General features: G+C 65.4%; 108 protein-coding genes, 6 tRNA genes and 1 riboswitch (2 of these 115 only partly in view). Of the genes, 63 read left to right on the plus strand and 51 right to left on the minus strand.

The genetic code is table 11. The annotated features are described in order from the left end of the window. Together ACSYG9_RS21715 and ACSYG9_RS21720 are read left to right on the plus strand one after the other, a co-directional pair. On the plus strand, positions 1–481 hold the 3' portion of the coding sequence (locus ACSYG9_RS21715) for a DUF5642 family protein (protein ID WP_454839881.1). The gene continues 263 nt to the left of window position 1, outside the view; only the last 481 of its 744 coding nucleotides appear in the window; the start codon falls outside the window, past its left edge; the stop codon is at positions 479–481. A gap of 199 nt (positions 482–680) precedes the next feature. Next, positions 681–1,811 (plus strand): DUF4192 domain-containing protein, encoded by a 1,131-nt coding sequence (locus tag ACSYG9_RS21720; RefSeq protein WP_454839883.1) that lies wholly within the window; start codon positions 681–683, stop codon positions 1,809–1,811. Here the strand turns inward: ACSYG9_RS21720 and galE are convergent, their stop codons facing one another. Both galE and ACSYG9_RS21730 read right to left on the minus strand, forming a co-directional pair. Beyond that, complete coding sequence (galE, locus tag ACSYG9_RS21725) at positions 1,812–2,807, minus strand: UDP-glucose 4-epimerase GalE (RefSeq protein ID WP_440124435.1); 996 nt, start codon at positions 2,805–2,807, stop codon at positions 1,812–1,814. Positions 2,808–2,859: 52 nt separating this feature from the next. Continuing rightward, positions 2,860–3,546, minus strand: coding sequence for an iron dependent repressor, metal binding and dimerization domain protein (locus ACSYG9_RS21730; protein ID WP_440124436.1), 687 nt, complete (start codon positions 3,544–3,546; stop codon positions 2,860–2,862). A gap of 103 nt (positions 3,547–3,649) precedes the next feature. Between ACSYG9_RS21730 and ACSYG9_RS21735 the strand changes: the two genes are divergently transcribed. Both ACSYG9_RS21735 and ACSYG9_RS21740 read left to right on the plus strand, forming a co-directional pair. Then, positions 3,650–4,921 carry an acetoin utilization protein AcuC gene (locus tag ACSYG9_RS21735; protein ID WP_440124437.1) on the plus strand — a complete coding sequence of 424 codons (1,272 nt, stop codon included), beginning with the start codon at positions 3,650–3,652 and terminating at the stop codon, positions 4,919–4,921. Further along, a complete protein-coding gene (locus tag ACSYG9_RS21740) occupies positions 4,914–7,661 on the plus strand; it encodes a GNAT family N-acetyltransferase (RefSeq protein ID WP_440124438.1) in 2,748 nt (915 codons plus the stop codon). Before ACSYG9_RS21735 ends, ACSYG9_RS21740 begins: the two co-directional genes overlap by 8 nt. Before the next feature lie 81 nt (positions 7,662–7,742). On the opposite strand, the gene ACSYG9_RS21745 is transcribed toward ACSYG9_RS21740, so the two are convergent. The 3 genes from ACSYG9_RS21745 to ACSYG9_RS21755 form a co-directional block, all read right to left on the minus strand. Then, positions 7,743–8,705 (minus strand): sigma-70 family RNA polymerase sigma factor, encoded by a 963-nt coding sequence (locus ACSYG9_RS21745; RefSeq protein ID WP_169688807.1) that lies wholly within the window; start codon positions 8,703–8,705, stop codon positions 7,743–7,745. Between the two features lie 180 nt (positions 8,706–8,885). Continuing rightward, complete coding sequence (locus ACSYG9_RS21750) at positions 8,886–10,364, minus strand: DUF7782 domain-containing protein (RefSeq protein WP_440124439.1); 1,479 nt, start codon at positions 10,362–10,364, stop codon at positions 8,886–8,888. Positions 10,365–10,469: 105 nt separating this feature from the next. Next, the gene (locus ACSYG9_RS21755; RefSeq protein WP_440124440.1) at positions 10,470–10,829 is read right to left on the minus strand and encodes a DUF3099 domain-containing protein; all 360 of its coding nucleotides are present in this window, start codon (positions 10,827–10,829) and stop codon (positions 10,470–10,472) included. Positions 10,830–10,902: 73 nt separating this feature from the next. Between ACSYG9_RS21755 and ACSYG9_RS21760 the strand changes: the two genes are divergently transcribed. Further along, entirely contained in the window at positions 10,903–11,139 is a 237-nt protein-coding gene (locus ACSYG9_RS21760; RefSeq protein WP_169688810.1) for a DUF3039 domain-containing protein, read from the plus strand. Here the strand turns inward: ACSYG9_RS21760 and ACSYG9_RS21765 are convergent. Beyond that, positions 11,112–12,308 carry a YihY/virulence factor BrkB family protein gene (locus ACSYG9_RS21765; RefSeq protein ID WP_454843017.1) on the minus strand — a complete coding sequence of 399 codons (1,197 nt, stop codon included), beginning with the start codon at positions 12,306–12,308 and terminating at the stop codon, positions 11,112–11,114. The genes ACSYG9_RS21760 and ACSYG9_RS21765 overlap by 28 nt on opposite strands. Before the next feature lie 293 nt (positions 12,309–12,601). On the opposite strand from ACSYG9_RS21765, the gene ACSYG9_RS21770 reads away from it, so the two are divergent. Then, positions 12,602–14,329 carry a DEAD/DEAH box helicase family protein gene (locus ACSYG9_RS21770; protein WP_440124441.1) on the plus strand — a complete coding sequence of 576 codons (1,728 nt, stop codon included), beginning with the start codon at positions 12,602–12,604 and terminating at the stop codon, positions 14,327–14,329. A 113-nt stretch (positions 14,330–14,442) separates the two neighbouring features. Here ACSYG9_RS21770 and ACSYG9_RS21775 read toward each other — a convergent pair whose 3' ends face one another. Then, entirely contained in the window at positions 14,443–14,637 is a 195-nt protein-coding gene (locus ACSYG9_RS21775) for a DUF7455 domain-containing protein (protein WP_169688813.1), read from the minus strand. Between the two features lie 285 nt (positions 14,638–14,922). Here ACSYG9_RS21775 and ACSYG9_RS21780 point away from each other — a divergent pair, with 285 nt between their 5' ends. Next, positions 14,923–15,267, plus strand: coding sequence for a DUF952 domain-containing protein (locus ACSYG9_RS21780; RefSeq protein WP_440124442.1), 345 nt, complete (start codon positions 14,923–14,925; stop codon positions 15,265–15,267). Positions 15,268–15,365: 98 nt separating this feature from the next. Here ACSYG9_RS21780 and ACSYG9_RS21785 read toward each other — a convergent pair whose 3' ends face one another. Together ACSYG9_RS21785 and ppgK are read right to left on the minus strand one after the other, a co-directional pair. Further along, entirely contained in the window at positions 15,366–16,715 is a 1,350-nt protein-coding gene (locus ACSYG9_RS21785; protein ID WP_440124443.1) for an RNA polymerase sigma factor, read from the minus strand. 134 nt (positions 16,716–16,849) lie between these two features. Then, the gene (ppgK, locus tag ACSYG9_RS21790) at positions 16,850–17,635 is read right to left on the minus strand and encodes a polyphosphate--glucose phosphotransferase (RefSeq protein WP_440124444.1); all 786 of its coding nucleotides are present in this window, start codon (positions 17,633–17,635) and stop codon (positions 16,850–16,852) included. A gap of 104 nt (positions 17,636–17,739) precedes the next feature. On the opposite strand from ppgK, the gene ACSYG9_RS21795 reads away from it, so the two are divergent. Continuing rightward, positions 17,740–18,666 carry an inositol monophosphatase family protein gene (locus tag ACSYG9_RS21795; RefSeq protein ID WP_440124445.1) on the plus strand — a complete coding sequence of 309 codons (927 nt, stop codon included), beginning with the start codon at positions 17,740–17,742 and terminating at the stop codon, positions 18,664–18,666. Between the two features lie 110 nt (positions 18,667–18,776). Here the strand turns inward: ACSYG9_RS21795 and cei are convergent, their stop codons facing one another. Beyond that, positions 18,777–19,460, minus strand: a complete 684-nt coding sequence (cei, locus tag ACSYG9_RS21800) for an envelope integrity protein Cei (RefSeq protein ID WP_440124446.1) — start codon at positions 19,458–19,460, stop codon at positions 18,777–18,779. A gap of 367 nt (positions 19,461–19,827) precedes the next feature. Here cei and ACSYG9_RS21805 point away from each other — a divergent pair, with 367 nt between their 5' ends. Beyond that, entirely contained in the window at positions 19,828–20,130 is a 303-nt protein-coding gene (locus ACSYG9_RS21805; protein WP_054714450.1) for a DUF4193 domain-containing protein, read from the plus strand. Between the two features lie 123 nt (positions 20,131–20,253). Here the strand turns inward: ACSYG9_RS21805 and ACSYG9_RS21810 are convergent, their stop codons facing one another. Further along, positions 20,254–20,757 (minus strand): DUF3093 domain-containing protein, encoded by a 504-nt coding sequence (locus ACSYG9_RS21810; RefSeq protein WP_440124447.1) that lies wholly within the window; start codon positions 20,755–20,757, stop codon positions 20,254–20,256. Positions 20,758–20,817: 60 nt separating this feature from the next. On the opposite strand from ACSYG9_RS21810, the gene dut reads away from it, so the two are divergent. After that, on the plus strand, positions 20,818–21,288 hold the full coding sequence (dut, locus tag ACSYG9_RS21815) for a dUTP diphosphatase (RefSeq protein WP_454839890.1): 471 nt from the start codon (positions 20,818–20,820) through the stop codon (positions 21,286–21,288). 1 nt (position 21,289) lies between these two features. Continuing rightward, positions 21,290–22,114, plus strand: a complete 825-nt coding sequence (locus tag ACSYG9_RS21820) for a DUF3710 domain-containing protein (protein WP_454839892.1) — start codon at positions 21,290–21,292, stop codon at positions 22,112–22,114. Positions 22,115–22,158: 44 nt separating this feature from the next. Here ACSYG9_RS21820 and ACSYG9_RS21825 read toward each other — a convergent pair whose 3' ends face one another. Next, complete coding sequence (locus ACSYG9_RS21825) at positions 22,159–22,902, minus strand: alpha/beta hydrolase (RefSeq protein ID WP_440127759.1); 744 nt, start codon at positions 22,900–22,902, stop codon at positions 22,159–22,161. 137 nt (positions 22,903–23,039) lie between these two features. Here ACSYG9_RS21825 and ACSYG9_RS21830 point away from each other — a divergent pair, with 137 nt between their 5' ends. Both ACSYG9_RS21830 and ACSYG9_RS21835 read left to right on the plus strand, forming a co-directional pair. Then, positions 23,040–23,417 (plus strand): OB-fold nucleic acid binding domain-containing protein, encoded by a 378-nt coding sequence (locus tag ACSYG9_RS21830; protein ID WP_440124450.1) that lies wholly within the window; start codon positions 23,040–23,042, stop codon positions 23,415–23,417. A gap of 59 nt (positions 23,418–23,476) precedes the next feature. Further along, positions 23,477–24,211 (plus strand): DUF3159 domain-containing protein, encoded by a 735-nt coding sequence (locus ACSYG9_RS21835; protein ID WP_440124451.1) that lies wholly within the window; start codon positions 23,477–23,479, stop codon positions 24,209–24,211. On the opposite strand, the gene ACSYG9_RS21840 is transcribed toward ACSYG9_RS21835, so the two are convergent. Then, positions 24,208–24,861, minus strand: a complete 654-nt coding sequence (locus tag ACSYG9_RS21840) for an NAD-binding protein (RefSeq protein ID WP_440124452.1) — start codon at positions 24,859–24,861, stop codon at positions 24,208–24,210. The two genes, ACSYG9_RS21835 and ACSYG9_RS21840, sit on opposite strands and share 4 nt — an antisense overlap. 10 nt (positions 24,862–24,871) lie before the next feature. Beyond that, entirely contained in the window at positions 24,872–25,540 is a 669-nt protein-coding gene (locus ACSYG9_RS21845) for an NAD-binding protein (protein WP_440124453.1), read from the minus strand. A 121-nt stretch (positions 25,541–25,661) separates the two neighbouring features. Here ACSYG9_RS21845 and ACSYG9_RS21850 point away from each other — a divergent pair, with 121 nt between their 5' ends. The 5 genes from ACSYG9_RS21850 (at position 25,662) to dxs (ending at position 33,258) form a co-directional block, all read left to right on the plus strand. After that, a complete protein-coding gene (locus ACSYG9_RS21850) occupies positions 25,662–27,686 on the plus strand; it encodes an APC family permease (RefSeq protein ID WP_454839894.1) in 2,025 nt (674 codons plus the stop codon). Between the two features lie 56 nt (positions 27,687–27,742). Next, a complete protein-coding gene (locus ACSYG9_RS21855; RefSeq protein WP_454843018.1) occupies positions 27,743–28,975 on the plus strand; it encodes a class I SAM-dependent RNA methyltransferase in 1,233 nt (410 codons plus the stop codon). Between the two features lie 118 nt (positions 28,976–29,093). Then, positions 29,094–29,576, plus strand: coding sequence for a MarR family winged helix-turn-helix transcriptional regulator (locus ACSYG9_RS21860; protein ID WP_454839896.1), 483 nt, complete (start codon positions 29,094–29,096; stop codon positions 29,574–29,576). After that, positions 29,573–31,192 (plus strand): MFS transporter, encoded by a 1,620-nt coding sequence (locus ACSYG9_RS21865; protein WP_440124456.1) that lies wholly within the window; start codon positions 29,573–29,575, stop codon positions 31,190–31,192. The genes ACSYG9_RS21860 and ACSYG9_RS21865 overlap by 4 nt, the downstream gene beginning before the upstream one ends. Before the next feature lie 152 nt (positions 31,193–31,344). Continuing rightward, on the plus strand, positions 31,345–33,258 hold the full coding sequence (gene dxs / locus ACSYG9_RS21870) for a 1-deoxy-D-xylulose-5-phosphate synthase (protein WP_440124457.1): 1,914 nt from the start codon (positions 31,345–31,347) through the stop codon (positions 33,256–33,258). A 47-nt stretch (positions 33,259–33,305) separates the two neighbouring features. On the opposite strand, the gene ACSYG9_RS21875 is transcribed toward dxs, so the two are convergent. The 5 genes from ACSYG9_RS21875 to ACSYG9_RS21895 form a co-directional block, all read right to left on the minus strand. Then, on the minus strand, positions 33,306–34,712 hold the full coding sequence (locus ACSYG9_RS21875) for a sugar porter family MFS transporter (RefSeq protein ID WP_440127761.1): 1,407 nt from the start codon (positions 34,710–34,712) through the stop codon (positions 33,306–33,308). A gap of 222 nt (positions 34,713–34,934) precedes the next feature. Then, positions 34,935–37,043, minus strand: a complete 2,109-nt coding sequence (locus ACSYG9_RS21880; protein WP_454839899.1) for a 3-hydroxyacyl-CoA dehydrogenase NAD-binding domain-containing protein — start codon at positions 37,041–37,043, stop codon at positions 34,935–34,937. 2 nt (positions 37,044–37,045) lie between these two features. Then, positions 37,046–38,254, minus strand: coding sequence for a thiolase family protein (locus ACSYG9_RS21885; RefSeq protein WP_454839901.1), 1,209 nt, complete (start codon positions 38,252–38,254; stop codon positions 37,046–37,048). Between the two features lie 142 nt (positions 38,255–38,396). Further along, positions 38,397–39,659 (minus strand): HRDC domain-containing protein, encoded by a 1,263-nt coding sequence (locus ACSYG9_RS21890; RefSeq protein ID WP_440124460.1) that lies wholly within the window; start codon positions 39,657–39,659, stop codon positions 38,397–38,399. Between the two features lie 10 nt (positions 39,660–39,669). Continuing rightward, positions 39,670–40,245 (minus strand): DUF3000 domain-containing protein, encoded by a 576-nt coding sequence (locus tag ACSYG9_RS21895; RefSeq protein ID WP_440124461.1) that lies wholly within the window; start codon positions 40,243–40,245, stop codon positions 39,670–39,672. A 117-nt stretch (positions 40,246–40,362) separates the two neighbouring features. Between ACSYG9_RS21895 and hemE the strand changes: the two genes are divergently transcribed. From hemE to ACSYG9_RS21925, 6 genes are read left to right on the plus strand one after another with little or no spacing between them, the layout of a single operon-like run. Then, positions 40,363–41,460 carry a uroporphyrinogen decarboxylase gene (gene hemE / locus ACSYG9_RS21900; RefSeq protein WP_454839903.1) on the plus strand — a complete coding sequence of 366 codons (1,098 nt, stop codon included), beginning with the start codon at positions 40,363–40,365 and terminating at the stop codon, positions 41,458–41,460. After that, entirely contained in the window at positions 41,457–42,815 is a 1,359-nt protein-coding gene (locus ACSYG9_RS21905; RefSeq protein ID WP_440124463.1) for a protoporphyrinogen oxidase, read from the plus strand. Before hemE ends, ACSYG9_RS21905 begins: the two co-directional genes overlap by 4 nt. 5 nt (positions 42,816–42,820) lie before the next feature. Then, positions 42,821–43,516 carry a hydrogen peroxide-dependent heme synthase gene (gene hemQ, locus ACSYG9_RS21910; RefSeq protein WP_440124464.1) on the plus strand — a complete coding sequence of 232 codons (696 nt, stop codon included), beginning with the start codon at positions 42,821–42,823 and terminating at the stop codon, positions 43,514–43,516. 53 nt (positions 43,517–43,569) lie between these two features. Continuing rightward, entirely contained in the window at positions 43,570–45,882 is a 2,313-nt protein-coding gene (locus tag ACSYG9_RS21915) for a molybdopterin-dependent oxidoreductase (protein WP_454839906.1), read from the plus strand. Between the two features lie 44 nt (positions 45,883–45,926). Beyond that, positions 45,927–47,198 carry a serine hydrolase domain-containing protein gene (locus ACSYG9_RS21920; RefSeq protein ID WP_454839908.1) on the plus strand — a complete coding sequence of 424 codons (1,272 nt, stop codon included), beginning with the start codon at positions 45,927–45,929 and terminating at the stop codon, positions 47,196–47,198. A 40-nt stretch (positions 47,199–47,238) separates the two neighbouring features. Next, the gene (locus ACSYG9_RS21925; RefSeq protein WP_440124467.1) at positions 47,239–47,964 is read left to right on the plus strand and encodes an HAD-IA family hydrolase; all 726 of its coding nucleotides are present in this window, start codon (positions 47,239–47,241) and stop codon (positions 47,962–47,964) included. On the opposite strand, the gene msrB is transcribed toward ACSYG9_RS21925, so the two are convergent. The 3 genes from msrB to ACSYG9_RS21940 form a co-directional block, all read right to left on the minus strand. After that, positions 47,927–48,355, minus strand: coding sequence for a peptide-methionine (R)-S-oxide reductase MsrB (msrB, locus tag ACSYG9_RS21930; RefSeq protein WP_440124468.1), 429 nt, complete (start codon positions 48,353–48,355; stop codon positions 47,927–47,929). The two genes, ACSYG9_RS21925 and msrB, sit on opposite strands and share 38 nt — an antisense overlap. Positions 48,356–48,439: 84 nt before the next feature. Continuing rightward, positions 48,440–49,723, minus strand: a complete 1,284-nt coding sequence (locus ACSYG9_RS21935; RefSeq protein ID WP_454839911.1) for a glycosyltransferase family 87 protein — start codon at positions 49,721–49,723, stop codon at positions 48,440–48,442. Positions 49,724–49,784: 61 nt separating this feature from the next. Then, positions 49,785–51,344 (minus strand): alpha/beta hydrolase, encoded by a 1,560-nt coding sequence (locus ACSYG9_RS21940; protein ID WP_454843019.1) that lies wholly within the window; start codon positions 51,342–51,344, stop codon positions 49,785–49,787. Positions 51,345–51,519: 175 nt separating this feature from the next. On the opposite strand from ACSYG9_RS21940, the gene zapE reads away from it, so the two are divergent. Continuing rightward, complete coding sequence (zapE, locus tag ACSYG9_RS21945) at positions 51,520–52,530, plus strand: cell division protein ZapE (protein WP_454839912.1); 1,011 nt, start codon at positions 51,520–51,522, stop codon at positions 52,528–52,530. An 83-nt stretch (positions 52,531–52,613) separates the two neighbouring features. Here zapE and ACSYG9_RS21950 read toward each other — a convergent pair whose 3' ends face one another. Continuing rightward, positions 52,614–53,171 carry a GNAT family N-acetyltransferase gene (locus ACSYG9_RS21950; protein ID WP_440124472.1) on the minus strand — a complete coding sequence of 186 codons (558 nt, stop codon included), beginning with the start codon at positions 53,169–53,171 and terminating at the stop codon, positions 52,614–52,616. A 365-nt stretch (positions 53,172–53,536) separates the two neighbouring features. Between ACSYG9_RS21950 and ACSYG9_RS21955 the strand changes: the two genes are divergently transcribed. Beyond that, positions 53,537–54,025 carry a 2-isopropylmalate synthase gene (locus ACSYG9_RS21955; RefSeq protein ID WP_440124473.1) on the plus strand — a complete coding sequence of 163 codons (489 nt, stop codon included), beginning with the start codon at positions 53,537–53,539 and terminating at the stop codon, positions 54,023–54,025. A 54-nt stretch (positions 54,026–54,079) separates the two neighbouring features. On the opposite strand, the gene ACSYG9_RS21960 is transcribed toward ACSYG9_RS21955, so the two are convergent. The 5 genes from ACSYG9_RS21960 to ACSYG9_RS21980 form a co-directional block, all read right to left on the minus strand. Beyond that, positions 54,080–54,154, minus strand: a tRNA-Val gene (locus ACSYG9_RS21960). An 18-nt stretch (positions 54,155–54,172) separates the two neighbouring features. Next, positions 54,173–54,248: transfer RNA gene (locus ACSYG9_RS21965), tRNA-Gly, on the minus strand. 49 nt (positions 54,249–54,297) lie between these two features. After that, a tRNA-Val gene (locus tag ACSYG9_RS21970) sits at positions 54,298–54,372 on the minus strand. Position 54,373: 1 nt separating this feature from the next. Beyond that, positions 54,374–54,444: transfer RNA gene (locus ACSYG9_RS21975), tRNA-Cys, on the minus strand. Between the two features lie 25 nt (positions 54,445–54,469). After that, a tRNA-Gly gene (locus tag ACSYG9_RS21980) sits at positions 54,470–54,542 on the minus strand. Positions 54,543–54,967: 425 nt separating this feature from the next. Between ACSYG9_RS21980 and ACSYG9_RS21985 the strand changes: the two genes are divergently transcribed. From ACSYG9_RS21985 to ACSYG9_RS22085, 21 genes are all read left to right on the plus strand, one after another. Then, positions 54,968–55,039: transfer RNA gene (locus tag ACSYG9_RS21985), tRNA-Val, on the plus strand. 506 nt (positions 55,040–55,545) lie between these two features. Further along, on the plus strand, positions 55,546–55,869 hold the full coding sequence (locus ACSYG9_RS21990; RefSeq protein WP_440124474.1) for a DUF742 domain-containing protein: 324 nt from the start codon (positions 55,546–55,548) through the stop codon (positions 55,867–55,869). A gap of 152 nt (positions 55,870–56,021) precedes the next feature. Then, positions 56,022–58,100, plus strand: coding sequence for a threonine--tRNA ligase (gene thrS / locus ACSYG9_RS21995; protein WP_454839915.1), 2,079 nt, complete (start codon positions 56,022–56,024; stop codon positions 58,098–58,100). A gap of 41 nt (positions 58,101–58,141) precedes the next feature. Continuing rightward, on the plus strand, positions 58,142–58,663 hold the full coding sequence (locus ACSYG9_RS22000; protein ID WP_440127762.1) for an HIT domain-containing protein: 522 nt from the start codon (positions 58,142–58,144) through the stop codon (positions 58,661–58,663). Positions 58,664–58,772: 109 nt separating this feature from the next. Next, on the plus strand, positions 58,773–59,447 hold the full coding sequence (gene pgsA / locus ACSYG9_RS22005; protein ID WP_440124476.1) for a phosphatidylinositol phosphate synthase: 675 nt from the start codon (positions 58,773–58,775) through the stop codon (positions 59,445–59,447). A gap of 16 nt (positions 59,448–59,463) precedes the next feature. After that, a complete protein-coding gene (locus ACSYG9_RS22010) occupies positions 59,464–60,366 on the plus strand; it encodes a phosphatidylinositol mannoside acyltransferase (RefSeq protein WP_440124477.1) in 903 nt (300 codons plus the stop codon). Next, a complete protein-coding gene (locus ACSYG9_RS22015) occupies positions 60,367–61,494 on the plus strand; it encodes a glycosyltransferase (protein WP_440124478.1) in 1,128 nt (375 codons plus the stop codon). It abuts the gene before it with no gap. Beyond that, complete coding sequence (locus tag ACSYG9_RS22020) at positions 61,491–62,570, plus strand: NUDIX domain-containing protein (RefSeq protein ID WP_440124479.1); 1,080 nt, start codon at positions 61,491–61,493, stop codon at positions 62,568–62,570. Before ACSYG9_RS22015 ends, ACSYG9_RS22020 begins: the two co-directional genes overlap by 4 nt. A gap of 205 nt (positions 62,571–62,775) precedes the next feature. After that, entirely contained in the window at positions 62,776–63,678 is a 903-nt protein-coding gene (pdxS, locus tag ACSYG9_RS22025) for a pyridoxal 5'-phosphate synthase lyase subunit PdxS (protein WP_169688850.1), read from the plus strand. Between the two features lie 68 nt (positions 63,679–63,746). After that, entirely contained in the window at positions 63,747–64,577 is an 831-nt protein-coding gene (locus tag ACSYG9_RS22030) for an acyl-CoA thioesterase (protein ID WP_454839917.1), read from the plus strand. Positions 64,578–64,653: 76 nt separating this feature from the next. After that, positions 64,654–65,271, plus strand: a complete 618-nt coding sequence (gene pdxT, locus ACSYG9_RS22035) for a pyridoxal 5'-phosphate synthase glutaminase subunit PdxT (protein ID WP_440127763.1) — start codon at positions 64,654–64,656, stop codon at positions 65,269–65,271. A 65-nt stretch (positions 65,272–65,336) separates the two neighbouring features. After that, on the plus strand, positions 65,337–66,089 hold the full coding sequence (locus tag ACSYG9_RS22040; RefSeq protein WP_440124481.1) for a YebC/PmpR family DNA-binding transcriptional regulator: 753 nt from the start codon (positions 65,337–65,339) through the stop codon (positions 66,087–66,089). Between the two features lie 135 nt (positions 66,090–66,224). Next, positions 66,225–66,803 (plus strand): crossover junction endodeoxyribonuclease RuvC, encoded by a 579-nt coding sequence (gene ruvC, locus ACSYG9_RS22045; protein WP_169688934.1) that lies wholly within the window; start codon positions 66,225–66,227, stop codon positions 66,801–66,803. Further along, positions 66,800–67,399, plus strand: coding sequence for a Holliday junction branch migration protein RuvA (gene ruvA / locus ACSYG9_RS22050; RefSeq protein WP_454839920.1), 600 nt, complete (start codon positions 66,800–66,802; stop codon positions 67,397–67,399). Before ruvC ends, ruvA begins: the two co-directional genes overlap by 4 nt. Continuing rightward, positions 67,396–68,502, plus strand: coding sequence for a Holliday junction branch migration DNA helicase RuvB (ruvB, locus tag ACSYG9_RS22055; RefSeq protein WP_440124483.1), 1,107 nt, complete (start codon positions 67,396–67,398; stop codon positions 68,500–68,502). The genes ruvA and ruvB overlap by 4 nt, the downstream gene beginning before the upstream one ends. 157 nt (positions 68,503–68,659) lie before the next feature. Then, on the plus strand, positions 68,660–68,998 hold the full coding sequence (gene yajC / locus ACSYG9_RS22060) for a preprotein translocase subunit YajC (protein ID WP_440124484.1): 339 nt from the start codon (positions 68,660–68,662) through the stop codon (positions 68,996–68,998). A 133-nt stretch (positions 68,999–69,131) separates the two neighbouring features. After that, on the plus strand, positions 69,132–70,946 hold the full coding sequence (gene secD, locus ACSYG9_RS22065) for a protein translocase subunit SecD (RefSeq protein WP_440124485.1): 1,815 nt from the start codon (positions 69,132–69,134) through the stop codon (positions 70,944–70,946). Between the two features lie 2 nt (positions 70,947–70,948). After that, positions 70,949–72,139 carry a protein translocase subunit SecF gene (secF, locus tag ACSYG9_RS22070; protein ID WP_440124486.1) on the plus strand — a complete coding sequence of 397 codons (1,191 nt, stop codon included), beginning with the start codon at positions 70,949–70,951 and terminating at the stop codon, positions 72,137–72,139. A gap of 1 nt (position 72,140) precedes the next feature. Continuing rightward, the gene (locus tag ACSYG9_RS22075; RefSeq protein ID WP_440124487.1) at positions 72,141–73,892 is read left to right on the plus strand and encodes an ABC transporter substrate-binding protein; all 1,752 of its coding nucleotides are present in this window, start codon (positions 72,141–72,143) and stop codon (positions 73,890–73,892) included. Further along, the gene (locus ACSYG9_RS22080; RefSeq protein ID WP_374229884.1) at positions 73,889–74,446 is read left to right on the plus strand and encodes an adenine phosphoribosyltransferase; all 558 of its coding nucleotides are present in this window, start codon (positions 73,889–73,891) and stop codon (positions 74,444–74,446) included. The genes ACSYG9_RS22075 and ACSYG9_RS22080 overlap by 4 nt, the downstream gene beginning before the upstream one ends. Positions 74,447–74,501: 55 nt before the next feature. After that, entirely contained in the window at positions 74,502–76,814 is a 2,313-nt protein-coding gene (locus tag ACSYG9_RS22085) for a RelA/SpoT family protein (RefSeq protein ID WP_440124488.1), read from the plus strand. A gap of 14 nt (positions 76,815–76,828) precedes the next feature. On the opposite strand, the gene ACSYG9_RS22090 is transcribed toward ACSYG9_RS22085, so the two are convergent. The 3 genes from ACSYG9_RS22090 to ACSYG9_RS22100 form a co-directional block, all read right to left on the minus strand. After that, a complete protein-coding gene (locus ACSYG9_RS22090) occupies positions 76,829–77,611 on the minus strand; it encodes a peptidylprolyl isomerase (protein ID WP_454839925.1) in 783 nt (260 codons plus the stop codon). Positions 77,612–77,796: 185 nt separating this feature from the next. Continuing rightward, positions 77,797–78,570 (minus strand): peptidylprolyl isomerase, encoded by a 774-nt coding sequence (locus ACSYG9_RS22095; protein WP_454839927.1) that lies wholly within the window; start codon positions 78,568–78,570, stop codon positions 77,797–77,799. Continuing rightward, positions 78,570–79,439: a peptidylprolyl isomerase gene (locus ACSYG9_RS22100; protein ID WP_454839929.1), complete on the minus strand. Its 870-nt coding sequence runs from the start codon at positions 79,437–79,439 to the stop codon at positions 78,570–78,572. Before ACSYG9_RS22100 ends, ACSYG9_RS22095 begins: the two co-directional genes overlap by 1 nt. Before the next feature lie 149 nt (positions 79,440–79,588). Between ACSYG9_RS22100 and ACSYG9_RS22105 the strand changes: the two genes are divergently transcribed. The 3 genes from ACSYG9_RS22105 to ACSYG9_RS22115 all read left to right on the plus strand — a co-directional run bounded on the left by ACSYG9_RS22105 (position 79,589) and on the right by ACSYG9_RS22115 (position 82,232). Next, on the plus strand, positions 79,589–80,272 hold the full coding sequence (locus tag ACSYG9_RS22105; protein WP_454843020.1) for an MBL fold metallo-hydrolase: 684 nt from the start codon (positions 79,589–79,591) through the stop codon (positions 80,270–80,272). 45 nt (positions 80,273–80,317) lie between these two features. Further along, a complete protein-coding gene (hisS, locus tag ACSYG9_RS22110; RefSeq protein WP_440124492.1) occupies positions 80,318–81,592 on the plus strand; it encodes a histidine--tRNA ligase in 1,275 nt (424 codons plus the stop codon). Positions 81,593–81,677: 85 nt separating this feature from the next. Further along, positions 81,678–82,232, plus strand: coding sequence for a hypothetical protein (locus ACSYG9_RS22115; protein ID WP_440127765.1), 555 nt, complete (start codon positions 81,678–81,680; stop codon positions 82,230–82,232). A 29-nt stretch (positions 82,233–82,261) separates the two neighbouring features. Here the strand turns inward: ACSYG9_RS22115 and ACSYG9_RS22120 are convergent, their stop codons facing one another. Beyond that, positions 82,262–83,488 carry a hypothetical protein gene (locus ACSYG9_RS22120; protein ID WP_440124493.1) on the minus strand — a complete coding sequence of 409 codons (1,227 nt, stop codon included), beginning with the start codon at positions 83,486–83,488 and terminating at the stop codon, positions 82,262–82,264. Beyond that, complete coding sequence (locus tag ACSYG9_RS22125; protein WP_440124494.1) at positions 83,485–83,823, minus strand: type VII secretion target; 339 nt, start codon at positions 83,821–83,823, stop codon at positions 83,485–83,487. The genes ACSYG9_RS22120 and ACSYG9_RS22125 overlap by 4 nt, the downstream gene beginning before the upstream one ends. A gap of 164 nt (positions 83,824–83,987) precedes the next feature. Between ACSYG9_RS22125 and ACSYG9_RS22130 the strand changes: the two genes are divergently transcribed. Next, the gene (locus tag ACSYG9_RS22130; protein WP_454843021.1) at positions 83,988–85,010 is read left to right on the plus strand and encodes an Rv2578c family radical SAM protein; all 1,023 of its coding nucleotides are present in this window, start codon (positions 83,988–83,990) and stop codon (positions 85,008–85,010) included. Positions 85,011–85,128: 118 nt separating this feature from the next. After that, positions 85,129–87,720: a multicopper oxidase domain-containing protein gene (locus ACSYG9_RS22135; RefSeq protein WP_454839932.1), complete on the plus strand. Its 2,592-nt coding sequence runs from the start codon at positions 85,129–85,131 to the stop codon at positions 87,718–87,720. A 39-nt stretch (positions 87,721–87,759) separates the two neighbouring features. On the opposite strand, the gene mqo is transcribed toward ACSYG9_RS22135, so the two are convergent. Further along, positions 87,760–89,163, minus strand: coding sequence for a malate dehydrogenase (quinone) (gene mqo, locus ACSYG9_RS22140; protein ID WP_440124497.1), 1,404 nt, complete (start codon positions 89,161–89,163; stop codon positions 87,760–87,762). Between the two features lie 90 nt (positions 89,164–89,253). Between mqo and ACSYG9_RS22145 the strand changes: the two genes are divergently transcribed. Next, entirely contained in the window at positions 89,254–90,189 is a 936-nt protein-coding gene (locus tag ACSYG9_RS22145) for a LysR family transcriptional regulator (protein WP_454839934.1), read from the plus strand. Positions 90,190–90,202: 13 nt separating this feature from the next. Here ACSYG9_RS22145 and ACSYG9_RS22150 read toward each other — a convergent pair whose 3' ends face one another. After that, positions 90,203–90,643: a thioesterase family protein gene (locus ACSYG9_RS22150; protein WP_440124499.1), complete on the minus strand. Its 441-nt coding sequence runs from the start codon at positions 90,641–90,643 to the stop codon at positions 90,203–90,205. A gap of 79 nt (positions 90,644–90,722) precedes the next feature. Beyond that, positions 90,723–91,142 (minus strand): glutaredoxin domain-containing protein, encoded by a 420-nt coding sequence (locus tag ACSYG9_RS22155; RefSeq protein ID WP_440124500.1) that lies wholly within the window; start codon positions 91,140–91,142, stop codon positions 90,723–90,725. 78 nt (positions 91,143–91,220) lie between these two features. Between ACSYG9_RS22155 and ACSYG9_RS22160 the strand changes: the two genes are divergently transcribed. Further along, positions 91,221–91,922, plus strand: coding sequence for a phosphatase PAP2 family protein (locus tag ACSYG9_RS22160; protein WP_454839937.1), 702 nt, complete (start codon positions 91,221–91,223; stop codon positions 91,920–91,922). Here ACSYG9_RS22160 and ACSYG9_RS22165 read toward each other — a convergent pair. From ACSYG9_RS22165 to ACSYG9_RS22175, 3 genes are all read right to left on the minus strand, one after another. Further along, a complete protein-coding gene (locus ACSYG9_RS22165; RefSeq protein ID WP_440124502.1) occupies positions 91,882–92,355 on the minus strand; it encodes a carboxymuconolactone decarboxylase family protein in 474 nt (157 codons plus the stop codon). The two genes, ACSYG9_RS22160 and ACSYG9_RS22165, sit on opposite strands and share 41 nt — an antisense overlap. After that, positions 92,345–92,680, minus strand: coding sequence for a GNAT family N-acetyltransferase (locus ACSYG9_RS22170; RefSeq protein WP_454839939.1), 336 nt, complete (start codon positions 92,678–92,680; stop codon positions 92,345–92,347). Before ACSYG9_RS22170 ends, ACSYG9_RS22165 begins: the two co-directional genes overlap by 11 nt. Before the next feature lie 84 nt (positions 92,681–92,764). Beyond that, positions 92,765–93,235 carry a MarR family transcriptional regulator gene (locus ACSYG9_RS22175; RefSeq protein WP_440124504.1) on the minus strand — a complete coding sequence of 157 codons (471 nt, stop codon included), beginning with the start codon at positions 93,233–93,235 and terminating at the stop codon, positions 92,765–92,767. A gap of 112 nt (positions 93,236–93,347) precedes the next feature. Here ACSYG9_RS22175 and ACSYG9_RS22180 point away from each other — a divergent pair, with 112 nt between their 5' ends. The 4 genes from ACSYG9_RS22180 to ACSYG9_RS22195 all read left to right on the plus strand — a co-directional run bounded on the left by ACSYG9_RS22180 (position 93,348) and on the right by ACSYG9_RS22195 (position 97,661). Further along, positions 93,348–93,851: a VOC family protein gene (locus ACSYG9_RS22180; protein ID WP_440124505.1), complete on the plus strand. Its 504-nt coding sequence runs from the start codon at positions 93,348–93,350 to the stop codon at positions 93,849–93,851. Between the two features lie 81 nt (positions 93,852–93,932). Continuing rightward, entirely contained in the window at positions 93,933–94,940 is a 1,008-nt protein-coding gene (locus tag ACSYG9_RS22185) for a pirin family protein (RefSeq protein WP_454839942.1), read from the plus strand. A 31-nt stretch (positions 94,941–94,971) separates the two neighbouring features. After that, positions 94,972–95,757: a pirin family protein gene (locus ACSYG9_RS22190; protein ID WP_454839944.1), complete on the plus strand. Its 786-nt coding sequence runs from the start codon at positions 94,972–94,974 to the stop codon at positions 95,755–95,757. Positions 95,758–95,789: 32 nt separating this feature from the next. After that, positions 95,790–97,661, plus strand: a complete 1,872-nt coding sequence (locus tag ACSYG9_RS22195; RefSeq protein ID WP_454839946.1) for an SEC-C metal-binding domain-containing protein — start codon at positions 95,790–95,792, stop codon at positions 97,659–97,661. Between the two features lie 12 nt (positions 97,662–97,673). Here the strand turns inward: ACSYG9_RS22195 and ACSYG9_RS22200 are convergent, their stop codons facing one another. Beyond that, the gene (locus ACSYG9_RS22200) at positions 97,674–98,687 is read right to left on the minus strand and encodes a CNNM domain-containing protein (protein ID WP_440124509.1); all 1,014 of its coding nucleotides are present in this window, start codon (positions 98,685–98,687) and stop codon (positions 97,674–97,676) included. Continuing rightward, complete coding sequence (locus tag ACSYG9_RS22205) at positions 98,680–100,107, minus strand: CNNM domain-containing protein (protein ID WP_440124510.1); 1,428 nt, start codon at positions 100,105–100,107, stop codon at positions 98,680–98,682. The genes ACSYG9_RS22200 and ACSYG9_RS22205 overlap by 8 nt, the downstream gene beginning before the upstream one ends. 840 nt (positions 100,108–100,947) lie before the next feature. Between ACSYG9_RS22205 and ACSYG9_RS22210 the strand changes: the two genes are divergently transcribed. Further along, complete coding sequence (locus tag ACSYG9_RS22210) at positions 100,948–101,406, plus strand: TIGR03618 family F420-dependent PPOX class oxidoreductase (RefSeq protein WP_440124511.1); 459 nt, start codon at positions 100,948–100,950, stop codon at positions 101,404–101,406. Positions 101,407–101,415: 9 nt separating this feature from the next. On the opposite strand, the gene ACSYG9_RS22215 is transcribed toward ACSYG9_RS22210, so the two are convergent. Then, positions 101,416–102,069 carry an MSMEG_1061 family FMN-dependent PPOX-type flavoprotein gene (locus tag ACSYG9_RS22215; RefSeq protein ID WP_454839949.1) on the minus strand — a complete coding sequence of 218 codons (654 nt, stop codon included), beginning with the start codon at positions 102,067–102,069 and terminating at the stop codon, positions 101,416–101,418. 48 nt (positions 102,070–102,117) lie between these two features. Between ACSYG9_RS22215 and ACSYG9_RS22220 the strand changes: the two genes are divergently transcribed. Next, positions 102,118–103,302, plus strand: coding sequence for a winged helix DNA-binding domain-containing protein (locus tag ACSYG9_RS22220; protein ID WP_454839951.1), 1,185 nt, complete (start codon positions 102,118–102,120; stop codon positions 103,300–103,302). A 1-nt stretch (position 103,303) separates the two neighbouring features. On the opposite strand, the gene ACSYG9_RS22225 is transcribed toward ACSYG9_RS22220, so the two are convergent. Together ACSYG9_RS22225 and ACSYG9_RS22230 are read right to left on the minus strand one after the other, a co-directional pair. Continuing rightward, positions 103,304–103,915 (minus strand): uridine kinase, encoded by a 612-nt coding sequence (locus tag ACSYG9_RS22225; protein WP_440124514.1) that lies wholly within the window; start codon positions 103,913–103,915, stop codon positions 103,304–103,306. Positions 103,916–104,000: 85 nt separating this feature from the next. Next, complete coding sequence (locus tag ACSYG9_RS22230) at positions 104,001–104,864, minus strand: formate/nitrite transporter family protein (protein WP_440124515.1); 864 nt, start codon at positions 104,862–104,864, stop codon at positions 104,001–104,003. 144 nt (positions 104,865–105,008) lie between these two features. Further along, positions 105,009–105,121, plus strand: a riboswitch (SAM riboswitch). A 25-nt stretch (positions 105,122–105,146) separates the two neighbouring features. On the opposite strand from ACSYG9_RS22230, the gene ACSYG9_RS22235 reads away from it, so the two are divergent. After that, on the plus strand, positions 105,147–105,539 hold the full coding sequence (locus ACSYG9_RS22235) for a hypothetical protein (protein ID WP_440124516.1): 393 nt from the start codon (positions 105,147–105,149) through the stop codon (positions 105,537–105,539). A gap of 9 nt (positions 105,540–105,548) precedes the next feature. Here ACSYG9_RS22235 and ACSYG9_RS22240 read toward each other — a convergent pair whose 3' ends face one another. Continuing rightward, positions 105,549–106,586 carry an alpha/beta fold hydrolase gene (locus ACSYG9_RS22240; protein WP_440124517.1) on the minus strand — a complete coding sequence of 346 codons (1,038 nt, stop codon included), beginning with the start codon at positions 106,584–106,586 and terminating at the stop codon, positions 105,549–105,551. 64 nt (positions 106,587–106,650) lie between these two features. On the opposite strand from ACSYG9_RS22240, the gene ACSYG9_RS22245 reads away from it, so the two are divergent. After that, positions 106,651–107,244 carry a TetR family transcriptional regulator C-terminal domain-containing protein gene (locus ACSYG9_RS22245; protein WP_440124518.1) on the plus strand — a complete coding sequence of 198 codons (594 nt, stop codon included), beginning with the start codon at positions 106,651–106,653 and terminating at the stop codon, positions 107,242–107,244. A gap of 58 nt (positions 107,245–107,302) precedes the next feature. Next, positions 107,303–107,659 (plus strand): VOC family protein, encoded by a 357-nt coding sequence (locus ACSYG9_RS22250; protein WP_440124519.1) that lies wholly within the window; start codon positions 107,303–107,305, stop codon positions 107,657–107,659. A 66-nt stretch (positions 107,660–107,725) separates the two neighbouring features. On the opposite strand, the gene idi is transcribed toward ACSYG9_RS22250, so the two are convergent. The 6 genes from idi to kdpA form a co-directional block, all read right to left on the minus strand. Next, positions 107,726–108,283 carry an isopentenyl-diphosphate Delta-isomerase gene (gene idi / locus ACSYG9_RS22255; protein WP_440124520.1) on the minus strand — a complete coding sequence of 186 codons (558 nt, stop codon included), beginning with the start codon at positions 108,281–108,283 and terminating at the stop codon, positions 107,726–107,728. A gap of 98 nt (positions 108,284–108,381) precedes the next feature. After that, entirely contained in the window at positions 108,382–109,062 is a 681-nt protein-coding gene (locus ACSYG9_RS22260; protein WP_440124521.1) for a response regulator, read from the minus strand. Next, positions 109,059–111,593, minus strand: coding sequence for a DUF4118 domain-containing protein (locus ACSYG9_RS22265; protein ID WP_454839955.1), 2,535 nt, complete (start codon positions 111,591–111,593; stop codon positions 109,059–109,061). Before ACSYG9_RS22265 ends, ACSYG9_RS22260 begins: the two co-directional genes overlap by 4 nt. 7 nt (positions 111,594–111,600) lie before the next feature. Beyond that, positions 111,601–112,239 carry a potassium-transporting ATPase subunit C gene (locus tag ACSYG9_RS22270; RefSeq protein WP_440124523.1) on the minus strand — a complete coding sequence of 213 codons (639 nt, stop codon included), beginning with the start codon at positions 112,237–112,239 and terminating at the stop codon, positions 111,601–111,603. 3 nt (positions 112,240–112,242) lie between these two features. After that, complete coding sequence (kdpB, locus tag ACSYG9_RS22275; RefSeq protein WP_440127766.1) at positions 112,243–114,285, minus strand: potassium-transporting ATPase subunit KdpB; 2,043 nt, start codon at positions 114,283–114,285, stop codon at positions 112,243–112,245. A gap of 47 nt (positions 114,286–114,332) precedes the next feature. Continuing rightward, positions 114,333–115,343 carry the 3' portion of a potassium-transporting ATPase subunit KdpA gene (kdpA, locus tag ACSYG9_RS22280; protein ID WP_440124524.1) on the minus strand. 690 nt of this gene lie beyond the right edge of the window, so 1,011 of the gene's 1,701 nt are visible here — the last part of the coding sequence; its start codon lies off the right edge, out of view; its stop codon occupies positions 114,333–114,335.

The following is a 115,343-nucleotide window of genomic DNA, read 5'->3' on the forward strand; positions in this document are numbered from 1 at the left end:
GGCCGCACCGGACCTGGCAGGGATCCCTGTCGGCGCGAAGGTGGAACCGCCCGGCTGTCTCCCGCTCCCGCAGAATTACGGCCCCGACGGAACCGCGATGGCCGTGGGAACCTCCGAGGACGGACGGGCCACCATCAGTGTCGAGGTGGTCGTTCCGGCACCCGAACTCCCCGAACTGAGGAAGCACCTCGGAGAGTGCGGCGAGGTCGATGCCACTCACAGGGGGGTGACCGCCACCGTCACCACCGTCGCCGCGCCGAAACCGCTTCCGCCGATGGGGGGCGTCCGGACCCTCGCGTACACACGCACGGTGGTTTCGGGAGACGATCGCCAGCTGATCCAGTCGATGGAGACCCGTGGTGCCCAGCTCGGAGATGCCAGGGTCCTGGTGACCTATATGACCTTCGACCGGCGTGAGGTCGACCGCGATGCCCTGGACATCGTCTTCCACAATGCAGTGGTGCATGCCTTCGGAGGTTGAGCGAGGTGCTTCGTGAAGGGCGTTGCGGACTTCTCGCGGCCGGACCTTAACAGTCTGCGATGACACTGCCTGCTGTGTCATCGCCTGGCACGAGGTTGCGCTGCCCGGATTGTCCACAACCGCCTCATCCATCCACAGATTTGCGGATTCCACGTCCGAGGCCCGATTTCGGTCGCCGCGACCATGGATCGTGCTGGGCATGACCGCATCGACCTCATCCTCGCAGCCACTGCATCTGTCGGACATCGGCGAACTGCTCGCAGCGGTGCCCGCCATGCTCGGCTTCCATCCGGCGCGCTCGATTCTCGTATTGAGCCTCTCTCCTGCACAGCGATCACCCAACAGCGATGGGAGAAGCGACGCGATCGGCGCCGTCATGCGACACGACCTCCTGCTTCCACGGACCGACGAACCGATTCCTGCACCGATGAGCGCCGCATTCGAGCGGTTCTGCACGGTTTGCGTCCGCGAAGGGGCACGCGCCGTACTGGTGGTGCTCGTCGACGACAGGCTCGACCATCCCCACTGCCCTGGGTCCGCTGCCGCATTGCGTCTGGTCGAGGAATTCGCCGAAGAACTCGCACTGTCCGGCATCGAAGTGGCCGGAGTGCATGCCACCCCCGAAATCGCCCGTGGACGCGTGTGGTTCACGCCTGAAGGCAATGTGAACGGGACGATCCCCGATCCCGAGAGTTCGGTGGTTGCTGCCACACGAGTTTTCGGTGGGAGTCCGATCCGGCGGTCGCGGGACGAACTCGACGCACTGCTTGCTCCGTCCTCGCAGGAGCATCGCAGGCGAGTAGGTCAATGCATCGACGATGTGATCGATGCCCGCGACCTGGCGTACGAGCGCGCTGCACGCGCCGGCGGCTCCGCCCGTGCAGACCGAATGGAACTCGAAACACTGCTCGGCCATCTCGCGGCATTCGGTGACGGAGGGCAACTCCGCGCCCAGGAATGCGCCGAAGTGGCCGTACTCCTTGCGAATCCGACGGTTCGTGACGCGACCCTCGCATTGGCGGCGGGGACGCAGGCGCGAATTGCCGAGCGTATGTGGGTCGAGCTTGCTCGTGCATTGCCGGATCCGGAACGAGCCGACGCTGCTGCACTCGTCGCCTTCAGTGCCTACGTACGAGGCGACGGTGCGTTCGCGGGCGTTGCGCTCGGGGTGGCCCTGGAATCGAACCCGCGACACCGTCTTTCGGATCTCCTCGACCAGGCGTTGCAGGCCGGGCTGCGTCCCGAAGCCGTTCGTGGTCTTGCCGACACCGGTTACGAGATCGCTGCTCGACTGGGCGTGGTGCTGCCCTCGCCCGGGCCGCCGGAATGATCAAGTACGGGCGGCGTGCGCGCGATCACCGAGGTGCCGCATGAATTCCCAGGCATCCGCGACGATCTCGTCGAGGTCTGTGTGCTCAGGTTTCCAGCCGAGTTCGTCGATCGCGCGCGCACTCGAGGCAATCAGCACGGCAGGATCCCCGGCGCGTCGTGGTGCATCGGCAGCGGCGATCGGAAGTCCGGTGATCCGCTCGCACGACGAAATGACCTCGCGCACGGTGAAGCCCTCACCGCTGCCGAGGTTGTAGATGCGATGAGCTCCCGCAGTTGCCTTCGACAGCGCCAGCACGTGTGCGTCGGCAAGGTCCTTGACATGGATGTAGTCGCGGATGGCGGTGCCGTCCTTGGTCGGCCAATCCGTGCCGAACACCGAGATGCGCTCGCGTTGCCCAAGGGCGACTTGCAGGACGAGCGGGATCAGGTGTGTCTCGACGACACGATTCTCCCCGGCGCCCCGGTATGCGCCGGCCACATTGAAGTAGCGCAGACTGGTCGCGGCGATCCCGTGTGCGTGGGCGTACGAGGAGATTGCGTGATCGATCGCGAGTTTGGAGGCACCGTACGGATTCGTGGGCCGGGTGGGTGCATCCTCGGTGATCGGTACCTGCTCGGGCTCACCGTAGGTCGCTGCGGTGGACGAGAAGACAAGCCGCGGCGTGCCCGACAATCGCATCGCTTCGAGCAGTGCGAGTGTGCATACGACGTTGCCTTGCCAGTACTTCTCCGGGAACTCGACCGATTCTCCTACGAGCGATTGCGCACCGAAATGGAGAACGCCGTCGAATCGGGGTGAACTACCTCGGGAGCCCAGTATCTCCGCGGCAACATCGGCGATATCACCGTGAACGAACTCGGCGCCCGACGGCACGGCGTCGGCGTTACCGGTGGACAGATCGTCGACGACGACCACGTCGTGGCCGCGCTCGAGCAACACAGTGCTGCATACGCTGCCCACATAACCGGCGCCGCCGGTCACCAGAAGTTTCACGCTGGGTCTCCTCTTCCACCGGCCCACCGGGCCCGGTGGAAGAGGCCCGGCATCAGACCTGCTTCACCTGCACGGCATGGGCCATCTCGTCGGAAAGCTCGAATGTGCTGTGGCCGGTGACGGTGATCATCACCGAACCCGGACGCGTCTCGACTGTAACGCGTGCGTCGGGCACGACGCCCGCCTCACGCAGGCGAGCGATCACGTCTGGATCCGACTGGACGTACTCGGCGAGTCTGCGCACCACGACCGCGGTGGGCTGCCCGCTCGGAATCTCCGTCAGACGGACCAGTTTCTCGTCCGAGACGGCGGCCTTGTCGAGACCCAGTTCTGCGAGCCCGGGGATCGGGTTGCCGTACGGCGAAGTGGTCGGATTGTTCAGTACTTCGACGAGTCGGCGTTCCACCTCCTCGCTCATCACGTGTTCCCAGCGGCACGCCTCGGCGTGCACATTCTCCCAGTCGAGCCCAATCACATCGACGAGCAACCGCTCTGCGAGGCGGTGCTTACGCATGACGGACACGGCGAGATCCCGTCCCTTCTCCGTCAACTGCAGATGGCGATCGCCCGCGACGCGCAGCAATCCGTCGCGTTCCATGCGGGCGACGGTCTGGCTGACCGTCGGACCGCTCTGTTCGAGGCGTTCGGCAATGCGTGCCCGCAGGGGCACCACACCTTCCTCCTCCAAGTCGTAGATCGTCCGGAGATACATCTCCGTTGTATCGACCAGGTCCTTCACTCTCACACCCCTTCGTCTGCGCCCGATTCTAACCGTGGCGTTCAGGTGGTGGGTGAGGTCCGATGCTCGCGTGACCCGAGGCGGGCAAGTAGCGTCTGTGTTCATGACCACGAGCTCCACCGCGGCAGGCGGTTCGACACATCTGGGCGGCGACCGTGTGGTGGTCTGGAGCCCCGATTACCTCGACTATCGGTGGGGTCCGAGCCATCCGATGAACCCGACCCGGCTCGACCTGACGATGGCGCTCTCACACAGCATCGGGCTGCTCGAGGGCGTCGAAACGGTGCGTCCGGACCCTGCGGACGATGCAGATCTCCTGCGCATCCACACCTCCGGCTATGTCGATGCTGTCAAGAAGGCCGGGTCGGCGCCCGCCGGATCGGAACCTCCGGCTGATACACCGCACGGTTTGGGCACCGACGACAATCCCATCTTCCCCAAGATGCATGAGGCGAGCGCCACACTGGCGGGCGGCACGCTGGCCGCTGCCCGGGAGATCGCCTCCGGCCGGACCCGCAGAGCGGTGAGTATCGGCGGGGGCATGCACCACGCGATGGCCGACTGGGCCGCCGGATTCTGTGTCTACAACGATGCGGCGATCGCCATCTCGTGGTTGCTCGATCAAGGTTACGACCGCATCGCCTATGTCGATGTGGATGCTCACCACGGCGATGGGGTCCAGCACGCATTCCTGGACGACCCGCGTGTGCTGACTGTCTCGATTCATCAGCATCCCGCGACCCTGTGGCCGAACACCGGTTGGTCGAGTGAGGTCGGGGCCGGTGCCGCCGAAGGTACCGCCATCAATCTTCCTGTACTACCCGGCACGGTCGATTCCTTGTGGTTGCGGGCGTTCCAGGCCGTCGTGCCCGGCGCGATCGCCGCCTTCCGCCCTCAGATCCTCATCAGTCAGTGCGGGGCCGACAGTCACCGCGAAGACCCGCTGGCCGATCTGTCGCTCACCGTCGACGGGCAACGTGCGTCGTATCTCGCAATGCGCGATCTCGCTGACCGGTACTGCGAGGGACGCTGGCTTGCATTGGGCGGGGGAGGATACGGCCTGGTCCGGGTTGTACCGCGTTCGTGGACACACCTGATCGCCGCGGCACTCGATCGTGAGATCGACCTCACCGCAAAGGTTCCCGACGACTGGCGCGATCGTGTCGGCGCCATGGCACCCGGAGTCGACCTTCCCACTGAAATGGGCGAAGGGGCCGACCTGTCGTATCTGGCGTGGGACGGTCCCGGTGGTACACCCGAAACCGGCGTTGCGTCACTCGATCGCGCGCTGACCCGAATCGATTCGGCGATCATCGCTACGCGCCGCGCATGCTTCCCGCTTCTCGGACTGGACCCGGAGGACCCTCGTGACTGACTCGGAGAGCACGCAGGCACATGCGGGAGATGAAGCGCCTCGCACGCCCGATGCGACTGCCGACCCCGAGCGCGAACGGGCACTCGCGGTCGCGCGTGATTATCCTCGCCACTGGGTTGCCGATGTGCTGGCTTCCGATGGCGGTGTCGTCCATCTACGGCCGATCGTTCCGGAAGACGCCGACAAGATCGTCGAATTCCACGGCAAGTTGTCCGAACGGACGCGGTATCTCCGATACTTCGGACCGTACCCGACGATCTCGAAGCGCGACCTGTTCAATTTCACCGTTGTCGACCATCGCAAGCGGGTGGCGTTCGTGGCGATGCTCGGAGACGAGATCATCGCAGTCGGTCGCTACGAAGGACTGTCGTCCGAGGGGGACGGTCTGTCCGCCGAAGTCGCATTCACCGTGTCGGACTCGCATCAAGGTCGCGGGTTGGGGCCCATTCTGCTCGAACACCTCGCCGGTGCTGCCGCGGAGAACGGACTCCGTCGTTTCGTTGCGGAGGTCCTCGCAGAGAACCGCCACATGATCTCGGTGTTCCGTGAGGCCGGGTATCAGGTCAGCCGCAGTTTCGAGGGCGGTGTGGTGCGGTTGGAGTTCGACATCGACCCCACTGAGGCACTCGTCTCGGTGCGCAATGCACGTGAGCGTGCCGCTGAGGCTCGTAGCGTCCGCAACATCTTGAGTCCGGGAAGCGTCGCGGTGATCGGTGCGTCCACCGACAGCCGAAAAGTCGGCAACGCCGTCTTGGTGAACATGCTGCGCAGCGGATTCACCGGACCGGTCTATCCGGTCAACGCCGAGCACCGGTCGGTGCGGGGAGTGCGAGCCTACCCGACAGTGCGCGACATCCCGGACGAGATCGACCTTGCGATCGCCGCGGTTCCCGCCGAATCGATCGACGCGGTCCTCGACGACTGTCTCGCGAAAGGCGTCAAAGCACTACTCGTCGTGTCGTCCGGATTCGGCGAGACCGGGCCCGAGGGACGCGACGCGGAGCGCCGCCTGGCGCATGCCGCGCGTGCGCACGGGATGCGATTGATCGGGCCGAACGCCCTCGGAGTTGCCAACAACGATCCGGCGTTCCGGCTGAATGCGACGCTCGCCCCCATACTGCCCGCCGCGGGCAATGTCGGGTTCTTCTGTCAGTCGGGTGCGTTGGGCATCGCGATTCTCGACGAAGCCGCCAAGACCGGAGTGGGCCTGTCCTCGTTCGTGTCTGCGGGAAACCGTGCCGACCTGTCGGGCAACGACCTGTTGCAGTACTGGGACACAGACCCCGCTACCGAGGTGGTACTCCTCTACCTCGAGAGCTTCGGCAACCCCCGTAAGTTCTCGCGCATCGCCCGCCGGGTCGCGCGAAGCAAACCGATCGTGGCGGTCAAATCCGGTCGACATGCGGTACCTCCGGTACTCGAGGCCCGCACAGGGGAGATGGATGACGCAATTGTGCGTCATTTGTTCGAGCAGGCCGGCGTCGTTCAGGTCGAATCCATTGCGCAACTGTTCGATTCGGCGTTGTTGTTCAGCTATCAGCCGCTGCCTGCCGGACCGCGGGTCGCGGTGGTGGGTAATTCGACAGCGCTCGGGGTGCTCGCCGTGGATGCGGCGAGAGGGCAGGGCCTCAAGCCCGCCGACGCAGTGGATCTCGGCGCGCAGGCGACCCCGGAAGGGTTCGCGGAAGCGGTGGCACAGGCGCTCGGGACACCCGAGATCGATGCGGTCATCGCCGTGTTCGTTCCCCCGGTTGCGGTGACGGTCGAGCCCTACGCACAAGCACTGCGCGATGCGGTGGCAGGTGCGGAGAAGCCGGTGGTCACGACATTCCTTGCGACCGAGGGCATCCCCGACGTTCTCGCGGTCCGAGATGAGGACGGCAACCCGGCGAGGGGATCGGTGCCCTCGTACCCGGGGCCGGAACGGGCTGCGACAGCTCTTGCACGTGCGTGGCGGTACGCCAAGTGGCGGTCTCGCCCCCAATCACAGGTTGTCCGTCCCGCAGGGATCGACCCGGAGCGGGCCCGTGCCCTCGTCGACAGCTGGCTCGACACCACGCCCGGCGGTCGCTACCTGTCCGACACCGAGACCGCGTTGCTGCTCTCGTGCTACGGCGTGCATATCGCCACGTTCCGGTCGGTGACCACCGAGGACGAAGCGATCGAAGCAGCCCACGAGATCGGTTTCCCGGTGGCAGTCAAGGCGACCGGGGCGCAATGGCGACACCGGCCCGATCTGACCGGGGTCCGGCTCGATCTCGTCGACGCCGATTCGGTTCGTATCGCGTACCGGGACCTCGCTGCGGTGTCCGGGGAGCCGCTGCTTCATGTGCAGAAGATGGCGACCAAGGGCATCGGATGCGCGATTCGGGTACAGGACGACCCCTCGTTCGGTTCTTTGATCTCCTTCGGCGTCGCAGGCGTGATCTCCGACCTGCTGGGTGACCGCGCTTACCAGGTGTTGCCTCTGACCGAGGACGAGGCCGTCGAACTGATCGACGCACCCAAGGCAGCGCCGCTGCTGACCGGCTACCGCAATGCTGCACCGGCCAATCGCGCCGCGCTCGTCGATATCGTCCAGCGCATTTCTGCGCTCGCCGACGACCTACCCGAGGTCCGTGAGCTCGTATGCGAACCGGTGCTGGCGTCGCCGGTCGGTGCTGAGCTCACCGACGCGCACTTGCGGATCGGCCCGGAATCGCAACATCCTCTCGACCTGGGACCGCGCCGGTTGCGGTAAGCGAACCGAGCAACCCGCCGACAGCACGATCCCCGAGAACCCAGCCCGGCTCTCGGGGATCGCTGAAGCTGACGCGCCCGGTCAGCTTGCGTAGGCGCGGAGGCGTTCGGCACGCTCGCCCTCGCGGAGTTTGCCCATCACTTCACGCTCGATCTGCCGTACGCGCTCGCGCGAGAGACCGAACAACTTGCCGATCTGGTCGAGAGTGCGCGGCTGGCCGTCGTCCAGCCCGTACCGGAGCCGGATGACCTGCTGCTCCCTCTCGTCGAGAGTTCCGAGAACGCTACGGACATCACTGTGCAGGAGTCCGGCGATCACGGCGGTCTCGGCGGAGGTCGCCTCGGCGTCCTCGATGAAGTCGCCCAGAGGCGCTTCTTCGTCGCTCCCGACCGGCATGTCCAGGCTCACCGGGTCGCGGCTGTGGTCGAGCAGATCAGCGATCTTCGCGACCGGAATGCCGGATTCTTCCGAGAGTTCTTCGTCGGTGGCCTCGCGTCCGAGCTGCTGGTGCAGTTCCCGCTTGATCCTGGCGAGCTTGTTGACCTGCTCGACGAGATGGACCGGAAGCCGGATGGTGCGGCTCTGATCGGCCATACCGCGGGTGATTGCCTGACGGATCCACCACGTGGCGTAGGTCGAGAACTTGAAGCCCTTCGCGTAGTCGAACTTCTCCATTGCCCGGATAAGACCGAGGTTGCCTTCCTGGATCAGATCGAGCAGGGGCATGCCGCGTCCGGTGTAGCGCTTGGCCAGCGACACCACGAGCCGCAAGTTCGCCTCGAGTAGATGACTACGAGCTGCCTGGCCTTCGCGTACGACGATCGCAAGGTCGCGCTTCTTTGCAGGTGAGAGACGCTTCTTGGTCTCGAGCACGTGCTTGGCATAAAGGCCGGCCTCGATCCGCTTTGCCAGTTCTACCTCGTCCGCTGCGGTCAGCAATGCCGTCTTTCCGATGCCGTTCAGGTAAACGCGCACAAGATCGGCGGCGGGACTTTGATTGTCGAGGTCGGAATTGACTCGAGCGGTTGTTGCGGGGCGTGCCATGACGTGCCTCCTCATCGGTGGTGTCTCACAGGGTTCAACGCTCGGGTCACCTGGGAAAGTTCCCACCGGTTTCCGAACCGCAGTGCTGCGACCTGCGTAAACCTGGTAGCTCGTCTGAGAAGTTGCTGAGAGATCGGGGGAGGGGCGTCGTCGCGGGAACTGTGCCCCGCCTGCTCGGATCTATACCGGCGTGACGAGACCGTGACGGATGAGCCCCTGCATCAGGGGTACCGCCATTGCCGCCAGCTCGTCCTCCTCCTCGCCGTGGGCCGCGGCGAGCAGCGAGACCAGATCGCCCAGACAGAGGCCGTCGGAACGCAGACCGCCGAGTAAGGCGGCTGCCAGGTCGTCCAGCTCGTGCTGCCACGCGGGGCCGCCCCCGCGATGCACTCGGGTGACAACCTGGTTCCAGCCTTCCTCGCCGGGGAGGAAGACGCGCTCGAGTGCGGTGTCGTCGCGCACTCGGAACCGAGATTCGAGGACATCGTGGTCGCGCAACCATTGGAGGCGTGCGAAATAGTCGATCGATTCGGGCCCGAGCGCATCGGTGAAGGCATGACGCAGGTCCTCGGCCAGCACATCCGACGGCTCATCCGTGCGACGCAGATAGACGAACCCGAAGCCGACACCCTCGACACGGTTGCGTGCGAAGTGGTCGAACCACTCCTCGGCGCGTCCCGCGACTGCCGGGTCGCGCTGGTCGGCGTCGCCATCGCGGAGCCAGGTCCCTATGTACAGAGCCGGATCGGCCACATCACGCTGCACGATCCATGCATCCACACCGTGGGCGGGTAACCACGACGCGACGCGTGCTCGCCAGTCCTGGCCCTCGATATGAACCCACGACGCCAGGATGGACGCGGTCCCTCCTGGATTCAGGTGGTCGACGCTCTGCGAGATCATCAGCTTGCTCGCGCCGTCGAGATCGAGACCGGAATCACGGTAGCTGTGCTCGACCTGGCCGCTGCTCACCACGAACGGGGGGTTCGCGACGATCCGGTCGAAGCGGCGGCCGGCAACGGGCTCGAACCACGAGCCTTCGAGAAGTTCGAGGTCCACTTCGTTCAGCGCGGCGGAGGCCGCGGCCAGTGTCAGGCAGCGCGGTGTGATGTCGGTCGCGGTCACCGTGTCGGCGTACTCGGCCGCGTGGATTGCCTGGACACCGCATCCGGTGCCGAGATCGAGTACGGAACCCACAGGGTCGGTGGGAGTGGCCTGCAACAACGACAGCGATGCCTGCCCGACGCCCAGCACATGATCAGGACGAGTAGGGCTGGGTCGAAGCGCACCGTCGAGGTCCGACAGAACCCAGAGGTTGCCCCCGCCCGCATCCAGCGGCCGCAGATCCAGCGCAGACCGCACACCGTTCGCGTCACGTTCGAGCAGACCGGCGGCGATCGCGTCGTCGAGATTCAGAGGTGCAAGTGCCGCGGCGACCTGGTCGGCAGAGCAGGTGTCCTGCAACAGGAGCAGCCGCACGAGCACACCGAGATCACCCGCGTCGCGCGAGGCGCGACGTGCGGCGACCGGTTCGCTGCGCCCCAACGCGGCGTGAGCTTCCGCGCCCAGGAGTTCACGCACGCTGTCGATGTCGTAGCGACACCGGATCAACGCAGTACGGAGGGAAGGGCAGATCGACAGAAGCAGGTCGGGGTCCACGGAAGCATTCTCGCAGCCGTGTGTACAGGTGGACCCGGTGCCCACCCCCCCGTGCCGAAGTCCGTGGTGTCTGTGCGTGCGTCGAACATCGGCCGGCCGGTCCGGTCAGCCGTCGATGACGCGATGCTCGGATCGCTCGAGCGCCGCAAGTTCCCTGTGCCGGCTGTCCCAGCGGCTCGGCTCATCCTTGCGTCGCGGCGGCCGGTCGTTCGCGATGAGTACCGCGATCCACGGCAGGGGGATCGAGAGGCCGATGATCGCCATCGCGATCCACGGGTTCGCCCATACGCCGTAGGAGACGGCTGCCAAGATCAGGGCGGGGATGCGGAAAGCCATCAATGTCATGTACTTACGGACCCGCGCTCGGTGCTGGTCCTCGAGAGACGCCTCCGCCTCCGTGATCAGGACCGGGTTATCGGGCGATCCGCTCTCGTGGGATCCGCCGAAACCAGGTGTTCGTGCCATATCTACTACTTTCCCACGCCCGTAGATCGAATGCACATACCGGTCCGGGGGTGCGGTGCGGCATCATGGACACGTGAGCACGGATATCAAGGAACGGCCGGATACCACCACCGACGAAACCACCAGCGACGACACTCCCAAGTTCTTCCATTACGTGAAGAAGGACAAGATCGCGGAGAGCGCCGTCATGGGGACACACGTTGTTGCACTGTGTGGTGAGGTCTTCCCGGTGACCATGTCGCCGAAGCCTGGTTCGCCGGTGTGCCCCGAGTGCAAGAAGGTCTACGAGGGCCTGCGCAAGGGCGACTGAGGAAGTCGGGTCAGGGAATCGCGCTCCACTGACTCGGGTTCTCGCGGCGAAACCGGACCATCATCGGCCGAGGTGATCGATGCCTCCTCGGCCGTTTCGTCGTGCCTGGATCCTCTCGAGAGGTCCGGCCTGTCGATCGGGCATGCGTCGGGCCCACCTTCGTCGGACGGACACGCGTCGTCGTAGCCGGGCAGTTGATCGGAACGGAGAAGATCGGTGAGCCGGATGGGGCTCGCCATCGTGATCCGTCGTGTCAGGTTGGTGACCGGACCCTCTCCGGGTGACGGCTGCTTGTCGGCTTGCTCGGCGAGCCACACACGCCACTGTTCGATCCGTGTTGCTCGCGCGGGCCACATCTCCTGGATCGTGGCATTGAATTCGGCACCGATCACCACCGCGAAGCCGAGGAAGAATGTGAACAGCAGGAACGCAATGGGCGCGGCCAGCGCGCCGTAGGTGTACCCGTGTTCGGCAATCCAGGTCAGGTACCTGCGTAGTCCCGCGCTCGCGAGAATGAAGAACGCTCCCGCGAGTACTGCTCCGCCGAGCAGACGATGCCACGGCAGAGTCTTCGGCAAGGCCACTTTGTACAGAGTTGTCAGGGCAATGAGCAGGAGCAGACCGACAGCCGGGTAGTAGAAGGTGTCGACAAGCTGCGAACCCACCGAGTACCACGACTGGGGTAGTAATCGGCCGATCATCGTCGGCCCCAGTGCCACCAAGGGCAACGTGATGACCGCCAGGATGAGAAACATCACGTACAGCAGCAGGCCGAACACCCGCTGCCAGACCGGGTGGCGATGGTCCTGTTGCCCATGCGCCTCGACGATCGAATCGACGAACGTGGAGATGGCCGAAGATCCTGCCCACAGCGACAGGAGAAAGCCCAGCGACATCACATCCGCACGTCCACGGTTGAGCACGTCGTAGACGGTCGGCGCGATGATCTCGTCGACAACGCTGTCGCTGAATGCCGTGCGTGTGAACGTGACGATCTTGGACACGATGATGTTGGGAATGTCGGGTCCGAACCATCCGCCCACGTAACCGAGGCTGCCGAGCAGTCCCAGGAGTAGCGGGGGGAGTGACAGGGTCTGCCAGAACGCGGCTGTCGCGGCCTTGCTGAAGATCGAGTGATTCCACGCGGATTGCGCGGTGTGACCGAACACCCGACCGCACGCCCGTACCGCGCGCCCGATACGGCGCGGTCCGGGCACGTGGGGCACAGCTGTGGCGTTCATCTACTTCCAGCATTCCTGATGACACGCCGCGATGCGCGCACCACATGCGGTTGTCGGTATTTCGGATTCTGTCACGACCATCACTTCCCATCCTCATCGGCCTGGCGGTTCGGGGCGTCGATCGCGAGGCCGAGGCGATAGGCTGCATGGCGGTCGGTGATCGGTTGGCCAGTTCTGCCGTCACCGACCGGAGTTGAGCGGACAAGGAGCACGAAGAACCGGTGAGCACTGAAACCGTCGGACAAGCTACGACCTCCGCCCCCGGAGGACAGCTGCGCGCGTGGCAGCGTCGCGCCCTGACCAAGTACCTCGCCACCAAACCTCGCGATTTCCTCGCGGTGGCGACGCCAGGGGCAGGCAAGACCACGTTCGCACTGAGGGTCGCGTCGGAACTGTTGAAGGACCGGACCGTGGACCAGGTCACGGTCGTTGCCCCTACCGAACACCTCAAGCACCAGTGGTCGTCCGCAGCGGCCCGACTCGGCATCGCCCTGGACTCGAACTTCACCAACTCCACGGGGCAGACCTCGAGCGACTACCAGGGCGTCGTCGTGACCTATGCGCAGATCGCCTCCCACCCGTTCAAGCACCGTGTTCGCACCGAAGCGCGCCGCACGCTGGTCATCCTCGACGAGATCCACCACGGCGGTGACGCCAAGAGCTGGGGGGAGGGAATCCTCGAGGCGTTCGGCGATGCGACACGTCGGCTGGCGCTGACAGGCACGCCGTTCCGTAGCGACGACAGCGCCATTCCGTTCGTGACGTACGAACCGAACGAGGAAGGCCTGATGCAATCGAAGGCCGACCACGCCTACGGATATTCCGATGCGCTCGCAGATGGCGTCGTCCGACCGGTCGTGTTCCTCGCCTACTCCGGCGAAGCCAGGTGGAGAACCAATGCAGGGGAGGAGTACACCGCCAGACTCGGTGAGCCGCTCAGCGCCGAGCACACCGCGCGCGCCTGGCGTACCGCGCTGGACCCGGAAGGTGACTGGGTGCCTGCCGTTCTGGGTGCTGCCAACACCCGTCTCGAGCAGTTGCGCGCGGGGGGCATGCCGGATGCGGGCGGCCTCGTCATCGCGACCGATCAGACGGTCGCTCGTGCGTATGCGAAGACTCTCGAACACCTCACAGGTGAGCCGCCCGCCGTCGTTCTTTCCGACGATCCCACTGCCTCGTCGCGTATTTCCGAGTTCAGCGCGGGAACTCAGCGTTGGATGGTGGCAGTTCGAATGGTGTCCGAAGGAGTCGACGTCCCCCGGCTCGCCGTCGGCGTGTATGCGACCAGCGCTTCGACTCCACTGTTCTTTGCTCAGGCGATCGGGCGTTTCGTGCGTGCGAGGCAGAAGGGAGAGACGGCCAGCGTGTTCCTCCCGTCGGTACCGGTGCTGCTCGAACTCGCCAGTCAGCTCGAAGCGCAACGCGACCATGTCCTTGGCAAACCGCATCGAGTCAAGGAAGGTTTCGACGACGAACTGCTCGCCGACGCCAATCGCAGGAAGGATGAGCCGGGCGAGGACGAGAAGGCCTACACCTCGATCGGCGCGGAGGCCGAGCTCGATCAGGTGATCTACGACGGTTCGTCCTTCGGCACTGCCACGTTCTCGGGTAGCGACGAGGAAGCGGACTATCTCGGCCTGCCCGGGCTACTGGATGCAGACCAGATGAGGGCGCTGCTACGTCAACGACAGGAGAAACAACTCGACAAACCTGCGGCCGTGCAGACGCCGAGTCCCCCGCAGCAGGTGGCCGAACGGATCGCTGCGGCCGATGAGCTGCCCCAGCTGCGGCGCGAGCTCAATTCCTTGGTAGCGGTCGTGCACCACCGCACTCGCAAGCCACACGGCGTGATCCACGGAGAGCTTCGACGTCAGTGCGGTGGACCGCCGACCGCAATGGCGAGCGCCGAGCAGTTGCGCGACCGCATCGCGATTCTGCGGAGCTGGTGACGGCCCTGCTGTCGGCGAGGAGCCGTCCCTGAACGACGATACGGGCGACTACCGAAAGGTAGTCGCCCGTATCCGGGGTCGAGTCGCGGAACCGTGAGGCTCCGGACGGCGGATCAGACGGTGGCGTCGGCCTCGGTCACGATCGTGGCACCGAGCTCACGGAGCCGATCGGTGTGCTCGTTTGCGTGATGACCGCAGAACAACAGTTCGCCGCCTGTGGGAAGGACAGCGCGTACGCGAGCGGCTGCGTTGCATCGATCGCACCTGTCGGCGGCGGTCAACTTCGGGGTGGTCAACGTACCGGGCATGACTCCTCCAAACTGGCCACCTTCGACAACGGTCGCCTGGGGTCTGGTCCGCCGCGCCGGGGGTAGCGCGGTAGATCTACTCTTACAGACGATTCGCGTTCGTGGGTTGTTCCCCTGATCGTCCATTCGTGTTGTGTTTCACGAATGGACGCTGAGAAACCCCAGGACGTGGGCGTTTGCTGATCTGTTCTCGTGCTCCCAGGCGCGGCTGTTCGCTCACAGCGCAGCAGCGGGCACGGCGCGTCGACGAATCGTCTGCGCTTCGGCAATGCGAACAATGGGGGCATGAGTGGAACTCTGCTGCACATCTGCCCGCGCGACGAGTGGTTCCGTGCCCGTGAGGCAGGCGCTGTGACACCAGCGTCACTGGATGAGGTGGGATTCGTGCATCTGTCGACGCCCAGTCAGGTCCACCTTCCAGCGAATCGCTTGTTCCACGGCCGCACGGACCTTGTTCTTCTCCGGATCGACCCGTCTCGCCTGATCGACGAGGTGCGGTTCGAACCGGGTGTGCCTGCGGACCCCGGGTCGATGACGTTTCCACATCTGTACGGGCCGTTGCCGGTCGACGCGATCGTGGAAGTCATCGACTATCGCCCCGGGGACGACGGACGATTCGCACCCGTGTGATTGTGGCCTCTCGCCACAAAAGGGGCGGAGGGACGATGACGTCCCTCTCGCCCCTTTTCCGGATACTGCAGCGCGCCTCGCCGGTCCGGTCGAGGTGACTAGTCGAGGTAGTCGCGCAGGACTTGCGACCGCGACGGGTGGCGCAGCTTCGACATGGTCTTCGACTCGATCTGGCGAATGCGTTCACGGGTCACCCCGTAGACTTGGCCGATCTCGTCGAGGGTGCGTGGCTGACCGTCGGTGAGGCCGAAGCGCAGCCGTACGACACCGGCCTCGCGCTCGGAGAGCGTCTCGAGGACGGACTGCAGCTGATCCTGCAGTAGCGTGAATGACACGGCATCAACTGCGACGACAGCCTCCGAGTCTTCGATGAAGTCGCCGAGCTGACTGTCGCCCTCGTCGCCGATGGTCTGGTCGAGCGAAATGGGTTCACGCGCGTACTGCTGGATCTCCAGCACCTTCTCCGGCGTGATGTCCATTTCCTTCGCAAGCTCTTCGGGCGTGGGCTCGCGACCCAGATCCTGGAGCAGCTCGCGCTGGATTCGACCGAGCTTGTTGATGACCTCGACCATGTGAACCGGGATGCGAATGGTGCGGGCCTGGTCGGCCATGGCGCGGGTGATGGCCTGACGGATCCACCACGTCGCGTAGGTCGAGAACTTGTAGCCCTTGGTGTAGTCGAACTTCTCCACCGCACGGATGAGACCCAGGTTGCCTTCCTGGATGAGGTCGAGGAAGGCCATGCCGCGACCGGTGTACCGCTTGGCGAGGGAGACGACCAGTCGAAGGTTCGCTTCGAGGAGATGATTCTTCGCGCGATTGCCGTCGCGGCAGATCCAGTTCATGTCGCGGCGCTGGGCCACAGGGAGCTTTTCGCCCTTCGCGGCGAGTTCTTGCAATCGGAACGTGGCGTAGAGGCCCGCCTCGATGCGCTTGGCGAGTTCGACCTCCTCCTCGGCGTTGAGGAGCGCAACCTTGCCGATCTGCTTGAGATAGGCACGAACCGAGTCGGCGGAGGCGGTGAGCTCGGCGTCCTTGCGCGCCTGACGCAGTGCTTCGGATTCCTCTTCGTCCCAGACGAAGTCGCCGGACGCCTTGTCTTTTTCGCTGGGTTCGTCGTCTTCGACCGACGCGTCGTCGGCGACGAGTTCGCCTTCCGAGACGTCGATGTCTTCGAGCTCCGGTTCGGCTGCGCCGTCGAACTCGTCTTCTCCGGCCTTCCCGCCCTTGGCTGCGGTCTTCTTCGCCGCGGTCTTCTTGGCGGCCTTCTTGGCGGGTGCCTTCTTTGCCGCGGTCTTCTTGGCGGGTGCCTTCTTCGCGGCGGCCTTCTTGGCCGGTGGCTTTGCCGCGGGTGTAGCAGAGTCTGTAGCGTCGGCGGCGCCTGAAGCGTCTGCGACGGGTGCCGATTCCTTCTGTGAATCAGCGGTGTGGATGTCGGTGGCTGCCACGTACGCCCTTTCGTGACGAGGTAGTGCGGCGTCGCGCCAGAGGTGTTCCGGCGGAGAGGTCTGTCGGGATCAGGCCGGGTTCCGGCCGGCTGTGCACCATTGTAACGATCCCTGTGACCGAGGATGTGTCGGACTCAAGGAGTCGCACCTGTTTTCGCAGCGTATGCAGCGCCGACGATCCCCGCGGTATTGCGTAGTTCGGCCGGGACCACGGGAGTGTCGTTCGTCAGCAGCGGAATCCACTTCTCGTGCTTGCGGCTGATACCACCGCCCGCGATGAACAGGTCGGGCCACAGCAGGGCCTCGAAACGTTCGAGGACAAGGGAGACTTCCCGGGCCCACCGTTTGTAGGACCAGTCATGGTGTTCCTTGACCGAGGAGGCAGCGCGATGCTCGGCTTCTTTGCCGTCGATCTCCATATGCCCTAGCTCGGTGTTCGGCAGAAGGACGCCGTTGTGCAGTACTGCCGAGCCGATGCCGGTACCGAAGGTCAGGAGGATGACCACACCGTCGGTGTCGGCCGCTGCGCCGAACCGATCCTCGGCGATGCCTGCGGCGTCGGCGTCGTTGAGGACCGTGACATCTCGTTCCCCGAGGACGGACCGGAACAGTGCCCGTGCGTCCGTCCCGATCCACGACGAATCGATATTTGCTGCGGTCCGGGCGACGCCTGCGGTCACCACGCTCGGGAGGGTGATGCCGACGGGGCCGTCCCACCTCGCCTGCCGGACGATATCGGCCACCGTCGCAGCCACGGCGTCGGGAGTCGACGGTTGCGGGGTGAGGATCTTGACCCGTTCGCCGATCAGCTGACCGGTGGACAGGTCGACCAGGCCGCCTTTGACTCCGCTGCCACCGACGTCGACGCCGAATCCCACATCGGCGGAGTCGCTCGGGGTGGGGGATGTCGGCTGCGTCATGAGATGCTCACTCTCCGGGTCGGTGCGCAACGGTGCTCGGTCGGCCGCAATGCTTGTGGGGCAACGATAGTTGGAAGTTCCGGTTTGTGCGGGTGGTGCGGAGGATGCGCGTGTGTTCCGATGGTCGAGTGTCAGATGCCATCGATTCCCGTGCTTTCTCCGAATCCGACCTCGCCGAGCTTCGGGCGGTGGCCGTCACCGTTGCACTGGAAGCAGCAGCGCATGTGCGACGCCGCCGTGCCGAGCTGTTCGGATCGGACCGGCCACCAGGCGGTGAGGGCCACTCGGTGCAGACGAAGTCCACCGACACCGATCCGGTCACCATCGCGGACACCGAGTCCGAGGACCTCATCCGCACTCGACTCGGGCAGTTGAGACCCGGTGACGGGTTCCTCGGGGAGGAAAGCGGGGGAGACCACGGTGCCGATGAGGGCAGCGGCGAAGAAACCGGCGTCCAGTGGGTGGTCGACCCCATCGACGGCACGGTGAACTTCGTCTACGGGATCGCCGCCTACGCCGTGAGTGTGGCGGCCCGAATCGATGGGGTCTCGGTAGCAGGCGCTGTCGTCGATGTCGCGGCGGAGCGCCTCTACTCGGCGGCGGTGGGACTCGGCGCGACATGCACCGGCGCGGACGGGATGGTGACGACGCTGCGCTGCACGCCGGTGACCGATCTGGGCCTGGCGCTCGTTGCCACCGGATTCTCGTACTCAGCGACGCGCAGAGCGAGCCAAGGGAAAATGGTGGCGGAGCTGTTGCCACAGGTACGAGATATCCGACGTATCGGGGCTGCGGCCCTGGATCTGTGCATGGTGGCCTCGGGGAGCGTGGACGCCCACTACGAGCACGGCCTCAATCCGTGGGATTGGGCGGCAGGTGCACTCATTGCCTCCGAAGCAGGTGCCGAGGTCCGATTGCCGACGGGATTCGGCGACGACGGCGAGATCATGACTGCCGCGGCGCCCGGCATTGCGGACGCATTCGCAGAGGCGCTTACGAAAATTGGGGCGATCGCACCACTTCGCGACTGACAGCGCCCACGACTTCTCGTTCGGGTAACACCGGGAATGCGATCCGAATTCGCGGGTGAATTCGGAGAAAAGAGCAATTTGCCCGAATCCGATCGAGAATGTCCGCGCGGTCAGCAGGGGGAGTTGAGTGCGGCGTCGAGGAGTTCCACATCGAGAGGCGCGGACTTCTCGCCCACCGGCGCCTCCCGCAACGTGCGCAGTAGTTCTTCGGCATCGGCGCTCGGTGTCATGTCGCGGAAATAGGTGCCCAGTGCCAGGTCGACCGTGTCGTCCGGGCGATCGTCCAGGATCAGCTCGGCGCACGGCGCCACGAGACGGGCAGTATTCGCTGCTGCGCGACCGGCCTCGCCGAACCGGACTTGGCCGTGGCATTGCATGTTCTGATCGACGTACACCGGATCGTTACCCGCTTGCACATCCGGCGCACTCGCAAAGCCGTAGTCGCTGAGCTGCGCCGCCACGGTGGACGCCTGTCCGCGCTGGCCGTTCGCGTTGAACACCCGCACCCGGGTCGCAGCGAGCGGGGCCGGATCGACATCGAGCATGGTCGAACGGTCCACCACCTGGCCGAGTGGGACGGGCGGAGGACCCTCGGGATCAGTCGATGCGGTGGGCGGCGCCGGGCAAGCGACGGTGGTCGTGGTGGTGTCGGCCGTGGTCAGTACCGAGGTCCAGACCACGATCGTGCCCGCGGCGAGAACAGCGCCCGCGAGCGCGGCGGGAACCCACCGGCGACGATGGAACGGGCGACCGCGCTTGTCGGTTGCACTGCCTTCGGTGATCAGGGAAACCACGCAGGCCTGCCTTTCGTCTCGTCGCGCTGAGTGCGATGCGTCGTTCACTGTAGAGGGCGGGCCTGTCTGTGCGGCGGAGGCGTACCGGCTCAGGAATGTCACGGTGACCGTGATGTTGGTGACGATTTCCGGTCGATTCCGGTGGAATCGTGAATCGATTGCATATTCAGCTCTTCTGTCGGCTATTGTTCGGCGGCCGAGCGTCGTCCATCGACGAGGGCGACGGGGTTCGGATTCGAGGAATTTCGGGGATACCGACGAGCCGATACCTGTGGGAACTTCACCGCGCCGTCAAGCGTTGCCTTGGCCGGGAGCATCACGGTGGTTCCTGTCGAGCACCTGTAAGAGGACTAGAGGTAAGAGGGAAATGGCGACTGACTACGACGCACCGCGGCGGACCGATAGCGACGATGTGTCGGAAGACTCACTCGAAGAACTGAAGGCACGGCGCAACGAGGCGCAGTCCGCGGTAGTGGACGTCGACGAATCGGACACGGCCGAATCCTTCGAGCTCCCGGGTGCGGACCTGTCCGGCGAGGAACTGTCGGTGCGCGTAGTGCCGAAACAGGCCGATGAATTCACCTGCTCGAGCTGCTTTTTGGTACATCACCGAAGCCGCCTTGCGAGCGAGGAGGGCGGACAGATGATCTGCCGTGACTGCGCCTGGTGAGCAAGCGCCCGCGCTGAATCGACTTCGGAACGCCGCAGCAGTGACCTGAGAGGGCCACGGCTGCGGCGTAGAAGTATCCGACGTCGAAGCATCCGGCAGGGAAAGATCTGCCGGAGTACGGGTTCAGCTCTTCGAAGGCTCCCCGTGTCCCAGTGCGCCCAGGAGTTCCGCAGGCCGCCTCGTGCTGATCAGCCAGTACGGGGTCGGATCCTCCGGGTCGTCGAGGACGACCAGAGCCATCGTCTTGACCCACGGTCGATGCCGCACGAATGCGGCTGGATCGAGTTGCCTGCCGAGAGCAGAGCTCTTCGCCGAACCCGGAACCACGACTCCCCTCGAGATCAGTTCCACCGGTAGATGAGCCTGGTCGACCACGAGCTCACCGTCGATGACTTCGATACGCCGTCGCGAGAGCCATACCAGCGTCCAGAGCGCGCAGGGGATCAGCGCGGCATACGGCACCCACGCGTACATCCCCGGCGCACCCATGTGCAGTTCGGCTGCGAGCAGCGCTGCGATTCCGATACCGATGGGCCACCACCAGATCGGAACCCACAACCGTTCGGAGTAGGTCGGCGTGTGGGTCAACGAACCGGTGGCGCTGCCGGAGCTGGAGGTATCAGACACGCCACCAGGATAGTCGCCTGGAGATGGGGCATCGACATCCGGAGAGTAGTCTCGGTGCACGTGACCGACCTTTCCCCCATCCCGCTGCGTCGTCTCGACCCGGGCGTGCCTATGCCGACACGGGCGCACGCCGGTGACGCGGGCGTGGATTTGTGTGCTACCTGCGATGTGACGATCGAACCCGGAGAGCGGGTGCTCGTCGGAACCGGAATAGCGGTGGCGTTGCCGGTGGGGACCGTCGGATTGATCCACCCGCGCTCGGGGCTTGCCGCCAAGTTCGGACTTTCCGTTGTGAACACCCCAGGCACCGTCGATGCCGGCTACCGGGGGGAGATCAAAGTCTGCCTGATCAACCACGACACCGAGCACCCCTTCGAGGTGAGCCGGGGTGATCGCATCGCGCAGCTCCTCGTGCAGCGCGTCGAGCTCGTCGACTTCGTCGAGGTCGACGAACTCGACGACACCTCGCGTGGTGCCGGTGGTCACGGCTCGAGTGGTGGCCACGCAGGCCTCCTGAAAGAAGGGTCCTGACATGTTCGGACGACGCCGTAAGAACCGCTCCGACAACTCCGCTGACGCGACGACCGACGAATTCGAACGGATCGGAGCTTCCTCTCCGGACGACGACTTCGACGACGTTGCATCGGCCGAGGGCGGCCCGTATGACATCGACGAGATGGATGAGGACGAGGTCGGTGGCTCCCGCCTCGACCTCGGCTCCGTGCTCGTCCCGATTCCGCAGGGCGGCCAGATCCAGGTGGAGATGGCGCCCAACGGCAATCCCCAGGCGGTGCACCTGGTAACGCAGCACGGCCGGATCACCGTCGCGGCCTACGCTGCGCCCAAGTCGCCCGGCCAATGGCGCGAAGTGGCTGCCGAGCTGGCCGAGACGCTGCGCAACGACAACGCCACCGTGAGCATGGAAACCGGACCGTGGGGCCGGGAACTGCACGGGAGCACTCCGAACGCGGATATGAGGTTCATCGGCGTCGACGGCTACCGATGGATGATCCGATGTGTCGCCGCGGGTCCTGCCGGAGCCGCCGCAGCGAACGGTCCGCTGATCGCGGCAGCCCACGCGGTGCTTGCCGATACGGTCGTGCGACGAGGCAAGGAACCCCATCCCGTCCGAACGCCACTGCCGGTCGTCCTTCCTCAGACGCTCGCGGATCAACTTGCTGCCGCGCAACAGCAACAACAGCAGGCGTCGCGCCAAGCCGCCGGGCCGCAGCAAGGGCAGGCTCGGCCGCAGCAATCAGGAGTCCCGGCCGCCGGACAACAGGCTCCCCCTGCCCGACCCCAACCGCGTCCCCGCACCGGTGGGTCGGGGTCGGCCATGCAGCAATTGGGCTTCTGACCGCAGTCACGACTTCGGTTGCTCGCCCCAGTGGTCGTGCCGCATCACCTAGCCGCGGCGGCCCGTTTCGTACGGGCCGCTGTGTCGAGGGCTGCGAGACATCCCACGCCGAGCACCGCCGGATCCGTTCCGACGTCGGCCAGTGCGATCGTGGTCAGGGCCGCGAACGGCAACGCCGTCTCCCACTCACGCCCGACGTCGAGGGGATGAACCGCGTCGTCGACGGCCGCGGTGATCCCAACGGGCACCGTCACCGAATGCAGTTCGTCGACGTCGAGGGCCCGGTAGTTCGCGGCCTCTTCCAGAGCCTCGGGAAGATCCGGCCACTGGGAACTCCACGAGCGTGACAACGTGGCTCCGAGCCACGCCGGACTCGACTCGACCATTGCCGCAGCGACGGACTCCAGACCGTGGGTACGTAGCTGCGATGCCGTCCAGCGGGCACTCGCGGCGGCGGGGGAACCGTCCGGCTTTCCGGTCCAGGCAGGGAGTGCCGCGAGAACGCCGACTGTCAGGTCCGGGTGCCGGGCCGCCCAGCGCAACGCGACCGCCGCTCCGATGGACACGCCACCGACGAGAACGGGACCCCCGACAGCCGCCCGGTCCATGGCTTCGACGTAGCCGGCAACCACACCGCGAGGATCCGGCTCGACTGCGACCGTGGCGATGCCGCGACGCTGCAGTGGGATGGCGAAGGCCTCGTTGGCGAACCTGGCGTCGGACCCCGTCCCAGGTAGGAGGACTGCGGTGACGACGGCATCGTGCGGTGCAGCAGCAGTATCTCGCATCATGAATGTGATCCTGCCGAATCGATTCGAAGGCGGTCGACCCGGTCTTGGTTGTCTCCCGTGCGGATCGGTCTACAGTGGCGGACGAAGGAAGTGTCGCGGCGCGAAACCCGTGCCGCCCGTTGCAGGAGCGCGCTATGGCATCCGCCGCAGCCGGCTACATTCGCCGGCTCACCCGCCGCCTCACTGAGGATCTCGAAGAACTCGATGCCGAGGAGATGGCCGAATCATCACACGCGACGGGCGCGTTGCCTGTCGTGTCCTGTACCCGTGGGCAGGAAGTGACGATGTTCGGGCGACTGAGAAGTGTGGAGTCTTCGTCGAAGGCTGCTTCCGCGTCGGTCGAGGCCGAGCTCTTCGACGGAACCGACTCGATCCTGCTCGTGTGGATCGGGCGGCGGCGCATCCCCGGCATCGAACCCGGCAAGACGCTGCAGGTTCGCGGCAGGGTCGGCGAGCGGGAGGGCCGCAAAGCCATCTACAACCCGTACTACGAGCTCAGAGACCCGGCCTGAACGACTGACCCGCAGTTCGGCGGGAGTCGAAAGCATCCGAGTATGGCACCCTCGTATACGTGAGCGATACCAGCCGGCAGACCCTTCTCGAACAACTCGGTGGACTCAGCGGGTTGGTGTATTCGACATTGCCCGTGCTGGTCTTCGTGCCCATCAACAGCGTCTGGGGCCTGACTGCTGCGATCTGGTCCGCCGTCGGGGTCGCCTGCGGTGTGCTCGTGTGGCGATTGATCCGGCGGACACCCATCCAGCCGGCCATCTCCGGATTCATGGGTGTGGCTCTGTGCGCCTTCATTGCGCACCGCACGGGCGACGCCAAAGGGTACTTCCTGTTCGGTATCTACGCGAGCCTGGTCTACGGTGGCGCGTTCGTGCTGTCGGTGCTCGTGCGCCGGCCCCTCGTCGGCGTGATCTGGGGAATGCTCAACGGGCAGGGTTCGCGCTGGCGTACCCATCGAGAGGCGGTGCGCGCGTACGACATCGCGACGGCCGCGTGGGCGTTGGTGTTCCTTGCGCGCTATATGGTTCAGAACCACCTCTACGACGAGGATCAAACCGGCTGGCTCGCTGCTGCTCGAATCGGGATGGGATGGCCATTGACCGCGCTCGCACTGCTCGTGACCCTCTGGGCCGTCCGCAGGGCCGACAGGCTGGTGGAGTCCACGGCGGGGTACGACGAGGCGCACCCGGACACCGCGGTGCCCATGGACTCCACGGCGGCCACGGACCCTGCAGCGGCCACGGACGCGGCTACCGCGTCTCACGACGCCCGCCCGCGGCACGAGAAGCGCTAACGCTCGATCAAGGCGCGAAGCTCGTCTTCGACGTCTTCCGCTGCGACGAACAACAGCTCATCTCCACCTTCGAGCGGATCGTCGGCCTGCGGGACGATCACGCGGTCACCGCGCAGAATCGTCACGAGCGCGACGTCTCGGGGTAGTGCAAGTTTGCGCACCGGTTTGCCTGCCAGTGCGGTGGTGTCCGGGAGCGTGATCTCGACGAGATTCGCGCCCTTGCGCAGTGTCATCAACCGCACGAGATCGCCGACCGAGACCGCTTCCTCGACGAGCGAGGCCAACATCCTGGGGGTGGAGACGGCCACGTCGACGCCCCACGACTCGTCGAACAGCCATTCGTTGCGCGGGTCGTTGACGCGGGCAACCACACGCGCAACCCCGAACTCCGTGGTTGCGAGCAGGCTCAGCACGAGATTTGCCTTGTCGTCGCCCGTAGCTGCGATCACCACGTCGTACTGTTCGAGTCCTGCTGCCTCGAGGAGACTGAGCTCACAAGCATCGCCGTGGACCCACTTCGCATCGGGCACGGCCGCGGGATCGACGTGATCGAGCTTGCGCTCGACGAGCATCACCTCATGCTCGTTACGCAGAAGTTCGCGGGCGATGGAGCGCCCCACCGCGCCTGCACCTGCGATGACCACCTTCATCGGCACGTCCTCACTCGTCGTTGTCGGCGGGCGGATTCTCGGCCAGCGCAATCGATTCGGCGACGGTTCCCGAGACCGCCGCGATGTAGACCTGGTCGTCGGCCTGGATCAGGGTTCTCCGGTCCGGGAGCACCCCCGCACCGAACCGGATGAGGAATGCAACTCTCGCTCCGGTGGCCGCTTCGAGATCGGTCACCCGCTTTCCCACCCAGTCCTCGTGGACGTTGACCTCGCAGACCGCGACCGAACCCGTCGGATCACGCCAGCGTGCGTTCTCACTTTCGTGGGTGAGGGTGTGCAGGAGCCGATCGGTGGTCCACGGCACAGTGGCGATGGTGGGAATTCCGAGCCGCTCGTACACGGCGGCACGTTTCGCGTCGTAGATGCGTGCGACCACACGTTCCACGCCGAAGATCTCGCGGGCCGTGCGCGCGGCGATGATATTGGAATTGTCTCCGGAGGACACAGCCGCGAAGGCGTCAGCGCGTTCGATTCCGGCGTCGATGAGGACCTCGCGGTCGAACCCCATCCCGACGACCGTGCGGCCGGGGAAGTCGTCGCCCAGTCGAAGGAACGCCCCTGCGTCCCGGTCGATGACCGCGACCTCGTGTCCGAGCCGGGTCAGCGCGGTGGCCACCGAGGATCCCACGCGGCCGCAACCCATGACCACCATGTACACCGCGCACTCCGTTCGTCGGCTCGTCCTGCCGAACGGAAACCGTACCGCTCCGACGGCAACAGCGGGCGAAATGACCCGGACACCGGGTCGTGACCGGCCCGGTACGGCTTAGGCTGGGCCCGTGTCCAAGCTCTCCACCGCCACGAAGCGGCTTCTATTGGGTCGGCCGTTTCGAAGTGACACCCTCGGGCACACATTGCTTCCCAAGCGCATCGCGCTGCCCGTGTTCGCCTCCGATGCCCTGTCGTCGATCGCATACGCGCCGGAGGAGATATTCCTGGTCCTGTCGGTGGCGGGACTTTCGGCATATGCCTTCACTCCGTGGGTCGGTATTGCTGTTGCGGTCGTGCTCGTCATAGTGGTGGCGAGCTACCGGCAGAATGTGCGCGCCTACCCGTCCGGTGGCGGCGATTACGAGGTGGCGACGAAGAATCTCGGATCCATCGCTGGGCTCACGGTCGGCAGTGCGCTACTCGTGGACTACGTGCTCATTCTCGCGGTGTCGATTTCGTCGGCCGCGGCCAACATCGGGTCGGCCGTACCGTTCGTCGCGCAGCACAAGGTGTTGTTCGCGATCCTGGCGATCGGGCTCCTCACGGCCATGAACCTGCGCGGCATGCGGGAGGCGGGAACCGCGTTCGCCATCCCCACATACGCGTTCATGGCCGCCATGGCCATCATGATCGTCTGGGGGTTCGTGCAGATATTCGTGCTCGGGGACGATCTGCGCGCGGAGTCCGCCGACTTCGAACTCGTCGCGGAGCAGACGGATCTGACGGCGATCGCCTTCGTGTTCTTGATCGCCCGGGCGTTCTCCTCCGGGTGTGCCGCTCTCACGGGTGTCGAAGCGATCAGCACGGGAGTGCCTGCGTTCCGCAAGCCGAAGGCCCGCAACGCTGCGACCACGTTGCTCTTGCTGGGCGCGGTGGCCGTGCCGTTGTTCCTCGGGGTGGTGTTCCTCGCAGGTCGGATCGGTGTGGTGGTGGCCGAGCATCCCGCCACCCAATTGAGGGGCGCACCGGAGGGCTACGAACAGAAGACGCTTGTCGCGCAACTCGCACACGCGGTGTTCGCGGGCTTTCCCGTCGGTTTCTTCCTCGTCACCGTGGCTACGGCATTGATCCTGCTGCTCGCAGCGAACACTGCGTTCAGCGGGTTCCCGGCGCTGGCGTCGGTGCTCGCGCAGAATCGGTATCTCCCGCGACAACTGCACACTCGTGGTGACAAGCTGGCGTTCAGTAACGGGATTCTGTTCCTGTCGGGTGTGGCCGTCGTGTTCGTGTGGGTGTTCGATGCTCGGGTCACCCAGCTGATTCAGCTGTACATCGTGGGAGTATTCGTCGCGTTCACGCTCGGACAAGCGGGCATGGTGCGGCACTGGACCCGGCACTTGGCGGTGGAGACCGATCCGTCCGAACGGGGACGGATGATCCGCGCACGCATGATCAACGGTCTCGGTTTGATTGCGACCGCGGTGGTGTTGATCATTGTGCTGGTCACCAAATTCTCCGGGGGAGCGTGGATCGCGGTCCTCATGATTCTGGTGATTTTCGTGCTGATGAAAGCGATCCGGCGTCACTACGACAGCGTGGCCGCTGAACTCGAGGCTGCGGAGTGGGACGGAGTACTGCCGAGCCGCACACACTCGATCGTCCTGGTGTCGACGCTGCACCTGCCGACACGTCGAGCCTTGGCCTTTGCGCGGGCGACACGGCCTGACACGCTCGAGGCAATCACAGTCAACGTCGACGACGTGAATACCCGTCAGCTGGTCCGGGACTGGGACGCCAGCGACATCACGGTACCGTTGAAGGTCGTCGAGTCGCCGTATCGCGAGATCACCCGGCCGGTTCTGGATTACGTGCGACGCGTACGGCGGGATTCCCCGCGCGACGTCGTCACCGTATTCATTCCGGAGTACGTGGTCGGGCACTGGTGGGAGCAGATCCTTCACAACCAGAGCGCCCTGCGATTGAAGAGTCGACTGCTCTTCCAGCCGGGAGTGATGGTCACGAGTGTGCCGTGGCAGTTGCGTTCGTCTGCGAAGGTACCGAAGGACCGAGTCGACACCGTGCCGGGGGCGATCCGCCGCGGGTTGCAGAACCAAGCGGGTCACCGATCCGCAAAACAGGAGGAAGATCAGTGAGCCGCCAGGGTCAGCAGAGCGCAGGAACCGACTGGTCCGGGCAACGGATCGAGCTGATGCTCGGCAATCCCGCACACGGCGGCTTCTGCGTCGCCCGCCACGAAGGGCGGGTGGTGTTCGTGCGACACGGCCTGCCGGGGGAGCGGGTGTTCGCGGTCGTCACCGAGGACCGTGGCGGCTCCTTCTGTTTCGCCGACGCGGTGGAGATCCTCGAAGCGTCGGATGATCGCGTCGACCGCGTGTGCCCCATCTCCGGCCCTGGCGACGCAGGTTGCTGCGACATGGCGCATGTCACGCCGTCGGCGCAACGGGACATTGCGGCGGCCGTGGTCGCCGAACAACTGCGCCGCCTGGGCGGGGTGGAGCGTGACGTTCTCGTGGAGGAGGTACCCGGAAGCACACCGGACGGCACTCGGTGGCGAACGCGGGTCCGATTGGCGGTCGATGCGGCGGGAACGCCGGGATACCGGCGCTACCACAGCAACGACGTGGTGCCGGAGCTCGGCTGCACTCAGATCGACCGACGCGCCTACATCGACCTGCCCGACCACGTCTGGCAGCCGGGCTCCGACCTGCAGGTCGTCCTCGACGCGGACGGCAAACGGCATGTGGTGGAGATCGCACCGCCGGTGGTCTCACGCACCGGTCGGCGTAGCCCGGGCAGGCGCGGCGCGTCGGCGCGCCGTGCTGCAGTGAACGCACCGCGCGCGGAGAAAGTCGTCGAGGGGTCCGGTCGTCCGGTCGAGCGGGTCGGATCGCGGGAATGGCGGCTGGCAGCCACCGGATTCTGGCAGGCTCATCGAGGGGCTGCGCATACGTACTCGACCGTGGTGAGCGAGTGGGCGGATGCCGGGGTGGGCAGCACCGTGTGGGATCTCTACGGCGGGGTGGGTGTGTTCGCGGCTGCGGTGGCCGGGCAGGTCGGTGCGTCCGGACGAGTCGAGTCGGTGGAGTCGTCCCGGCAGGCGGTGGACGACGGCACGAAGGCGCTCGCTGACCTGTCGCAGGTGTCGTTTCGGCACGGGCGGGTAGAGCGCGTGATCGGCGCACTGGCGTCCCCCGACGTGGTGATTCTCGATCCGCCGCGCGCCGGTGCGGGTAAGGACGTCGTCGCTGCGATCGCGGATGCGGCACCCCGGAGAGTGATCCATGTCGGTTGCGACCCGGCGTCGTTCGGGCGGGATGTCGGCCTCTATCGCGCACGGGGATTCGAGCTGGCCGAGCTGCGTGCGTTCGCTGCGTTTCCTTCGACGCACCACGTGGAGTGCCTCGCGTTGTTCACACGCTGATCCGTCGTCCCACATGAGGGGACGCGCGCTGTCCGTTTCGAGGTATTTGCTTGCGGCATGCAACTAATTATATAGTTGCATGCCGCAAGCAAATTATTTCGTAGAATCGGAGGATCGCGTGACCGCTGTCCAGCCGGATACCGTCCACGCGCTCACTGACGCCATCTTCCTGTTCGGCCGAACCCTGCGGGCCGCGCTCTCGCACAGCGAGGTCGATCTACTTCCCAATGCTCTCGCGGGGGTGCTCTTTCTCCTGGCTCGTACCGGGCAGTGTCGTCCGAGTGAACTCGCAGCCGAGATGCACGTCGGTCAATCGTCGTTGAGCCGCCAGATCGGTGAGCTCGTCGACCGTGGCTTGGTCGACAAGCATCCGGATCCCGATGACAAGCGGGCGCATCTCGTGACCTGCTCGTCCGCGGGGCTCGACATATTGGGTGCAATCAGAGATCGGCGTACCGAACGACTGGCCGCCCAACTCGGGGACTGGAACGGAAAGCAACTCGAGGACGCTCTCGACGTTCTCGATCGGCTCAACAACGCGCTGGGGCCCATTGTTGCCGCCGGCGTAGGCACCACTAACGCACAAAGGATCTGTTCATGAGTACAACCGCAGTCACGGACGGTGCATCGACGCCGCCCGGTACCGGTCAGGATGCAGAAGCACTCCTGACCCACCGCGAGATCCTCGCGATCCTCGCCGGCCTGCTCGCCGCATTGTTCACCGCATTGCTCAGCAGCACTATCGTCTCCACCGCGCTCCCGACGATCATCGCCGACCTCCGGGGCACGCAGACGCAGTACGCATGGGTCATCACCACAGCACTGCTCGCCAATGCAGCGTCCACACCGATCTGGGGCAAGCTCTCCGACCTGTTCAACAAGAAGCTGCTCGTTCAGCTGTCGATTCTGATCTTCGTCGGCGGCTCCGTGCTTGCGGGTCTCGCTCAGGATGTGAACATCCTCCTCGGCGCACGCGTTATCCAGGGCATCGGGATGGGCGGTCTGACCGCGTTGGTCGTGGCGATCATCGGCAGCATCATTCCGCCGCGTGAGCGCGGCCGGTACTCCGGCTACATGGGTGCAGTGATGGCCGTCGCGATGTCGGGCGGCCCGGTCCTCGGCGGTGTGATCGTCGACAGCCCGCTGGGCTGGCGCTGGTGCTTCTACGTGTGTGTCCCTCTTGCCGTGGTGGCACTGTTCCTGCTACAGCGCACTCTGAAGATTGCGACCGAACGTAAGACGAACGTGAAGATCGACTGGCTCGGTGCGACGTTGATCACCGCTGGTGTCAGCGTTCTCCTGATCTGGGTCTCGTTCGCAGGCAAGGAAGGCTACTACGAGTGGATCTCTCTCGAGTCGGCCCTCTACGTTTTCGCCGGTCTTGCGCTTCTTGCTCTGACGGTGTTCGTCGAGTCGAAGGTGTCCGATCCGGTCATCCCGCTGAAGATCATCACCGAGCGGACGACCGCGCTGGCCATCATCGCGTCCATCGCAGTCGGTGTCGGTTTGTTCGGTGCCACCACGTTCCTCACCCAGTACTTCCAGACCGCGCGCGGCTTCAGCCCGACCTCGGCGGGTCTGCTCACCATCCCGATGGTGGCGGGCACGTTGGTCTCCTCGATGGTGTCGGGACAACTGATCACCCGATTCGGTAAGTGGAAGCCGTTCATCGTCGGTGGCGCAGTGCTCCAGTTCGTCGGCTTCGCGCTTCTCGGGACGCTCGACCACACCACCTCGCTCGTGGTCATCGGCATCTACATCGCGATCGTGGGTCTGGGCACCGGCATGTTGATGCAGAACCTGGTGCTCGCCGTGCAGAACACCGTGAGTGTGAAGAACATCGGCGCAGCAAGTAGCTCGGTCGCATTCTTCCGCACCTTCGGCGGCGCGATCGGTGTGTCGATCCTCGGGTCGATCCTTGCGGCTCGCGTGGCCACACTCTCGGCGGATGGATTCGCGAAACTGGGCATCGACACCTCGGCGTCCGGCGGCAGCGGTGCCAATCTGGACATCGACGCGCTCCCCGCACCGGTTGCGGAGGTTGTGCATACGTCCTATGGCGACGCCACGGGTACGCTCTTCCTCGTAGCCGCCGGATTCGCACTCATTACTCTGGTGGCAGTGGTGCTCATCCCGAACCGTGAGCTGCGCACCACGATCGACATCGTCGACGAGGAGCCCGCGACCGACCGTCGTGCCCCTGCCGCCGAGGTGTAGAGAGGCATCGAGCGAGGCGCACATGTGTCGCCGGACCTGTGCGTCTCGCGGTGTGAGTGATGTGACGGTCCGAACCGTGCAGCCGCTCCGTAGAATGCAGTAACTGCTCGCGCACCGTCGCGGGAATCACGATCCGGAGGGAGCTAGATCAGTTGGGTGTCCTGTCCCGCATCCAGTCACCCGACGATGTGCGTCGCCTCTCGCCCAGCGAGGTCGCGCAACTCGCAGGTGAGATCCGCGGCTTCCTTGTCGAGAAGGTGGCGGCAACCGGGGGGCACCTCGGCCCCAACCTCGGTGTCGTCGAATTGACGCTCGCACTCCATCGCGTGTTCGACTCGCCGCACGATCCGATCCTTTTCGACACCGGCCACCAGGCCTACGTCCACAAGATTCTCACCGGTCGCAAGGACGACTTCGACACACTGCGGCAGCGCGGTGGCCTGTCCGGGTATCCGTGCCGGGCCGAGAGCGAGCACGACTGGATCGAGTCGTCGCATGCCTCGGCCGCGCTGTCCTACGCCGATGGTCTCGCGAAGGCATACCAGCTCAGTGGCCAGGAACGTACGGTCGTCGCAGTGGTCGGAGACGGAGCCCTCACCGGGGGAATGTGCTGGGAAGCGCTCAACAACATCGCCGCAGGCAGCACCCGCTCGCTGGTGATGGTGGTCAACGACAACGGCCGCTCGTACGCGCCGACGATCGGAGGTCTCGCCGAGCACCTGGCTGCGCTTCGTCTGCGGCCCGGTTACGAGCGTGCGCTCGACAACGGTCGCCGCATGGTCAAGAAGATCCCGTGGCTCGGAGCCGCGGCGTACTCCGTGCTGCACGGGATGAAGACCGGGCTCAAAGATGCGGTGAGCCCGCAGGTGCTGTTCACCGACCTCGGAATCAAATACCTCGGACCGGTCGACGGACACGACGAGCCCGCACTCGAAGCGGCCCTGCGCCGCGCTAAGGCATACGGCGGTCCGGTGATCGTGCACGCGGTCACCAGGAAAGGTGCGGGGTACGCGCCTGCCGAGAACCATGAGGCCGACCAGATGCACGCCACCGGTGTGATGGATCCGCGTACGGGGCGCGCAACCTCGTCGTCGAAGCCTGACTGGACGTCCGTGTTCTCGGACGAACTCATCGCCCACGCCGAAGCGCGCGAAGACGTGGTCGCGATCACTGCTGCGATGGCGGGCCCCACCGGGCTTGCGAAGTTCGGCGAACGATTCCCCGAGCGGACATTCGATGTGGGGATCGCCGAGCAGCACGCCGTGACCTCTGCGGCGGGTCTTGCACTCGGCGGTATGCACCCTGTCGTCGCGGTGTATTCGACGTTCCTCAACCGGGCGTTCGACCAGCTCCTCATGGATGTGGCCCTGCTGAAACAACCCGTGACGCTGGTGCTCGATCGAGCCGGAATCACGGGAACGGACGGCGCGAGCCACAACGGCATGTGGGACATGTCACTCCTCGGCATCGTCCCCGGTATCCGCGTGGCAGCGCCGCGCGACGGTTCCACCCTGCGCGAAGAACTCGGTGAGGCCCTTGGGGTCGATGACGGCCCGACTGTGCTCCGGTTCCCGAAGGGCGCTGTCGGAGAGGATATTCCCGCGATCGAGCGCCTCGGCGGCACAGTCGATGTGCTGCGAATGCCCGAGCGTCGAACGGGCGATGTTCTGTTCGTCGCGGTGGGTGTATTCGCATCCTTGGCGCTCGACGCCGCCGACCGGCTTGCTCAGCAGGGCATCACCGCCGCTGTCGTCGACCCGCGGTGGGTGCTGCCGGTTCCCGACGCGGTCACCGATCTGGCGGATGCGTTCCGCCTCGTCGTGACCATCGAGGACGGTGGTATTCACGGCGGTGTCGGCTCGGCGGTGTCATCGGCGTTGCGTAGCAACGACATCGACGTGCCTACGCGCGACATCGCGGTACCCCAGGAGTTTCTCGACCACGGGTCGAGGGGGGAGATCCATCAGCAGCTCGGCTTGACCGCGCAGGATGTCGCGCGGCAGGTCACCGGCTGGGTGGTGGGTCTCGACGGCAGTGACGCCTCGGAGACCATCGCGCAACGCTGAGGCGGCGGATCGGGCAATGCTGAGCCGATGGATAGCGCAACGCGTCGTCAGGTGCGCATGTCCTCGAGCTCCATCCCCTTGGTCTCCGGGATCTTCGACTTGACGAAGAAGAACGACAGCAGCGCGAAGAACGCGAACAGTCCGTAGAGGAACCACAGCCCCACCGATTCCGTGAGCGGCGGGAACGCCAGGGTCACCGTGAAGTTCGCGATCCAGTTGGCAGCGGTGCTCAACCCCAGCGCCAGGGCTCGCATCCGATTGGGGAACATCTCGCCGAGCATCACCCACATGATTGGGCCCCACGTGGCGGCGAAGAAGACCACGAACGCGTTGGCCCCGATGAGTGCCACCGTGCCCCACGGCGCAGGCAACTGCAGATCCTCACCACTACCGGTGGCCTGCGAGAACGCGATGGCGGCGAGCAGCAGGCTCACGAACATGCCGATCGAGCCCACCATCAGCAGGGGACGCCGTCCGATCTTGTCGACGAACAGTATCGCCACGAACGTCATGACGACGTTGATGACTGCGGTGATCACGGACGTCGTGAACGACTGATTCTCGCTGAACCCCACGGATTTCCACAGCGTCGTCGAGTAGTAGAAGATTGCGTTGATGCCGACGAACTGCTGGAAGATCGCCATCGTGATGCCGACCCACACCAGGGACTGCAGGCCGAACACCGGGCCTCGGATGTCGTCCCATGACCGGGCAGTCTCGCGGCGCAGCGTCAGCCGGATCTCGGCGACACGTTCGTCCGGGTGGAGGTCGCCGGTGACGTTGGCGAGAACCTGGGCGGCTTCCTCGTCGAGGTCCTTGCCGACCAAATAGCGTGGGGACTCCGGGATCATCAGAGCGAGCACGCCGTACACGAGGGCGGGGACCACGCCGACGAGGAACATCCATCGCCACGCCTCCAGATTCCACCAAAGCTCGTTGGAGGCGCCGCCCGCGGCGTTCTGCAGGATCGCGTCGGACAACAGCGCGGCAAAGATGCCCAGGGTGATCGCGAGTTGTTGTAGCGAGGCCAGGCTGCCGCGGTAACGCGCCGGAGCGATCTCCGAGATGTAGGTGGGTGCGATGACGGACGCGATGCCGATGCCGAGGCCGCCGAGGACACGCCACAACATCAGGTCCGGCACGCTGAAGGCCAGACCTGAGCCTATCGACGAGATCGTGAACAGGGCCGAGCCGAGCAACATGACCTTCTTGCGACCCCATCGATCTGCGAGTTGGCCGGCGAACCACGCACCCGCGGCACAACCGAGTAGTGCGATGGCGACGGCGAAGCCGGTGAAGAAAGAACCCAACTCGAAATGACCCTGGATGGAGTCGACCGCCCCGTTGATGACCGAACTGTCGAAACCGAAGAGGAAGCCGCCGACTGCAGCAGCGACCGTCACGGCGATGACTTTGGCGGCGTGTCCGGTCGAGGGTTGTGTTGGCTCGGGCATATCCTCTCGCACCTGCTCTCCCGTGGGGGCCGCTCCAGGCGGATCCTGGTCGTGCGCAACGACGACGAGGTCGCTGCCGTGTGCAACGACGACGAGGCCGCCCCCGTGTGCACTGTCGGACGAACTCACGCTAACCCTCGGTACCCCGCTCCGCGGCAAGATCACGAAACGAGGGTGTGTCACCGATCGGTGACACACCCTCGTTTCGTACGTTCGGGGTCCTCAGGAGACGCTCGCGACTCCCGGTGCCAGGAAGCGCTTTCCGTTGACCGCTTCGGAGGCGCCGGTGCGGTCGAGGTATGGCGTGATACCACCGTTCCAGAACGCGAAACCGCCCCCGAGGATCAGGCACAGGTCGATGTCCTCGGGTGCTGCGACCACACCCTCGGCGAGCATGATCCGGATCTCCTCGGCAAATGCGCGCCGGGTCCTGTCGAGCACCTGGTCGGCGGTCGACGGGCTGTCTCCCTGCGGCCACAACGCGGCCACGTCGGGATCGACGACCTGCGTGCCGTCCTCGTACGACCACACGCCGGGTTTCTTCGCCTCGACGAGTGCTTCGAGGCCTGGAGAGGACACGAAGCGGTCCGGGTATGCAGCCTGGAGGGTTTCGCCGGTATGCAGTGCAATGGCGGGGCCGACGAGGGCGAGTAGCGTGAACGGAGACATAGGCATACCCAGCGCGCCGACAGCATTGTCCGCCACGTCGAACGGTGTCCCCTCGTCCACTGCGGTCATGACCTCACCGAGAGTGCGGGTGACGAGACGGTTGAAGACGAATCCGGGCTTGTCACCGCACAACACCGCCGACTTCTTCAGTGACTTCGCGGTGGCGAAGGCCGTCGCGAGGGTGGCGTCGTCGGTCCGGTCGCCCTTGATCACCTCGAGCAGCGGCAGTACCGCGACCGGGTTGAAGAAGTGGAAGCCCACAACTCGCTCCGGATGCTGCAGATCCGCGGCCATCTCGGTGATCGACAGCGACGAAGTGTTCGTCGCGAGGATCGTCTCGGCAGAGATGTGCTGTTCGAGTTCCGCGAACACATTCTTCTTGACGTCCATGTTCTCGAACACGGCCTCGATGATGAAATCGGTCTTCGCGAACGCCGCCTTGTCCAGAGAACCGGACACGAGTGCCTTCAGGCGATTCGCCGCGTCAGGGGAGAGGCGGCCCTTGCCCTGTAATTTGTCGATCTCGGTGTGCACATAGCCCACACCCTTGTCGATTCGCTCCTGATCGATGTCGGTGAGGATCACCGGCACCTTCAGTTGACGCACGAACAACAGCGCGAGCTGACTCGCCATCAGTCCGGCCCCGACGATGCCCACACCGGTGATCTTCCGGGCGAGCGACTTGTCCGGCGCACCCGCAGGACGCTTGGCACGCTTGTTGACGAGATCGAACGAGTACAGGCCCGCGCGCAGCTCATCGGTGAGCAACAGATCGGCGAGTGCTTCGTCCTCGGCAGCGAAACCCTTGTCGAGCGACGCGGAATCTGCAATGTCGGTGCTGCGGGCCAGGTCGAGCAACTCGATCGCGCGGGCCGGGGCGGGAGCGTGCCCGCGGGTCTTGCCGTCGACCAGTGCCTTCGCCCGTGTGATCGCGGCATCCCACCCGGCGCCACGGTCGATCTCGGGGCGGGCGGGTGTGATCTCGCCGTTGAGGACCTTGGCGGCCCACGCCAGCGACTGCTCGAGGAAATCGGCCGAGCCGAACACCTCGTCGGCGTAGCCGAGCTTCTTCGCCTGGGCAGCGCGGATCGTGCGCCCGTTGTTCAGCGGGTTCTCGAGGATGAGCGTGACCGCGTGGTCGGGGCCGACAATATTCGGCAGCAGTTGCGTTCCGCCCCATCCCGGGACGAGACCGAGCATCGTCTCGGGCAGGCCGAGAGCCGGAACGTTGTCCGCAACGGTGCGGTAGTGCGCGTGCAGACCCACTTCGAGCCCACCACCGAGAGCCAGGCCGTTGACGAACGCGAACGTCGGGATCGACGAGTCGCGCAGCTTCCGGAACACGTCGTGGCCGAGCTTGCCGAGCTCCACACCCTGCGCGTGCTCGGTGACTGCGGGGACACCCTTGAGATCGGCGCCGGCGGCGAAGATGAACGGCTTGCCGGTGACGGCGACGGCTGCGGGGTTCGCGGCGAACGCCTCGTCGAGGGCAGCGCCGAACGCGGTCAGCCCCGCGGGTCCGAAGGAATTCGGCTTGGTGTGGTCGAACCCGTTGTCGAGGGTGACCAGCGCGATCTGCCCGTCGAGGCCGGGGACGGACACGAACCTGGTGTAGGCGTTCGTCACGACCTCGTCGGCGAACAGGGACGAAAGATCGGTCATGACTATTTGTCTCCCTCGAAGTTCGGGTTCTCCCAGATCACGGTGCCGCCCATGCCGAGCCCGATGCACATGGTGGTCAGGCCGTAGCGGACCTCGGGGTTCTGGGTGAACTGGTGTGAGAGCTGGGTCATCAGGCGCACACCGGATGATGCGAGCGGGTGCCCGCACGCGATCGCGCCACCCCACTGATTGACGCGGGGATCGTCGTCGGCGATACCGAAGTGCTCGAGGAACGCGAGCACCTGCACGGCGAATGCCTCGTTGATCTCGAACAGACCGATGTCGTCGATGCTCAGTCCGGTACGTGCCAGGACCTTCTCGGTCGCCGGGACGGGGCCGATACCCATGACGGCCGGATCGACGCCCTGGAAGGCGAAACCGACCATGCGCATACCGATCGGCAGGCCGAGCTCGCGCGCGGTGTCCTCGCCCGCCAGGATCGCCGCGGTTGCCCCGTCGTTGAGACCGGCAGCGTTACCGGCAGTGATGCGTCCGGCGGGGCGGAAGGGGGTCTTGAGCTTCGCGAGGTCCTCGATCGTCGTTCCGGGGCGGGGTGGCTCGTCTTCGGTTGCGAGGCCCCATCCTGCGGCGGAACGGGTGGCAACAGGTACGAGGGTGTCGGCGATCCAGCCGGCCTTCTTGGCGGCATCGAACTTGTTCTGGCTGTTCACCGCGTAGGCGTCCGTGCGTGCCTTGGTGATGCTGGGAAACCGGTCGTGCAGGTTCTCGGCGGTGTTGCCCATGACGAGCGCGCTCGGGTCGACGAGCTTGTCGGCGAGGAAGCGCGGGTTGGGGTCGGCGCCTTCGCCCATCGGGTGGCGTCCCATGTGCTCGACGCCGCCGGCGATCGCGACGTCGTACTGCCCGAAGCCGATTCCTGATGCAGTGGTGGTCACGGCGGTCATTGCGCCCGCACACATGCGATCGACGGCGAAGCCGGGCACTGTTTCGGGTAACCCTGCAAGGATCGCGGAGGTGCGCCCGATCGTCAGTCCCTGGTCGCCGGTCTGCGTGGTCGCCGCGACGGCGACCTCGTCGATGCGGGCCGGGTCGAGCTGGGGGTTGCGGCGCATCAGTTCCCGGATGGCTTTGACGACAAGATCGTCGGCACGGGTGTCGGCGTAGATGCCTTTCGGGCCCGCCTTGCCGAACGGGGTACGTATGCCGTCGACGAAGACGACGTTGCGTTGGTTCGAGGTGGTGGAAGCCACGCGTTTTCCTCCCGGTGGAGCGGTGTCCTCGCCGACACGTTCCGCGGCGAGGCGATGTGGGCCGGGCACCGAACGGTGACCTGCCTCGGCACCACCCTACATCTTCGTTACCGGTGAGTAACTTGCAAGGCGCAGAAGTCCCCTACATCTCTCCTGCGAGCACCTTCGCGAGCCGCGGAACCGTCAGCTCGCGCTGCCACGGACGTGCACCGCCTGCGGTGAACCTCGAGTCGATGTAGGCCGCGGTCTCGGTCGGCGCAGTGACTTCCCACTCCCAGCACAGGCGCCGCACGAGTTCGGGGCTCACCAGATTCTCGATCGGGACCGAGACCTCGGCGCTCAACGCCGAGAGCTCGGTACGGGCGGTCGTGAGACGGGCCGCAGCCTCGGGGTGATGGCGCGACCAGCGCCCCGCGGGAGGAGGTCCGTCGAACGGCTGTGTCAGTGGCGGAAGCTCCGAGTCCGGAAGGCCGCGGGCGCGTTCGATCGCCGAAAGCCATGCCCGAGACGATCGACGTTGACGCGGCCCGCCGAAGACAGGCAGCTCGCGTAGGTCGCCGATCGTTCGTGGAACGGCCTGTGCTGCTGCCACGATCGCGGAATCCGGGAGGATCCGACCCGGTGCAATGTCGCGTCGGGCGGCCACTTCGTCTCGCGCCGACCACAATTCCCGAACGATCGCCAGCTGGCGGGCGTTCTTGATCGCGTGAACGCCTGAGGTGCGCCGCCACCGCTCGGGCTTCGGTGCGGGTGGGCCAGCAATCCGAATGTGCTCGAACTCTTGTGCAGCCCACTCCGATTTGCCCTGCCGGTCCAACTCGGCGGCCATCTCGGCACGGAGTTCGACGAGAATCTCGACGTCGAGCGCAGCGTAGTTGAGCCACGAGTCGGGCAACGGACGTTTCGACCAGTCGGCGGCGCCGTGCCCCTTCTTCAGCTCGAGGCCGAGGGTCTGCGCGACGATCGCGGCCAGCCCGACCCGCGGGAACCCCGCGAGCCGGCCGGCAAGTTCGGTGTCATACAGCGCCGCCGGACGCAGGCCGAGCTCTTCCAGTCCGGGTAGGTCCTGATCGGCGGAGTGCAGAACCCACTCGAGTTCGTTGACCACCGCCGCGAGAGGCTCGAGGTCTCCTGCGATCGGAATGGGATCGAGCAGGACAGTGCCCGCGCCCTCGCGGCGCAGCTGGATGAGATAGGCGCGAGCGGAGTATCGATAACCGGAGGCGCGCTCGGCGTCGACAGCGAGCGGTCCGTGACCGCGCGCCAGCAGTGCCGCGGCTTCTTCGGCTCCGGCTGCGGTGGTGACGACGTCGGGGACACCCCCGCGCGGGCTCAACAACGGCTCGGTGGCCGCAGCGGGCGCGTCGTCCGAGGGGATCGGGTCCTGATCGTTTCCTGCCGGCATGGCCGTGACTCTATCGCTGCAAGCGGGCGACCCCGGCCGGTGGCAGTCCCGCCGCATACGCGAGGACCTCGCAGAATGCCTCGACGTGGGGGCTGAGTACCTCGGAGGTCGGCGTCCACGACGCACGCAATTCCAACTGATGTGCGCGAGCCGGTCCCGCGATGTCACCGAAACGCACCGAACTCGTCGAGGTGACGGTTCCTCCGAGCGCGGTGAGAGGTTCGTGATGGGCCTCGAGCGCATCGACGAGCCAGCTCCACGCCACCTCGGGCAGTAGCGGGTCGGCGGCCAGGGTCGCGTCGACATCGGCCTGGATGTACGAGACAAGGCGGGTGGTGCCGTGCCAGGCCTCGTCCCCGTCGGGGTCGTACAACAGAATCAGGCGTCCGAATGCGTCACCCTCCGACTCCTCCGGGACTTCTGTCGCGTCGGGATGGAGCACCTCGGCACCGAGTGCATAGCTGAACGGCGCGAGTCGCTGCGGTGGCCGGATCGGCTCGACCTCGATCTCCGGGCGTACGGTGGCCGCATTCATCGCATCGACAGCAGCGCGAAAACGGGCCGGCTCGGCAGGCGAGGTGGTCACGCCAGCGGACGTTAGTGCCGGTGACCGAGCACACGCGGGAGGCGCGCCGATTCCAGCCCACCCGACACGCGTGGCAGCATGGGCTACGACCCGTGCCTTTCGGAAGAACGAGGATCGATGACCGGCTTGGAGAACACGAACGTCGGCTCTGCTGCGGCCACCCAGCACCCCACTCGGCGGGCTCTCCCGCATGCCCCACTTCTCGCTGCAGCGCGTGGCGAGCAACCGGCGCACCGGCCGGTGTGGTTCATGCGTCAGGCGGGTCGATCGCTGCCGGAGTATCGCGAGATCCGAGCAGGCATCGGCATGCTCGAATCCTGCTTCGACCCCGAGCTCGTGTGCGAGATCACGATGCAGCCCGTGCGGCGACACAAGGTCGACGCCGCAATCCTGTTCTCCGATATCGTTGTGCCCCTCAAAGCAGCAGGTATAGACCTCGACATCGTCGCCGGTACCGGCCCGGTCGTCGCGAATCCCATTCGCACGGCCGCCGATGTCGCAGCACTGCCGAATCTCGAACAGGACCAGGTCGGTGCCGTTGCGCACGCAGTGACTCTGCTGACTCGCGAACTCGGCGACACACCGCTGATCGGATTCGCCGGCGCACCGTTCACGCTCGCGTCGTACCTGGTCGAAGGGGGGCCGAGCCGAAATCACGAGCGCACGAAGGCACTCATGCACGCCGACCCGAAGACCTGGCATGCACTCCTCGGCAAGCTCACCGATGTCGCGATCGTATTTCTGCGTGCGCAACTCGAAGCGGGTGTCGATGCAATCCAGCTCTTCGATTCGTGGGCGGGCGCACTCTCGCTCGTCGACTATCGGGAGTTCGTGATGCCGCACTCGCAGCGGGTCTTCGCCGAGCTCGAATCCTTCGGCGTTCCCCGGACCCACTTCGGCGTGGGAACGGGTGAACTCCTCGGTGCGATGGGCGAGGTCGGCGCGGATGTCGTGGGTGTCGACTGGCGGGTGCCGCTCGATGTCGCGGCGAACCGTGTCGGCGCGGGCAAGGCCCTGCAGGGCAACCTCGACCCGGCGCTGTTGTTCGCCGGGTGGGATGTCGTCGAATCCGAGGTCCGTCGCGTCATCGCGTCGGCCGACCGTGCTCTTGCCTGCGGGGCGACCGGACACATCTTCAACCTCGGGCACGGCGTGCTCCCCGACACCGATCCGGAGATCCTCACCAGGGTGGTCGAGCTGGTGCATTCCCTGTGACCGCACCCGTTGTCGCCGTCGTCGGCGGCGGCATCACCGGTCTCGTCGCGGCGTACCGCCTGCGCGGAACGCTCGGCCCCGACGCGCACATCGTGATTCTCGAACGGTCCGATCGACTCGGCGGCAAGCTGCGCACCGTCTCCCTTGCGGGCGGGCCCGTCGACGTGGGCGCGGAGGCATTCATCGGGCGCCGGCCCGAGGTGCCCGCGCTGCTCGACGAACTCGGCCTCACCGATCAACTCGTCCACCCGTCCGGAGCGCGCCCGCTCATCTATGCGGGAGCAGAACTGCACCCCATGCCCACCGGCACACTGATGGGCATTCCCGCGAACGCGCAGTCGGTCGCCGGACTCGTCGACGACGCCACGCTCACCCGGATCGAGGGGGAGTCCGCAGTGCCTCTGGCCTGGGACCGCACCGGGGATATGTCGGTAGCAGAGCTGGTCGGATCCCGGTTCGGTGAGCAGGTGGTCCGTCGGAGCGTCGACCCGTTGCTCGGCGGCGTCTACTCGGGTCTGTCCGACACCGCGGGCATCCGCGCTACCGTACCGACCCTCGCGCGCGCACTCGACGAGGGCGCAGCGAGCCTGACCGAGGCGGTCGTCCGAGCTCTCCCGGTACCGTCCGGCAAGCCCGTGTTCGGCGCGTTGCGCGGCGGATACGGGATGCTCCTCGACGCACTCGAGCGCGCCGCCGGCGCCGAGGTCCGCTACGACACCGTCGCCGCGAATCTGCGTCGCAGTGGTGGCCGGTGGTCGCTCGAACCGATCGGTGAGGTCGACGGTGTGGTGCTCGCGGTGCCGGCACCGGAGGCGGCGGCGTTGCTCACCGAGCCGGTTCCGGCAGCTTCGGCATATGCCGGCCGGATTCCACTGGCGTCCTCGGTCGTCGTCTCCATGGCATTTCCGTCCGGTGCTGCGCTCCCGCAGAACTCGGGAATTCTCGTTGCCACCGGTGAGGAACTGTCGGCCAAGGCGTTCACCCTGTCGGGTCGCAAGTGGCCCCACCTCGCCGAACGCGACGTCGCCCTCGCCCGCGCATCCTTCGGCCGGTTCGGCGACGACGCCCTGGTCGGCGCATCCGACGAACAGCTGATCACCCTCGCCCGCGCCGACCTCGCCACGGTCACCGGCGTCGCCGACGAACCGGTCGCGGCATTCGTGCAGCGCTGGCACGGCGGACTACCCCAGTACCGCGCCGGACACACCGAGACGGTGGCAGCGTTCGAGCGGGAAATGGACGAGATCGACGGCCTCGCGGTGGCCGGGGCGATGCTGCACGGAGTGGGCGTTCCGGCGTGTGTCGCATCGGGTACAAAGGCCGCAGCACGGCTCGCGGCGCGAGTGGCAGGATGAGGGGTATGGCACGTCTCGATTTCGAAAAGCTCAATTCCACGCTTCGCTACGCGATGTGGTCGGTGTTCCAGGTCAGACCGGGCGCACTCGGTGAAGATCGCACAGAGGCCGTAGAGGACTTCCAGAAGTTCCTCGCCTCGTTCGAGGGCACCGACGTGATCGTGCGCGGGATCTACGACATTGCAGGGATGCGCGCCGACGCCGACTTCATGATCTGGACCCACGCCGAGCACATCGAGGATCTGCAGAAGTTCTACGCGGAGTTCCGCCGCACCACGATCCTCGGGCGTGCGAGTACCGCGGTGTGGTCGAATACCGCACTGCACCGGCCGGCGGAGTTCAACAAGAGCCACCTCCCGGCGTTCGTCGCCGGTGAGGAGCCGGGTGATTACATCTGTGTGTACCCGTTCGTGCGGTCGCTCGACTGGTACCTGCTTCCGGATGCCGATCGTCGCAAGATGCTCGCCGACCACGGCAAGGAAGCGCGTCCGTACCCGGATGTGCGTGCCAACACGGTCCCGGCATTTGCGCTGGGCGACTACGAATGGATTCTCGCGTTCGAGGCACCTGCCCTCGATCGGATCGTCGACCTGATGCGCGATCTGCGTGCCACCGAGGCGCGGCGGCACGTCCGGGAGGAGACGCCGTTCTTCTCGGGGCCGCGTGTGGCGCCCGAGTCTCTGATCGCTTCGCTTCCCTGATCATGTCCGACGGGGCGCGGTACTCGCACATGGCGCACGCGAGGTACTCGCACATGGCGCACGCGAGGTACTCGCACATGGCGCACTGGGGGATGTATTCGGCGGAGGTGCGCGATGGCGAGGTCGTCGCCGCGCACCCGTTCCCCGGCGACCGCGACCCGTCACCGATCCTCGCGAACGTGCCGGGCTCGGTGCGGCACCGCGCCCGCATCGCCGGGCCCGCTGTGCGTCGCGGGTGGCTCGAGCACGGTCCCGGGCCCAGCAGCAGCCGCGGCAGCGACGAGTTCGTCGCCGTGTCGTGGGAGGAACTGACCGAACTGCTCGCCCGTGAATTGCGACGCGTCGCGGACCGATACGGGAACCGTGCGATCTTCGGTGGTTCGTACGGATGGTCGGCGCCCGGACGATTCCACCATGCGCAGAGCCAGGTTCACCGTTTTCTCAAGATGTTCGGCGGTTACACGCGGTCGGTGCACAGTTATTCGCTCGGCGCGACCGGTGTGGTCATGCCGCACGTCGTCGGCACCCACTGGAAGCTGTTCGCGCGTTCGACCCACTGGGATCTCATCGCCGGGCGCACGGAACTTTTCGTGTGTTTCGGCGGTGTCCCCGTCAAGAACACGTCGATCAATGACGGCGGGAACAGCGACCACCCGACCCGCGACGCGCTCGACCGGATGAGGGCTCGCGGCGGCCGGATCGTGTCGATCAGTCCGCTGCGCGACGACACGCACGGCGAGTGCGAGTGGCTCGCGCCGAGGCCGGGAAGCGATGTCGCGGTGATGCTGGCGCTGGCCTATGTCCTGGCCACCGAGGGGCTCGCCGACCGCCGATTCCTCGATCGGTATTGCACCGGCTACGACAAGTTCGAGGACTATTTGCTCGGCCGGACGGACGGGATCCGGAAATCGCCGCAGTGGGCGGCGGAGGTGTCGGGACTGTCCGCGGATACGTTGACCGAACTCGCGCGCCGAATGGCGTCCTCACGGACGTTGGTGACCGTGTCGTGGTCGCTTCAACGTGTGCGGTTCGGGGAGCAGGCGCCGTGGGCCGGAATCACGCTGGCTGCCATGCTCGGACAGATCGGTCTGCCGGGCGGAGGCTTCGGCCACGGGTACGGGTCGATGAACGAGCCCGGCACCGCGCCGGTGCCGTATCCACTGCCCACCCTGTTCCAGGGAAACAACGAGGTGGACGACTTCATACCGGTGGCCGCGATCTCGGATCTGTTGCTGCGGCCGGGGGAGAAGTTCGACTACGACGGCAACCGATACACGTTTCCCGATATCCGGCTTGTCTACTGGGCGGGCGGGAATCCGTTCCATCACCATCAGGACATCGGCCGGCTCCGTCGTGCACTCGGCCGCCCCGACACGATCGTGGTCCACGATCCGTACTGGACCCCGATGGCCAAGCACGCCGACATCGTGGTGCCGTCCACCACGACCCTCGAACGCAACGACCTGACCTGTACGCGCAGCGACCCGCTACTCGTTGCGATGCACGCGGCTGTACCCCGATTCGAGGACGCCCGCGATGACTACGACACGTTCTCGGCGCTCGCGTACCGACTGGGTTTCGGCGACCGGTTCACCGAGAAGCGCAGCGCACAGGAGTGGCTCGAATATCTCTACGAGCAGTGGCGCGGATTCGTTCTCGCAGATCCGGCCAGGGTCGAGGACCCACCCGAGTTCGACGAGTTCTGGCGTCACGGTCACGTGCGGATGCGCACCGAGGACGATCTGACGTTGTTCGAAGAGTTTCGCGACGACCCGCAACGCGACCCGCTGCGGACCCCGAGCGGCCGCATCGAGATCTTCTCTGCGGACATCGACGGATTCGGCTACGAGGACTGCGCAGGCCATCCGAAGTGGTACGAGCCCGAGGAGTGGCTCGGCGGCGCACGCGCTGAGCAGTTCCCACTGCATCTCATCGCGAATCAGCCGAGTACCCGGCTCCATGGTCAGCTCGATCACGGTGCATTCAGTCAGGCGTCGAAGATTCGGGGCCGCGAGCCGATCCGGATGCACCCGGGCGATGCCGAGGCACGCAACCTCTCGGAAGGTGATGTGGTTCGGGTGTTCAACGACCGTGGCGCCTGTCTTGCCGGGGTGGTGCTCGACGACGGGGTGCTGCGCGGTGTCGTTCAGCTCTCGACCGGAGCGTGGTACGACCCTTACGACCCGGAAGACCCCGAGTCGATGTGCGTGCACGGAAACCCGAACGTGCTCACGGCCGATGTGGGTACGTCGCGTCTGTCTCACGGCTGCACGGGGCAGCATGTGCTCGTCGAGATCGAGCTCTTCGTGGGGGAGTTGCCACCGATCCGCGCGTACGACCCACCGACGATCCTGCGTCATCTGTGAGTTTCATCACTTTCATCGGTGGTGTGGCAGTATTCTGAGTGCTCATGAAGCGTCGTGCAGTCAACGATCGTCGTCTGCGGGCTGCCGGTGCCGCGGTGGCATTGATCCTCTTCGCCGGCGCATGTACGGATTCGGGAGAGGACGCATCCTCGCCCACGTCCCCTTCGGGCGCGGCGTCGGAGACGTCGGGCTCCGAGACGTCCGCGGCCGGGGCCCCGACTCCGGTGGATCAAGCCGAACTACAGTCGGCTCTCGAATCCGGAGCGCAGGAGTTTCTGCTACCCGGCGCGGTCGCGCTGCTTCGGACGCCCTCCGGAACCATCACCGCGACCTACGGGACCACCGAGCACGACGGGGGCGAACCGGTCTCCCTCGACGACCATATCCGCGTCGGCTCGAACACGAAGACCTGGACGGCCACGGTCATCCTGCAGATGGTGGCCGAAGGCGCACTGTCCTTGTCCGATCCGGTATCGAAGCATCGTCCCGACGTTCCCAACGGCGAGAACATCACGATCGAGCAGCTGTTGAACATGCGCTCCGGGCTGTACAACTACAGCGAGACACCGGAACTCAACGAGGCGCTCGACAATGATCCGGGGCGGGTGTGGCAACCTGACGAGTTGCTCGCTCTCGGGTTTGCGAACCCACCGTATTTCCCGCCAGGGGAGGGCTATCACTACTCGAACACCAACTATGTGCTGCTCGGTCTGATCGCGGTCCAACTCGACGGCAAGCCGTTGCCGGATATCTTCGACGAGCGGATATTCAGGCCGGCCAGGATGTCCGACTCCTCGTTCCCGGACCCGACCGAGGTGGAGCTACCGACGCCCTATTCCCACGGCTACTTCTTCGGCACGAACATGCTCACTCTCACCGACCCGGCCCTGCCGGAGGCGATGCAGACCGAAGCCGAGAACGGAACGCTTGCCCCTACTGATGTCACCAACACCAATCCGTCCTGGGCCTGGTCGGCAGGGGCAGGCATCGCAACCGCCGAAGACCTGGCCACATGGGTCGAGGCACTCACGAACGGTTCGGTGCTCGACGCGGAGCTACAGCAGCAGCGAATGGACAGCATCGTCCCGACCGATCCGTCCATGCCGGACGCGGCGGGTTACGGCTGGGGTATCGCCAAGATGGGCCCGATGTACGGGCACACGGGAGAGCTTCCGGGATACAACTCGTTCATGGGGTCCGATCCGGAGAACGGGATCACGCTGATCGTGTGGGCGAACTTGGCGCCCGGTGCCGACGGCCGTGATCCGGCCACCACGATCGCCAAGGGTCTGATCGACGGAATGTACGGTCTCTGAGATCCGCCCGGCATCGACAGGAACGGCTAGCCTTCGAAGTATGGGCACGAATCCCTTCGACGCGGTCTTGTTCGACTTCTCCGGCACGCTTTTCAGGCTCGAGGAGGACGACAGTTGGATGGAGCAGATCACCGATAGCGGCGGTGCGCCGTTCGATGTGCACCGGCAGGCAGAATTGATGCGCCGCCTCACTGCACCGACCGGGCAACCGGTGGAGATGGATGCCGAAGAGCACCATGCCTGGACCAATCGTGATCGCGACCCGGCGTGGCATCGGGAGGCCTATCTCACGGTGCTGAGAAGATCCGGTGTCGCCGATCCGCAGCAGGCACGGGATCTGTATGCCAAAGTGACGGACCCCGCGTGCTGGACGGTTTATCCCGACACGGTCCCGGTGATAGAGGCACTCTCGGGTGACGGCTATCGCATCGGCGTGCTCAGCAACATTGCCTTCGATATCCGGCCGGCGTTCGCGGCGCTCGGAATCGACGACCTCGTCTCGGTGTTCACACTCTCGTTCGAGGTCGGGGCGGTGAAGCCGGAACCGGAGATCTTCCGGCACGCTGTCGAGACACTGGACGTAGATCCTGCCCGTACCCTCATGATCGGCGACAGCGAGAAGGCCGACGGTGCCGCACGAGAGATCGGCTGTTCGTTCCGGCTCGTGGAGCCTCTTCCCACCGCGGACCGGCCCGATGCGCTGTGGCGAGCACTGTCGGCAGCAGGCATCAGTCCTTCGGAACCAGGCGCAGGGAGATCGAGTTGATGCAGTACCGCTGATCAGTGGGAGTCGGATAGCCCTCGCCCTCGAATACATGGCCCATGTGGCTATGACACGACGCGCACAGTACCTCGACCCGCCGCATTCCGAGGCTGTCGTCGGTCCGGAGGATCACGGCGTCGGACTCCGCCGGATCGAAGAACGACGGCCAGCCGCAGTGCGAGTGGAACTTCTCCGAGCTACGGAACAATTCCGCACCGCACGCGCGGCACTCGTAGACGCCCACGGTATCGGTATCGGTGTATTCGCCGGTGAATGGGCGTTCGGTACCCGCCCGGCGAAGCACGGCGTATTCCTCGGGCGTCAGCTTGGCGCGCCACTCGTCGTCGCTATGGGTGACCTTGGGTGCGGGTTCCGATCGGGGAGGGGTAGTCATGACATCCACGCTAGCGGTGTGCGAGTGACTGTGCCACGAGGTGCGTCCGGTCGGGTACGGGCGGCTGGGCGGCCGGCAGCCGGATCACGGTGTTGCGACCTCTGGTTCAGGTTCCTGATCCGGCTTCGACCGTGCGGTGGCACTCGACCGGGTAGATCGCAACAAGTGTGACGGCTCGATACCGCCATCGAGACGGCCCTCGCGGCGGGCGGCCAGATAGCGATCGAGGAGCACGGCGAAAATGACGATCAGGAGCAGGGACCAGCCGAAGGTCGTCTTCATGTACTCCGCTGCACGACCGGCCTCGACCCAGCGACCGGACAACCACGAGTCGTAGCTGAGGAACCCGTAGACGGCGAGCCACGCGGGCCAGTTCCGCATCACCGAGTTCGGCAGCAGCACAGTCATCAGTAGCGGGAACAGCATCATGGAGTAGTACATCTGGCCGAGCGAGGTGAGCAGGAACGATGCGCCGAGAAGCACGCCGGCGCTGGTACAGACGAAGAACAGTTCGTCGTCGCGGCAGTAGCGGTACAGCAACCACATCGAGGCCACGACCATCAGACCCAGCACGGCCCGCAGGCCTACGACCAGCCAGCCGGGCAGACCGTAGTACATCCCGTTGCCCACGATCGCGCTGTTGAAGTAGTCCCGCGATTCGAGAAGGTACGGGACGGTGTGCTCGACGAACTGCCACGCATCGACCGACAACGGCCACGCAATGGCCGTCAGTGCAATGGGAACAGCAGCAGCGGTGACGAACACCTTCCACTGACCCCGCACCAGCGGCAACAGCAGCAGGGGCGCCAGAATAGGTTTCACGGCGAACGTGAGACCGAGTGCCGCGCCTGCCCACAGGTCACGACGTTTGAGCAGCAGCGCCAGGAAGGCCACCTCGCCGAGCAAGACGAGACCGTTGATATTGGTGAAGACGAGGGTGTTCGTGACCGTTTCGGATGAGAACGCGGCCAGCACGAGAATCGGCGCGACCGGAGAATCGAGACGCAATCCGAACATCCGCAACAACAGGTAGAGCGCGATCAGGATCGCGACGGCGTTTGCAAGGATGAACAACCAGCGCGAGCGTTCCGGGTCGATCACGGCGATCGGTGAAATCAGCAGCGTCCCCGACGGCGGGTACAGATAGTGCGGGTCGACCCAGTCGAAGTTGGCGGTGTACACCGGGCGGCGATTGAGGAAGGCCAGTGCAGCCTCGTACACGGGCTTGAAATCATCGGTTCGGAAACCGTTGACGGCTTTGATGACGACCCGATGCAGCACCGTCAGTACGGCCAGTGGCCATACGACGCACTTGACCACTTCCGCTGTAGTGCGGGCGGTGCGAGGCTCGAGACTGCTGAGGAACACTACGGCACGGTACACCGCAACCGCACCGAACGGCGCATCCAGGCACTCCGAGCAGCTGCGATCAGGCCGGGCAGAGGCTCCCGTTCGGTGGAAGCTCTCCGTTTGCCAGATACGCTTCGGCGCGACTTTGCGCGCAAGCCGAATGGAGCGTTGCGGAATACCCGGCCCCCTGCCACGCGAGTGCCGTCCATCGGATGCCGCTCGCGGTCAATGCACCGGTCACCGAATCCAAGCCTGCATTTCCGACGATCGGGTCGGCTGCCGCACTGGTGACGAGTACCGGTACGTCGAGTGCTGCTGGGAGGGACGGCGCCGCCATGCTCGGCCACGCCGCGCACGAGGTCGCCGCGACGGCGGCATCACCACCGAACAACGGATACGTCGTGGACCACGACGTCTGAAGTTCGGCGGCGCGCATCGCCGTCGGCCATCGCTGCCCGTCGCTGCACTGTGACACCCATTGGCCGTCGGTCGTCAGCATCGCTTCTGCCGTCCCTACGGATTCGAGCAGTGGCATCACGTCGCCGTCCCTGGCGGCGGCAAGGATGTCGGACAGCTCGCGGATACGGGACTGCAGGTCGGCACGTGGGGTGCCCAGGAAAGCGGAGATCGCCGTGAGCAGGGCATTCGACGACACTGGTGCGAGCAGGCCGTCCGCGGCGCGACCGTGGAGATCCTCGATCGCTCCGCGCGGGTCCGGCCCCAACGAACACTCCAGTGCGGCGCAGCGGCGGGAGAACTCGTCGACGGCGGCTTCTGCGCCGCGCGCAGCGGATTCGGCGAGCAGTTCGGCGTCTGCGGTCGCCGCCGCAGGCGAGTCGAGGATCAGCCGCCCGACGCCACCTGGATAGGCCGCTGCGAACGCGAGCGCAACCGTTGCGCCATTACCGATTCCGAGCAGCCCCAACCGATCGACATCCCAGGCGCGGCGCAGCTGCTCGATATCGCTCGCAGCGTGGGACGCGCCGAACATCAGTTGCTGCGGTTGCAGGTAGTCGGTGCACGAGATAGTGGCTTGCCGACCGAGTTCGGCGACGCGATCGGACGCCTCACCGCTGCGACCGAACTGCCCGAGGTCGGCAAGGGCACGGCGATCGGCGCCGAAGATGCAGTCGATTTCCTGGGACATCCCGAGCCCGCGACGGTCGACGGCGACCAGGGGACGCGCGGTCAGGATCGTCGACATCGGGCCCGTAGCGAGTGCGGCGAGCGCGCGGCTCGACGGGAGATCGGACCCGGTGGTCACAACCAGTGGTGCGACGTCGCCGGGAGTCTCGGAAGTCCGTGCCCGGAGCACTCCGAGGGGGAACGTTCCAGGTACCGTCCCTGTCACGTCGATCGGTGCAGGAACCTGGGCGCACTCGAGAACGAGCCCGGCCGGGCCCGGCGGCAGCGCGAAACCACCGATCGTCTCGGCGGTGCAGTCGCGCCACGCGAGGTCGTTCTGCGGTACCGGGAGTTCGGTCGTACCCGGGTCGCGTTGTTCAGGTTCGGCCGGTTGCTCGCCTCCTACGTCCTGGACGACAGCCACATCGGGACGGATCGAGGGACCCGCTCCGCACGCGGCCACCACCGACGCAACTGCGAGCCAACACACAGCGAGCACCCCGGTTCTGCGCATGCGGACAGCCTGCCAGGTGCGCGCAGTGACGGTGCGCACCGGTGCACTCGGACGCCTAGGCCACATACCCTTCATCTGCTCCGGTTCGGTGAACTCACCGTGAACGGTCTGTGAAGTAGGTCCCATTACCCGGTCCTGTGCTGGATGTGTCATTTGCCGCCACTATCCTGGTGTAATGCACGAACGCCTCGTCGACCGGAATCCGGTGGTGCCCGCAGACCAACTTGTGGCCCAGATGGTGCCGCCCGCCATGTTCGACGAGGTGAGTTTCGCGTCGTACATCCCGGATCCCGAACAGCCCAGCCAGGCAGCGGCCGTTGCTGCGGCCGAAGCCTTCGTCGGTAAGGTCGGCAAGATCCGCAGCGGCAAGCGCGGGTTGTTCGGCAGGAAAGCTCCGTCCACGGGTGCCGGTCTCTACCTCGACGGCGGATTCGGCGTCGGCAAGACGCACCTCTTGGCCTCGATCTTCCACAGTGCTCCCTCGCCCAAAGCCTTCGGCACATTCGTCGAACTCACCCACGTCGTCGGTGCGCTCGGCTTCAACAAGGCTGTCGAGGAGCTGTCGAGTCACAGTGTGTTGTGCATCGATGAGTTCGAGCTCGACGATCCCGGCGACACAATGCTCGTGTCGCGGCTGCTGACCGAGTTGTCGGCGCGCGGTGTCTCGATCGTCGCCACCTCCAATACCCTCCCCGGACAGCTCGGCGAGGGCAGGTTCGCTGCGCAGGACTTCCTCCGCGAGATCAAGAAGCTCGGGTCCATATTCGAGACGCTCCGGGTCGACGGTCCCGACTACCGTCACCGCGACCTTCCGCCTGCACCCGAACCGGTCGACTCGAAGGCTCTCGTCGAACGTGCCAACGAGATTCCCGGCGCGACGCTCGACGATTTCGACGAGTTGTGTGCCCACCTCAGTACGCTCCACCCATCGCGCTACGGAAAACTGGTCGAGGACGTCAGCGCGGTGTTCCTCAACGGTGTCCACCCGGCTCAGGATCAGTCCGTAGCTCTGCGACTGGTGGTCCTCGCCGATCGGCTCTACGACGCGAGTGTCCCCGTGACGGTTGCCGGAGCGAAACTCGACGAGATCTTCACACCCGAGATGCTGGCCGGCGGCTACCGCAAGAAGTATCTGCGTGCCACCTCGCGCCTTCTCGCGCTGTCGCGTTTCGAGGTCCCCGCCTGACTTTCCGGTCTGGTCGGCAGTTCCGGTTCACAGGTCCGGATCTGCCGGCAGCACAGGCACTGGTGCGCTTCTGAGGTGGCCGCTCACAGGATGCGCTCCATCACGTAGTCCTCGTGGACCTGCGATCCCACCGTGAACCTGCGTTCGCCTACGACCTCGAAACCTTCTTTCGCATAGAAGCGACGGGCTCGCGCATTCTGCTGATTGACGCCGAGCCACAACCCGTCGTGACCGCCAGAACGTCCGAGCTCGACGACGGCGCCCATGAGTGCGTTCGAGACCCCCGTGCCGTGCTGGCCGGGGAGCACATACAACTTGCTGATCTCGATCGACCGCCGTGCGGTGAGCAACGCTGCAATCTCCGGATCGTCGGGTGGTGTGTCGATTGCCATGAGATATCCGACGATCTCGCCGTCGATCGTGGCCTCGAGAACGGTTCTTGCGGGGTCCGTCAGATACTCACTGAAGCGCTCCGCCGTGAGTGCGGTCTCGATGAATGCGGCAATGTCCGCACCCGTTGCATCGGGTGGGCATGCCAACGGAAACGTCGTTGCCGCCACGTCGGCGATGCGCTCGGCATCCCAGATGCCCGCACGTTCCACAGATACAGCAGCGGTGGTTTCTTCGAGTGGAGACGGCATGCTTCCAGTGAAGCAGCCGCAGTCGGTCTCCCGCGTGCCGGCCTGGAAAATACCCGAAAATGGCTGAACCCCAGCCTTGGATGGGGGGTCATGGCTGGGGCTCATTACCATCGGGGGGGATGGCACTTATCACGATACATGAGGGATTCCTCAGCTTCCAAGTTGCGGCCCGATTCGCGCGGTCACGGTTTCGTCACATGCTTCGAGGCCCGACGTTTGCACTCGTCACATATAGGTTCTAGGGTGGGCGTCATGAAGCGCGTACTCGTAGTTCACCGCCGTAGCGGGGTCTGATTCGGACCGACCCCTCGCTGCGGGTCCCTGAGCTATGTGTCGGTCCTTCCTTCTCGCGGAAGACCCCTTCGATGAATGCCTTCGACTCGAACGCTGTCCACACGTCTACCTCGGCTGATGCAAACATCCCCGTCTCGTCTTGGCCAGACCGTCTGCCCCTGCCGTTGCGGGCCGAGGCTGCGGGACTCACCTGGGAAGAGTTCGCTGACCTCTACGGACCGCAGAACGGTCCGCTGCGTATGGGAGCATGGGCAATCACTGCGGTGTCCGCGGGTCGCAGCTCATATGAGGCAACACTCGCGGTGGGTGCGTCGATCCACACCGCATCGGCTGTCGCGAACGGTCCGGTGGCAGGAATGACGGCAATGCTTCACGGGCTCGGGATTCACCTCGAGATCCTGTCGTTTCATCAGTGCGAAGTCGGTGGAGCCCAGGCGACGTTCCTCTTCTGCAGTCACGGGGACCGTCGGGGGTGGGCGATGGGAACGGGGTCGAGTGCAACCGAGTCCACGCTGCGCGCCATGATTGCCGGTGCGAACCGGCTCAGCGCCGTCCACTGATCGGGAACGCAAAAGTCCCCCTTCGGAATTCCGAAGGGGGACTTTTGCTACTTCTGGTGCGCGATACTGGGATTGAACCAGTGACCTCTTCCGTGTCAGGGAAGCGCTCTCCCGCTGAGCTAATCGCGCCGGCTTCCTACGCCGGTGTGGAGCGGATGACGGGATTCGAACCCGCGACCCTCACCTTGGCAAGGTGATGCGCTACCAGCTGCGCTACATCCGCGTGTGCACGTTGCGGTGAAACTGGGGTCGACCCACGTGCTGATCGACCCTGGTGCGCGATACTGGGATTGAACCAGTGACCTCTTCCGTGTCAGGGAAGCGCTCTCCCGCTGAGCTAATCGCGCGAGGTGGAGACGGGAATCGAACCCGTGTGCACGGCTTTGCAGGCCGTTGCCTCACCACTCGGCCACTCCACCATAAAAGGTCGAGTCCAACCTCTCGAGCGGATGACGGGATTCGAACCCGCGACCCTCACCTTGGCAAGGTGATGCGCTACCAGCTGCGCTACATCCGCATTCGCACCGTGGCGTTGCGCTCTCCGTGGTGCGGTTAAAAACTTAGCCGACCATCGCGGAATCACACAAATCTGCAGGTCAACGCAAGAAAACTCAGCGAGGACGGCGTTGGAAGTGCTGTGGGGGTGCTGTCGGAGGGGTTTTCGAGTGCTCTGGGGGCGACGGGAACACGTGCGGTGAGTAAGTGGTGTGCTGAGGGTTGCTCGCGCCCGATGTGCCGCCGAGTTCCGCGTTCTGGTGTTCCGTTACTCGAGGGGGCGCTGCACTGTAGAGGGGGTGCTGCCCTGTAGGGCGGGATCCAGAGGAGCTGGTGGCGAGCGGTCGGTCGAGCGCGATTCCGGAAACTCTGCGTGACCTGCTGATTCGTGTTCGCGCGCAGGGGCGTGTTAAGTTTCTTTGCGTTCGAGCCGCTGCGAAGCGGCACGGTCCCGTGGCTCAGTGGAAGAGCGTCCCGTTCACACCGGGGAGGTCGCTGGTTCGATCCCAGCCGGGACCACAGGTCCGCACAAGGGCACCCTGCACAGGGTGCCCTTTTTGCGTATCTTGGCATGCAACTGTCGAACGCAGCGGGAGTTGCGTGATCCGGCCGACGAGAGGTTCGTTGCCGGCTCGACGATGTGCGCGTCTGCGGCCATCGATGTCCGCGTGGGCGAGGTCGGGACAGACCGCGGTGGTTCGAGGAGGATGTGCAGGATGAGTGTCGCAGATGGCGCATGGCAGGCCGTGGGGACGACCGGTGCCCGCTTCGGGTCCCGGCGTCCACGTCACCGCACTAAGCGGGACGATCTTGTATATTCGCCCCCTGAAGAGGGGGAGCGGTCGTCGGAGCTGGATGCTGTCGCGCCGCCGTCGGCCGAAGGGGGGACGCCGACCACCGCAGCACAGGCCGCTGTCAGCGAGACGGGGCCCCGGGTGTCCCGCGCGATGGATCGGACGTTCGACGGAACTGGGTACGAAAGCGCTGGGGGAGTCGGAAAATTGGAAGATCACACATCATCGTTCGTGAGGCCCTTCGTCCGCATCGGTGGCCGCACCCGGAGCGATATGGACCTGCCGCTAGAGGCCCTCGTGTCCACGGTCCCGTCCTCGACGAGCCTGATGGCAGGCAAGTTCGCCGAGGAGCACCGGGTGGTCGTCGGTCTGTGCGCACAACCGCGCTCGACCATGGAAGTGGCCGCTCTGGCGGGGATCCCCCTCGGAGTCGCCCGTGTGCTGATCGGCGACCTCGCGGGGGCGGGCATCCTGACCGTCCACAGCACGGTGGACCGGGTCGGACCGGGCAGCGAACTTCTCGAACGGGTGCTCACAGGGCTGCACTCGCTCTGAGAGTTTCGGATGCCGCAACCGTGTTTCGTTCCGGCACGCCCTGTGTTCGCTGTGTGAGCGCATGTCGATAGCATGTGGGGAGGTTGCCGACGCGCTGTGCCGCGCCGGGCAGCAGCCCCCGAGAACAGGCATCGAGCCGAGGAGTCCAGCCAGTGACCACGCCCGCATCCGCGAAAACAGCCACGCTCGTCCGGGTGCCAGCGGGAACCACTGCCGGCGCCGCCGTGCGCGAAGCCGGATTGCCGGTCAAGGGACCCGACACGATCGTCGTCGTCCGCGACTCAGAGGGCGCCCTGCGCGACCTGTCGTGGACGCCGGAGACCGACGCCGAGGTCGAGGCAGTCGCCGCGGACACCGAGGACGGCCGCAGCGTCATTCGCCACTCGGCCGCGCATGTTCTGGCGCAGGCCGTCCAGCAGGAGTTCCCCGAGGCCAAGCTCGGCATCGGCCCGCCGATCAAAGACGGCTTCTACTACGACTTCCAGGTCGAGCGCCCCTTCACCCCTGAGGATCTCGCGAAGCTCGAGAAGCGGATGAAGAAGATCGTCAAGGACGCTCAGCGCTTCTCCCGCCGCGTCGTCGAGAGCCTCGACGACGCCCGCGACGAATTGAAGAACGAGCCGTTCAAGCTCGAACTCATCGACGACAAGTCGGGTGGCAGCGATTTCGAGCCGGACCCCGAGATCATGGAGATCGGTGGCGGCGAGCTGACCATCTACGACAACCTCAACCCGCGCACGGGCGAGGTGGTGTGGAAGGACCTGTGCCGCGGGCCGCACATCCCGACCACCAAGTTCATTCCCGCGTTCAAGCTGACCCGCAGCTCGGCCGCCTATTGGCGCGGCGACCAGGACAACGCCGACCTGCAGCGTGTCTACGGCACTGCTTGGGAGTCCGTGGAGGCGCAGGACCGGCATCTCGAACTGCTCGCCGAGGCCGAGCGCCGCGACCATCGCAAGCTGGGCGCCGAACTCGATCTGTTCTCGTTCCCGGACGAGCTCGGCTCGGGTCTGCCGGTGTTCCATCCCAAGGGCGGCATCATCCGCCAGGAGATGGAAAATTACTCGCGACAGCGCCATGTCGACGCCGGATACGACTTCGTCAACACCCCGCACATCACCAAAGGGCATCTCTACGAGGTCTCCGGCCACCTCGATTGGTACAAGGACGGCATGTTCCCCGCGATGCACATCGACGAGGAACTGAACGACGATGGCACGATCCGCAAACCCGGCCAGGATTACTACCTCAAGCCGATGAACTGCCCCATGCACGACCTGATCTTCCGGTCGCGTGGGCGGTCGTACCGCGAACTCCCGTTGCGCATGTTCGAATTCGGTTCGGTGTATCGCTACGAGAAGTCCGGTGTCGTCCACGGGTTGACCCGTGTGCGCGGCATGACGCAGGACGACGCGCACATCTTCTGCACCCCCGAGCAGATGCGCGACGAGTTGACCACCGTGCTCGAATTCATCCTCGATCTACTGAAAGACTACGGACTCGACGACTACTACCTCGAGCTCTCGACCAAGAACGCCAAGAAGTTCGTCGGTAGCGACGAGTTGTGGGAGTCCGCCACCGACACGCTCCGTGAGGTCGCCGAGGCCTCGGGGCTGAACCTCGTGCCCGATCCGGGCGGCGCCGCCTTCTACGGACCGAAGATTTCGGTTCAGGTCAACGACGCGCTCGGTCGCAACTGGCAGATGTCGACGATCCAACTCGACTTCAACCTCCCCGAGCGGTTCGAACTCGAATACACCGGATCCGACGGTGCCAAGCATCGCCCCGTGATGATCCACCGTGCGCTGTTCGGTTCGATGGAGCGTTTCTTCGGTGTGCTCACCGAGCACTATGCCGGTGCGTTCCCCGCGTGGCTTTCGCCGGTTCAGGTGGTAGGTATCCCAGTGGCCGCCGAGTTCGAAGAGCATCTGTTCGACGTCGTCGGCAAACTGAAGTCGTCCGGTATCCGCGCCGAGGTGGATATCTCCGACGACCGCATGCAGAAGAAGATCCGAACGCACACCACGCAGAAGGTTCCCTTCATGCTGCTCGCAGGCGAACGCGATGTCGCCGCAGGCGCGGTGAGCTTCCGGTTCCGCGACGGTACCCAGGTCAACGGTGTGCCCGTCGACGAGGCCGTGAGCATCATCGCCGAGTGGGTTCGTCGACGCGACAACGCTTCTCCCACTGCGGAGCTGGTGCGTCCGGAAGAACGGGGAGCGACCTCTTGACGGGCGAGGGAACTCCAGGGCCGGCCGACACGTCCGACTCGATGATCGACCGAGGGGTCGGTGAATCCGACCACCTGCAGCGGCTGTGGTCCCCGCATCGCATGTCGTACATCACCGAATCTCCGGGATTGCGGAGCGAGCCGTACGAGCCGTTCACCGAGATCCCCAAGATGGCCGACGAAGAGGGGCTGGTTGTCGCCCGCGGCGAATCCGTGTACGCGGTGCTCAATCTCTATCCCTACAACCCGGGCCACCTCATGGTGGTGCCGTATCGGCGGGTGGCGAACCTCGAGGATCTCTCGGTGGACGAGAGCACCGAGCTCATGGCGTTCGCTCAGCGGGCACTTCGAGTGATCAAGAAGGTGTCGCGTCCCCACGGGTTCAACGTCGGGCTCAATCTGGGTGCCGCTGCGGGTGGTTCGCTCTCCGAACATCTGCATCTGCACGTGGTGCCACGGTGGGGTGGCGACGCGAACTTCATCACAGTCCTCGGCGGATCCAAGGTGATGGTGCAGCTGCTGCGCGACACCCGCGCATTGCTGGCTTCGGCATGGGACGAGTAGCGCCTGCCGAAGGCGGACCAGTCCCTGATTACACCCGTGGTCAGACGGTGCGTCGTGGCAGGATCGGATTCCGGGCACGTCGGTCGAAGGAGAATTCGGGGGTCTCGGAATGCTGAGCTTCTTCGGTCGCGCATCGGTTTCGAAGGTGACCGCACCGCTCGGTCACGCCTTGATTCGTACGGGTCTGACCCCGGATGCCGTAACCATCATCGGCACTGTCGCAACGATCGCGGCTGCTCTCACGCTGTTTCCCTCGGGCCACCTTTTCGTCGGCACACTCGTCATCTGGTTGTTCGTGATGTTCGACATGCTCGACGGTGCAATGGCACGTGCCCGCGGCGGCGGAACACGTTTCGGTGCGGTACTGGATGCCACATGCGATCGGGTCGCAGACGGAGCGATCTTCGCCGGTCTGGCCTGGTGGGCCGTCTATCACGAGCAGAGCAGACCGCTGGTGATCGCGACGCTGATCTGCCTCGTGTGCTCGCAGGTGATCTCGTATGCGAAGGCGCGTGCCGAAGCCAGCGGTCTGTCGGCCGACGGGGGTCTCATCGAGCGCCCCGATCGTCTCGTGATCGTGCTGGTCGGTTCGGGGCTGACCGGTCTCGGTCTCGACTGGGCGATCCACATCGCGATGTGGTTGCTCGCTGCGGGGTCGGTCATCACAGTGTTCCAGCGGGTACTCGCGGTGCGGGACTCTCCGGGCGCGCGCGAATTGCTACCGATCGCGCCGCCATCGGACTCGACGTGTGAGACGGATACCGAGGACGGGGAGCGGTCGTGAACGGCGAGGACCGGGTATGAATGCGGCCGAGCGTCTCTCGGACCTCGGATACGCGGCGGGATGGCGCCTGGTTCGGCTCTTGCCGGAACGTGTCGCGACCTGGCTGTTCGATGCGGGAGCCGACTTCGCTGCTCGTCGGAACGGCGGACCGAAGCAACTGCGCCGCAATCTTTCCCGCGTTCTCGGGGTCCCACCCGAACAGGTCCCGGATGACCTGATCAGGGCTTCGATCCGATCGTATGCACGATATTGGCGCGAGTCCTTCCGGCTTCCGTCGATGGATCTCGACGCCACTGCGGCGTCGATCGATTCGGCGATCCGAGGCCGCGAACATATCGAGGCGGCGTTGGCCACCGGACGCGGCGCGGTTCTGGCGCTACCGCACAGTGGCAACTGGGACATGGCAGGCGTGTGGTGCGTCCGCACCTACGGCGGGTTGTCCACGGTGGCAGAGCGACTGCGCCCCGAGTCGTTGTTCCGCCGCTTCGTCGAGTACCGGGAGGGCCTCGGGTTCGAGGTGTTCCCCCTCTCGGGTGGCGAAAGCCCCCCATTTGTCGAGTTGTCGGCGCGTCTGCGCGACAACAAGGTCGTGTGTCTGCTGGGGGAGCGCGATCTCGCGCGCAAGGGCGTGCCCGTGACGTTCATGGGCGAATCCACGCGCATGCCCGCCGGACCCGCGAAACTGGCGATCGACACCGGCGCGGCCCTCCTTCCCGTGCACTGCTGGTTCACCGACGACGGTTGGGGATTCCAGGTCCACCCCGAGATCGACGTCAGCGGCGGTATCGGCAACGCGACGCAGCTACTGGCCGACCGTTTCGCTGCCGACATCGTGGAGCACCCTGCAGACTGGCACATGTTGCAACCACTGTGGATGGACGATCTGTCCGACTCACGACGCGCCCGAATGGAGGAGTGAGTGAGGATCGGAATGGTCTGCCCGTACTCGTTCGATGTCCCGGGTGGTGTCCAGGCTCATGTAGTGGACCTCGCCGAGGTTCTCATTGCCCGCGGCCACGAGGTGAGTGTGCTCGCGCCCGCCTCGGAGACCACGACGCTGCCCGATTTCGTAGTCTCTGCGGGTAGAGCAGTTGCGATTCCCTACAACGGCTCAGTGGCCCGGCTGAGTTTCGGACCGGTCTCCTATGCGCGGGTGCGCCGCTGGATCAACGACAACAACTTCGATGTCCTCCACATCCACGAACCGAACGCCCCGAGCTTGTCGATGCTCGCATTGAAAATTGCCGAGGGGCCCATCGTCGCGACGTTCCATACGTCGACGACGAAGTCGCTGGTTCTGAGCACTTTCCAGGGAGTCCTGCAGCCGTTCCTCGAGAAGATCAGCGGTCGGATCGCCGTTTCCGAGCTCGCCCGCCGCTGGCAGGTCACCTCGCTCGGAGCCGATGCAGTCGAGGTCCCGAACGGGGTCGACGTGCCATTCTTCCGGCACTCTCCACTGCTATCCGGTTATCCGAGGGCAGGCCGGACGGTGCTGTTCCTCGGTCGCTTCGACGAATCAAGGAAAGGTATGGACGTGCTCGTCGGTGCGCTGCCCGCACTGGTGGCGCACTACCCGGACATCGAGATCCTCGTTGTGGGTCGCGGCGACGAGGACAGACTCCGCAAGGACGCCGGTCCACACTCGGGTCACCTCCGCTTTCTCGGGCAGGTCGACGACGACGAGAAGGCCTCGGCGATGCGCAGCGCCGATGTGTACTGCGCACCGAATCTCGGCGGGGAGAGCTTCGGGATCGTCCTGGTCGAGGCGATGGCGGCCGGTACTGCCGTCGTCGCGTCCGAACTCGATGCGTTCCGACGCGTGCTGCGCGATGGGCGAGCAGGTGTGCTCGTTCCCATCGGTGACGCGACGGCACTGGCCGACGGCATCCTGGAGGTCCTCGACGACGAGGGCCGCCGCGCCGCGTTGGTTCAGGCCGGGTCCGAGGTCGTGGAAACCTACGATTGGCCGGTGGTGGCCGACCAGATCCTGCGGGTGTACGAGACGGTCACCGTCGGTGCCGGACCGGTACGGGAGGTTCGCTCGTGACCCTCAGCGCTCTGACGATCCTTGTCCTGGCGTTGACCGCGTCCATCGTCCTGTTGCTGGGTCTGTGGGCATATGGGACAGCGAATCGCCTCGATCGGTTGCATGTGCGGTCGGACCTGTCGTGGCAGGCACTCGACGCTGCCCTCGCCCGTCGCGCTGTGGTGACCCGGAGCCTTGCGGCGTCCACGTCCGCGGCGGAGGGGCGCCGGTTGTCGGCGCTCGCCGACCGAGCGGAACGTGCGGACCGTGCGCATCGGGAGGCCGCTGAGAACGAACTGTCCGTTGCGCTGGCCGGTCTCGATGTGGAGCGTCTGCGCCCGCAGTTGGTCGCCGAACTCGCCGACTCGGAAGCCCGCGTGCTCATTGCCAGAAGGTTCCACAACGATGCTGTGCGCGACACACTCGCGTTACGCACCCGTCGCCCGGTGCGCTGGCTTCATCTCGGCGGCACCGCGCCGCTGCCGACCTATTTCGAGATCGCCGAACGCGAAGTCGACAAGACCGGTGCCGTCGAGAGAATCGGCGATGTCGAGAAGCCGGGGGTTGTTCCCTCGCAGTCACGGACACCGGATCGGGCTCGCACGTCGGCGCGGGTGGTGCTGCTCGACGACGACGGGCGCGTGCTGCTGCTTCGCGGTCACGATCCGGCACGTCCGGAGGTGTGCTTCTGGTTCACCGTCGGCGGCGCCGTGGAACCGGGCGAGGATCTGCGTGTCGCGGCCGTCCGGGAACTCGCCGAGGAGACCGGACGCGGCGTCGCCCCTGAACAGCTTGTCGGACCGGTGTGGCGGCGAGTGGCCGTCTTCCCGTTCAACGGTGAAGTCCTGCATTCCGAAGAACTGTTCTTCGTCCTCCAGACACCCGGATTCGAACCGGGTTCCGAGGGGTTCACCGAACTCGAACGTCGCATGGACCTCGAGTTCAGGTGGTTCGACAACGACGGACTCCGCGAACTGGTCGCTACCGGAGAACCGCTGTATCCGCAGGACCTGCCGGAACTCCTCGACGAGGCAAGGCGTCTGGCAGGCACCCGAACGCACACCGCATCGAACACCCCGCTGCGCGCCATCCGCTGACCCGGCGGGCGACCGAGAAGGCCAGCGCATCGCGACTGGCTATGGGGAACACCCGCATGCCGTCATAGGCTCGGCGGGTCGCGATCCGCTGCTGCGCGCCGACCCTTCCGCGCCGACTCTTCCGCGCCGTACCGTCGTGCCGGATTGTCCTGCCGGATCGCTGCATCCCGTTCTGCTGTGTCGAGATCTTCTGAGGAGTTCAGCTGTGAGTACCCCGGACACCACCGCCCCCACCGGGACCGCCCGCGTCAAGCGAGGCATGGCCGAAATGCTCAAGGGCGGTGTGATCATGGATGTGGTGACGCCCGACCAGGCGAAGATCGCAGAGGACGCAGGTGCGGTCGCAGTCATGGCACTCGAACGCGTACCCGCGGACATCCGCGCACAGGGAGGGGTCTCACGGATGAGTGACCCCGACATGATCGACGGCATCATCGAGGCCGTGTCGATTCCCGTCATGGCGAAGGCTCGGATCGGGCACTTCGTCGAAGCACAGGTATTGCAGGCGCTCGGAGTCGACTACATCGACGAATCCGAGGTCCTCACCCCCGCCGACTACGAGAACCACATCGACAAGTTTGCATTCACCGTGCCTTTCGTGTGTGGTGCCACCAACCTCGGGGAAGCCTTGCGCCGTATCAACGAGGGCGCCGCGATGATCCGTTCCAAGGGGGAGGCGGGCACAGGCGATGTCTCCAACGCCACTACCCACATGCGGCAGATCCGTCAGCAACTCCGGCGGCTGAGCTCGCTACCCGAAGACGAGCTCTACGTCGCAGCGAAAGAACTGCAGGCCCCGTACGACCTCGTCGTCGAGGTTGCGAAAGCAGGCAAACTTCCGGTGACGTTGTTCACGGCCGGGGGAATCGCTACGCCTGCGGATGCTGCGATGATGATGCAACTCGGTGCCGAAGGCGTGTTCGTCGGCTCCGGGATCTTCAAATCCGGCAACCCCGAGCAGCGCGCCGCAGCAATCGTCAAGGCCACCACCTTCTACGACGATCCCGACGTGCTTGCGAAGGTGTCTCGCGGGCTGGGCGAAGCCATGGTCGGCATCAACGTCGACGACATTCCGGTGCCGCATCGGCTCGCCGAGCGCGGTTGGTAGCCATCCCTGCCTTCTCTCCGAGGCCCGGCGGATAACCTACTTCCGAGTACAAAACGGAAAGGTCCCGCATGGCGAAGATCGAAGACATCCTCGAGCTCGAACGAATCGAAGAGAACATCTTCCGCGGTATTGCGACGGAGACGTTGCTGCCTCGGACGTTCGGCGGCCAGGTGGCGGGACAGGCGCTGGTATCGGCGGTCCGCACCGTGGTTCCGGAGTTCCAGGTCCATTCCCTGCACGGCTACTTCCTCCGTCCCGGAGATCCCACGAAGGGCATCGTGTACCAGGTCGACCGGATCCGGGACGGGCGCTCGTTCTGTACGCGCCGGGTCACTGCCGTACAGGACGGACGTGCGATCTTCACGATGTCGGCGTCCTTCCACGTCGACGATCGTGGCCTCGAGCATCAGGACGAGATGCCTACGGTGCCGCGACCGGAAGAGCTCCCCGACGCGAAGACCCTCGTCGAGCAGGGTCGTGAGGAGTTTGCGTGGGCGTTGCGTGAGTGGTCGAACTGGGATTTCCGATTCGTGCCACCGGAGCAGATGGTCGCGGACCGGGGCGTAGCTGCGCATCAGCGGGTGTGGTTCCGTTCGCGTGCCGCACTTCCGGACGACCCGGTCTTCCACGTGTGCACACTCGCCTACATGAGCGATATGACCTTGCTCGGTTCCGCTCATGTGATTCATCCCGACGTAGAGACCCAGGACGCGTCGCTCGACCACGCCATGTGGTTCCTGCGCCCGTTCCGGGCCGACGACTGGTTGCTCTACGACCAGACGTCCCCGTCGGCGGGGTTCGGCCGTGCGTTGACCCAGGGCCGGATCTACGACAGCGAAGGAAACATGGTCGCCGCGGTCGTGCAGGAAGGGCTTACGCGCTGTCTGCGTGAGTCCTGATCTGCTCGGACCGGGTACGGAGCGGCGGCCACCGATGACATGGAGAGGAAGGCGGTCCGCCGTGGCAACTTCGCTGCTGCACACCACCCCGACCATCGGAGTGCTCGCACTCCAAGGCGATGTGCGGGAACATCGAGCAGCGCTCGACGCGGCAGGTGCGCGCACCGTCGCGCTACGCCGTGAACGAGAACTCGATGCGGTCGACGGGATCGTGATTCCCGGTGGCGAATCGACGACCATGGGTAGGCTCCTGCGAGTGTTCGACCTGCTCGAACCGCTCCGCGCGCGTCTGAAGGACGGGATGCCTGCGTACGGCTCGTGTGCCGGGATGATTCTGCTCGCCACCGAGGTACTCGACACCCGGCCCGACGCCGAGCATCTCGACGTGCTCGACATCGCCGTGCGGCGGAACGCCTTCGGTCGCCAAGTGGATTCGTTCGAGACCGATCTCGACATGGTCGGCATCGACAATGGACCGGTGCGGGCCGTGTTCATTCGCGCACCATGGGTGGAGCGGGTCGGGGCCGGGATCGACATCCTCGCCCGGGTTCCCCACGGCCCGGCCGAGGGGCGGGTCGTGGCGGTGCGGCGGGACGCGGTGTTCGCGACGTCGTTCCATCCCGAGGTGACCGGTGATCTGCGGGTCCATCGGCTCTTCGTCGAGGCTGTGCGCTCGCACGTAGCGGGCCGGTAGGTAGACTCGACTCTCCGAACTGTCGGTTTCACCGACTTCACATCGCCGGAAGGGGCTCGAAGCGAATGAGCGGCCACTCCAAATGGGCCACCACCAAGCACAAGAAGGCGGCCATCGACGCCAAGCGCGGCAAGATGTTCGCGAAACTCATCAAGAACATCGAAGTGGCAGCTCGTACCGGCGGTGGGGACCCCGGCGGGAATCCGACCCTGTTCGACGCCATCCAGAAGGCGAAGAAGAGCTCGGTTCCGAACGACAACATCGAACGCGCGCGTAAGCGCGGTGGGGGCGAGGAAGCCGGCGGCGCCGACTGGCAGACCATCACCTACGAGGGGTACGGCCCCAACGGTGTCGCGTTGCTCATCGAGTGCCTGACCGACAATCGTAATCGCGCTGCGGGCGAGGTCCGTACCGCGATGACTCGTAACGGCGGCAATATGGCCGATCCCGGCTCCGTCGCATACCTGTTCACCCGCAAGGGCGTCGTCACGCTCGAGAAGAACGGCCGGTCCGAGGACGACCTTCTCGAGATCGTCCTCGACGCTGGCGCCGAAGAGATCAACGACCTCGGAGAGTCCTTCGAGATCGTCTCCGAACCGACGGATCTCGTTGCAGTTCGCACCGCGCTCATCGATGCGGGAATCGACTATGACGCAGCCGATCCCGACTTCCGTGCGTCGGTCGAGGTGCCTGTCGATGCGGAGGGTGCGCGGAAGGTCATGAAGCTGATCGACGCGCTCGAAGATTGCGACGATGTGCAGGACGTCTACTCGAACGTCGACATCCCGGACGAAGTCCTCGCCGAACTCGACGCCTGATCGACCGCCGTGGCGCCGGCTCCTGGGCAGGCGCCACGACAGGTCGGATGTGCGATGCGTGTCGTCGAGGCAGCGGCCAGGGTGTTCCGCTAGGCTCTCGAACAACTGTTCGTAGCGCGGGAAAGGGTGTGGCGGTTGCGTGTGATGGGTGTCGACCCCGGCCTGACACGATGCGGATTCGGGATGGTCGACACCGGCCGAGGCCGAGTCGTCGTACCCGTTGCGGTCGACGTGATACGCACGCCCCCGGATCTCGATCTTGCCGAGCGGCTGTTGCAGATCTCCGATGCCGCCGAAGACTGGCTCGACCGTTACAAGCCGGACGTTGTCGCCGTCGAGCGGGTCTTCTCCCAGAACAATGTGCGCACCGCGATGGGAACCGCGCAGGCAGGGGGCGTGGTCGCCCTGTCGGCCGCCCGACGGGGTATCCCGGTCATGTTCCACACTCCCAGCCAGGTCAAATCCGCGGTCACCGGAAACGGCAGCGCCGACAAGAAGCAGATGACCGCGATGGTCACCCGCATTCTCGGGCTCGATACCCCGCCGAAACCGGCCGACGCCGCCGACGCATTGGCCTTGGCCATCTGTCACTGTTGGCGGGCGCCGATGCTGGCGCGGATGGCGGCAGCAGAAGCTGCGGCGGAAGAACAGAAGCGACGGTACGAACAACGGTTACGCGAACAGGTCGCGGCCCGGAAGGCAGGGACACGGTGATCGCCTCGGTACGCGGAGAGGTCCTCGAGATCGGGCTCGACCACGTCGTTGTCGAATGCGGTGGGATCGGGTACCGCGTCAACGCTACGCCGGCCACCCTCGCGACGTTGCGTCGTGGGGAGGAGACACGACTCGTGACGGCGATGATCGTCCGCGAGGATTCGATGACCCTCTACGGATTCGCCGATTCGGAGGCGCGGGATCTCTTCGGACTGCTGCAAACGGTGTCGGGTGTGGGCCCCCGCCTCGCGATGGCGACCCTGGCCGTCCTCGAACCCGCAGCGCTGCGTGCTGCCCTCGCCGACGGGAACACCGCGGCACTGACCCGGGTACCCGGTATCGGCAAGCGCGGCGCCGAGCGCATGATCGTCGAACTACGCGACAAAGTCGCCGCGTACGGCGTCGACGAGAACGCGCCTACCTCGTCGGCGATATCCACGCCGATCAGAGAGCAGGTCGTCGAGGCCCTCGTCGGCCTGGGTTTTCCGCTCAAGCAGGCGGAACAGTCGACCGATACTGTGATGACGGCGAATCCCGCCGCCGACACCTCCACCGCATTGCGTGCCGCACTGTCGGCGTTGGGTAAGTCACGATGACCGACGACGACGCACCCGCTCCTTTCGTCGACGAGTTCGTCGAGGAATCGCCGGTGACAGCCGAATACACCTCGTCCGACGGCGACATCGAAGCGAGCCTCCGTCCGAAGAGTCTCGACGATTTCATCGGTCAACCCCGGGTCCGGGAGCAGCTGCAACTGGTGCTACGCGGTGCCAAGATGCGCGGCGGCACGCCCGACCACATCCTCCTGTCCGGCCCACCCGGGCTGGGGAAGACCTCGATGGCGATGATCATCGCGGGCGAGCTGGGATCCTCGCTCCGGCTGACTTCCGGCCCGGCACTCGAACGTGCAGGCGACCTTGCCGCGATGTTGTCGAACCTGGTCGAAGGCGATGTGCTCTTCATCGATGAGATCCACCGTATCGCCCGGCCCGCCGAGGAGATGCTCTATCTGGCGATGGAGGACTTCCGGGTGGATGTCGTCGTCGGCAAGGGCCCCGGCGCGACATCGATCCCCCTCGAGGTCGCCCCGTTCACGCTGGTCGGCGCGACCACGCGTTCCGGTGCCCTCACCGGCCCGCTGCGCGACCGTTTCGGCTTCACCGCGCACATGGACTTCTACGACCCCCCCGAACTCCAGCGGATCCTGCAGCGCTCGGCCCGCATACTCGGTATCGACCTGCACGAAGATGCCAGCGCGGAGATCGCCGGTCGTTCCCGCGGAACCCCGCGCATCGCGAACCGCCTGCTGCGACGTGTCCGCGACTACGCCGATGTTCGCGCCGACGGCGTCGTCACACGCGAGATCGCGCAGGCCGCTCTCGAGGTGTACGACGTGGATCCGATCGGGCTCGATCGCCTCGACCGCGCCGTGCTCGGTGCGCTCGTGCGCAGCTTCGGAGGCGGGCCGGTGGGTGTGTCGACGCTTGCGGTTGCAGTGGGGGAGGAACCTGCCACGGTCGAGGAGGTCTGCGAACCGTTCCTCGTACGTGCGGGCATGGTGGCACGCACTCCACGGGGACGTGTCGCGACGCAGGCCGCGTGGTTACAGCTGGGGCTCACGCCCCCTCCGGATGCTGCAGCCGGCGGGATCGAGGTACGTGCCCGCGAACCGCACGTCGATTCGTATGCCGAGGAGTGAAGGAGTCTCATCGCCGCACACCGGACGGCAGGACATACCTTCCCGTTCGAGGTAGTGGCACACTGGTCTATTGCGTCGGTCCGTGGAGGCCGACAGAGCGTTGCTGTGGTGGACACCACGGCTACACCGGTTACGAACCCGAGGACTGACTTCAACGATGGAATTGCTCTTCCCGCTCCTGATTCTCGCACTGCTCGTGCCCACGTTCCTGGGTGTGCGGCGCCAGAAGAAGGAGATGCAGAAGGTTACCGCCCTTCAGGACTCCTTGACTGTCGGCGACCGAGTCGTCACCACGGCGGGCCTGCACGCCACCGTGGTGGACCTGCACGACGACACCGTCGGTCTCGAGGTGGCCCCGGGTGTCGTCACAGTGTGGTCGCGCTTGGTCATCCGTGAGCGGATCGAGGAGCCGGCGGTGGCCGATGACCTCGACTCGATCTCGCTCCGCAAGGACGCCGACACCACATCACCCGAGTCGGGTCCGACCGAGCACTGAGGCGTACGCTCAGCCGTCTCGACCCGCCGACGCGTCCCACGTGGTCGACACCGCGGTAGCCGGTGTCGACCCGTCACGCCCTGCGCGGCCGCTTCACCGACCCACTCACTCGTATCGAGGAGACTGACAGACCGTGGCACCTTCCAATGGATCGGTGCATCCCGCGCGCGCACTCGCCCTGTTCGGGGTGATTCTCGTCGCGTTGTATGCACTGGTCTTCTTCACCGGGGACAAGTCGCCGACCCCGAAACTCGGCATCGATCTGCAAGGCGGCACGCGAGTGACGCTGACGGCACGCACCCCCGATGGGAGCAACCCGAGCCAGGAGAGTCTCTCGCAGGCCCAGCAGATCATCGAGACCCGCGTCAACGGTCTCGGCGTGTCGGGTTCCGAGGTCGTCGTCGACGGCGACAACCTGGTGATCACGGTTCCCGGCGACGACAGTGCGCAGGCCAAGACGCTGGGCCAGACCGCCCGTCTGTACATCCGGCCGGTGATCGGTGGCCCGATCGACAGTTCCATGACGGCGGACCAGCTCACCGAGCAAGCACCGGCGGACGGCGTGGATCCGGCAGCGCCGCAGGGCGCCGATCCCGCAGCGCCGCAGGGCGCCGCCACCGCACCGGAAGGCTCTGACCCGGCAGCACCGGTTCAGCCGGAGTCTGCGGAGCAGACACCGAACGATGCTCCGGAACCGCAGGGCCGACCGTTCCCAGCGCAGGATCCCACCGATACCCCGGCCGAAACCGATGCTCCGGCCGAGCCGGGGGACGACGCTGCTCCCGCACCGGAGCAACCTGCCTCGGCACCGCAGGACTCCGAGCCGCTAACCCAGCAGGAGCAGGCCGCAGCCGACATCGCCGCAGCGAAGGCGACCAGGCAGAGCGAAGACCCGATGGTGCAGCAGGAAGCCGCGCTCGCACTCGACTGCTCGGCCACCGATCCGCTGGCAGGCAACGATGATCCGGCGCTCCCGCTCGTGGCATGTTCGACCGACGGCACGGCGATCTACCTGCTCGGACCGAGCATCATCGATGGGCAGCAGATCGACGACGCGACGTCCGGTTTCAACAGCCAGCAGTCGCGTTACGAGGTGAGCCTGACATTCGATGACGAAGGCAGCACCACCTGGGCGCAGTACACCGCCGCGAACATCGGTTCGCAGGCTGCGTTCGTCCTCGATTCGAAGGTCGTGAGTGCACCTGTCATCCAGGGCGCGACACCTGCCGGTAGCGCCACCTCGATCACGGGCCAGTTCACCAACACCCAGGCCACCGAGTTGGCGAATACCCTCAAATACGGCTCGCTCCCGTTGTCATTCGTAGCCTCCGAAGCCCAGACGGTGTCCGCGACGCTGGGCTTCGCCTCTCTCGAAGCGGGCCTGATCGCAGGTGCGGTCGGTCTGGTCCTCGTGCTGATCTTCTGCCTCGTGTACTACCGGGCGCTGGGTCTCCTCACCGCGTTGTCGCTGGTGCTGGCCGGCCTGGCCGTCTACGCCATCATGGTGCTGCTCGGCCGCTACATTGGGTACACCCTCGACCTGGCGGGTATCGCAGGTCTGATCATCGGAATCGGCATGACCGCCGACTCGTTCGTCGTGTTCTTCGAACGAATCAAGGACGAGATCCGGGAGGGCCGCAGCTTCCGGTCGGCGGTACCGCGTGGTTGGGCTCGAGCCCGCCGCACCATCCTCTCGGGTAACGCAGTCAGTTTCATCGCTGCCGCCGTGCTGTATGTCCTGGCAGTCGGCCAGGTCCGGGGCTTCGCATTCACCCTGGGTCTGACCACCATCCTCGACGTCGTGGTCGTCTTCCTTGTGACCTGGCCACTCGTCCATCTCGCGTCCAAGTCGAAGACGTGGTCCAAGCCGAGCATGAACGGTCTCGGCGCGATTCAAGAGGTGGCGCGTGAGCGTCAGCTCGCTGCGGCTTCGGCGAAGGAGGCGTGACGATGACCGACACGACGACGACGGCATCGATCGGCTCGCGGAAGGGAAGGTTCTCCGGTCTGTACACCGGCACAGGAGCCTTCGAGATCATCGGGCAGCGCAAGCGCTACTACATCATCACCGCCGCGATCGTGGCTGTTGCTCTGCTGAGCATGCTCGTGCGCGGTTTCACCTGGGGTATCGATTTCGAGGGTGGTACCCGGATCCAGATGCCCGCGGTGGCAGGCGCGACCGCCTCCGAGGTCGAAACGGTGTTCAGCGACACGATCGGAACCGAGCCGGAATCGGTGCAGACCGTCGGCGCGGGCGCGGGCGCAACCTTCCAGATCCGGTCGGAGACTCTCGACCTGGGTCAGGTCGAGGCGGTGCAGACCGCGCTGTACGACGAATTCCAGCCGTTGGGTGCCGACGGAGAGCCGTCGCGCAACGCCATCAGTGTCGCGGACGTCAGCGAGACCTGGGGCGGACAGATCACGCAGAAGGCGCTGATCGCACTGCTCGTGTTCTTGGTGATCGTGAGCGTCTACATCGGGGTTCGGTACGAGCGGGACATGGCCGTCGCGGCCATCGCAGCGATGTTCTTCGACATCATCGTCACCGCAGGCGTCTACTCTCTGATCGGGTTCGAGGTGACACCCGCAACCGTCATCGGTCTGCTGACGATCCTCGGGTTCTCGCTGTACGACACGGTGGTCGTATTCGACAAGGTCGAGGAGAACACCCGCGGGCTCATGCATCTGCACCGGCGGACCTACGCGGAACAGACCAACCTGGCGGTCAACCAGACTCTGATGCGGTCGATCAACACAACGATCATCTCGGTACTGCCGGTGATCGCCCTGATGGTGATCGCTGTGTGGATGCTCGGTGTGGGAACCCTCAAGGATCTCGCGCTCGTGCAGCTGGTGGGGATCGTGGTCGGTGCGTACTCGTCGGTGTTCTTCGCGAGTCCGCTTCTCGTTACGCTGAAGGAATGGCGTGGCCCGATCGCGAAGCACACCCGCAAGGTCCTCGCGAAGCGGGAAGAGGCAGCAGCGCGTGCGCAGAGCCGTGCCGGTGATCTCGCGCCTGCGGGCGACGAGGCCTCGGCCGCGCCGACCGTGAGCTTCGCAGCGCAGCGCTCGGCGCCTGCACAGCGGACCCCGCAACCAGGTGCCCGCCCGACCGGAAAGCGTGCCAAGAGAAGGTCCTGATATGGCTGCGAGCGAAAGCAACGAGCGACCCCACCACCGACGCAGCCGACTCTTCCGGAGGGTGGTTGCGGTCGGCGCGGCACTCACCGCGGCTGCCGTGACCACCGTGGCCTGCGGCACGGAAGATGAGCCGCTGCCGTCGATCGGATACATGATCGACAACACAGTGACCTCGTACAACGCGAATACGGTGGACGGCGCTGCCTCGGGAGCCCGGCAGGCGCTGGCCAGGGTCCTGCCCGGTTTCGGGTACGTTGGCCCGGCCGGCCGCGTCGTCGCCGACACCGATATCGGTACGGCAACGGCGGTCCCGGGCGATCAGCTCACCGTGCAGTACCGGCTCTCGCCCGGCAGCGTCTACTCCGACGGTGTGCCGATGTCATGCGACGACCTTGTGCTCACCTGGGCTGCCGCCAGTGGGCGTTTCACCGCGCCGGACGAGTCGGGTACCGAGTCCGATCTCTTCGATGCGGCGCTCCGCGGCGGTTACGCCGACATCGAGCGCATCGACTGCGCCCCGGGTTCCAAGGACGCTACCGTGGTGTTCCGCCAGGACCGTGGAGACACCGACTGGAAGTCGCTGTTCGGTGCCACCGAGCTGATGCCTTCGCACGTCGCAGCGCGTGCTTCCGGGGTCACCGATCTGGTGGGTGTCCTGACCGGCGGCGATGTCGAGGCGGTCCGGCCGATCGCCGAATTCTGGAACACCGGGTGGGCATTGACACCGGGAGCCCTGGATCCGGCTCTGCTGCCGTCATCCGGGCCGTATCGGATCGAGTCCTACACCGAAGACGAGGGGCTCGTCCTCGTGGCGAACGACCGGTGGTGGGGTAATCCACCCGGTACCGACCGGATCGTCGTGTGGCCCCGCGGAACCGCCGCGCAGGCAGCGGCCGAGGAAGGACAGGTCCAGGTCGTCGACAGTGCCGACGGAGCGCTCGGGCACATCTCGGCGCTGGGGGAGACGGTGGAGTCGTCCACTTCGGCCTCCCGTAACCTCGAACAACTCGTCCTCGCGACGAATGGAGTCTTCGGGAACCCCGCGGCCCGTCGAGCATTGGCGTCGTGCGTACCACGGCAGCAACTGTTCGACGAACTCGGTGCGGCGACCGACGACGAACGGTCGGGGCTTGTCGGGTCGAGATTGCTCCCGACGGATTCGCCGCTGTACCCACTCGTGCTGGGTCCGTCCGACCGGTTCGGCACGGTGGATCTCGAAGCGGCGCGCGCTGAGCGTGAACGTTCGGGGCAGGAGCGAATCCAGGTACGGGTCGGATACACGGCACCGGACATGCGCCGCGCGCGCACTGTCGAACTGATCGCGCAGTCGTGCCGTGACGCAGGCATCGACATCGTCGACGCGGGGTCCGAGACATTCGTTCCGTCGCAGCTCGGTGCGGGCCAGATCGACGCGGTGCTCGCCGGGACCGCCGGGGCGTCGGGGGCCGGAGGCCGGGCCGACATGGAAGGTGCACGTGGCGCGCTGCATTCACGTGCGGGAAGCAACATCGGCGGCTACGCCAACGGGCGTATCGACGAGATCCTCGACGGTCTCCTCGTGGCAGGCGACAATGCCACGGTGCTGGGGCTCGTGGAGGAAGGCGAGCGGATCCTGTGGGACGAGATGCCCACACTGCCGCTGTTCCTGCAGCCGCGCACCATCGGATTCGCCCCGAACATGCACGCCGCACTCAGCAATCCGACGGCCGCAGGTGCGGGTTGGAATATGGATCGGTGGATACTTACCGGGTGAACGTTCTACGCACCGCCGATCCTGACCTGCTCCGAGAGGCCGCTGCCGCGGTGACGGCTCATACGCGCTGGGTCGATGATTTTCCGAGCCCCGGCGTTCGCTTCGCCGATCTCACACCGGTGTTCGCCCACGGCCCGGCGTACGCGGCAGTCGTCGCGGCGCTGGCCTCGGCCGCACCGGACGCCGAGATCGTTGCCGGGATCGATGCCCGTGGCTTCCTGCTCGGCGGTGGGATGGCGCGCGAGCTCGGTGTGGGCGTGCTCGCTGTGCGCAAAGCAGGCAAACTGCCGCCACCGGTGCAGACGTGTGAGTACACGCTCGAGTACGGTACGGCCGCCATCGAGATTCCCGACGAGTCGCCGTCGTTGCGTGGGCGCAGAGTGCTCGTGGTGGACGATGTCCTCGCCACCGGCGGGACGCTCGGCGCCACTCTGGAACTGCTCGAGCGGGTCGGGGCGGACGTCGTCGGGGTCACCGTGGTGACCGAACTCGAAGCGCTCGGCGGACGTGCGCGCCTGGAAAGCTACCCGCTGACGTCGCTGGTGCGTCTCTGAGGATTACAGTTGGCGGAAAGCCGGTGTTCCGGAGCCAGCGATGGGAGGAACGGGGATGACCCAGAATCTTGACAAGTCCCAGAGCGCTGGTGCGGCACCCGCAGCGACACCTGCGTCGAGTTCGGCCTCGCGGCGTGTGCGGGCTCGCCTCGCGCGCCGGATCACCGGTCAGCGCAGCACCGCTGTCAAGCCGGTGCTCGAACCGCTGGTGACGATCCATCGTGAGCTGTATCCCAAGGCCGACTTGTCGCAGTTGCAGCGTGCCTACGATGTCGCGGAGGAACGGCACGCGAGTCAGCGGCGCAAATCCGGGGATCCGTACATCACCCATCCGCTGGCGGTCGCGACGATCCTCGCCGAACTCGGCATGGATACGACGACGTTGATCGCCGCGTTGCTGCACGACACGGTCGAAGACACCGGGTACAGCCTCGAACAGCTCACCTCGGAGTTCGGGGAGGAAGTTGCGCACCTCGTCGACGGTGTCACGAAGCTCGACAAGGTCGTGCTCGGCAATGCTGCAGAGGCCGAGACCATCAGAAAGATGATCATTGCCATGGCCCGCGATCCGCGGGTTCTGGTGATCAAAGTGGCCGACCGACTGCACAACATGCGCACGATGCGGTTCCTGCCGCCCGAGAAGCAGGCACGTAAGGCCCGCGAAACGCTCGAGGTCATCGCGCCGCTCGCGCACCGACTCGGCATGGCGACCGTCAAGTGGGAACTCGAGGACCTCTCGTTCGCGATCCTGCATCCGAAGAAGTACGAGGAGATCGTGCGACTGGTCGCGAACCGCGCCCCGTCCCGCGACACGTACCTGGCCAAGGTGCGCGACGAGATCGGGTCCTCGCTCGCCGCGTCACGGATCGACGCGACCGTCGAAGGCCGCCCGAAGCACTACTGGTCGATCTACCAGAAGATGATCGTCAAGGGCCGCGACTTCGACGACATCCACGACCTGGTGGGTATGCGGATTCTGTGCAACGAGGTCCGCGATTGCTATGCCGCTGTCGGCGTCGTCCATTCCCTGTGGCAGCCGATGGCGGGGCGGTTCAAGGACTACATCGCGCAGCCGCGGTACGGGGTGTATCAGTCGCTGCACACGACGGTCATCGGTCCCGAGGGTAAGCCGCTCGAAGTGCAGATCCGGACGCGCGACATGCACCGGACCGCCGAGTTCGGGATTGCCGCGCACTGGAGGTACAAGGAGACCAAAGGCAGGCACTCGGGCGATGTCGCCGAGGTCGATGACATGGCGTGGATGCGTCAACTGCTCGACTGGCAGCGTGAAGCTGCCGATCCCGGCGAATTCCTCGAATCTCTGCGGTACGACCTCGCCGTCAAAGAGATCTTCGTGTTCACCCCCAAGGGCGAGGTCATCACATTGCCATCGGGTTCGACCCCCGTGGACTTCGCGTACGCGGTGCATACCGAGGTCGGACATCGATGTATCGGGGCACGAGTCAACGGAAGACTCGTAGCCCTCGAACGCAAACTCGAGAACGGCGAGGTCGTCGAGGTATTCACCTCGAAGGACCCGAATGCCGGGCCGAGCCGCGACTGGCAGGCGTTCGTTGTCTCTCCTCGCGCGAAGGCGAAGATCCGGCAGTGGTTCGCGAAGGAACGCCGAGAGGAAGCACTCGAAGCGGGCAAGGACGCGATCGCGAAGGAAGTCCGCCGAGTCGGACTGCCGTTGCAGCGGTTGATGAACGCCGATCTGATGGTGGCGGTCGCCAAGGAGCTGCACTACGCCGATGTGTCGGCGCTCTACACCGCTGTCGGTGAGCATCATGTGTCGGCTCATCACGCCGTCCAGCGCCTCGTGGCATTGCTCGGCGGTGTCGGCGGCGTCGAAGAAGAACTCGCCGAGCGGTCCACACCGTCCACGATCCCCACCCGCTCGCGGCAGAGCGGCGACTCCGGCATCCTCGTCCCGGGCGCACCTGGCACCGTATCGAAGCTCGCGAAGTGCTGCACCCCGGTCCCGGGCGACGAGATCATGGGGTTCGTGACGCGCACCGGCTCGGTGAGCGTGCATCGCACAGACTGCACGAATGCGGGTTCTCTGCGTGAGCAATCCGAGCGGATCATCGAGGTCGAGTGGGCGCCGTCGCCGTCATCGGTGTTCCTCGTCGCGATCCAGATCGAGGCACTCGACCGGCACCGGTTGCTCTCCGATGTGACGAAGGCGCTGGCCGACGAGAAGGTCAACATTCTGTCTGCATCCGTCACCACCACCGGCGACCGGGTTGCGGTGAGCCGATTCACCTTCGAAATGGGTGATCCGAAGCATCTCGGGCACGTGCTGAACGTGGTCCGCAACGTCGAGGGTGTATACGACGTCTACCGGGTGACGTCGGCAGCCTAGGACGGATCGAGCGGTTACCCCACCGACGTGATCGTCACAGGGGTGTTCGGTACGCCGCCGCCCAGAATCGAGCTGGCGTCGTGACCGGTCGCCGCCGCGGCATCCAGACGCGCCAGTGACTCGTCGGTGATGCGGGCGAAGGCCGTGTAATCGGGGCGCAGCAGTGTGTCGCCGGTGATCAGGAAGAACTGACTCCCGTTCGAGTCGGCTCTGCCGCTGTCGGCCACGGCTACCGTCCCGCGCGGGTAGGCGACTATCTGCGGGGGCCTTCCCGTCGCGGTCTGTGCCATCAACTGCTGCACCGGGTACTCGTCCGGATAGGTGTAGCCCGGTCCACCCGTGCCGGTTCCTGTCGGGTCGCCACACTGGTAGTACTGCTGACCGATTTCGTCGGCCAGCCGATGGCATGACGTGCCGTTGTAGAAGCCTTGTTGGGCCAGGCTGACGAAACTGTTGACCGTGCAGGGTGCACGGCCTCTGTCGAGGACGAGTTCGATACGGCCGATAGAGGTCTCGAATGCTAGGTCCTCTGTGCCGGTGGTCGAGGCGGACTTCGAGGGAAGCGTCGCGCTCCGTGCGGCCGATCCCGAAGTTGTGTACGAGCAGGAGGCAGTGGGGGAATCCACCGGAGGGGCGTCGGGGAGGCGGGGGTAACGCGATACGGCTTCGCTGGTCAGTGCGTGACTGGGAGCCTCGGTTGTGGTGGTGGCGGGTGGTGGCGTTGCGGCTGTACCGCTGGAGCAGCCGGCTGTCAGTGCGGCACCGAGGAGCACGCCTGCGGCGGCGAAACCGCGCAATCCGGACGAGCCGATCGATGTAGGAGATATCACAGAGTCGGTAGCGTAGCGGAAAGAATCACGATTTGATAGAGGTGTTGTCACTTTTCCGTAAACTGCACACGGATGTTTCGGCGGCCGACACAGAAGACGGGGTGTTCCTCGCCGTGGCGGCGAGGAACACCCCGTGGGTCAGGAGCCGTGCTCTACGACGAGACGGTCACCGATTCGATCTGTACGGGGAGATTCGGAGCGCCGCCGCCCGCCGACATCGAACCGTCGTCGCCCGCCGCAGCGACCTCCTCGATGACTGCGAGGCCTGCTTCGTCGACTGTGCCGAACACGGTGTACGTCGGAGGCAGTTGCGAGTCCTCATAGACGAGGAAGAACTGGCTGCCGTTGCTACCTGGCTGTCCGGTGTTGGCCATGGCGATCGTGCCGCGCGGGTATACCACCGGCTGACGCAGCTGCGGGGCGCCCTTGGCGTAGAAGTTCTCCGGGTACTCGGTGTCGAATCCGTAACCCGGGCCACCGGTGCCGGTGCCCGTCGGGTCACCGCACTGCAGTACCTGCAGTCCGGGCGACGTCACGAGCCGGTGACAGGGAGTGTCGTCGAAGTAGCCCTGCTCGGCGAGTGAGACGAAACTGTTCACCGTGCATGGTGCAGATGCCCGGTCCAGCAACAACCCGATGGGCCCGGCGCTCGTCGTCATCGAAACCTCGGCGATGCCTGCCGCAGACACGGCCGAGTCGGACGGCGGTGTCACGTCCTTGGCGGCTTGCCCGTCCTGTGCGTAAGTGCACGAGACGGGTTCGCCGTCCGCGGGACGCTCCGGCAGTGCGCCCGACGCGGGCGGCTGGTCGGCCTCGGAGCTGATGGATGTGGTCGTCGTGGTGTCGCTCGCGGAGTCGTCGGCGCAGCCGGCCAGCAGCAGAGCCAGGCCTGCGCCGGCGGCAACGGTGGTGCGCAATCGGATCATCAGTCCATCCTCACACTCGTGAGAGTTGTTTCCAGGGCCGGGGCGCCGTCCTGGCCGCCACCGGCAACTCCGTCCGCCGCGATCTTGTCGAGTGTCTGGAGTCCGGTCTCGTCGATTTCACCGAAGACCGTGTACTGCGGCGGCAGGACGGAATCGCCGTACACCAAGAAGAACTGGCTGCCGTTGGTCCCCGGTCCGGCATTCGCCATCGCGAGGGCGCCGCGCTTGTATGTCATCGGTTCCTGGGATGCGGGGTCGTCGGGCGCGAATTGATCGGTCGGGAACTCGTTCGCGAATTGGTAGCCGGGCCCGCCGGACCCGGACCCCGTCGGATCGCCGCACTGCAACACCTGCAAGCTGGGGGCCGTCGTCAGCCGATGGCACGTGGTCGCGTCGAAGTAGCTCTGTGACGCGAGGGACAGGAAGCTGTTGACCGTGCACGGCGAATCGGCGTTGTGCAGGATCAACCCGATGTTGCCTTGCGATGTCTCGACACTGACGCTGATGTCCGTGTTGGCCTCACCGGAGGTGAGGATCCCCTCGGTGCGCGGAGGCTCTACCGGTTTCGACGGTTCGCGGCCATCGGCCGGATACTCGCAGCTCACGGATTCGGCGAGGGGTTCGGCCCGGCCGTCGGGCAGTGCAGGATACTCGGGTTCGGAGGTGTCGGTCGCTGCGGTCTCGGAAGTGTCCTCGGAACCTCCGTTCATGGTCCACAGGACAGTGACCGCGCCGACCACCACGACGATGCCGAGTGCCGACAGTGCGATTGTCAGACGGCGTCGTTTACGTTCGCGTTCCGCTCGGCGCTCGAGCTGGCGCTCGAGTTTGCGTTTCGCGGCCTGGCGCCGCTGTGCATTGCTCGGCACTGCGTTTGTCCTCCCGTGAACCGATCGATGTGCTGGTGCCCGCGTTCAGGCCGAGTCGAGTTTGCCACCCCAACCTGAGAACGGGGCGTCAGGGCACAGCGCTTAGGCTGTACGAGACCACGAATGCCCACACAGTAGGAGCGATGCTCGTGCTCGTAACCGGATTTCCCGCGGGGATGTTCCAGACGAACTGCTACATCCTTGCGCAGGACAACGCGAAGGAGTGCGTCGTCGTCGACCCGGGCCAGGACGCCGCGGAGCCTCTGATCGAGTTCCTCACCGGCTCCGACATGACGCCGCGCGCGGTGCTCCTCACGCACGGTCACCTCGACCACGTCTGGTCTGCCCAGACCGTCGCCGATCGATTCTCGATCCCCACCTACATTCACCCGGATGATCGCCACATGCTCAGCGATCCCGGCGTGGGGTTGGGATCGAGCCTCGCTCCGCTGCTGGAAGGAACCACGTTCACCGAGCCGCACAAGGTGATCGAACTCGCCGACGGCGACGAGATCGAGCATGCGGGCATGACGTTCGTCGTCGATCACACGCCCGGCCACACCCAGGGCTCGGTCGTCCTTCGCACCCGCACGAGTAACCCGGACGGTGTCGAGTTCGACGTTGCCCTGACCGGCGACACGCTCTTCCAGGGATCGATCGGTCGTTCCGACCTGCCCGGCGGCAACCATGAGCAACTGCTCGCGTCGATCGCCGCGAAGCTGCTGGTGCTCGACGACACCACAGCGATTCTGCCCGGCCACGGCGGTTCCAGCACGATCGGGCAGGAGCGGTCCTCGAACCCGTTCCTGGTCGGTCTCACCGGATCCCGCTGACCCGGGACGAAGTATCGAATCTTCCGACGAGAGAAAGCAGCGACAGTGAGCAAGGCCTCCACGTTCTCGGCTCCCAAGGGCGTGCCCGATTACGTTCCCCCGCAGTCCGCCGAGTTCGTGGCGGTACGCGACGGTTTGACACGAGCTGCGCGCCTGGCGGGATACGGGCACATCGAACTGCCGATCTTCGAGGACACGGGGCTGTTCGCGCGTGGCGTCGGTGAGTCGACCGATGTCGTCACCAAGGAGATGTACACCTTCGCCGATCGCGGCGATCGATCGGTCACACTGCGACCGGAGGGCACCGCAGGCGTCATGCGCGCGGTGATCGAGCACGGTCTCGACCGCGGGCAGCTTCCGGTCAAGCTGTCGTACTCGGGCCCGTTCTTCCGTTACGAACGACCCCAGGCCGGGCGCTACCGACAGTTGCAGCAGGTCGGGGTCGAAGCGATCGGTATCGACGACCCGGCGCTCGACGCCGAGGTAATTGCGATCGCGGATGCGGGCTTCCGGACCCTCGGCCTCGACGGTTTCCGCCTCGAGCTCACCTCTCTCGGCGACGACACCTGCCGACCGCAGTATCGGGAACGGTTGCAGGAGTTCTTGTTCGGTCTTCCTCTCGATGAGGAGACGCGTCGTCGCGCGGAGATCAACCCGCTACGGGTGCTCGACGACAAGCGTCCCGAGGTTCGGGAGATGACCGCAGGTGCGCCGTTGATGCTCGACCATCTGTCCGAGAGCGCGCAGGCCCACTTCGACGAGGTGCGCGCACATCTCGACGCGCTCGGCGTGCCGTACGTGGTCAATCCCCGCATGGTGCGCGGACTCGACTACTACACCAAGACCACGTTCGAGTTCGTACACGACGGACTCGGCGCCCAGTCCGGCATCGGCGGGGGCGGCCGGTACGACGGACTCATGGAGCAGCTCGGCGGACAGGCGTTGTCCGGCATCGGTTTCGGGTTGGGTGTCGATCGCACGATCCTCGCGCTCGCCGCAGAGGGCAAGACTGCGGCCACCTCCGCACGGTGCGAGGTGTACGGCATTCCGATGGGGGATGCAGCCAAGGGTGCGCTCGTACCGGTGGCGCACCGATTGCGAGCCGCGGGAGTCCGCGTCGATCTGGCCTATGGCGGCCGAGGGCTCAAGGGCGCGATGAAGGCAGCCGACAAGTCCGGCGCCGTTGTCGCACTGGTCCTCGGAGATCGGGAACTCGAGGCCGGAGAGATCGTCGTCAAGGATCTCCGCAACGGTGAGCAGGAGACAGTGCCGCTCGCCGACGTCGTCGCACGCGTGGGTGAGGCAGTTGACCGCGCCTGACGGTCGGCACGCGCCGAGACCGGAACCGATCGCACTCGACCTGATCCCCGCGCAGCTACTGGCACCGCGAGCCCGGAAACTCGCGATGCTCGCGGTTCTCGTCGGTCTGATCGTGGGCGCGATCGTGTGGCTGGTGGCATCGTGGTGGATCGCGGCCCTCGTTGCCGCTGTCGTGGGCCTCGTCCCGGCACTCGGTGCGATCACCGTCACGAAACGGCATATCCGTCTCGACGGAACGGTGATCACAGCGAGCGGACTGTTCCGATCGCGCAGGGTCGAACTCGAGCACCTCGCGGGAATCGAACTGCTGGTGCGTGTGGGCCGGGTGTCGCAGGTCATCGTGCGAGTCAACGATGGCAGCCACGGTCTGATCATGGTTCCGATCGCGTTGTACAGCGGTGACGGTGGCCGCGAGCTGGACATCCTTGCGCTACGGAGGTTGGCAGATGCCTTCGCCTCGAGTGAACTGGCTTCGGCGGCCGCGATCTCGTCTGTCCTCGTCGAGCAATTACGCGCGGAAGCGCGGGATGCCGGACTCGGTGAACGCCCGTTGTACCGCGCGGTCGAACTGGCGCGCGGCGCGGGACGGGTACCTCAGACGACTCTGACCGATCACGAGGTGGCATCACTCGTCGAGTGATGCCACCTCGTGATGCCTGCCGGGACGGATCACCACTGGTCGTCGACGGCTCCGATCACCGCGGGGGTCACGAACGGTAGCTCGCCGACCACCTCGCTGGTGGCCCCGGAGGTGACGAGAATCCCTCGGGTTCGACGTTGCTCGGCGTCCTCGGCGCGGTTCGCTGCAGTCACCGGCGCGCCACCGAGGGCAGGCCCGCGGGCGGCGCCACTTGCATTACCGGCTGTACCCGCGCCGGCGGAGGTGGGGGCCGCTGCGATAGGTGCCCCGGCCGGCGGAATCGCCGTCGCACCGGAGTTCGCCGCGCCGTAGCTGCCTGCCGCACTGCCGTACGCCGCACCCGAACTTCCCGTTCCGAGACCTGCCGCGGCGGTACCGGACGTGACCGAGGTGGCGAGCGTGGCGGTTGCGCCCGTCGTTCCTGTCGAGGTGGGCAGGGTCGAGGCGGGCTCGCCGACAGGGCCCGGGAAGATCTCACCGATCCTCGGTATAGCGCCCGAAGCCGAGCTGGCGAACCCACTCGGATCGAGCGGCATCGATGTCATGGCAGGCGCAGGCACCGGGATCGGCGGAGTCAGTGCATTCATCGCTACTGTGTGCCCGGTGAGTTCGCCGCGGGTCCGTGCGACGACCGCAAGTGCAGAACTGACGTGCTCGACGGCCGACGCTATCAGCGCAGCCTGTCCGGGCGGAGTCATGGCCACCGGCGCGGTCGCGACGGCGGACGCAATGAAAGACTGTGCGATGCCGGTCAACTCGATGTTCCCGCGCTCCACGGTAGCGCTCGCCGCGCGGGTCACCTGACCGATGAGGTTGCCGCGCTCACTCAGTTCGTACGACGCGAACTGCGCTTTGGTCGAGTGCTCGGCGGTGGTATCGGCTGCTGTGCCCTCCCACGATTCAGGAAGGGCGGACAGCGCCGATCGGCCGAGCGTGGCGGCACCGTCGAGCAGCCCTGCACCCTGCTCCAGGATGGCCGAGGGATCGAGTGCTCCGCAGATGCCGGTGCCGAACATGTTTCCGAGTTCGACGAGGGGGCGGAGCAGCTCGTCGAACTCGGGCAGTGTAGGGATCGGAATCGATTGCAGCAGTTCGTTGATGGTGTCCGGTCCGGGTGCCGTCGGCGGTGCGAAGGTAGGCAGTTCGGGTGCCGATGGCAGTGGCATGTCGAGCACGGGCGCCACGGGCGATGCGCGCAAGGCATCGAGTACGGTGGGCGAGACCTCGGGCGCCTGCATCGGTGCGACAGCGTTCACGCGAGGCTCCCGTTGGAGCGTGTGAGAGCAACAGCGGTGGCAGTATCGGTGCCGTCGTATGCGGCGGCGGCCTCATGTGCCGCAATGCCGTTGGATGCGTACGCGAGTGCCAGTTGCCCCACAGCGCGCGTGTGTTCGCTCTGTGCGGCGACGAACGCTGCGAGAAAATCGGCGCCGATCAACCCCATTGCCGGACTCAGTGACGCGACATTCGCTCCCAGATCCATCGATCCGGCACGCGCAACCTGTTCTGCTGCATGAAGATTGGTGCTTCCGTACAGTCGTACTCCATCGGGAACCACCCGGATTCCGGCACCGGGAATCAAACCGCTCATCGAACCCCCCTCGATATCAACGTGTGGAGCACTTTAACTCGAGGTGTCCGGTAGCGCGACCGGGCCTCCATGTGGAGCGAATGGTCGGGTCGGTGGGAGTGGGGATCGAACACCGATTCGACGAGATGGTTGACAGTGGCTCGTACTAGTGTTCGACTGTGGGTATGCGGTGGACGACGCAGGCAGTGGACGCGGACGACGGTGCGCTGCCCGGGCTCGGGCGCTCCGATCTTGTTCGCCGCGTGCAGACCCCCGAATTCGAGGGCATCACCTTCCATGAGGTGTTGTGCAAGAGTGCATTGAACAAGACACCCGAGGCATCACGTCTGCCATTCGAGTACACGGTCAACACGTTCCGAGGTTGCAGTCACGCGTGCCGTTACTGTTTCGCGCGCCCGACACACGAGTACCTCGACCTCGATGCCGGCCACGACTTCGACACTCAGCTCGTGGTCAAGACCAACGTCGCGGCCGTCCTTCGTCGGGAACTCGCGCGCAAGTCCTGGAAACGCCAGCACGTGGCGCTCGGCACCAACACCGATCCGTATCAGCGTGCCGAAGGCCGGTATCGCCTGATGCCGGGCGTCATCGGTGCCCTCACGGAATCCGGTACTCCGTTCTCGATTCTGACGAAAGGCACGCTCCTCCGACGCGATCTGTCGTTGCTCACGCTTGCGTCACGTCAGGTCGATGTCCGTCTCTCGGTCTCCCTGGCGATCGGCGACCTCGAATTGCAACAACAGATCGAACCGGGGACGCCGTCTCCGAAGGCGAGGCTCGATCTCATCCGTGCGATCACCGACGCGGGCATGTCGTGTCATGTGATGGTCGCTCCTGTCATCCCGTATCTCACGGATTCGAGACGGCACCTCGAGGGTCTGTTCGCCGGCCTCGCGGCTGCGGGTGCGTCCGGAGTGACCGTGATTCCGATGCATCTGCGTGGATCCACGCGCGGATGGTTCCTGTCGTGGCTGGGTTCGGAGCATCCCGCTCTGCTGCCGCGATATCGGAGGCTCTACGGTCGAGGCGCCTATGTGGGCGGGGAGTACACGCGCTGGCTCGAAGCGCGAGTCGATCCGCTTGTCGAACAGTTCGGACTCGGGGGTGGACGAAAGACGCATCGAAGCGCGGCCCTGCCTGCCCCCGCCCGGGAGGGTGAAACGATCGGTTCTCCCACGCTCTTCTGAGGTGCGGATGCGTTCATAGAGGCTTTCGGCCTTCACCTCCAAAGGATTTCGGCAACACCGGTGTGGGCGCTACGACAATAGGTAGTATTCGACATCGCTGCGGTCCTACCATCGAGCCGTGACCACCACGAGACGGGTGAAGCGACCCCAGAGTTGGCACCAGCGGGCGGGTTTTCCTGTGCGGGTATGGCTCGTGTTACTGATCTTCGCCGGGCTCGCGCATCCGTTCCTGCCGGAGTCGCGATGGCTGCTCGTGCATCTGTTCACATTGGGAGCAGTCACCAACTCGATCGTGGTGTGGTCGCAGACCCTTGCCGAACGATTCCTGGGATTTCACCTCTCCGAAACCGAGCGCGGGCCACAGCTCACCAAGATCTACGCTCTGAATGCCGGCATCGTCGTCACGATCGTCGGCGTCGTCGGTGGATGGTTCCCGGCGACCCTCGCCGGAGCGGTACTCATCGGTGCGATGGTGGCCTGGCATGCGATTTCCCTGATATTGCTGACCGTGCGGGCGCAGCGGGAGAGGACCCGGGCGGGGGACCGGCCGGCCGGACATGCACAGCGCGTGTGGTTTCTCGTCGCGTCGTCGGCGATGCTGCCGTTCGGTGCCGGATTCGGCGCAGTGCTGGCCTACGGGGCCACGGAGCACACCGAAGCCGGATTTCTCCTTGCTCACCAGGCCATGAACCTGCTGGGGTTCCTTGGTCTGGCCGCCGCCGGAGTGCTCACCGTCATGTATCCGAATCTGATCGGGGCACCGGACGCATCGTCGGGACGACGCCCTGTAGCCCTGGCTGTCCTGCTCATCGGTATTGCGGTGCTCACGGCCGGGGCCTTGACCGGAAACTCGCTCGTCGCGGCGGCCGGTTGCGTGGTCTACCTTGCCGGATGGATCGTCGTGGCAGCACCGTTGTTGCGCGATGCGCTGTCTCATCCGCCCAACGGATTCGCTGCGGCCTCCGTCACCGCAGCGATGCTGTGGTTGCTCGGGTCACTCGCCGCCCTGGCGATCGTGCTCGCGACCGGGCCGATGGACTCCCATCGGGCAACGCTGATGACCGTGCCCTTCCTGGCCGGATTCGCGGCGCAATTGCTGTTCGGAGTCATGAGTCACCTGCTGCCAACCTTGATGGGTGGGGGGCCCGCGGTGGTCGGCACAGGCGTAGACAAGATGAACCGGTGGTGGATCTGGCGGATCGTCGTCATCAACACAGGTCTGTTGTTGTTCCTCGTGCCACTCCCGAGCTGGATGCGAGTCGGGGTCACCTCACTCGTCATGCTCGCCTTCGTGATGTTTCTCCCCATCATGATCACCAGTGCCAGGGCGTCGGCGGCGGGCCGTCGAGCTGTGATGGCGGGGCAGGCACCACCGGACCACGACCCGGCCGTTCATCAGCGTGGTTTGCAGGCCACCGCGGCGCTGGCCTGCCTCGCGCTCGTCTTCGCTGTCTCCTCGGGTGTCGGTGGCGGGAGTATCGGTGGGCAGGACGCTTCGGCAGGGGTCACCCCGACCGGAAATATCACGGAGGTTCACATCGAGGCCGTCGGGATGCGTTTCACTCCCGATATCGTTACTGTGCCTGCGGGCGACCGACTGGTCCTCACTGTCACGAATTCGGACGAACAGGTGCACGATCTTGTTCTTGCGACCGGCCACGATACCGGCAGGCTTGCGCCGGGTGAGTCCGCGACGCTCGAAGTGGGGGTCGTCGGCTCCGACGTCGAGGGCTGGTGTTCGATCGTCGGGCATCGGCAGCAGGGTATGATCTTCCGCATCGACGCGGACGCTGGTGACGGTGAATCGATGAGCCACGGCCACGTCTCGACAGGCGGCGCGCCGACAATCGACCTCGCTGCAGACCCGGGCGAGGGTTTCGTGGCCCGAGACCCTGTGCTCGAGGCTGCACCTGCGGGCACAACACATCGCTACACCTTCGAGATCACCGAAATGCCAGGTGAATACGCTCCCGGTGTACCACAGACCATGTGGACCTACAACGGGCGAGCGATGGGACCGACTCTGAGGGGGAAGGTCGGCGACCTCTTCGAGATCACGATGGTCAACAACGGAAGTATGGGGCACTCGGTCGACTTCCACGCCGGCATGGTCGGGCCCGACGAGCCCATGCGCACGATCAATCCGGGTGAGGAGCTGATCTATCGCTTCCGGGCCGAGCACAGCGGAATCTGGCTGTACCACTGCGCGACTCCGCCGATGGCGGTACACATCGCCGCGGGGATGTTCGGTGCGGTCGTCATCGACCCGCCGAGCCTCGGACCGGTCGATGCCGAGTACCTCATGGTGCAGTCGGACACCTACCTCGGCGACGGACAGGTCGACGCAGCAAAGGTCGCGGCAGGTAATCCGGATCTGGTGATGTTCAACGGGTTTGCCGACCAGTACGTGCATCGTCCGCTACACGCAGCGGCCGGCGACCGTCTGCGCATCTGGATCCTCGATGCCGGCCCCAACGAGACCGTCGCCTTCCACGTCGTCGGTGCCCAATTCGACACCGTCTACAAGGAAGGTGCGTATCTCGTGCGTGCCGGCGATCCGGACAGCGGGGGCTCGCAGGTCCTCGACCTCGCGGTCGCGCAGGGTGGGTTCGTCGAACTGCAGTTCCTCGAACCCGGTACCTACACGTTCCTCAACCATCGGATGTTCGACGGTGACCGCGGCGCGATGGGGAAGATCGTCGTCGAATGATGCTGGGGCACGGCGAGAAGCCCCCGGCGCGGTGTCGGGTCAGGTTGTCTTTCGCGACCGGTCGGCCACCAGGGTGTCGAGGGCGGGCGCCCACGTCTCCTTCCGGTCCGGAAAGCACCGTGTGAGCAGATCGACCATGACGGCAGGCGCGATGGACGCTCCCGGCGACGCACCGAGTAGTCCTGCGATGGTCCCGTCGGCGCTCGTGACGAGCTCGGTGCCGAATGTGAGCACGCCGCGGCCGTGTTCGTCCGGCTTGATCAGCTGTGCACGCTGCCCGGCCTGCACGAGGTGCCAATCAGCGGGATCCGCGCCCGGGTAGAACCGGAGGAGCTGCGCGAACTTGCGTTTCTTCGACGAAGCGAGTTGCCCGAGGAGGTACCGCGCGAGGGCCAGGTTGCGCAGGCCTGCGGTGGCCATCACGGCGGCGTTGCGCGGGCGGATCGTGCGGAACAGGTCGGACAACCGGCCGTGTCGCAGTAGCCGGGTGCTGAATGTTGCGTACGGACCGAACATCAACGACCGTGTCCCGTCGACCACGCGCAGGTCGAGGTGCGGCACCGACATCGGCGGAGTACCGATGTCGGCCTGACCGTAGACCTTCGCGGCGTGCCGTGCGACGATCGCCGGGTTGTCGGTGCGGAAGAACTGCGCTCCGACGGGAAACACGGCGTATCCACGCACCTCGTCGAGTCGCGCCTTCTGGAGCAACTCCAGCGAACAGCCGCCCGCGCCCACGAAGACGAACCGAGATGTGAGACGGAAGCGTTGCCCGCCGGCACGGTCTCGGCCGGAGATCATCCACAGGCCATCGTCGCGGCGGTGCAGGCGTGAGACCTCGTGGTGCAATCGCACCTCGGCGCCGCGGGTGGCGATGTCTTCGACGAGCCACTGTGTCAGGGCGCCGAAATCGAGGTCGGTGCCGGCGTGGTGGCGTGAGGCTGCCATGGGCTCGGCGTCGGTGCGGCCCTCCATCAGCAGGGGGGCCCACTCGCGGATGGTCTCGGGGTCCTCGGTGTATTCCATGTCGGAGAAGGCCGGCGATGTCCGCAGGGTGGCTACCCGTGTGCGGAGGTACTCGATGTCTCGTTTGCCGAAGACGAGGTCCATGTGGGGTGCGGGAGTGAGGAACTCCGGCATGGTGCCGTCGGCTGCCAGCGACGACCAGAACCCTCTGGAGAGACAGAACCGGCGCGCGATGTCCTGCGCCGTCGCTCCGTCGGTGGGGTCGGGCATGTAATTGAGTTCTGCGTAGCCTGAGTGCCCGGTGCCCGCGTTGTTCCATGCGGCGGAACTCTCCCCGGCGATCTCGTCGAGACGTTCGAGGAGGACGATCGAGGCGTCGGGTTCGACGCGGGACATCATGGCGCCGAGCGTGGCGGACATGATTCCGCCTCCGATCAGGACGACATCGTGGACAGTGTCGGATGTGTTGTCTCTCATGGGAAACACTCTTTCTCTCGCGGGTGCCCACAGGTTCCTCTACGGAGACCGATCCGTCCAATGAGGTGATTGAAGAATTATCATCCGAATATGGATGGAAATCTGTCGGCCGAGATCGCCGAGATGGTGCCGCTGCTCGCAGCATTCGACACCGCTGCGACGGAGGGGCACATCACTCACGCGGCCGCCGTCCTCGGTGTGCCGCAGTCGTCACTGAGCAGGCGACTGAAATCACTCGAGCAGATCCTCGGGGTGGCGCTGTTCCAGCCGGTCGGTCGGGGTGTCGCATTGACCGCAGCGGGTCGCGATCTGCACGAACGTACCCGCGGCGCAGTTCGCGGGCTCGACGACGCGGTCGACGTCGTGCGCAGCAACGCCGACCCCGACAGCGGATCGGTCCGGTTCGGGTTCCCGCTCACCCTCGGTCCGGTCAGCATTCCCTCCCTGCTCGCCGAGTTCCACGACACCGCACCACGGATCCGGTTCGGGCTCGTCCAAGCCCACGGCGAGGCTCTGTGCGCGATGGTCCGCGACGGCCGCCTCGACCTTGCCGTCGTGATCCCGCCCCCGGAGGACCTGCCTGCCGTGCACATCGGGACACAGCGGATTCTGCTCTACGTCGCGCCGTCACACCCGCTGGCAGGGCGGACGCAGATCGACCTCACCGAACTCGCCGACGAGCGATTCATCGCGAACCCACCCGAGTACCATCTGCGGCAGCTCCTCGACACCTGGTGCATGGACGCGGGTTTCGTACCGCAGGTAGCGATCGAGATCGGTGAGTTCGAGACTGCGCGCGCACTCATAGCGCAGGGACTCGGGGTCGCACTGTTGCCGGTGCCCGAGCGCCGAATCGCCACCGGTCGAGTCGCTTCCGGTGGCAACCTCGTCGGTATCGGGCTGACCGGACACCGCGAGCGGGACATCGGTCTGATCAGAGGGAATCACCGCCCGACCCCGGCAGTCGCGCGGCTGCACGATCACATCGTGCGCCGAGCGGGCTCGTTCCTTCCCGGAGGCCGGTGATCGATCGACACGGTCAGTTCGGCAGCTCGAGCAGATACTTGTCGAGCACGACCCGCACCTCGTCGGAGATCGGTGCCGCACCGCCTTCCGGTTTCGTGCCGACATCCACCGAGGTCGCCAGCGCCACGCACCGGCCGTGCTGGAACAGCGCTGAGCCGAGAACCAGCGACGAGGTGCCGATCTTCAGTACGCCGGTGGAGATCACGACTTCGTGTGGATAGAACACCTCGGCGAGATAATCGATCTCGATCCGGGCCAGCACCGCCCGTTCGAAGGCGGGCCCGTCGAGAGCCGAGGTGAGTTCCTCCATCACGAGGACGCGGGCCTGTTCGAAGTATCGGGCGATCGACACGTTGTTGACATGGCCCAGGGCGTCGACGTCACCGAACAGCGGAGTGACTGTGCGGCGCAGCGGGTAGAGGTCCTGCGACAGTCGTCGCGGATCGTGACGCATCGGTGGTCCGGCCTCTCGTGCAGGTGTAGGTGTGCATCACGATACCTACGGCAGATCGAGGAGGCGGCGCCGATCTCGTTCAGTGGAGTTGCGCGCGCATCCAGGCGGGGTCGGGGTTGGTGTGTGCGCGTCCTCCGACAAACACGGTCGGTACGGTCTCGTTGCCGTCGTTGACCGCACGCACCCGTGCTGCCGCTGCGGGGTCGCGCCAGATGTTCACCCAGATCGCGCGATCCGCGCGGCGGAACAGTGATGCCCGCAGGCGCATGCAGAACATGCATCCCGGGCGCCAATAGATCACGGGGGTGTTGGTGTCGGCTGCCTCGATGCGGGCCGCGGCATCGTCGATGTGGCGCGGGAATGCCAGCGGGGATCCGACCCAGGCGAGCACAAGCAGAACGACCGCGATCGCGATCGAGGCAGGGGCGAGAGCTCCGGTCGCCAGGACGAGCACGGCGACAGCCGCGATCACCAACGAGGGCACCCAGGTTCTCCACATGAGCCACAGCGTACTTCCGGTGGCGCCCGGCAGAGTCGGGCTGCGATCGAGTCGGCCGCCACGCTAGCGTTGTCGATCATGGTCGTCACCGAGCATTCACCTCGTGTTCCCGCACAGTTGGCCCAGCCGACGCTGTTGGCTGCTTTGTCGACTGCAATCGCCCTGGCGTTGCTCGCCGTGGCAGCAGTCCCCGTGCGCGACGAGTTGTATCTGGCCATCGCGCAGACTTTCGAAGGGTCATGGTCGGGGCCTGCAGCAGGTGTCGTCGCAGACAAGGGGTTACTCGTTCTCGTGGCCACCACAGGTGTGCTGGCTGTGTGGTCCTGGCTCGAGGATCGCCGCGCCTTCATCACTCTCGTGGTGGCAGGGATCGGGGTGATCGTCGCGTACTTGTCGAGCGAATTCATCAAGCTGGTGGTGACCGAACCGCGGCCGTGCCGTGCCCTTGGTATTCAGACTGTTCTGGAATGCCCGGAGATCGGGGACTGGTCGTGGCCGTCGAACCACTCCGTGATCGCTGCGTCGTTCGCCACCGCGTGTGTGCTTGCGGTCCGGCGAACGCTCTGGTTCGTCGCCCCGCTGGCCGCGGTGCTCGGTCTCTCACGCGTCGCAGGCGGCGTGCACTACGTTCACGACGTGTTCTCAGGCATGGCGTTGGGTTTGCTGGCCGTGTCCTTGGTGACGGCGGCACTACTGCCGATTGCGGACCGGATCGGCGCATCCCGTGGGTCGGATCCGGTCAGGACTTCCAGTCGGCCGGACGAACCGCGTGGCGGCTGAGGATCGAGATGCGATTGAACGAGTTCATAGCGATCGCAACCCAGATGATCGCGGAAACCTGTGCATCGTCGAGGGTCTTCCGGGCTTCCGCATAGCGGCAGTCCTGCTCGTACGACGACGGCAGGGTCGTCACCAGTTCGGCGAGGGTCAGTGCGGCACCCTCCGCCTCGGTGAACAGGTCCGTGTCGCGCCATGCGGGCAGTACGGCGAGACGCTGTGCCTTCTCACCTGCCTTCAGTGCGTCACGAATGTGCACGTCGAGACAGTAGGCGCATCCGTTGATCTGCGACACGCGGACATTGACGAGTTCGGTGAGCTTCCGGTCGAGGCCCGCCTCGCTCACCGCGTCTCGGACGGCGACCGCGACGGCCACCTGCGCGCGGTACACCGGGCGAGTCTGCTTATCGATGGGGATGCGCTCACTACGTTTCATGTGTGCCCTCCGGCCGGTCGACGATGGTGTCGTAGTCGTGGTGCTCGGCGACGTATTTGGCGACGTACGGGCACACCGGCACGATGCGCCCGCCCGCCGCCGCGACGTCGTCGAGCGCGAACTTCACGAGGCGACCCGCGAGGCCGAGGCCCCCGTAGTTCTCGTCCACCTCGGTGTGGACGAACACGCGTCGAGTGCCTTCGCCGGGCCGGTAGTCGGCGTGCCCGACGACGGTGTCGCCGTCGAGGATTTCGTAGCGACTGCGCTGCGGATTGTGCGTGACGCTGATGTCGGCGAGGCGGGGATCGGGAGTATCCGTGGACATATCAGAATCCTTCCGGCAAGTGTGGCAGCCTTTGAGCGTAGCTGCGAATGGATGGGTCGTCGGCTGTTCTCGTGGTTCACCGGGTCAGCTGGTGCGCCTGTGTTCCTGCATGTGGTTCTGGATCGCGGTGAAGGCATCGCCCATCACGGTGATGACCTCGGGGGAGAGGACGTCGAACATGGTCGCGCGTACTGCGGCGACATGGCCGGGTCCGGCCGAGGCAAGGATCGCGGCGCCGGTATCGGTCAACTCCGCCCATGCGCCGCGCTTGTCGGATTCGCATTCGACGCGCCGGACCCACCCGGCGCCCTCCATGCGGGTGATGGCACGGGTGATCCCGCTCCGGGTGGTGGTGCTCGCGTCGGAGAGTTCTCGCATCCGAAGTCTGTGGTCTTCCGCTTCGGAGAGCAGGACGAGAATCTCGTAGTCGGCGAACGAGATACCCGAATCGCGCACCAACTGCTTGTCCAGGGATTGGAAGAGCATACGGGTGGCGTCGAGATAGGAACGCCACAGCCGGTGCTCGTCGTGGGCCAGCCATTTCGTCGGTTCCATAGGTCAACCATAGCAGGTAGTTGACGAAGCAACTATCGATCTGTCACGATAGTTGACAGATCAATCAGTTGGTGGGCGGCTTGCCGCTGCCGGTGTATGGAGGAGGGCTCGGATGGCTGTCACCGCGCAAGGCCAGGATTCGTTCGCGCATCGCCGCGAGGAGATCCGTGACCGCTATCTGCTGCCCGTGGGAACGCGACCCGAATCATCTGCGCGGGGCTTGCACCACACGGCCATTGTGAGTGGCGACGTCGAGCGCACCGTGGTGTTCTATCAGGAACTGCTCGAGTTTCCCCTGGTCGAACTCATCGAGAATCGCGACTATCCCGGATCATCACACTTCTTCTTCGATATAGGCAACGAAAACCTCTTGGCGTTCTTCGACTTCCCGGGTCTCGATGTCGGCCCCTACCGGGAAGTGCTCGGCGGACTGCATCACATCGCCATCAGCATGGAACCTGCCAAATGGACTCACGTGCGTGACAAGCTGACCGCCGCAGGAATCGAACTCGCCCAACACAGCGAGGTTTCGTTGTACTTTCCGGGCCCCGACGGCGAACGCCTCGAGCTAATCGCCGATCCGCTCGGTGAAATGTACGGCTCGACCATCCTCTGAGTCGATGACATCCGGGGTGTGAAGCACCGATGGCGCAAACTGAACCATGAGTTCGGCACAAGACGGAAGGCCACGATCGAGATGAGCAACACCGACGCCACACCCACTGAGATCCGCTGCCGCACCGAGGACCCTCCGGTCGGTGACACCCGGAATCCACGCGTCGAGATCATCACCTCGCGTGAGGTGCCTCTCGGCGGTCCGCGTGCCATGCCCGTGCGACGCACCCTTCCTCAACGACAACGTTCCCTCATCGGCGCGTGGTGCTTCGTCGACCACTACGGACCCGACGATGTCTCGGTCACCGGAGGCATGGACGTCGCACCTCACCCTCATACCGGCCTGCAGACCGTGAGCTGGCTGTTCACAGGAGAAGTCGAACACCGGGACAGCGACGGAGTGCACGCCATGGTCCGCCCTGGCGAGATGAACCTGATGACCGGTGGCCACGGCATCTGCCACTCGGAGGTCTCGACACGGGCGACGACCACGCTTCACGGCGTGCAGCTGTGGGTGGCTCTGCCCGACTCCGACCGCGAGGCCCCGCGCGAGTTCCAGCATTACGTACCCGAACCCACCGACCTCGGCGGCGGCACCGGCAAGGTGTTCCTCGGAACCCTCGCCGGCGACACCTCGCCGGTCCGCACCTTCACACCGCTACTCGGTGTCGAAATCGTCATCGACGCGGGCGCGACCCTCACGCTCGACGTCGACTCCGCGTTCGAGCACGGGATCCTCGTCGACACCGGAGAAGTTGCGCTCTTCGACACCGTCCTGGGGCGCGCCGCACTCGGCTACGTCGGCACCGGCGTACCCCGGCTGACCCTGGCCAACCGCACCGACGAACCCGCGCGAGTGCTCCTGCTCGGAGGTACGCCGTTCGGGGAGGAAATCGTCATGTGGTGGAACTTCGTCGGTCGCTCCCACGACGAGATCGTCGCCTACCGCGATGCCTGGCAGAACGGGTCCGACAGGTTCGGGCGCGTCGAAGGATACGTCGGCGACGTCGCGAGGCTTCCTGCTCCGGGTCTGCCGAACGCTCAGATCCGTCCCCGCCGCAACCCACCCACCGCTGACCCGAACTGCTGACCCGAACTGCTGACCCGGAGAAACGATCATCATGAGCACCGCTGTCCACGAACCGCACCTCGACGTCCGCCGCGCAGACGACCGGCCCAAGACCAAGATCGCCTGGCTCGATTCGAAGCACTCCTTCTCCTTCGGGCAGCACTATGACCCCGCGAACACCCACCACGGCGTTCTGATGGTGAACAACGACGACATCGTCACCCCCGGCCAAGGTTTCGACACACACCCCCATCAGGACATGGAGATCGTCACTTGGGTTCTGAATGGTTCACTCGTCCACCAGGATTCGACCGGTCATTCCGGCGTCATCTATCCGGGGCTGGCTCAGCGCATGACCGCGGGCTCCGGAATTCTGCACTCGGAGAAGAACGACTCGTGGCGTTTCGACGGCGCCACCGGTCTGCACGCAGAACAGCACGATGAACCCGTTCACTTCGTCCAGATGTGGGTGTTGCCCGACGAAGCCGGGGTAGCACCGGGATATGAGCAGCTCGAGATCGACCGCGAACTGCTCGCCGGTGACCTCGTACCCGTAGCGTCCGGGATGGACGACCACGCGGATCACGCGGCAATTCGCATCCGGAACCGGTATGCGGCACTGCACGTGGCGCGGATGCAGCCCGGGCGGCCGGTCACGTTGCCCGACGCACCGTTCCTGCATCTGTTCGTTGCGCGCGGCAATGTCGCTCTCGAAGGGGTCGGTCTGCTCGTCGAAGGCGACGCGGTGCGCGTCAGCGGCGGCGGTGGGCAACAGCTCACCACCGATACCGGTGCCGAAGTCCTCGTGTGGGAAATGCACGCCACCGTCGGCGGCTGACCGGGCCTGAGCACCACAGTAGGCTCGTGCCCGTGGACTTCTCTTCGGCCGATCTCGCCGCTACAGCGGCAGCGCTGCTCCGTGACGGTGGGCCGCGCACTCTGTCGGAGCTCGCGGCAGCTCTCGCCGACCGCGGATTCGGAGATCGCACGCAGATCGAGGCCGCGATCGAACTCGACGATGCCCTCTCCGACCCCGTCGTCACCGAGCTGCGCGACGGACGCTATGTCGCGCTCGATGCCGTGCTCGACGGGCGCGTTTTCGCTCATCGTCTCACCGCGGAAGAGATCGCGGCGAATGCCGTCGAATTGTTCGACGTATTGCTCCCCGCCTTGGTGGTCCAGGCCCATTCACCGATCAGCGTCGCTGTTCCCGGATTCCACGACGATATGCTCGCGTCCCGTTCACTGACCGACAAGCCCTGGGCGCAATTCGGGGTCGTCATCCTGCCCGAAGACGTTCTGGCTTCGCGCAAGGCAGGCGACCTCGTCGCGCTCACCGTCCGACACGGTGAGGTCACCGTCGAGCAACTCGGAGACGAAGCGATTGCGGGCACGGTCGGCGCGTGGGCCTCGGCGATCTCGGCGCGGGCCCCCGAATCGGATGTCTATCTCGAACTCGATCTGCTCGAGGCACTTGTCGCCGATCCGCAACTGGCCCGCGACCGGTGTGCCCCGCTGAGCGAACAACTCGTCGAGGCCGGATTCGCACGCGCAGGTAACAGGTTGATCCGGACGGATGTTGCACCGGCCGCGAGAGAAGCCGAACAGGAGACCGCAGCGTCCGGTTGGTTCGGCAAGACGTTCGGGCTCGACGAATTCTCGGCGCGCGCGGCCACTCGATTCCTGGCTGTTCTGGTGTCGTGGTCCCCCGAGAACGACGATGATCACATGCTCGAAGCCGATCTGGACGAGTACTTCGAGGATCCCGCCGCACTGACACCACTCGCAACTCCGGCTGTTGCGCAGCTGGTGGTGGACGAGGCGCTGCTCCGGCTCGGAATCGGACCGCGCGAGGTGACGCAGGCCGCGGAACAGCTCTTACGTCGCGGGCCTCGTGTCACCCGGGCCGTCGCACACTGGATGATCGGACGGGCCGAACTCGCGCGCGGCGACGTCCACGAGGCCGAACGCCGCTACCGACTCGCATCCTCGGAGAACCCCGGTTTCGCGCCCGCATCGGAAGGTCTCGCGACATTCGCATCGATGCGAGGCGAGACAACCACGGGTCTGCTGTTGCTCGAGCGCACCGCGACCGGAACGCAGCACCCCATGTATCCGTTCCTGCAGCATTTCAAGCCGGTCGAACACCCAGAACTGGGCCGCAACGACCGCTGCTGGTGCGGTTCGGGCCGCAAGTACAAGGTGTGTCACCTCGGTGAGGGCCGCGCCGCGCTCGAGCACCGCGCCGTATGGTTGTACGCCAAGGCAGGTCTGGTCATGGACCAACCGCGCTGGCAACGACTCTCGGCCGAGGTCGATCAGACCGACGACAACGTACGGCTGGTAGCGGACGTCGTGCTGTTCGACGGTGGAGCGTTCGACGATTTCGTCGAGCACTGGGCTTGGATGCTTCCCGAGGACGAACGCGACCTCGCGCAGCGGTGGCTGGGTGCGGCACTGGTGATGGGAGTGCTCGAGGAGGTGCGTCCCGGCGACGGCGTCACCATTCGCGACCCGAGCAACGGCACGAGCACGCGAGTGATGGACCGGACTGTGGGTGACGATGTGGGCGTCGGTGAGACCGTCCTGGTCCGGCCACTCCCGGTCTGCGGGCAGTGGCACAACTACCTCGGTGTGCACCGCGTTCCGGACGGCGGCCACGACGCGGTCCGCGCGCTCCTCGACGCACCGGAGCTGTCCCCGCAGGCCCTGAGGCGTGTACTCGGGGACAGCGACCGGTGACGTCGAACGAACTTATGCGGTGTCCTGCTCGGAGGGGAGCAGTCGGGCCAGCACATCGGTGAGGGTGATCAGGCCGACCACCCGGCTGTCGTCGGTCACTGTGGCGAGGTGATTCCTCGACTCGCGCATCGTGGCGAGCGCCTCGTACACCGGAATCGCCGCGTCGAGTGTCAGCGCCGGCCGCATGAGGTCTGCGGCGGTGACACTGTCGCCGGCCTGCAGGCTGTCGCGCACGTGGACGACACCGTCGATGTGGCCGTTGCCCCGGACGAGCAGCCGAAGGTGCCCGGTGCGGCGCACCACGTCCTGGATCTGTGCCACGGTGGCCTCGGGCCGGACACTGCTCGGATCCGCCTGGGGGGTGACGATGTCACCCACCGTGAGCGTCTCGAGTTCGAGTGCGCTGCTCAGATGCCCGTGGTACCGCTCGTCGAGTGTCCCGACCGTGGCCGAATGCTCGACGAGGTGGCGTAGTGCGTCCGGATCCTGGCCCGATGCGACCTGGTCCACCGGCTCCACTCCGACCTTGCGGAGCAACCAGTTCGCCATGTGGTTGAGCTGCATGATGAGCGGCCGCATGACCCACATGAAGCCGCGCATCGGCAGCGCGAGCAAAGTCGCCGACTTTTCCGGATGCGCAATGGCCCATGACTTCGGAGCCATCTCACCGACCACGAGGTGCAGGAAGGTGACGATGATCAGAGCCAGAACGAATCCGGCGACGTCGGCGAGCCACACCGGCGCGCCCCAACTTTCGAACGCCGGTGTGAGCCAATGGTGGACCGCAGGCTTGGTGATCGCGCCGAGTGCCAATGTGCACACGGTGATCCCGAGCTGTGACCCCGCCAGGAGCACCGAAAGCTCCGAAGCGCTGCGCAATGCAGCACGAGCCGATCGACTCTCCGGTGCCGCATCTTCGAGCCGGTGGCGTCGTGCAGCGATCAATGCGAACTCGACGGCGACGAAGAATGCACTCGCCGCGATCAACACGACGGTCGCGACTGCGACCACCCATGGATTATCCATGGTGCTTCACCTCGCCGTCCGTCTTGGCGTCCACCGCTGTGTCGTCGTTCGTGGCCTCGCCGCGCGCGCTTCCGTCGGTGCGTAGGGTCACGAAGATCGAGGACGGAACGTGCTTGTCGACCGAGCGGACCTCGGCAATGAGGAATTTCGCCGCAGGATGCGATTCGTGCACCAGATCCGCCGGATCCGGATCGACGTCGATTGTCACCGTGTCGCCGACCTCGGGAAGTCCGCCGAACTCTGCTATCACCAGGCCCGCGAGGGTTTCGTAATCCCCCTCGGGGAGTTCGGCATCGAGCGTGCGGACCACTTCGTCGAGGTGCGCATCGCCTCGGATGAGCCACCCGTCACCCGATCGGGTGATCACCTGGGTCTCCAGCGCGGGATCATGCTCGTCTGCGATCTCGCCCACGACTTCTTCGGCGATGTCCTCGACCGTGACGACTCCGGCGAAGCCGCCGTACTCGTCGATCACCAGCGCCATCTCCTCTCCCGCGGCGTTGAGCTGCGCAAGTACTTCGGGCAGTGCCAGGGTCGTCGGGACGATCACTGCGGATCGGCACACGTCTCCGGCCGTACCGGTCGGATTGTCGATTGCCAGGAGATCGTGCAGATGAACGACACCTCGAATGTCGTCGGACGAGGTGCCCGCAACCGGGTATCGGGTGTGCCCGGTACCCATTTTCTCGAAGACGCTGGCGACGGGTTCGTCGACGTCGACGAAATCCACGCGAGCACGGGGAATCATGGCGTGTTCTGCAGTGCGGGTGGGGAAGTCGAGGATCCGATCGAGCAGTTTCGACAACTCGGGATGCAGCTCGCCGGTGTCGCGGGATTCGGCAACGATGTGCTCGAGATCCCGGGGTGTGGCCGAATGCTCCACGTCGTGGACCGGCTCGATCCGCAACACTTTCAGCAGCAGGTTCGACGAGGCATCGAACAGCCGGATGAGCCACCCGAAGAGCTTCAGGTACACCGTGGTGGACAGTGCGAGCCACCGGGCGACCGGCTCGGGCCGGGCGATCGCGAGGTTCTTCGGGACGAGCTCACCGAAGACCATCTGCACCACAGTGGAGAACAACACCGCGAGGACGGTGCCGACAGCGACGCCGACGGCGGTGGGCACACCCACTCCTCCGAGCGCCACACCGAGGCCACTGCCGATGAGGGGCTCGGCGACGTAACCGACGAGGAGGCCTGTGATCGTGATACCCAGCTGTGCGCCGGAAAGCATGAACGAGGTGCGGCGAGTGACCGACAGAACGCGTGAGGCGACTTTGTCTCCGCTTTCGGCGCGGGCCTTCATCCGCGAGCGGTCGACCGCCATGTAGGCGAATTCCTGGGCCACGAAGTATCCGGTCAATGCGGTGATGGCCAGGACGACGAAGATTCCGAAGGCGATCCCGAGCGCGGTCAGCATTCGGTGTTCCGAGCGTCGGGAACGAACTGAGGTTCAGGGACAGGGTGGTCGTCCACGGACGGGGACGGGGCGGGTCTTCGAGGTTTGCGCTTGGCGCGTCTCATAGTTCTCTCTGTGTGTATTCGCGGACAGGTACCTGTTCAGGATAGGGGGTCCGCGCCGGTGCGGTGCGTCGACTGCCGTCGTGTCGGTGTCCCCTCGGCCCAAGCGCGGCGACGATGGTGGGGCGAAGAATGATCGGTGAACAAGGCGGAGAGCGTTCGGTTCCGGCGCGGCGTGAGGACCCTTACATCGAACTGGTGGGTAATTTCCATTTGTCCGATGTGTGAATAATGGCAGCGCAGGAAGTTTGCTCGACGCTGTGTAATTCGATCTTCTGTCGGTATTTTCCGAGTCTGTTTCAAGGCTTCGGCGACGAGTTCGGCCGCGGAAAGACTTCGGGCAGAGATACCTCATCTACCTGCGAAGATGTAGATTTTCTCACATCCGTGATCGATTCGTGATTGGGTTCCGACCGGCAGAATGTGATTTGTTTCTCACTCGTCTGTGCTGCGGAATCGGAATTCTCTGGTAACAATTGAATCGCGGTCGCTACCGCGACCGGACCGCTGTTGATTCTCCACAGATGGGATTTACACATGCTCGCTGACCTGGCCGAATTCTTCGTCAACGCCGCTGACCTCTTCGGGGCACTCGACTTCTTCAGCGGTTCCGCTGAAGGAATCAGCAGCGCCCAGCAGTAGTTCTGTCGATCATCGGACCCGGGGACTACGGCCTCCGGGTCCGACTCGTTTCCGAACATCGGGGCCGGGTGCGTGCGCGCCACCTATCCTGGGCGCTATGGCAATCGCAACCGCCGACCACGTCTCGCGCGACGAACTGCTCGACTTCGTCCGCCCCCGCCACCGTGGCGTATTGATCACGTGGCGGAAGTCGGGCACACCACAGGTCTCGCCTGTGACTCTCGGCCTCGATGGCGACGGCAGAATCGTCATCGCGACCTACCCGCAGCGGGCAAAGGCGGTGAACCTGCGCCGCAACCCACGCGCGACCGTGTGCGTCCTGTCCGACGAGTTCAACGGTGCGTACGTCCAGGTCGATGGCGTCGCGGAGGTGCTCGACATGCCGGGCGCTGTCGAGCCGCTCGTCGACTACTTCCGATGCATCTCCGGGGAGCATCCGGACTGGGACGAGTACCGCGATGCGATGCGCGCGCAGGGCAAATCGCTCATCCGGATAACCATCGACTCCTGGGGACCGGTCGCCACCGGCGGTTTCCCGCCTGAGCTACGACGCTGACCGCGCTCCTCACCGAGGATCGGGTGCCGGGTGCTGCGGGCGATAGAGCTGGTCGGCGTAGGCCGGACCGTAGTACTGTTCGAGTTCTTCAAGGGTCTCGGGACCGTCGGGCACCATCGTCTTCGACAGTGTCGCCACCGAGGGCAGCGCGTCCGGATCCCAGGTGTCCGGGTCCCACAACGCGGACCGCATGAATGCCTTGGCGCAGTGGTGGAAGATCTCTTCGATCTCGATGACGAGGCACAGGATAGGACGGTGATCCTGCACGACGAGGTCGTCGAAGAACGGCGCATCGGTGATCAGGCGCGCGCGCCCGTTGACCCGTAGCGTGTCGCCGCGTCCGGGGATGAAGAAGTTCGTGCCCACGAACGGGTTTCGCAGGACGTTTCGGAAACCGTCCATGCGTCGGTTGCCGGGGCGCTCGGCGAGTGCGATCGTGCGGTCGTCGATCACATACGCCAGCCTGCCGGGTCGGTCACCTTTGGGTGATGCGTCGCATCGACCGGTCTCGTCGGTTGTGGCCACGACGCAGAACGGTGATGCGGCAAGCCAATCCACGTCGTACGGGTGCAACCTCGCACGTACCTTGTGTGCCGCGCGGAAGGTCGGCTCGCCGAAAAGTTCGGTCAACTCGGCGGAATCGCGAATCTCGGTCCAGGTCACGACGGGACAGTAACAACGCATGTCGGTACCCGCATCTAGAGTGAGCGCATGATGCTTCGGACTGTCGACGTCGGTGAACGCAGAGCGCGCCTCGCGGCTCGCCACCGCATTGCCCCGGCGTATCGTGCGGCCGACGCAGTCGAAGCCGCCAGGAGCATGGTGTGCCTGCACGGCACCGATCCTGCGACCGTGTACCTCTCCACGTGGTCGAGAGTCACCGACTTCTCCGCGGCGGAACTCGATGCCGCGCTCTACAGAGATCGGACGCTGGTCAAGCACCTCGCGATGCGTCGTACCGTCTTTGTGTTTCCGCGTGCCGCGCTCGCGGCGGCACAGGCCGGGGCAAGTAATCGGGTTGCAGCCGCTCAGCGCCGCAGCGTGATCAAAGACGCCGAACGGGCCGGCCTGCACCGGGACGGCGCACAGTGGCTCGACGACGCCACCGCCGGGGTTCTCGCCGCCTTGGCAGGTGGACGCGAGGCCACCGCGTCCGAATTACGTTCCGAACTACCTGTTCTCGACGCATCGATCGACTACGGCGTCGGGAAGTCGTGGGGCGGGAAGGTTTCCTTCGCCCCACGAGTCATGACGGTGCTCTCGGCCTCGGGCCAGGTGCTCCGGGCCTCCAACAACGGGTCGTGGCGAATCTCGCGTCCGAACTGGGTGCGGACTGCCTCGTGGTTGGGGGAGGAGATCGAACCGCGAAGTGAATCCGAGGGACTTCGAGACCTTGTGGCGATGTGGCTGGGCGCGTTCGGGCCGGGCACCGAAGCCGACATCAAATGGTGGCTCGGCTCGACGATCAAAGCGGTCCGAGCTGCGCTGACCGAACTCGCGGCTGTGGAAGTCGACCTCGACGGGCGTGTCGGCTATCTCCTCCCGGACGACGTCGACCCCGCGCCCTCTGCTGAGCCGTGGGGCGCCCTGCTGCCGTCTCTCGATCCCACCACGATGGGTTGGTTCGAGCGAGAGTGGTACCTCGGCCCGTACAAGCAGCAACTCTTCGACACCAGTGGAAACGCAGGGCCGACGGCGTGGTGGGAAGGCCGGGTTGTCGGCACGTGGTGGCAATCCGACGACGGCGCCGTCCGGCTCCATATGCTCGAGGACGCAGGGAAGGAAGCATCGGCCTTTCTCACCGCCGAAGCTGCTCGGCTCGAGGAATGGCTGGAGGGTGTGCGGGTGCTGCCGCGATTCCCCTCGCCATTGGCCAAGGCCCTGGCTGCCGGATAGTTCAGGAATCCCGCAGCGCGGGCCGATCCGGATGTTCGAAGCGCACCACGATGTCGGCCGCGGAAGAGACCTCGGCCTCGTGTGCGAGTAGCGGGGAGATCGTCCAATGGTCGGCGGCGGGAGTTCCCCGTTCGAGCGCACCCCGGGACATTTTCAGGTCGACGGTCACATCGAACGGGATGCCTCGGCCGAGGAGCATCGGTCCTGCTACGACAAGCACGTGATCGTCTGCGGCGCCGACCCGGTGTGCTCGCGCCGACCGGTCGGTGGCCTCGTCCCACAACCGCGGCAGAAAGCGATGCCCGCTCTTCAGGGACGAGACCACCTCGCGGTCCAGCGCGTCGTAGTCGTACCAGCCCGACCGATAACTCTCTTCATCGGCGTGCCCGTGTTCGAGACGGAGCGAGGCAGGTCGGACGAAATCGTGCAGTGACACGGCGTGCGCGGGACGCCCCGCGGCGCGCAGGGCCTCGACAACCCGGCTCGCCAGATCCATCGGTTCTGCGGCGTCGGCGGCCGAAATTGCCATGGCGACCGGGCCCGGTAGTGCGTATGCACGTTCGGCGAGTAGTTCGGTGAGTACAGCAGGTGAGATCGGTGTGAACGACGCCATCCGATCAGGGTATCGCCGGCGTGACCCGACATCCCTCTGCCGCGATAGGGCCTGTGCGTCGGGAGAATCGAAGCCACGGATCGCATCACACGGGTTCGGGAGTCCTGGCCGACGCTGCGGCGCGGTCCGAGGCAGGCGCCCCGATCGCGCGCTTGGGTTGCGTCCGCACGTGGGTGATGTAGAGAGCGAGACCCACGAACACGACACCGCCGACAAGGTTGCCCAGAACCGTCGGGACCTCGTTCCAGATCAGATAGTCACCGAGGGTGAAGTCACCGCCGAGAAGCAGGCCGGACGGGAACAGGAACATGTTGACGACCGAGTGCTCGAAACCCATGTAGAAGAACAGCATGACGGGCATCCACATCACGAGAACCTTGCCCGGCACACTCTTGGACATCATCGCTGCGACAACGCCGGTGGAGACCATCCAGTTGCACAGCATGCCGCGGAAGAACAGGGTTGCCATGCCCGCCGCGCCATGCTCTGCATACCCGAGAGTGCGCGCTTCACCGATCTCACCGAGACGTTCGCCGACCGCGTCCGGCGGGATCGAATAGCCGTAGGTGAGGATGAAGGTGATCAGCACGGCCACGGTGAAGGCGCCGAGGAAGTTTCCGACGAAGACCAGAGCCCAGTTGCGGAGCATCGACCCGATCGTCACCCCCGGGCGTCTGTCGAGGTATGCGATGGGGACCATCGTGAACACCCCGGTGAGAAGATCGAAACCCAGTAGGTACAGCAGACAGAATCCGACCGGGAAGAGAATGGCTCCGAGGAGGGCGTTGCCGGTCTGCACGGTGACGGTAATTGCAAATGCTGCCCCGAGTGTGAGGATCGCACCGGCCATATACGCCCTGATCAGGGTGTCGCGGGTAGACATGAGGACCTTGCTCTGGCCGGCGTCGACCATCGCGCGGGCCAGCTCGGCGGGTGGAACGTAGGACACGGCAACCTCCTGATGCGAACAGTGCCGACCAGTGTCGGCGGGGTCGGTCACCGTGGCGTTTCGGAGCAGTAAGGATGCGTTGCGTTCTTCTCCGCAGGCGGTGGCTCGGGTTGTGAGGTCGCTCCATCATGTATATTGGCGGTGCTTCACGAGATGCCGTCGCCAAGCTCCGACTTGACGGCACGCCAACCCCACGCTCGCGGGTGGCTCGGATGACGAAGCGGCTCGCGGCCGACCGGCCCGGGCACGAGCGCCCCGCCCGGGGCCGACCCGGAGGAAATCATGACCGACCATATTCGCGGTACCGATCACGTAGGTGCTCACGAGTGCGCTTCGTTCGGCGACGGGCACCACGTACACTTCATCCGCGCCCGTAAGGCTTTCGACGATTCCGATCTCAGTGTCGGCGCGCTGGTGCGCGTCCTGGACGAGACGCGCGTCGAATTATCTTGGGATGGAATACGACTCGTATTCCGTCACCATGACACCGCTGCGATCGCCGACGCGGTCCACGCTTGTGGGGAGATCGGGACCTGGGTTCCGCAGTGGCGAGTGCTGATCCTGCCGGGCCCTGATCCGTATGTGCCTGCGACCTTCACCCTTGCCGCACCTGATCACTGGACGGACTGCGTACGAGGGCGCGTTCCGACGCTGACCTATGTGCCCGGCCGGTGACCCGTCGGATCAGTTCTGTTCGGCCTCGTGCCAGAATTCTGGAAGCTCTACTGCCAGAGCCTCCTTCGCTTGCATCGGTAGCGAATGGGTGGTGTTCGGGAAGATATCGACGAGTGCGCGCGGGAGTGTTCGTGCCCGCTGCACTGCAGTGTCGCCTCCGGCGAGCGAATCGCGTTCGGCGATAGCGACATAGGTGGGCATGGCGAGGGCCTCCATCTCGTCATCACTCAGGGGAGAAGGAATCGGCAGGACCGCCGAGAAGTGCTCCGAACCCGCGGCGATCATCTTCGCCATGTCGTCGTTCGAGTCGAACTCGGCCCCGCCTACCTTTCCGAGCGCGGTCGTGCGCCAGGACTCGGGCAGGAACGGGAGAGACGACACCATGGTCCACGCCATCATGCGGGCCGAGGGACGCGCGAAGGTGAAAACCGGTTCGAGGAGTGTCAGCGACCGGACCCTCTCCGGGAAATGCTGCGCGTATGTCGCTGCGATTGCTCCACCGAACGAATGACCGACGATGTGCACGGTGTCGGTTGCGAGTGCGTCGAGTGCGTCGGTGATCCAGATGGCCTGGTCGCCGAAGGAGGTGAGCGGAACATTCTGTACCGACAAACCGGCATCACCGAGTGCGTCGAAAGCAACAACCCGTCGGTGAGGTAGGAAGTCGTCAAGGTTCTCGGCCCACATCGGAACACCCGACGACCGGCCCGGCACCAGGACGACCGGAACGGTGTCCGCGGTGTCCGGGGAGCTCCACTCATAAGCGCGAACTGTGCCGAAGCGGGTCGCGAGGTCGTGGGTCGATGTGGGTGAGGGGAGTGAGGACATCGCTTGCTCGTACGCCGCGACGTAGCTCTGGCGTCCTTCTGCGTCGCGGAAATGACCCACGCCGGGTGCTCCGAAGAAGAACTGCTGCACGCTCACAGCACCCAGCGCTGTGAGCGCGGCGAGGACGACCAGCCCGCTGCGACGAAGCCATCGGTAACGCGGACGAGCTGGTGGTGGATGCTCGGTCCGGGAATCTGTGCGTGCGGCGTACTCACTCATATGCAACCCCTGATCGTCGAGTATCAGTACCTTTTGCAGTATAGGCATATTGTAAAATGCGGTCATGCCGAAAGTTGTCGACCATGCCGAGCGTCGCAAAGAGATTGTGTGGGCCCTGTGGGCGGTGATCCACGAGCGGGGAATCGACGGGGTCACGTTGCATGCGGTGGCTGAGGAGGCCGGCGTCTCGATCGGCAGGATCCAGCACTACTTCGAATCGAAACAGCATCTGATCCGGGCCGGAGCGCAGGAAATGGTCACCGGTGCCGAACAGGTTTATCGCGAACACGGATGCCCCGGTGATCCGAGATCGGCCCTCGCGGCATTGCTCACCCAGCCTGTTCCGACGAATGCACCCGCACGCGTCGGTGTCTCGGTCTGGTATGCCTACCTTGCGAAAGCGACGAACGATCCGTGGATCAGATCCTTTCTTGCCGACGCATCGGGTGGAACCGTCAGCGAGGCCGGGCGTCTACTCCGTCTTGTCGGGTTCTCCGAGGCCCGGGCGCACAACGAAGCCGTGAGGTTGGTTGCGGTCAGTACCGGTGCGACACAATCCGTGCTGATTGCGGGGATGGACGCGGACGCTGCGGTCGATCTCGTCCTTCGGGAGATCGACCGCAGCATCGACATCGGTCCGGAGGGAAGCCGCGAGTGAACTGGCCGATCACGCGTCGCCACTGCACCGTGTCGGTGGGCAGGTTCACCATGGTTCCATGGTCAACACTCATCACACATTCGACTACATCGAACTCGCCGCTACAGATCTCGGCGCCTCACGCGCATTCTACGAGGCTGCTTTCGGGTGGAAATTCAACGACTATGGTCCGAAGTACGCCGGTATCCGCGCCGCAGAAGGTGACGGGGAGGTCGGCGGGCTCACGACCCTGCGCGCACCGGGTACAGCCGGACCGCTGGTCCTGCTGTACTCGAGCGACCTCGATGCCTCGGTCGGTGCGGTCGAACATGCCGGGGGCACAATTTCGTCGGGGCCGTACGATTTCCCCGGAGGGCGCCGGTTCACCTTCCTCGATCCGAGTGGAAACGAACTGGGTGTGTGGTCCGAAGCGTGAACCCCTTCGACGAGCGCGCTTGTCATGGGCACCGCCGGTCGAGTACGACCGTCGGGCAGGCGAGGTTCAGATCGCGGCGTCGACCCATCGCGCCACGCCGGTCCGAGCGAGTTGCGGAATCTGCTCGGCCGACCACGGGCTGATCAGCCACGGAAGGGTTGAGGCGGTTTGCATATCGGCCCATGACACCCACGACCAGTCCATCACCTCGGACGGGTCGGGCTCGAGGCGGGATGCTGCGCGGGCGCAGAACACCGGACAGACTTCGTTCTCGACGGTCCCGTCGGCTGCCGTCGCGCGATAGCGGAAACGCGGCAACATGCATGTGAGGTCGTCGACCGCGAGGCCCAGCTCCTGCTCGAGACGGCGGTGTATCGCGTCCTCGAGGGATTCGTCGGGTCCGGGATGACCACAGCACGCATTCGTCCACACGCCGGGCCATGTGATCTTGTCCAGTGCGCGTCGAGTCGTGAGGACCCGGCCCTCGTCATCGAACACGTAGCAGGAGAATGCCAGGTGAAGCGGAGTGTCCGTGTGATGGACGGTGGCTTTCGGAGCTGTTCCGATGGGTCGCTCGTCCTCGTCGAGCAGAACCACGAGTTCGTCGTGGGCACGCGCTGTCATCTGGAGATCTCCGTTAGGTGCTCAGGGGTATCGGGCGACGTCTGACATTCGCCGGATCGAGCCTACCTGCGCGGCTCGAGCCGGCGATTCCGCATCGATCACATTTCGAAGCGATACCCACGTCCGGGCTCTGTGAGCAGGTGACGGGGATGCGCTGGATCGAGTTCGAGCTTGCGACGAAGCTGGGTGAGATAGACGCGCAGATAATGACTCTGGGTCGTGTAGGCCGGGCCCCACAACTCTGTGAGCAGTTCGCGTTGCCCGACGAGCTTGCCGCGGTTGCGGACGAGCATCTCGAGCATGCCCCATTCGGTCGGTGTCAGGTGCACGTCGACGCCCTCGCGTGTGACCTTCTTGGATTCGAGATCGACGGTGAAGTTCGCGGCCACCACCAATGGATCCGGAAGCCCGGAGATCGCGGTGGCGCGTCGGACGGCCGCGCGGATCCGGGCCAGAAACTCCTCCATTCCGAACGGTTTGGTGACGTAGTCGTCGGCACCGGTGTCGAGCGCAGCGACCTTGTCGGCGGCATCGTTGCGGGCAGAGAGCACGATCACCGGGGTGGTGCACCAGCCACGGAGTCCGGCGAGCACCTCGATCCCGTCGATGTCGGGCAGGCCGAGGTCGAGGACGATCACGTCCGGGTGGTGCTGCGCGACGGCACGCAGGGCCGTGGTGCCGTCGGCAGCGGTGACGACGTCGTACCCACGGGCTTTGAGGTTGATCCGCAGGGCGCGCAGGATCTGTGGCTCGTCGTCGACGACCAGGATACGAGTCATGGCTTCATCTTCGCCGGTGCAGTGGGGAGGTCGATGACCATGGTGGTGCCGCCGCCCGGAGTGTCGGTCGGGGTGAGGGTTCCGCCCATGACCTCGATGAACCCTCGTGCCACAGTGAGTCCGAGACCTGCACCCCCGGTCGTGCGCTGATCGCCGGCCCGAGGAAAAACGGTGAACGCGTCACCGCGCTCGTCGCGTCGCAGCCCGGGGCCGCGGTCGACGACGGTGACGATGTTGTGGTCGTCGGCGATGGTCGCGCCGATGAGGACCGGACTGCCCGGCGCGTACCGCAGCGCGTTGTCGATGAGGTTCGCCAAAGCCCGCTCGAGCAATGTCTCGTCGGCGCAGACGGTTGTGTCGTCGACGTCGACCTCGATGCGTTCTCGGAGGGCGAGCACGTTGTCGTGGCCACCGTTCGCGAGAGTGAGCACGGCACGTTCGACCACGTCGTCGAGATACACCAGATCCAGTGCCGGAGCGACGACCCCGGACGCGAGGCGCGACGAGTCGAGCAGATTCGTCACCAGGCGGGTGAGTTGATCGGTGGATTCCTCGATCGTCGCGAGTAATTCGGACGTGTCTTCCTTCGAAAACTCGATGTCGGTGCTGCGCAGACTCGATACGGATGCCTTGACCGCCGCGAGCGGCGTGCGCAGATCGTGACTGACCGCAGACAGCAGCAGCCGTCGTAGCCGGTCGGTTTCGGCGAGCGCCGAGGCGTGGGACGCTTCGGCTGCAAGCTCACCTTGCCGGACCAACCCGGCGATCTGTCCGGTGACAGTGGTCAGGATCCGTCGGTCGCGTGGACGCAAACGACGCCCGGACAGCAAGAGCATGTACCGCCCCTCGTCGATCTCGCACACGGTGTCGGCGTCGTCGCGCGAGGTCGGTATCTCGACGCCGGCGCTGTCGAGCACAACGTGGGTGTCGCCCTCGACTCGCAGGACGGCCACACCCTTCTGACCGTAGGTCTCCCGCACCTTGGCAAGCAGTGTGTGCACGTCTGCACCGCGCAGGACGGCCCCGGCGAACAGCGCGAGCAGTTCGGCTTCCTGCGACACGAAACGAGCTTCCCGCGCACGCTCGGCGGCGGCGTCGACGAGTGCCGCCACGGCCACGGCCACGATGAGCAGCACGACGGTGGTGACGAAATTCTCCGGCGCGGCGATCGTGAGGCTGTGGTGGGGTTCGGTGAAGAAGTAGTTCAGCAGTAGGCCGGACAGCAGCGCCGCCACGATGGCCGGACCGATGCCGCCGAAGAGGGCGACGGTCAGCACGACGACGAAGAACAATGCCTCTTGGCCTGCGACACCCACGACGCGATCGACCAGCATCATCAGTGCGGTGGCAGCGAGGGGGATCACGACTGCGGCGAGCCACGCCTGGAGCCGTCGTTCGTGACGCCCCAGCACGGCGACCTTCGGTGTGCCCACGGCATGTTCGTGAGTGACCGTGTGCACATCGATCTTGCCGGAGTCGCGGACCACGGCTGCTCCGATACCCTCGTCCAGGATGCGGGCCCAGCGTGAACGCCGTGACGTCCCGATCACGAGTTGAGTGGCGTTCACCTCTCTCGCGAACGCGAGCAACGTCGAGGGTACGTCGTCGCCGACGACCTGGTGCATCCCCGCACCCAGGCTTGCGGCGAGCTTCCGGACCGTGCTCATCCGGCGTTCCGAGACACGGGTGAGACCATCCCCGCGGACGATATTGACGACGACCAGTTCGGCGCTGGCCTTGGCCGCGATCCGGCTCGCACGACGGATCAGAGTGGCGGACTCGGGGCCGCCTGTGACGGCGACGATCACGCGTTCGCGTGTTTCCCACGTGTCGGTGATGGCGTGCTCGCCGCGATATTTTGCGAGCGCCACATCGACCTGATCGGCAAGCCACAGTAACGCGATCTCGCGCAACGCCGTCAGGTTCCCCTCACGGAAATAGCTGCGCAGCGCAGCGTCGATCCTGTCCTGCGAGTAGACGTTGCCATGCGCGAGCCGCCGCTGCAGCGCTTGCGGAGTGATGTCGACGAGCTCGACCTGCTCGGCTCGGCGCACCACCGTGTCCGGGACGGTTTCGCGTTGCGCGACGCCGGTGATCTGCTCGACGACGTCGTTGAGCGATTCGAGATGCTGGATGTTGACGGTGGACAGGACATCGATGCCTGCGTCGAGCAGTTCCTCGACGTCCTGCCAGCGCTTCTCGTTTCTGCTGCCCGGCACGTTCGTATGGGCGAGTTCGTCGACCAACGCCACCGCGGGCCTGCGTGCGAGCACGGCGTCGAGGTCGAGTTCGTCGAGTTCGACTCCCCGATACTTCCACCGCCGAGGCGGAACTGTTTCGAGACCTGTGACCTGCTCGGCGGTGCGGACACGCCCGTGGGTGTCGACGATCGCGACCACCACGTCGCCGCCGCGCGCAAGGCGTCGATGCGCTTCTCCGAGCATGGCGTACGTCTTTCCTGCACCCGGCGCTGCGCCGAGGTAGATCCTCAGGAGTCCGCGTCGAGTCGCGGGACCGGGGTTTTCGCTCATCGCCACTTCACGGTCCGGTGGTGCATCCGGGTGAGGTCAGCCCGAGTGCCACGTTCAGTTCAGGCACATTCACCCTTTCCTCGCCGAGAAACCCGAATTGCCTGCCCTCGGTGTGTTCGGAGACGAGCTCGCGGACGTAGTCGATGTTCAGGCCTGTGACCCGGGCCACTCGGGGGATCTGCAGTTCGGCGTAGTCGGGGGAGATGTGGGGGTCGACGCCGGACCCCGACCCTGTGACCGCATCGGCCGGTACCTCCTCTGCAACCACAGCTTCGCGGACCGCGATCGTCGCGCGGCGCTCCTCGATGAACATTTCCAGGATATCGCTGCTCGGGCCCTGGTTCGACGGGAGCGCGGCTGCAGGGTCGCCCGGAGCGAAAGGGTCGTCCTCGGCGACCGACCCGACCATCCGCAGATGGAAGAACGGGTCGGGATCGCCGGGCGCGACCTGCGGATCCACACCGATCAACCGGCTACCGACGACGCACCCGTTCGTGTCGGTCAACGGCGCTCCCTCAGCGCTGTCGATCCCGAGGCGGCTCACCGCCCACACGGTCGCGGGATACCCGACGCCGACGGCGGCGGTGAGCATCAGCAGCAGGACCGCGCCCACGCGGAGTTGACGCAGGAAATTCATCGTGTGCATGTCCTATCCCATTCCCGGTACGAGTCGAACCACAAGGTCGATGAGCCAGATGCCGACGAACGGTGCGGCGACGCCACCGAGGCCGTAGACAAGCAAGTTGCGGCCCAGCAACGACGACGCGCTCGACGGCCGATAGCGGACTCCTCGCAGTGCCAGCGGAATCAACGCGAGGATCACGAGCGCATTGAAGATCACCGCCGACAGGATCGCGGATTGCGGGGTCGCCAGGCCCATGATGTTCAGTTCCGAGAGTTGCGGGTAGATCCCGCTGAACAACGCGGGCAGGATTGCGAAGTACTTGGCCAGGTCGTTGGCAAGGGAGAACGTGGTCAGGGCACCGCGCGTGATGAGCAGTTGCTTGCCGATCTCGACGACCTCGATCAGCTTGGTCGGGTCGGAATCGAGATCGACCATGTTGCCCGCCTCCTTTGCGGCGGAGGTCCCGGTATTCATCGCGACACCGACATCCGCCTGCGCGAGCGCGGGTGCGTCGTTGGTGCCGTCTCCGGTCATTGCGACGAGGCGGCCACCGCGCTGCTCCGAGCGGATCAGTGCCAGCTTGTCTTCGGGAGTCGCTTCGGCAAGATAGTCGTCCACACCCGCTTCCCGCGCGATCGCTTCCGCGGTCAGCGGATTGTCGCCGGTGATCATCACGGTCCGGATCCCCATCGCACGCAGCTGGGCGAATCGTTGGGCCATACCGGGTTTGACCACATCGGAGAGTTCGACGACGCCGGCAATCTCTCGTCCCTGTGCGACCACCAGCGGCGTGCCGCCGCGACCTGCGATGTCGTCGACTGCCTCGGTCACCTCGCGGGGCACAACCCCCTTCTGCTCGCGCACCCAGCGTGCGATGGTGTCGGCGGCGCCTTTGCGGACACGGACGATGTTTCCGGCGTCGAGGATGTCGACGCCGCTCATCCGGGTCTGCGCGGTGAACGGCACGAACTCGGCAGAGTTCTCGGCGGTCGAACTGTGGGAGTCGAGCCGGTACTGCTCTGCACACAGTCGGACGATGCTGCGTCCCTCCGGAGTGCCGTCCGACAGACTGGACATTCTCGCTGCGACGGCCAGATCGTGTTCGGTGACGCCGGGCGCAGGATGCAGTGCAGTGGCGCGCCGATTGCCGTAGGTGATCGTGCCGGTCTTGTCGAGTAGTAGCGTGTCGATGTCGCCTGCTGCTTCGACGGCGCGGCCCGACTTGGCCAGGATGTTGCGCTGCACGAGCCGATCCATTCCTGCGATACCGATCGCCGACAGCAGCGCACCGATCGTGGTGGGGATCAAGCACACCAGCAGCGCGATCAGCTCTATCGACCCTTGTTCCGCACCGGCATACGCGCTCATCGGCCCGACCGCGACCACCGCGAGCAGCAACACGATCGTCAAGGCGGCGAGAAGGATGTTCAATGCGATCTCGTTGGGGGTCTTCTGCCGGACCGCACCTTCGACGAGCGCGATCATGCGGTCGACGAACGTATGTCCGGGCTCGGCGGTGACCCGGACGACGATGCGATCGGACAGCACCGTGGTGCCGGCAGTGACAGCACAACGATCACCTCCGGATTCCCGGATCACGGGAGCGGATTCGCCGGTGATCGCGGACTCGTCGACCGTCGCGATACCGTCCACCACATCGCCGTCACCTGGGATGACCTCTCCGGCTTCGACCACGACGAGGTCGCCGACCCGTAGCTGGGTGCCGTTGACCGACTCTTCGAGATCCGGGGCGACCAATCGGCGGGCGACGGTGTCTTGCTTGGTCCTTCGTAGTGACTCGGCTTGGGCCTTGCCGCGTCCTTCGGCGACGGACTCGGCGAGGTTGGCGAACAACAGGGTGAACCACAGCCATGCGGCGATCGCCCATGCGAATGTGCTCGGGTCGACGACGGCCGCGATCGTTGCGATCACAGACCCGACCAGCACGACGAACATCACGGGATTGCGTGCGACGTGTCGCGGATCGAGCTTGCGGAATGCGCCGGGGACGGCAGCGGAGAGTTGACGAGCGTCGAACACGCCCGCGGTGATGCGTTCGGCATTCACCTCGGCGGGTGCCGGGTCGGGGGAAGTCGTGGGAGTAGTGGGTGCGGTCAATGCAGTGTCTCCGCAATCGGGCCCAGCGCAAGGGCGGGGAAGAAGGTCAGTGCTGCCACCAGAACAGCTGTGCCGGTGAGCAATCCGGCGAACGCGATTCCCGAGGTGGGCAGGGTCCCTGAACCTGCGGGCACACGTTGCTGTGAGGCCAGGGATCCGGCGAGCGCGAGCACGAACACGATCGGCAGGAAACGCCCGAAGAGCATGCACACCCCGAGGCTCGCTTGAAACCAGTCGTTCGTGACGGTGAGCCCGCCGAACGCGCTGCCGTTGTTGTTCGCCGCCGATGCGTATGCGTAGAGCACTTCGGTGAATCCGTGAATCGCACCGGGTGTCCCTGGATCCCCAGAATTACCGAGTGCGCCTGCTGTAGCAGGAAGAACAACGGCAATTGCGGTGCCGATCAGCACGAGGGCGGGCATCACCAGGATGCTCAGTGCGGCGAGGGTGATCTCCCTCGTACGCAATTTCTTGCCGAGGAACTCCGGTGTGCGGCCGACGAGCAGCCCGCCGATGAACACGGCCACCATGGCGATGACGAGAATGCCGTAGAGTCCGGTCCCGGCCCCACCCGGCGCGATTTCGCCGAGCAGCATGTTCAGTAGCAGGGCGCCGCCACCGAGTGGTGACATGCTGTCGTGCGCAGAATTGACCGCACCTGTGCTCGTGCCCGTGGTGGACACCGCGAAGAGCACTGAACCCGGTATGCCGAAGCGCACCTCTTTACCTTCGAGCATGGCACCCGCCGCGTCGGCGGCGACACCGTGCGTGCGGGTTTCGGCCGTGAGGGTGATCGCGAGGATCGCGGTATAGAGCGCCGCCATCACTGCCAGCACCGTCAGCCCCTGGCGCCGGCTACCGATCATGGTGCCGAATGTGCGGGTGAGCGCGACCGGAATGAGCAGAATCGCAATGATCTCCACGATATTGCTCACCGGTGTCGGATTCTCGAACGGGTGCGCCGAGTTCGCAGCCAGCACTCCGCCTCCGTTGGTCCCCAGCTCCTT

Source organism: Rhodococcus sp. SJ-2, from assembly GCF_053750035.1.

Bases quoted from the DNA above. Each gene is read 5' to 3' on its own strand.
- ACSYG9_RS22085 (WP_440124488.1), top strand. From the start codon at position 74,502: ATGACCCAGAATCTTGACAAGTCCCAGAGCGCTGGTGCGGCACCCGCA.
- ACSYG9_RS21840 (WP_440124452.1), bottom strand. From the start codon at position 24,861: ATGAAGGTGGTCATCGCAGGTGCAGGCGCGGTGGGGCGCTCCATCGCC.
- ACSYG9_RS22155 (WP_440124500.1), bottom strand. From the start codon at position 91,142: ATGTGGAGAACCTGGGTGCCCTCGTTGGTGATCGCGGCTGTCGCCGTG.
- ACSYG9_RS22150 (WP_440124499.1), bottom strand. From the start codon at position 90,643: ATGCGTCACGATCCGCGACGACTGTCGCAGGACCTCTACCCGCTGCGC.
- ACSYG9_RS21775 (WP_169688813.1), bottom strand. From the start codon at position 14,637: ATGCCCGGTACGTTGACCACCCCGAAGTTGACCGCCGCCGACAGGTGC.
- ACSYG9_RS22240 (WP_440124517.1), bottom strand. From the start codon at position 106,586: ATGAGTGAGTACGCCGCACGCACAGATTCCCGGACCGAGCATCCACCA.
- mqo (WP_440124497.1), bottom strand. From the start codon at position 89,163: ATGAGAGACAACACATCCGACACTGTCCACGATGTCGTCCTGATCGGA.
- ACSYG9_RS21805 (WP_054714450.1), top strand. From the start codon at position 19,828: ATGGCGACTGACTACGACGCACCGCGGCGGACCGATAGCGACGATGTG.
- ACSYG9_RS22075 (WP_440124487.1), top strand. From the start codon at position 72,141: ATGGCTGCGAGCGAAAGCAACGAGCGACCCCACCACCGACGCAGCCGA.
- ACSYG9_RS21720 (WP_454839883.1), top strand. From the start codon at position 681: ATGACCGCATCGACCTCATCCTCGCAGCCACTGCATCTGTCGGACATC.
- ACSYG9_RS22190 (WP_454839944.1), top strand. From the start codon at position 94,972: ATGAGCACCGCTGTCCACGAACCGCACCTCGACGTCCGCCGCGCAGAC.
- ACSYG9_RS21745 (WP_169688807.1), bottom strand. From the start codon at position 8,705: ATGGCACGCCCCGCAACAACCGCTCGAGTCAATTCCGACCTCGACAAT.
- ACSYG9_RS22165 (WP_440124502.1), bottom strand. From the start codon at position 92,355: ATGAAACGTAGTGAGCGCATCCCCATCGATAAGCAGACTCGCCCGGTG.
- ACSYG9_RS21875 (WP_440127761.1), bottom strand. From the start codon at position 34,712: ATGCCCGAGCCAACACAACCCTCGACCGGACACGCCGCCAAAGTCATC.
- ppgK (WP_440124444.1), bottom strand. From the start codon at position 17,635: ATGACGCAGCCGACATCCCCCACCCCGAGCGACTCCGCCGATGTGGGA.
- ACSYG9_RS21880 (WP_454839899.1), bottom strand. From the start codon at position 37,043: ATGACCGATCTTTCGTCCCTGTTCGCCGACGAGGTCGTGACGAACGCC.
- ACSYG9_RS21940 (WP_454843019.1), bottom strand. From the start codon at position 51,344: ATGCGCAGAACCGGGGTGCTCGCTGTGTGTTGGCTCGCAGTTGCGTCG.
- ACSYG9_RS22145 (WP_454839934.1), top strand. From the start codon at position 89,254: ATGGATGGAAATCTGTCGGCCGAGATCGCCGAGATGGTGCCGCTGCTC.
- ACSYG9_RS21890 (WP_440124460.1), bottom strand. From the start codon at position 39,659: ATGCCGGCAGGAAACGATCAGGACCCGATCCCCTCGGACGACGCGCCC.
- ACSYG9_RS22115 (WP_440127765.1), top strand. From the start codon at position 81,678: ATGCTCGCGGTTCTCGTCGGTCTGATCGTGGGCGCGATCGTGTGGCTG.
- ACSYG9_RS22180 (WP_440124505.1), top strand. From the start codon at position 93,348: ATGGCTGTCACCGCGCAAGGCCAGGATTCGTTCGCGCATCGCCGCGAG.
- ACSYG9_RS22205 (WP_440124510.1), bottom strand. From the start codon at position 100,107: ATGCTGACCGCGCTCGGGATCGCCTTCGGAATCTTCGTCGTCCTGGCC.
- ACSYG9_RS21855 (WP_454843018.1), top strand. From the start codon at position 27,743: ATGCTCGGCAATCCCGCACACGGCGGCTTCTGCGTCGCCCGCCACGAA.
- ACSYG9_RS22250 (WP_440124519.1), top strand. From the start codon at position 107,303: ATGGTCAACACTCATCACACATTCGACTACATCGAACTCGCCGCTACA.
- ACSYG9_RS22160 (WP_454839937.1), top strand. From the start codon at position 91,221: ATGGTCGTCACCGAGCATTCACCTCGTGTTCCCGCACAGTTGGCCCAG.
- ACSYG9_RS21950 (WP_440124472.1), bottom strand. From the start codon at position 53,171: ATGCCGTCTCCACTCGAAGAAACCACCGCTGCTGTATCTGTGGAACGT.
- ACSYG9_RS22220 (WP_454839951.1), top strand. From the start codon at position 102,118: ATGATGCTTCGGACTGTCGACGTCGGTGAACGCAGAGCGCGCCTCGCG.
- hemE (WP_454839903.1), top strand. From the start codon at position 40,363: ATGACCGGCTTGGAGAACACGAACGTCGGCTCTGCTGCGGCCACCCAG.
- zapE (WP_454839912.1), top strand. From the start codon at position 51,520: ATGCACGAACGCCTCGTCGACCGGAATCCGGTGGTGCCCGCAGACCAA.
- msrB (WP_440124468.1), bottom strand. From the start codon at position 48,355: ATGACTACCCCTCCCCGATCGGAACCCGCACCCAAGGTCACCCATAGC.
- ACSYG9_RS22210 (WP_440124511.1), top strand. From the start codon at position 100,948: ATGGCAATCGCAACCGCCGACCACGTCTCGCGCGACGAACTGCTCGAC.
- ACSYG9_RS21780 (WP_440124442.1), top strand. From the start codon at position 14,923: ATGAGTGGAACTCTGCTGCACATCTGCCCGCGCGACGAGTGGTTCCGT.
- ACSYG9_RS22030 (WP_454839917.1), top strand. From the start codon at position 63,747: ATGGCGAAGATCGAAGACATCCTCGAGCTCGAACGAATCGAAGAGAAC.
- ACSYG9_RS22130 (WP_454843021.1), top strand. From the start codon at position 83,988: ATGCGGTGGACGACGCAGGCAGTGGACGCGGACGACGGTGCGCTGCCC.
- ACSYG9_RS22040 (WP_440124481.1), top strand. From the start codon at position 65,337: ATGAGCGGCCACTCCAAATGGGCCACCACCAAGCACAAGAAGGCGGCC.
- ACSYG9_RS21820 (WP_454839892.1), top strand. From the start codon at position 21,290: ATGTTCGGACGACGCCGTAAGAACCGCTCCGACAACTCCGCTGACGCG.
- yajC (WP_440124484.1), top strand. From the start codon at position 68,660: ATGGAATTGCTCTTCCCGCTCCTGATTCTCGCACTGCTCGTGCCCACG.
- ACSYG9_RS22010 (WP_440124477.1), top strand. From the start codon at position 59,464: ATGAATGCGGCCGAGCGTCTCTCGGACCTCGGATACGCGGCGGGATGG.
- ACSYG9_RS21755 (WP_440124440.1), bottom strand. From the start codon at position 10,829: ATGGCACGAACACCTGGTTTCGGCGGATCCCACGAGAGCGGATCGCCC.
- ACSYG9_RS21915 (WP_454839906.1), top strand. From the start codon at position 43,570: ATGGCGCACGCGAGGTACTCGCACATGGCGCACTGGGGGATGTATTCG.
- ACSYG9_RS21925 (WP_440124467.1), top strand. From the start codon at position 47,239: ATGGGCACGAATCCCTTCGACGCGGTCTTGTTCGACTTCTCCGGCACG.
- ACSYG9_RS22170 (WP_454839939.1), bottom strand. From the start codon at position 92,680: ATGTCCACGGATACTCCCGATCCCCGCCTCGCCGACATCAGCGTCACG.
- secF (WP_440124486.1), top strand. From the start codon at position 70,949: ATGACCGACACGACGACGACGGCATCGATCGGCTCGCGGAAGGGAAGG.
- pgsA (WP_440124476.1), top strand. From the start codon at position 58,773: ATGCTGAGCTTCTTCGGTCGCGCATCGGTTTCGAAGGTGACCGCACCG.
- ACSYG9_RS22095 (WP_454839927.1), bottom strand. From the start codon at position 78,570: ATGATCCGATTGCGCACCACCGTTGCCGCCGGCGCAGGCCTGGCTCTG.
- ACSYG9_RS22175 (WP_440124504.1), bottom strand. From the start codon at position 93,235: ATGGAACCGACGAAATGGCTGGCCCACGACGAGCACCGGCTGTGGCGT.
- ACSYG9_RS22125 (WP_440124494.1), bottom strand. From the start codon at position 83,823: ATGAGCGGTTTGATTCCCGGTGCCGGAATCCGGGTGGTTCCCGATGGA.
- ACSYG9_RS21955 (WP_440124473.1), top strand. From the start codon at position 53,537: ATGAATGCCTTCGACTCGAACGCTGTCCACACGTCTACCTCGGCTGAT.
- ACSYG9_RS22185 (WP_454839942.1), top strand. From the start codon at position 93,933: ATGAGCAACACCGACGCCACACCCACTGAGATCCGCTGCCGCACCGAG.
- ACSYG9_RS21735 (WP_440124437.1), top strand. From the start codon at position 3,650: ATGACCACGAGCTCCACCGCGGCAGGCGGTTCGACACATCTGGGCGGC.
- ACSYG9_RS21825 (WP_440127759.1), bottom strand. From the start codon at position 22,902: ATGCGAGATACTGCTGCTGCACCGCACGATGCCGTCGTCACCGCAGTC.
- ACSYG9_RS22270 (WP_440124523.1), bottom strand. From the start codon at position 112,239: ATGCACACGATGAATTTCCTGCGTCAACTCCGCGTGGGCGCGGTCCTG.
- ACSYG9_RS22265 (WP_454839955.1), bottom strand. From the start codon at position 111,593: ATGAGCGAAAACCCCGGTCCCGCGACTCGACGCGGACTCCTGAGGATC.
- ACSYG9_RS21865 (WP_440124456.1), top strand. From the start codon at position 29,573: ATGAGTACAACCGCAGTCACGGACGGTGCATCGACGCCGCCCGGTACC.
- hemQ (WP_440124464.1), top strand. From the start codon at position 42,821: ATGGCACGTCTCGATTTCGAAAAGCTCAATTCCACGCTTCGCTACGCG.
- ACSYG9_RS22245 (WP_440124518.1), top strand. From the start codon at position 106,651: ATGCCGAAAGTTGTCGACCATGCCGAGCGTCGCAAAGAGATTGTGTGG.
- ACSYG9_RS22200 (WP_440124509.1), bottom strand. From the start codon at position 98,687: ATGGATAATCCATGGGTGGTCGCAGTCGCGACCGTCGTGTTGATCGCG.
- ACSYG9_RS22225 (WP_440124514.1), bottom strand. From the start codon at position 103,915: ATGGCGTCGTTCACACCGATCTCACCTGCTGTACTCACCGAACTACTC.
- ACSYG9_RS22260 (WP_440124521.1), bottom strand. From the start codon at position 109,062: ATGACTCGTATCCTGGTCGTCGACGACGAGCCACAGATCCTGCGCGCC.
- ACSYG9_RS22000 (WP_440127762.1), top strand. From the start codon at position 58,142: ATGATCGACCGAGGGGTCGGTGAATCCGACCACCTGCAGCGGCTGTGG.
- ACSYG9_RS21920 (WP_454839908.1), top strand. From the start codon at position 45,927: ATGAAGCGTCGTGCAGTCAACGATCGTCGTCTGCGGGCTGCCGGTGCC.
- ruvB (WP_440124483.1), top strand. From the start codon at position 67,396: ATGACCGACGACGACGCACCCGCTCCTTTCGTCGACGAGTTCGTCGAG.
- idi (WP_440124520.1), bottom strand. From the start codon at position 108,283: ATGACAGCGCGTGCCCACGACGAACTCGTGGTTCTGCTCGACGAGGAC.
- ACSYG9_RS21795 (WP_440124445.1), top strand. From the start codon at position 17,740: ATGCGCGTGTGTTCCGATGGTCGAGTGTCAGATGCCATCGATTCCCGT.
- ACSYG9_RS22235 (WP_440124516.1), top strand. From the start codon at position 105,147: ATGACCGACCATATTCGCGGTACCGATCACGTAGGTGCTCACGAGTGC.
- ACSYG9_RS21830 (WP_440124450.1), top strand. From the start codon at position 23,040: ATGGCATCCGCCGCAGCCGGCTACATTCGCCGGCTCACCCGCCGCCTC.